Below are 115343 nucleotides of genomic sequence, written 5' to 3'. Positions count from 1 at the left end.
AAGCTAAAACTGATCTATTATTTATTCCTTGTGAAAAAGAAATTTATCCAGAGTTGCAAAATTTTTGTGTAAATCCTCCAGAAGAATTAGGTAACATTCTCGAGGGCGAGACAAGAAAAGGTTTTTTTGTAGGTGTTTGCACAGTGTTGATGAAATTATTTTCCCTTATAAGACCATCAACCGTAGTTTTAGGGAAAAAAGATTATCAGCAATTTATAGTAGTTAAGAATATGTGTAAGCAATTTTTGTTGCAAACTAATGTTATAGGTCATGAAATAGTCAGAAATAAAAAAGGTCTTGCATTATCTTCTAGAAATAAATATTTAGATAATGATCAAATATTACTAGCTTCTACGCTATACGTTGTTCTAAATCATATAAAACATATGATCTTAAAAAATAATCATCTTTCAATTAAAGATCTTTTGCTTTTGGAGTATGATGCTATTAAAAAATTAGAAAAACATAAATGGTTTGTTAATTATATTACTGTACGTAAGCAATCAGATCTTTCTATTCCTAGAGAAGATGATTTATCCTTTCCAAGGAGAGTACCATTAGTTGTATTGGGAGCAGCCTATATTGGAGGTGTTAGATTAATAGATAATTTGGAAATCTAGAATTCTGAAATAGGCATATAAGTCAAGCGAGTTATTTTTAATTTATAAAACAACGCGCTTGACCTTTAATTTTTAAAAATCAAATGCTCATATTTTAAATTACAAAATACAAATTTTTATTAAATTATCAGTCTATTTTTTTAATTTATTGAATACTTTTTCTGCTATATCTATAGTTTTTTGAATGATGTTTTCATCATGTGTAGATGATAAAAAACAAGCTTCAAAAGAAGATGGTGCTATATATACACCTTCATTAAGCATTTCGTGGAAAAAATATTTGAATAATTCAGAATCACAATTCGACGATTCTAAGAAAGATGTTGGTACTGTATCACTGAAATATATACCTAACATGCCTCCTATATAATCAGCAGAGAATTTAAACCCAGATTTTCTTCCTACATTTTGTAGTTCTGACGACAATAAATTTGCATTTTTAGACAAAGTATCATAAAAACCTGGTTTCTCTAGTTGTTTTAGTGTTGCGATGCCTGCTGCAACTGCAACTGGGTTTCCTGAGAGTGTTCCTGCTTGATACACACCACCTTGTGGAGCTAAATACTCCATTATATTTTTTTTAGCTCCTATTGCTCCAACAGGCAATCCACCACCAATTATCTTAGCTAGTGTAGTTATGTCTGGAGATATACCAAATAAGCCTTGAGCACATGATGGCCCTACTCTAAATCCAGTCATGACCTCATCAAATATTAGTAAAGAGTCGTTTTGACTGCAAATGTCTCTTAGAAATTTTAAAAATCCTTCTTTTGGTTTTACTAGATTCATATTGCCTGCAACTGGTTCAACTATAATACAAGCAATATCTTTACCGTGTTGCTCAAATGCTTTCTCGATTGATTCTATATTATTAAATTCTAGCACTATAGTATCTTTTATAAAGCTATTAGGCACTCCAGAAGATGTCGGTTGACCTAAAGTTAGAAGTCCTGATCCAGCTTTTACTAGCAAGCTATCAGAATGACCATGATAACAGCCTTCAAATTTGATTATCTTTGTCTTATTAGTAAATCCTCTAGCTAGACGTATTGCTGTCATGGTAGCTTCGGTTCCTGAGCTAACTAAACGTACTTGTTCTATAGAAGGTATTCTTGATATTATAATTTCTGCTAGCTCAGTTTCTCCTTCAGTAGGAGCTCCAAATGATAATCCGTTTTTAACTGCTTCTATAACAGAATTTATAACTTCTGGGTTTGAGTGTCCTAAAATGGCTGGACCCCATGATCCGACGTAATCAATATATTGGTTTTCCTCAATATCCCAAATATAGGGACCATGTGCTTTTTTAATGAAACGAGGACACCCTCCAACAGATAGGAATGCTCTAACAGGAGAGTTAACTCCACCAGGTATACATTGTTGTGCTCGTTTGAAAAGATCTTTATTAGAAATCATGGTGTTAATTTTTGCTGTGAAACTATGAAGTAACAACTTTGTAAGGATATATTAATAAATCTCAATAGTGACATTACAAAGAGCTGATTATGTCATTTTTTATTTTTATAGAAAACGACAATTGATACATTATAAGCTTATTAATTTTTATAATGCAAATTGCTTTATTTTATTTGAGATAAGTTCTTTATATAGTCCTTATATTATCCATTTGCTTTCTAAATCTTATATATTAAAAAATTACCGAACATGATATTATCCAAAATAATTTTAAGCATTTTTCATTTTTAGATATCAGAGTCCTAATAATTTTATTTTATATGTATGCTCACATTATATAAAATAAGACATAAGCATAATATTAATATAATTTGTTCAAATATCTTTGAATATAAATTTAGGTCACAATGTTAAAAGAAACTTCTAATTGTATGTTTATTTTGTATAGTTTGCTTTATGATAATTTTTAATTTATACATATAATAAAAGGTTTTTATATATTTAATTGTAGGGATTATATGATTAAGGAAAAGGGCACTTCAATTAATTTGGTAAATCATTTTTTAATATCTACATCATATGATTTAGATAATAGATTATCTGGATCTGTGATTTATATTTGTGAACATAATACAAAAGGAGCTTTGGGACTGGTTATTAATAAACCTACCGAATTCACGTTAGGAAATTTATTTGAAAAAATTAACCTAAGTTTAGAAATATCAACAATAAGGGATAAGATTGTATTCTTTGGAGGGGTGGTGCAATCAGATTGTGGTTTTATTTTACATTCATATAATAGCAATTATAGTTCTACTATAAAATTAGGAGAGCTAGCATTGACTACATCTAAGGATATATTGCACGATGTAGCTGATGGTAAAGGACCAAATCGTTTATTGATTTCTTTAGGATATTCTGGTTGGGGAGCAGGGCAGCTTGAAGATGAGATATATAATAATGATTGGATAAGTGTACGGGCTGATTCTAGTATAATTTTTGATCTTCCTCCAAAAGATAGATATAGAGCTGCTTTAGGTTTATTAGGTATAAAAGAACAGACAAGCCTTGTGGACTATGCATGCTATGATTGAGGAAATTCTATTATCTTTCGATTTTGGTATAAAAAAAATAGGAGTAGCATTAGGCAATACATTGACCTTAGAGTCTCGTCCTCTAGAGATCATTAAATCAGAAAAAAACTCTGTTCGTTTTGATAGAATAGGCTTCTTATTGAAAGATTGGGGTGTCGATCGTGTTATTATAGGACTCCCTTTAAACAAAGACGGATCTGATCAAGAAATGACATACAGATGTAGACGTTTTGCTAATCAAATAAATGGCAGATTCAATATGAAGGTAAATTTTGTAGATGAAAGATATTCTAGTATTGATGCACAAAATTTAACGCCAAAGAATGATAACCTAGAGGATGCGGTAGCTGCTGCTATCATACTGCAAGATTATTTAAGAAGTTTTAGGAATTATTACTGATATCATTAATTTATTATTTTATGTTAAAAGGGACACTTATTATCTTACGATCATTTAACCTAATTGCTGTTAAACTTCTTCCCCATACACATCCAGTATCTAAACAAATTAAGTTTTTTTGAATAAATAAACCTAAGGCTGACCAATGTCCAAAAATTATTGTGATATCTTTTGTCTTCCTATCTGGCATTTCAAACCAAGGAACTAGATTTGTATCTTTTTCTTTAGCATCAGGATCTTTGATAGAAAAAACCATATTTCCTGTTATTCTGCATAAACGTATTCTAGTTAATGCATTTGTAATTGTTCTAAATCTTTTATTTCCTTTTAACTCATCATCCCAAATTAATGATGTATTACCAAAAATTTTCTTAATATTATGCTGCCAGTTTTTGTCGCGCAGCAAGTCTTGTACTTCAGATGCTAAAGATAATGTTTTTTTTATGTCCCACTGAGCCATTACTCCTGCATGCACCATTAGATTATTTTGTTCAAAATGAGCAAGTGGACGAAATCTTATCCAGTTTACAATGTCTATAACATCAGCTGAGTTTAATATTTCTTCCAGTGTGTCTGAACTCGATGATTTTCTGAATCCAGCAAACGTAGCTAGCAAATGCAGATCATGGTTTCCAAGTACGCAAACATTTCTTTCGTTTAAACTCATTAAATATTTGATCGTATCTAATGATTTTGGACCACGATTTATCATATCTCCAGCAAACCATAATTCTATATTTTCACCTGATGAGAATACTTTATGTGATAGTAATGTTCGTAACTGATCGTAACAACCTTGCACATCTCCAATTGCCCAAATCTCTTTTTTGTTAATTTTATCATGTTTTTTTATCATTAAATATTTCCCCTTTTTATAATTTTACAAATGGATAGGGTAAGGATAAACATACTGGGAATCAAAGTTATTACTATTTCTATTCAATTATAGAAAAAGCTAACTATATTTAATAATGAAATTATTAAATATATGAAAGCACTAATAATTAACGTTACAAATCTTCTAATCTTATTTTTAATTTATTTAGTCTCTATGCTATTTGCATCTATGAATTTCATGAGTAAATAATAGCAGATATACTAATTTATTGTATAACGCTATATCCTGTGTATTGGAAATAATATTTTTTTATAATCATGCAAATCAAGCAATGGCATTTAATCCATTGCTATTTATAAGTAAAAAATTTTTATCTATTTGTGTTTCACAGATACATTTTTAAAAAAGCTTGTATTTATATATTTATCTTGTTTGTTGCTTGATAAATTTTTAATAATAGAATTACTTATAGTTTTTATAGTTACATTTTTTAGAATCACATATTTTTTTATAAATTGACCATAATTAGCAAAATATTTTAGCTATTTTTTTATTTTTACTTACATTATTTATCATATTTACTGTATGAATTGTTATTTTGCTAGTATTCCTTAAGTTATTGATAATGTATTAATTATTAGATTGCTTGTGCGTTATTTTTCTATTAATGTCTTTAATTTTAAAATTCTGAATTTCAGAAGTTGGTACTAAATAATCTGATAAGAATATAGAAAAATACTAATTATTTTTTGACGACAAATTTATATATACTGTACTTTATACTAAGTTGTTAATATCTATTAAATCATCTAAAAGTCCATGTGTAATCAAATTATGAAAGCAGAATATAATAATATATCAATCAATATTATATATATTTTCAATTAAAGAAAAAATATTCAATAAGTTTAGTAGCGATAATAATTTATCTACGAGTATTGTTTTAGCCAAATATAAAGTAATATTAAACATCTAATTTAGCGATATTTAAATTATTTATAATGATTATATTTTACTTATAAATTGATTATTTACTAGACATCAATTCTCTTATAGATTCTAATATAGTTGCTGTTTTTGGTTTTATTTTAAGCCAAATAAAAAAACTTTCGGCCGCTTGTTCAACTAGCATACCTAATCCATCTGAACACTTTGTAGCTCCATCTAATCTGGCTTGACGCATAAAAGGAGTCTCAGTTTTACTGTACATCATGTCATATGCAAGAGAGTTACTTTTATAATATAAATTTTCAGGTAAATCTGGTGCTACATTAGACAAGCTACTTGTTGTAGTATTTATAACAAGATTCCAAGGCCCATTTTTATTGGCTTCTGAAAGCAACACGTGATTAATTATTTTTTTACTTTTATTTTTACATTCCTCTACTAGATTTTTTGCATTAACAACTGTCCTATTTGTAACATTTATTTCAGCACAAGGTGTATTTATTATAGTTTGAACAGCTCCTCTAGCAGCTCCTCCTGCTCCTACTATTAATATCTTGGCATTTTCAAAATTAAAATTTAGTCTGTCTAGATCTCTTAATAATCCTACTCCGTCAGTATTACATCCATGCAGGACCCCATTTTTTAACCAAATCGTATTAATAGCTTTAGCTATCTTAGCTCTTTCTGATATACAATTGTCATCTATTATAGAAAATGCTTTTCTCTTAAAGGGAACTGTAATATTTAATCCAGATCCACCTTTTTCAAAGAATTTCTTCACTATTTCTTCAAAGCATTCTTCTGATGAAAAGATTTTTTCATAAGATATTGAAATTCCTACCTGTTTTGCAAACATCATATGTATATCAGGAGAACGACTATGTGCAACAGGGTTTCCAATTACTGCATATTTTTGCATTCAAATAATTCCTATAAAGATCAAATTTTAATCTAAAACTTGATTATATCATTTAATATAATTAGCTATATGGCGCAAATCACTGTATGTAATTGCAAGTTAACTTGCAATTCAACTCATCAATACCTATTATTTCTACTTCTACGACTGAGCCTTTTGGAATTTTAGGCATATCAATTATATTGACTAACAGAGGGACTTCAATTAATTTTATCAGGTTATCTTTAATTACATATGCAGTAGTTTTCTTGATTCCATTTTGTGTCAGCCATTTTATAGACCAGTAATTCTCTATTTCATTTTGAAAATTTGATATGGCTGAGTATCTAATATCAAATTCTTGTATTATACCTATAAGATCATTGCATCCACTTCTGAATGGAGAGAATAAAGGTGCTGCTATTTCATTTTCAATTATAGAAATTAATTGCCATTGATTAACAAGATCAATATATCTCCTTAGTGGAGAAGTGCTCCATATATACTGCGGGACACCTATCCCAGAATGAGGTAATGGTATAGTCCCAACCCTCACTCTGCTCATCGGTTGTTGAGATCTATATATTCCAGGCACATTATATTTTTTCATCAATCCTCCCCATAAATTGTTTGCAAGGATCATAAATTCTGATACTACTAAATTTATAGGGCAGTCTCTTTTTCTTTTCTCTATATGTACTATTGTATTAGGGTCATTAGTGTTGCCATCGAGATAAAAAGAGAAATCTATATAAGAATTATTTTCTGGAAATCCTCTGTTGATTTGTCTTGCATAATTTAGTTTTTGTGCAATTTTCCATAATGGTCTTATCCAGTGTGAGCATGTTATGTCTTTCTCAAGATCCTCTAGATTGGATTCTGTATATTCTTCTTCTAAATGGTTAATTCGCAGATTATCTTTTACTTTTACGAGCTCTATGCGAGAGCGAGATTCAGTAATAATGCAATTTTTATCAAAAGTTACATATAAAGACAAAGCGGGGACTTCTTTACCTTTATCAAGAGAAAATTTTTCTATTATCTCATCTGGTTGCATCTGTATTTTCTCGCTTGGCATGTATATAGTAGAAGCTCTAAATCTTGCACTAATATCATATGCACTACCAGGCTCTATGCCCAATCCTGGAGCTGCTATATATATTCCTACCTCCATTGCCCCATCTGATAGCTCTTTTACGGATAAACCATCATCTATCTCTGTAGTATTTTTATCATCTAATGAGTAGATTTCATTGTCAGACAAATCTAAATTTTTAATTATTTTGATACTATCGAATTCAGGAAAATTTAAACCATTTGGAAAGTTTATTGAAACAAATCTTTTCTTAAATAAGGTTAAGGTGTTAGGCCAAGTTTTTAAAGATAAAAGTAATTCTTCTGGTGATTTTTTTAATTCTGTACATGCTGCGTTTAATGCTTTCCAATAAATAGATTTTTTGTCTGGATTTGTTATTAATAATTCTGCATTTTCACGGATAACTTTAGGCAGAATACCAGTTATAAGTTGGTTTTTTATATATTCTTGTTCTTGTTCTATTAATCTTTTCTTTTCTATATTTATTAAGGCTGATGATATCGCAGAAAACGTAGCTGATACATATTGTCCAGTACCTTTTTTATAGAAATATATAGGTGAATTATGTAATAAAATCAATATACTAACATATTCTATATTTGTCGGATTATGTCCAAAATATTCTGTTGCTAAGTCTATAGCCTTAAAATTGTTATCAGGTGAGCATTCCCATAGAAATTTTGTATCTATTTCTTTTGATATTTTTTTAGCTTCTTTCATTAGTGTATGTGGCTCAGGAATGTCAAATTTAAATAAACAATTAGATTGTTTTATTTTTATGTGTTTGCCATATTCTGAAATTATCTGAAGGTTATTATCAGTTTCAGAGATTATACTACCTGTTCTGAAGGTGTTACCTTCATCATAGAAAACATACATATTCATGGTTTATTCTGTATTTTGATAAGTAAATATTATTAATATTTTCATAAGGCGAATACTCTATAAATTTATATTGTTTTCATGAAATATTACATAATTGTATTTTCAAACATTTTTAAAAAAATAGTTTAGTGTATTGCAATATGTGATTTATTATTTTATGTTTTTGAGCTATTGTAATTTACATGTTTTATGAAATATATTATTAGATTTAATTTAGAATAATACATAGAGTAGAATTATAGGTTATAATTCTACTAGAATTATTCTAGTTATATAAAATACAGGATATTGTTATTTGAAACAATCCGTAGTGCTTCCGCTAGATCAAAATAATTTGCTAAATATAATTTGTTATATACTATGGTGGCATTTCAATGGCAAAAAACATATTAGTTTTACATGGTCCAAATTTAAATTTGCTAGGAGTCAGAGAACCAACCATATATGGAAATTTATCATTGTCTATGGTAGATAGCAGCCTTAGAAAAATTGCCTCTGAAGCTGTGGTTGATATTTCAATAATGCAGAGTAATCATGAAGGCCACCTTGTTGATATAATTCACGATTCCCGTTTAAAAAAAAATGATTTTCTAATTATAAATGCCGGTGCTTATACCCATACTAGTATAGCATTGCGTGATGCAATATCTGCTGTATCTATTCCTTTTATAGAAGTACATATATCCAATGTTTACAAAAGAGAATCTTTTAGAAATTTTTCTTATTTGTCTGATATTGCTATCGGTGTTATATCTGGTCTAGGAATTAATGGATATGAAGCAGCATTAAGATATGCTATAAACTACTAATTTTATTTATTTTATAAATTTCTCTAGAAACGGCGCTAAATTAGTTCAAGGCATACCTTTACTATCGGTACTTATGGTTTTACTCTTGGAAAAAAAATGGATTTTGAAAAAATTAAAAGATTAATAGATTTGGTTGCTGAATCAGGTATTACTGAGTTTGAAATAACAGAAGGTGATGAGAGAGTTCGTATAGTAAAGTCTTATAGTTCTGATTACAAGACTAGTTCAGCTGCAGATTTAGTTAGTACCACAGAAAAAAAAATAGATACTACGGTTGTGGATAATTCTTATATTGTTAAAGCTCCGATGGTCGGCACTTTTTATCGTTCACCAAGTCCTGGTACTCCTGCCTTTGTAGATATTGGACAAATTGTTAAAGAAGGAGATCAGCTTTGTATAATTGAAGCTATGAAGTTATTGAATGAGGTAGAAGCTGATAAGTCTGGAGTGATAAAAGAGATATTGGTAGATAACGGAGCACCGGTAGAATATGGTCAACATTTATTTATTATTGATTGAGTAAGAAAAAATGTTTGAAAAAATACTGATAGCTAATCGTGGCGAGATTGCATTGAGAATACAAAGAGCTTGTCGAGAGATGGGGATAAAAACTGTTGTAGTTCATTCGGATGTGGATAAAGATGCAAAATATGTGCGTTTAGCAGATGAATCTGTATGTATTGGCCCCGCTCCATCAAAAGATAGTTACTTAAATATGCCTGCGATTATTTCTGCTGCTGAAGTGACTGATGCAGAAGCAATTCATCCTGGTTATGGTTTTTTGTCAGAGAATGCCGATTTTGCAGAAAGAGTGGAGCGAAGTGGATTTATTTTTATAGGCCCTAAACCTGAAACTATACGTAAAATGGGTGATAAGGTTTGTGCAAAAAGAATAATGATGGCTTCAGGAGTACCGGTAGTTCCAGGATCTGATGGTGTTCTAGCAGATGATCCAAAGACCATATTGGATATAGCTAGAAAAATAGGATATCCAGTAATTATAAAGTCAGCTGGTGGAGGTGGCGGGAGAGGTATGAGAGTTGTTTATACCGAAGCTGCATTATTAAATGCAGTTGTAATGACTCGCTCTGAGGCAGATGCAGCTTTCAATAATCCCAATGTTTACATAGAAAAATTTTTAGAAAATCCTAGACATATCGAAATACAAGTTCTATCTGATGGAGATCGCCATGCATTATGGTTGGGAGAGAGAGATTGTTCTATGCAGCGACGTCATCAAAAAATAATTGAAGAAGCTCCAGCTATTGGGATTCAGAGAAAATTAATTGAACGTATAGGTGATAGATGTGTCGATGCTTGTAAAAAAATTGGATATAGAGGAGCAGGAACATTTGAGTTTTTATTCGAAGATGGCGATTTTTATTTTATTGAAATGAATACTAGAATTCAAGTAGAACATACTGTTACAGAACTCGTTACTGGTATTGATTTGATCCAGGAGCAAATAAAGATAGCTGCTGGAGAGAAACTATCATTAAGACAAAAAGATATAAAAATAAAAGGACATGCTATTGAGTGCAGAATAAATGCAGAGAATCCATTTAATTTTTTACCTAGTCCAGGAAAGATAACTAGCTGGCATACTGCTGGAGGACCTGGTGTCAGAGTCGATTCACATGTATTTGATGGCTATGTTGTTTCCCCATATTACGATTCTATGATAGCAAAGTTGATTACATATGGTGATGATAGGAATCAAGCCCTATCTAAAATGAAGGTGGCTTTATCAGAGATGGTAGTGGATGGAATTGATACAAATATTTCTTTGCATAGAGAGCTATTACAGGACTCAAGATTTATTGAGGGAGGTACTAGTATTCATTATTTAGAGCAGAAATTATCACAGAGAATATAACTCTGTTAGTTATTGATAAATTGTAAATATTTAGAGGAGTATTATTTGAAAGAGTTATCATTTTACTGTGATGCCTTTTATGTTGATTTTTTATCTGATGCGTTTATGCATTTTGATGCATTATCTGTTTCTATTGAAGATGCTGATGCAGATAGCTTGTCAGAAGAGCCTATTTTTTTAGAGCCTGGTTTTTCAACAGATAAATTTCACTGGAGTAGAAATAAGGTAACTATTTTAATTAAAGAAAAAGTAAATCCTATAGAAACTTTAGATTCTGTTCTAGATTATTTAGGGATGAGCGATAAAAATATAGATTGTGTATCAATTGTTGATTTGAAAGAATTAGATTGGGTTTCATTAGTTCAGTCAGAACAGTATCCGATTTTTGTAACAGAACGTATTTGTATAATCACTAGTCAAAATTATATAACTAGCATTAATATTAATAACACATTAAGCAATATTTATTATATAGAAATAAATCCAGGTTTAGCGTTCGGAACTGGTAGTCACCCAACTACTAGTCTTTGTCTATCATGGTTAGATAGTAATATTAGAAATGGTGAGTCAGTACTCGATTACGGTTGTGGTTCTGGGATTTTAGCAATTACATCTTTAAAACTTGGTGCTGGAAGGGTCGTGGCAGTAGACATAGATAATCAAGCTATTTCTTGTGCAAAAAGCAATGCAATTAAAAATAATGTTGATCTCATAGTTTGTAATCCGGAAGATATGCCTGTAGATACATATGAAATTGTTATAGCTAACATCCTATCTAAACCGCTCCAATTGATGGCTAATAAATTATCTTCAATGGTTCAGCAAAATGGCTATTTGGTTTTATCTGGAATTCTTTCTAATCAGGTAAAAGATGTTATCCTAGCTTATTCTTCATATATTAAACTTCAAGTTTGGAAAGAAGTAGATGGTTGGGTATGTTTATACGGGAAGAATTTTATTAAATGAAGATTAGAAATTATTTACATGATATTTGAATGATGAATATTCTAATCTTCATTGTTCTTAGTAATATTTTTTATTACTCCCAAGTCAAAGTGCCGCCAGTTTGATATTCGATTACACGAGTTTCAAAAAAATTACGTTCTTTTTTCAAATCTACCATTTCTGACATCCATGGAAAAGGGTTAATTTCTTGTTCAAATAGTATATCCAATCCTATCTGTTGAGCTCTTCTATTAGCTATGAATCTTAAATAAGATTTAAACATGGAAGAATTAAGTCCTAACACACCTCTTGGCATTGTATCTTCAGCGTAAGCATATTCTAAATCAACGGCTTTATAAAATAATGAAATTATTTCTTCTCGGAATTTTTGTGTCCATAGTTGAGGATTTTCTAGTTTTATTGTATTAATAAGATCTATACCAAAATTGCAGTGCATAGATTCATCTCTTAATATATACATATATTGTTCTGCAGCACCTGTCATCTTATTTTGTCTTCCTAAAGACAGTATCTGAACAAAACCTACATAAAAAAATAAGCCTTCCATTAAGCAAGCAAATACTATTATAGATTTTAATAGTGTTTGATCTGCTTCTAATGTTCCGGTTTGAAATTTTTTATCTGATATAGCATCTATAAAAGGAATTAAAAACTCATCTTTTGCTCTTATTGATTCAATCTCATTATAAGCATTAAATATCTCAGATTCGTCGAGGTCTAAGCTTTCAACTATGTATTGATATGCGTGAGTATGAATAGCTTCTTCAAAAGCTTGTCTTAATAAAAATTGACGACATTCAGGAGCAGTGATATGTCTATAGGTTCCAAGTACTATGTTATTAGCAGCTAAAGAATCAGCTGTCACAAAGAATCCCAGGTTTCTTTTTACTATTAATCTTTCGTCATTAGTTAATCCGTTTGGATCTTTCCATAGTGATATATCACGTGACATGTTAACTTCTTGAGGCATCCAATGATTCGCGCATGAACTTAAATATTTTTCCCAAGCCCATTTATATTTAAACGGTACCAGTTGATTAACATCAGTCTTTCCATTTATTATTCTCTTTTCAGAAGCTATTACTCTTTTTGCAGTTGGATTTAGGTTGTTTGTCATAATATGTATTCCGTTATGTAACAATAAATTTTATTGACAGACTTCACACTCTTCATCAGAGTTATTATTTATTTGACATATTCTGGATATTTCTTCATTAATACTAACTGAATTTAATTCTCCACCTTGTCCTGTTGATTTTTCTGTACTTGTTGCCCCCATAGCTCGTAGATAATACGTTGTTTTTAGCCCGCTTATCCAAGCTAGTTTATATGTTTCATCTAGTTTTTTTCCAGACGCACCTGCCATGTATATATTTAATGATTGTGCTTGATCTATCCATTTTTGACGGCGTGAAGCACATTCTACTAACCATTCTGGCTGAATTTCGAAAGCAGTTTTATATAAATCACGTATATCTTGTGGTATACGGTCTATACGAGATAGACTACCATCGAAGTATTTTATATCAGCGACCATTACTTCATCCCAAATATTTAGTTTTTTTAAATCATTAACTAGATATTCATTAATAATAGTAAACTCACCAGATAGATTTGATTTGACATATAGGTTCTGGAATGTAGGTTCTATACTTGCAGATACTCCAATTATGTTTGATATTGTTGCTGTTGGAGCTATTGCTACACAGTTTGAGTTACGCATCCCATGTTCTACTATATGGCTTCTCAAATATTTCCAATCCAATTGACTTGACTTGTCCATTTTAACATAACCACATCTTTCTTTTTCTAATAACTCTATCGTATCTTGCGGAAGAATACCATGTGACCATAAAGAACCCTTAAATGAGCTATACTTTCCTCTTTCTTTCGCTAAATTACTAGAAGCCAGGTAGGAATAGTAGCATATCGCTTCCATAGATTTGTCAGCAAAATCTACTGCTTCTTTTGAAGCATAAGACAAGCGCATCATATGTAAACAATCCTGAAATCCCATGATTCCTAGGCCAACAGGCCTATGCTTTTTATTTGATTGTTTCGCTTTCAATACAGCATAGTAATTTATATCAATAATGTTATCTAACATTCTCATTGCTATTGTAGTAGTTTTTTGCAATTTCTCCATGTCAAGTTCAAATGAATTATTATCAGATATCTTCATGTGATTATTTAGATTGATAGAACCTAAATTACACACTGCTATTTCAGTCTCGCTTGTATTTAATGTTATTTCTGTGCACAAATTAGAACTATGAATTACTCCTATGTGCTGTTGAGGTGATCTTATATTACATGTATCTTTAAAAGTTATCCATGGATGACCTGTTTCAAATAACATTGATAACATTTTTCTCCACAATGACACAGCAGGAAGTTTTTTGAATAGTTTAATTTCTCCATTTATAGTTTTTGTTTCATATTTATTATAAGCATGCTCAAAGTCTTTTCCGTATTTTTCGTGCAAATCTGGGCAGTCAGAAGGTGAAAATAAAGTCCAATCCTTATTTTCCATTACTCTTTTCATGAAAAGATCTGGAATCCAATTAGATGTATTCATATCGTGAGTACGCCTTCTTTCATCACCAGTATTTTTCCTAAGTTCCAAAAATTCTTCTATATCTAAATGCCATGTTTCAAGATAAGTACATACAGCTCCTTTGCGCTTCCCACCCTGATTAACAGCAATAGCAGTATCATTTACAACTTTTAAAAATGGAACTACCCCTTGGCTTTCTCCATTGGTTCCTTTTATATGGCTCCTTAATGCTCTTACTGGAGTCCAGTCGTTACCAAGACCACCAGCATACTTAGCTAATAAAGCATTTTCCTTGATAGAATCATATATTCCTTCCAGATTATCTGGAACTGTTGTCAAATAACAAGATGACATCTGAGCATGTTTTGTTCCAGAATTAAATAAAGTTGGAGTAGAACTCATAAAATCAAAAGAAGATAAAATTTTATAAAATTCTATTGCTTTTTGATTTTTATCTCGTTCTTTAATTGCTATTCCCATAGCAACTCTCATAAAAAATACCTGTGGAAGCTCTATTCGTTTTCCGTCCATATGTAAAAAATAACGGTCATACAGAGTCTGTAGACCAAGATATTTAAAATTTAGATCTCTATCGGCATCAATTGCATTTCCCAACAAAGCTAAATCATAATTCTCAAGGTCTGGGGATAAAACTCCTCCCTTTACTCCAAGCTTAATAAAATTATGAAAATATTCTGCATAATTTTTATACATTTCTTCATGAAAGATTTCTTTTCCTAGTACTTCTCTTCTTATTGTATGCAGTAGAATTCTAGCAGTTACATAGTTATAAGATGGTTCTTTTTCTATCTTTGCTCTTGTTGTAAGAATTATTGATTTAAATACTTCTTTAATTTGTATTCCATCATATAAATTTTTAAGAGTTTCTTTTATGATTATTTCTATATCTTCTTCACTTATTATGTTCTCTAATCCAATAACTGATGATTTTATAATTGATTTTAGAGATGAAATCTTAAGTATGTTTATTTGATTATTTTCTTTCACTGTAATGGAACTTTCATCATCATTTTCATTCTTTTTATCTATTAATATTTTTGATAAATTTCTTTCTTGATTTCTTTTTTCTCTATATAAAATATAAGCCCTAGCAACATCCTGAAGTCCTGCTCTCATCAGCGATAATTCAACATGGTCTTGAATATCTTCTATATGGAATGATCCACCATTTGGTTTATTTCGTATCAATGCATATATAACTTGATTTGTAAGTTTCTCAATTAATTCTCTAGTACTAATAGAGATTATTCCCTGTTCATTACGTACTGCTATGAACGCTTTTGTTATTGCAATATTGATCTTATTAGGAATAAAATTAACAACAGATCCGTCACGTCGAATCACTTTATAATCTAACCACTTGTCAATATCATTTTGTTGTTTTTTGCTTATAACTGATGAGTCATCAATTATAGAGATTACTGTTTTTTGCATGAATAAATCCTAAACCAAGGCTTAAATTTTAAGGTGCTTTAATCACACTGGATTTGCTATATCCCATCGTTGTTGGCATAAAAAGATAGCATTTCAAGCAGATCTAGAGGATTGAAGTATAGAAGGTAATAAGATAATTTTAGTTACTGATCATCTAACATACAAGAGAAAAATTTGTTTTCAAAATTGTCTTGACCTGATCATGAAAAAGGTATCTGACTGAAACAAAATCTTGTATGCTTTAATGAATTGCCATATCTGTGAGTGACTATGCTTTGCAGCATACTAGATATTTGTAATTAGCTTATGCTTTGCTTAGACGGCTAAGCACCTTATCTTTACCTAGTAAAAATAATACTTTATTAATTGATGGAGTATTAGTTTCACCTGTTAAATATATTCTCAGTGGTAAAGCAATTTGTTTCATTATTATATTATTTTCTGAAATTATCGTTTTAATGATTCTATCTATTTCTTCCATTTTCCATTCTATTTTATTTGCCATGTGAATAAATTTGCTTATGAGATGAATTGTTTTCTCATCAATATATCTATTTTTTAAATCATCAGTTATTTCTATATTTTCTTTATAAAAAATCATCGTATTCTCAGCCAGTTTATTTAGGCTATTAGATCTTTCTTTAAAAAGGTCTATTATGGAATTAAGATCATTTTCATTCGGATCATAATTATGCTCTACTATCATTGGTATTATCATGCTTGCTAGGATGTGAGTATCTTTATTTTTTATATAATAAGAATTAATCCAATCAAGTTTTTTAGGATCCCATTGCGACGGAGATTTGGATAGATGTTTGATATCAAACCATTTTATTAACTGCTCTGTACTAAATATTTCATCATTATTATGACTCCATCCAAGGCGAGCTAAATAATTAACCATTGCTTCAGGAAGGTAGCCCTGTAACTTATATTCCATAATATTCATGGCTCCGTGCCTTTTAGACAATTTTTCTCCATCTGTTCCTAATATCATAGGTAAATGTCCATACTCAGGAATTTTTACATTCAATGATTTTAGTATATTAATTTGCCTTGGAGTATTATTAACATGATCATCACCACGCAAGACATGAGAGATTCCCATATCTAGGTCATCTATAGCAACACAAAAATTATATGTAGGTGTTCCATCAGAACGAGCTATTACTAAATCGTCAAGCTCTTCATTTTTAAAACTGATTCGGCCTTTTACTAGATCATTCCACGATACTATGCCAGTTGAGGGATTTTTAAAACGTATTGTTGGATTGCGATCTTCTGGAATATTAGGTAGAGTCTTATTAAGTTCAGGTCTCCATGTTCCATCATATTTTGGTTTTGCCCCGTTTTTTCTTGCTTTCTCTCTCATTTTTTCTATTTCTTCTGTTGAGCTATAGCAGTAATAAGCAGTACCAGCTTTTAGCATTTTTTTTAGCAATTCTCTATATCGGTCCATTCTTTGAGTTTGATATATAATTTCTTCATCTGAGGTTATTCCTAACCAAGACATACCATCTATTATTGATTTTATGGCTTCTTTAGTTGATCTTTTTATATCTGTATCTTCTATTCGTAGTAAAAATATACCGTTATTGTGTTTAGCGAAGGCCCAAGAAAACAATGCTGTACGAGCTCCTCCAAGATGAAGAAAACCTGTTGGAGAGGGGGCAAAACGAACACGCACTGTATTATTATTGTATGAATTCATATAAATAAATTAAATTGTTAAAATTGAATACTTATTTGTATTAAATAAAAATATAATACATAGACAACATTATAATAACAGCAAATATTTTTATTTGTTTTATCTTATTTTTAATAGGGTGTATTATAAATTAATGTCAAGACATTTCCTTTCTCCTTTGTTAGAACCATCTTCGTTATTATTATGTTCTGATAAAAAAATAAATAATATATCTCTACCGGACAATATAAAAAAAAATCTTATATGTATTACTTGCCTTCAAAATAGAGATCTGTCTATAAAATACTATGATAAATACAACATTAATATCGTAGATTCCATAGATTTGATAATAGTGTGTGTTCCAAATATTATTTTGAAGGAAACGTTATATTTCTTAAGACAGTTTAATCCAAAAGCTGCAATTATATTAAATCATGATGCATCAGTTTTGTGTTCAAAAGAAATAAAAGATTTATGCAAAAAATGGGCTATTGATTGTAAGTGTGAGCTATTGGGTCCTGATTCTTTTGGGATACAGCGTCCAAGTGCTTTTTTAAATCTAAGCCCTAATTTTCCTACTGTTAGATCTGGTAGGGTAGCATTGATTTCTCAATCTAGGTCTATTGTTTCGGTGATTATAGATTGGGCGGCGGGAACTAACGTAGGATTTTCATTGGTTTTATTTACCGGAAAAGAAACATCACTAAGTTTATCAAAGGTAATCGATTATTTAATTTGGGACTATTACACTGATAGCATCGTTCTATATTTAGAAAATATAGATGATGTCAGAGAGTTTATAAGTGCACTAAGGGCATTGGCCAGAATAAAGCCAGTGATAGTAGTAAAAGCAGGTCATCATGATTATGATGATATAGTATTTAGTGTTGTTATGCGAAGAACGGGTGCAGTTAGGATGAGATATTTCTCACAGCTGTTTTCTGCAGTTAAAGTATTAGCTTATCCGAATAAATTAAATGGTAGAAAAATTGCGCTATTATCAAACGGTACTGGGCCTCTCAAACTAGCTCTCGACAAGATTTATGCCTCCTCTATGCTTTTAAAAAGCAATCTATCGGAAAATACTATAAATTCTATAAAGCCATTATTTGATAAGCTATCAGTATTTGATTGTTGCTCTATTATAGTAGATAGATTTTTAGATAAAGATATTGTTATAAAAATATTAAATTTATTTTTGTCTGATGATAATATAGATGGAATACTTGTGTTATTAGCTCCTGATTACTATTCAGATATGTTATCTATAGTTGAGGCATTGACAAAAATTATATCGGAAGTAAAAAAACCAATAATTACATGTTTGATGGGTGATTTTGGAATAAAATCTTTAGGTGAAGTATTTGGTAGTTCTAAAATACCGATATTTCAAACTCCCGAGTCATCTGCTTATGCAATGAATGTATTAGCAGAACATTATTACAATCAGCAACTTCTTCTGCAGGTGCAGCCATCGATTCCTTTTTATATTTTACCAAACCTTGATGATATAAGATCTCTATTCAGTTTGATTATTTCAAATGGTAGACATACTTTAAATCAACAAGAAATAAAAACAATGTTTAATGCGTTTGACATGAAGATTAAATTTTCTTTAGAAGGAAAGTTTTTGGCTGGATCAAGCGGTCCTATTGAAATACGTGTATGGAGAGATAATATATTTGGTCCAGTTATACAACTTGGTGTTAGTATTATCAAGAACAACTATAAATATAATACAAGCACTTTGAATATGGAAATACCACCGCTAAATAATTTTCTAGCAGGACAACTTATAGAGAGAAGTAATGTATTTATCAATAAATCAGATATTAACCATAATCATTTTCGGCGGTTGCAATTAATATTAGTACAAATTTCTGAAATGTTGATAGCTCTTCCAGATATATATTATTTATGTCTAGGGCCATTTTTTATTACAAATTCTGATATAGTTTCCGATCATTCGTCTGTAGAAATTATTAAATATGGCAATAACAATCTTGTAAATATTGATTATCCGCATATGGCGATTCATCCATATCCTTCTGATTTGGTGAAAACATGTTGTTTGAAAGACGAAACTATCTGTTTAGTTAGACCAATACGTCCAGAAGATGCAGAGATGCTACAAGATTTTATTAGAGGATTGTCTGATAGATCTCGCTATATGAGATTTATATCTGCAATGAGAGAACTAACTCCTAGGATGCTGTCACATTATACTCAAATTGATTATCAAAGGGAGTTAGCTTTAGTAGCAATTATAAATGAATCTGATGGTAAATATAATAAAGATGTTATGATTGGTTTTGTGCATTGTTTGTGTAATGAGGATGGTTTAGGTGTTGAGTATGCTTTAGTTGTCGGCGACAATTGGCAAAGACTAGGTTTAGGTAATAAACTCATGATTTACATGATAGATGCAGCAAAAAAAAGAGGTTTTAAATATATAGATGGTTTTGTTTTAAGCAATAACAGACCGATGCTAGCTTTGCTAAAAAATCTTGGATTTATTAGCAAAGCTGATCCAGAAGACAGATCAATATGCAGAGTGTATTTTAACTTAAATAAATATTAATTCTTTATTGTCATTTCTTTTATTGCATTGCTTACATCTCTCAATTCATCAGCACATATACTGTGTTCAATATTATAATACTTAGATTTTATATTTTTATAGCCATTCATTCTTAATAATTCTACATACTCTATTGAGTGAGATGGCATTATCACTGAATCATTTGTGCCATGACCAACAAAAATATCTAATTCTTGATGATGATTTAATTTGCTAATAAGATGTTTTTGTATTGGCAAATAACCTGATAGAGCAATTATACCATTTATTTTTTCAATTCTGCTTAATCCAACATACAATGCTAATGCACAACCCTGTGAAAAACCACCTAAGATAATATTACTAGCTTTAATACCTATTGACTTTTCTTTGTTTATCAAATCATTTACAATACAAGCCGATTCTTCTATCTCAGAAATATCATCTTTTCCATTAAAAATATTTGATTTTATATCATACCATGCTTGCATTTTCAGTCCGTGGTTTAATGATACATTTCTTTCAGGTGCATTAGGACATACAAAACGTATATTTAGATGATTAATGTCTAAATTATTTAAAATCTCCATACTATCTTGTGCATTTGCCCCTAAACCGTGAAGCCATATTATTGTATGTGAAGGTTTTGTTCCAATATCTATCTCAAGATTTCTTTCTTTATTTATTAACATAAGTTATCTAGTTTATATGGTTATTATATAGTAAAGTGTCAGCTACAATTATTATTTAACAAAAATAGGCAATACAAGATCAATATTTATTAGTACTTATATTATAATACTTACATGAAAAGTTTTAGATAATATTTATTAAAGGCAGCTTAATCATAATTTATGAATAAAGAAAAAGAACATTTTAAAGAGCTCATTGAGAGATCATTAAAGAGCGCGAAAAAAATTGGTGCTAATGAATCATGTGCAGAAATCTCTGAAGGTAGGGGACTATCAGTTTCCGTACGTAAGGGCAACGTAGAGACTATAGAGAAGTCACATGATAGAATGTTAAATGTAGTAGTTTTCGATGGAAAGAAGAGTGGATCAGCATCTACCTCTGATTTTTCTTTTGAGGCAATAAATAAGACAGTAGAAGCTGCTTGGCATATAGCAAGATATACAGCTATTGATGATGCTTCAGGGCTCCCAGATGAGATTTTATTAGCAAAAAAATTTAGAGATTTTAAGTTGTATCATTTATGGTCCAAGTCTGTAGAAGAAATGATTTCTATTGCGAAGCAAACTGAAGAAGCAGCTATAAATTTTAGCAATAGTATAGTAAATACTGACGGATCATTTGTTAGCTCAGGTCAAAGCTATTCTTTATTAGGAAATAGTTTTGGTTTTTTGGGTAGCAGAATATATTCTCAATATAGTTTATCAGTTGTGCCGATAGCATGTGGAAATAAAGGAAATATGCAAAGAGACTATTGGTATGATGCTAATAGCAATCCATTGAATTTATCTGATCCATCATATATTGGAAAATATGCTGCTGAAAGAGCGGTAGCTAGATTATCAGCTCGTCGTATAGCAACTGGAAACTTTCCTGTAATCTTCGAAGCACCAGTAGCTTTAGGGTTAATAGGTTCTTTTGTTCAAGCAGCTAGTGGTGGAGCTTTGTATAGAAAGGCTAGTTTCTTAACAGATACTCTAGGAAAACATATTTTCCCAAAGCATGTAGATATTATTGAAGATCCTCATATAGAAGGAGCAATGGGCAGCACGTCTTTTGATTCTGAAGGAGTATCAACAAAAATGCGTTCTGTTGTTTCAAGCGGGGTTCTTAATGGTTACTTTTTATCTTCTTATTCAGCTAGAAAGTTAGGTTTAATTACCACTGGAAATGCAGGAGGATCTCATAATCTTCGTATGTTTTCTTCTAAAACAAAAGATAATGATGATTTGAAATCAATGATAAAGCAAATGGATAAAGGCTTATTAATAACTGAATTAATAGGTCATGGCATTAATTATGTTACAGGTGATTACTCCAGAGGTGCTTTTGGATTCTGGATAGAAAATGGTGAAATACAGCATGCAGTAGAGGAGATAACTATTGCTGGGAATTTAATGGATATGTTTAAGCAAATTATCTTAATTGGTTCTGATGTGATTTCCAGAGGTACCAAAACAACAGGATCAGTTTTGATAGAAAATATGTCAATTGCTGGCACATAAATTAATTATCTTAATCTAAGTTGTATAGTTCGAGTATTTTGATTGCAAATAATATTATTTTATGTAAAAATCAAAAATTAGACCCTTTAGAGTATTGTACGGATGATTTATAACGTCTAGGCATAATTTATAGTTTTACAGCTAAATTTATATGAGCTGTATCAGTAGGTCTTGTTATCACCAGCTTTTAGCTGGATTTTTATACTAAGGATTGACATGAAAACCTTTGTGGCTAAACCGCATGAAGTTAGGCGAAGCTGGTTTGTTATTGATGCCAAGGGAAAGATTCTGGGTCGTGTAGCCAGCGAAGTTGCACGCCTTTTGCGCGGAAAACACAAGCCTGAATTCACACCACACGTTGATACTGGCGATTTTATTGTAATAATCAATGCAGCAGATATAGTAGTTACTGGCAATAAAGCTAGAGATAAGACTTATTATAGACATACTACATATCCAGGTGGAATACGTGAGATAAGTTTCGAGAAAATGCAACAACGTTTTCCAGGTAGAGTAATTCAAAAGGCTGTTAAAGGCATGTTGCCGAAAGGGCCTTTAGGATATGCAATGATAAAGAAACTTAAAGTATATGCTGGCTCTGAGCATCCACATGCTGCGCAGCAGCCTATTGCTAGGGAATTACGAGTATGATAGGGAATTGGAATTATGGAACTGGGCGACGTAAGACTTCTGTTGCCAGAGTTTTTATTAGAAAAGGCACAGGTAAAATCATAATTAATGGTAAATCATTAGATGATTTCTTTGCTCGTGAAACTGGTAGAATGATCGTTAAGCAACCATTAGTTAATGTTGGATATTTAGATTTTTTTGATATAAAAGCCAATGTTCATGGTGGTGGCGAGACAGGTCAAGCAGGTGCTGTACGTCATGGCATTACTAGAGCTTTAGTAGATTATGATAAAGAACTTAAACCTTCTTTATCTAATGCTGGATTTATAACTCGTGATGCTAGAGAAGTTGAACGGAAGAAAGTTGGTCTACGAAAAGCACGTCGTAAAAAACAATTTAGTAAGCGTTAATCTAGTTACAATACGGTCGTTATTAAACGACCGTTATTTTTTGTATTTATGTATATTGCATCTTTTTAAATGCAATTTTGCTTTTAATTCAATCAAATGCTCTTTGATAGTGTAAGATACTCTTTGTTTCTGAAATATTGGTTCTTTGATAGTTAATGGTTTTGTTATGAATAATAATTTCAATAGAAAAATTAAAGTTGGTATAGTTGGTGGCACTGGCTACACAGGTGTAGAGCTGTTACGTATATTAATACAGCATCCCAATGTGGAATTATTAGTTATAACTTCCAGAAAAGAATCAGGGTTATACGTTTCAGATTTATATCCAAACTTGCGCAACCATATAGACCTAAAGTTCTCTTCATTAGATAATCCAGAGCTAATGAGTTGTGATATTGTTTTTTTTGCAACACCTCATGGTGTTGCTATGTCTCAAGCTGAAGCTCTTTTGAAATCTGGTGTTAAAATCATAGATCTAGCTGCAGATTTTCGTATTAAAGATGTAGAAATTTTTGAGAAATGGTATAAAATTGAGCATTCTTGCCCAGATGTTTTGAAAAATTCTGAATATGGTTTAGTAGAATTAAATCGTTGCAGAATTGTTAGATCAAACGTGATCGGAAATCCAGGGTGTTATCCTACTACTGTAATATTAGGATTAACCCCATTATTAGAGCATCCTGAGCCTTTGATAGATTTAAATGATATAATAGCTGATTGTAAGTCAGGGGTTTCTGGCTCTGGAAAGAAGTTAGAAATATCAGGATTATTCTCTGAATCGTCAGATAATTTTAAAGCATACGGTGTTCATGGACATCGTCATCATCCTGAAATTGTTTCACAAATAGAAAAAATATCAGGCAAAAAAATTAATTTGACTTTCGTTCCTCATTTGGTGCCAATGATTAGAGGCATGTTCTCTACTATTTATGCAAAGATACTTCCACATGCTTTAGATGTAGATTATCAGGAATTGTTTGTTAAGCGTTATGAACATGAACCTTTCATAGATGTTATGCCTTTTGGATCTATACCAGAAACCAGATCGGTCCGTTCTTCTAATAATCTTAGGATTGCGATTTATCGTCCAAATAATAAGGATAGATTAATTATATTAGTTGTACAGGACAATCTAGTAAAAGGTGCTGCAGGTCAGGCTGTGCAGAATATGAATTTAATATTTGGCTTTAAAGAAACTATTGGCTTGGACTCTATATCTATTCTACCTTAGCGACCTGTTTATTTAAATTTTTTATAACGAGATTTTTATGGATCTTGATAAATTTGTTAATAATGAATCTAAATTGATTTTTACTGAATCTGCTATTAATAAGGTTAAATCTCTTTTAGAAGAAGAAAGCAATCCTTCATTAAAATTACGTGTTTTTGTTCAAGGTGGTGGTTGTTCTGGAATTCAGTATGGTTTTACATTCGATGAAGCCCAAGATTCTGAAGATACTATAATAGAAAAGGAAGGAACAAGTTTTTTGATAGATCCTGTAAGTTTGCAATATTTATTTGGTGCTGAAATAGACTACAAAGATGATATTGAAGGATCGCAATTTGTCATTCGCAATCCAAATGCTGTTACAACTTGTGGCTGCGGCTCTTCTTTTTCTGTATAGTTATTTAAAATAATTTATGATTGCTAGTTATTTGCTGTAGGAAATTTTTATCGATTCTGACTGTAATTTTTCTAAAAACCTCATTTGTTCTTTATAGAATTCTACCTTACTATCAAAATTCTTTTGTATAGAGCCATCTATCTTTTTTGATGTTGGCAATTTTATGGACAAAGGATCAACAGGTTTGTTGTTGATCCTTAGCTCATAATGTAAATGAGGGCCTGTAGCCCATCCTGTTGAGCCAACATACCCTATTAACTGTCCTTGTAATACTTTTTTCCCTTTATGTATTTTTGGATCAATTCTACTTTGATGCGCATATAAGGTTGAATATTTATTGAAATGTTTTAAAATGACTACTTTACCATAACCATTTTGCCATCCGGAAAACTCTACTACTCCTTCAGCTGTAGCATATATAGGTGTACCTGTCGGTGCTACATAATCTACTCCTTTATGGTCAACAATAGTTTTTCTTATAGGATGTACTCTTTTTCCAAAAGTAGAGCTTATACGGCTAAATTTTATAGCAGAACGAAGGAATGTTTTTTTTAGACTATCACCATTAAAATTATAATATCCTCCTTCAATTTTTCTATCATTATCAAACCATATGGCATCATGCATTCTATCATTGCTTTTAAATTCTAAAGCTAGTACTTTACCTGAACCTAAGTAAAGACCATCGTACATTTGTAATTCATAAATAACCCTAAATTGATCACCAATGCGTATATCTCTAGGAAAATCTACTTTAGTGCTTAATATATTAGTCATTTGCATTGTTATAAAATTAGGAATGCCAGCATGTTCTGTTGCTTCAAATAGTGAGGACTTTATAACCCCAAAGGCTACTCTAATTTGTCTTTCTGAATAATTTGTTTTTTCTGATGCAGAATAAGATAGCTCTTTATTAGAAACAATATGCAAGTACTTGCATATTGTTTGATCTCTATTGTTATAATGAGGTGTATGCAAATAGCGTAACCATATAAGGTTTCCATTTAGGTCAGTAGCAGCCTGTATTTGGCGTCCAGGAAGCAATTTGCGAATACTGTTGGTTTCAGGATTTTTTGCAATAAAGTTTTGCAATTTCTCTAAGTTTCTTACTTTTAAACGTTGTAGAATACTCCTTAGAGTATCTCCCTTTTTTATAATAGTTTCATTAATATAGGGAAGATTATCTTCATTTGAATCGAGAAGTCTATGATCGTAATCGAACAAAGATTGTTCGCTTCGAAGAATTTTTGATTGAGGTGTATCAGATTTATTTGTATTGCGTTTAAACATGTATAATGGAGTTACGCAAAAAGCAAATAATATTATTATCGATATAAATCGACGCAAGAAAATATTCATCGTGTTTTTATTGTGATTTTATTTCATTCAATAAATTAAATTGTTATGTGACAAAGCCTACAGTTCATACAGCACATAATTCTAACAATGTGGATCTGCTTTCAATTACTATGAATTTAGTAATTTCATTAAATTTTTCGATAGCATAGTCGATATTATAATTAATTTCATTAAAAGTACATTTTAAATTATGTTAAATAAAGAATACTACATTAGTCCAGATATTAGGTCAGAATTTTCCATTATAAAAAAAAATTGTAATGAGTTGTTAGTAGAAGAGGAATTAATTAATAAATTATTAAAAAATAAAAAAGACCGAATACCATTGAGAATAAAACTTGGCCTTGATCCTACAGCTCCAGATATACATTTGGGACATACAGTTGTACTAAATAAACTTAAACAATTACAAGAATTAGGACATAAAATAATATTTTTGATTGGTGATTTTACAGCTATGATAGGTGATCCTAGTGGAAGAAAAGCAACACGTCCTTCTTTAGATTTAGAACAAGTTGAATATAATGCGGCAACTTATTGTTCTCAGGCATACAAGATATTGAATCCTGATTTAACTGAAATTAGATACAATTCAGAATGGTTTGATAAATTAGGGTCAAGAGGAATAGTAAAATTAGCAGCTAGTTGCACACTAGCTAGAATTTTAGAAAGAGATGATTTTACTAAAAGATTTAAAGCTAGGGAGCCTATCTCTGTTCATGAATTTTTGTATCCAATTATGCAGGGATATGATTCAGTTGCATTAAAAGCTGATATAGAAATAGGAGGTACTGATCAAAAATTTAATTTATTGATGGGACGTGAATTGCAAAAAGAGAATGGTCAAGAGCAGCAGTCAATATTAACTATGCCTTTACTGATAGGCATAGATGGCATAGAAAAAATGTCTAAATCTAAGGGTAATTACATAGGTATAGAAGAATCCTCAGATTCCATGTTCGGTAAACTTATGTCTATTTCAGATAATCTGATGTGGCATTATTTTGATTTATTATCATTTCAATCAGATAAAGATATAGATAAACTTAGAAAAAACATTGATGAAGGAATGAATCCTAGGGATATAAAAGTTATTCTTGCTAAAGAAATAGTGACTAGATTTCATTCAGATAAAGAAGCAGATCAAGCGCTTATAAACTTCGAAAACTTATTTTGTAAAAGAGAAGTCCCAAGTAACTTATTAGAAATAAATCTTGGCTGTGCCCCCATTAATATAATTAAAGTATTAAGAGATTCTGGCTTAGTCTCATCAGCATCTGAAGCACAAAGGGTGATAGAGCAAAAAGGGGTTAAGGTAAATGGTGATAAAATTGAAAGCAAATCTTTACAATTATCTGCAGGTGCATATACTATTCAAGTAGGAAAAAGAAAATTTATTAAAGCTATATTAGTATAGAATTTTGAAATTTAGTTAGTTATGTAAGATTTTTTATATACGGTTGCGATCAATACTGTGATTTATTGAATAATGTTTGCTATAGTTGGCCTAGTGGTATTATATATAGTGCACTATATCAGTATTTAGTATTGATAAATTTGTTAGAACTTCGACAGTTTTTGTTTTCATATTGCGCAGTTATATTCACATTTCATGTAGGAGCCATAATGCTTGAACAATTTAAAAATATAGACCAAGTAGACCCAGATATATGGAAAGCTATAGAGAAAGAGTCAGTTCGTCAGGAACAGCATATAGAATTAATAGCTTCAGAGAATTATGCTAGTGTAGCTGTTATGCAAGCTCAGGGATCTTGTTTAACAAATAAATATGCAGAAGGATATCCTGGTAAAAGATATTACGGTGGCTGTGAACATGTGGACGAAGTTGAGCAACTTGCAATTACAAGACTAAAAAAGATATTCGGAGCTGAAGTTGCTAATGTTCAACCAAACTCCGGATCGCAGGCCAATCAAGGTGTTTATAATGCAGTTTTAAAGCCTGGCGATACTGTTCTTGGTATGAGTCTAGCAGAAGGTGGGCATTTAACTCATGGTTCTCCTGTTAATTCATCTGGTAAATTGTATAATTTTATACCTTATGGTTTAGATAAAGACGAGGTCATTGATTATAAAAATGTTGAGGAGTTGGCTAAATTACATAGACCGAAGATGATAGTTGCTGGGGCTTCAGCTTACTCTTTACGTATTGACTTTAAACTATTATCTGAAATAGCTGCTAGTATTGGAGCTTTTTTTATGGTGGATATAGCTCATTATGCCGGATTGGTTGCGGGCGGTGTTTATCCTAATCCTATGCCGCACGCTGATTTTGTTACCTCAACTACTCATAAATCTCTTAGAGGACCAAGAGGTGGGGTAATTATGACAAAATCAAAATTTGAAAAGATCATTAACTCTTCTATATTTCCTGGGATACAAGGTGGCCCTTTAATGCATGTTATTGCTGGAAAGGCTGTTGCGTTTCGTGAGGCTCTAGATCCCAAGTTTAAAATTTATGCTCAGCAAGTTATTAATAATGCTAAAGTAATGGCTGATACTTTAATAAAAAGAGGATTACGTATTGTTTCTGGAAATACAGAGAGTCATATGATGTTAGTAGATCTTAGATCTAGTGGAATTAATGGAAAAGAAGCAGAAGATGCTTTAGGTAAGGCTCATATTACTGTTAATAAGAATTCCATACCCAATGATCCAGAAAGCCCTTTTGTAACTAGTGGTATTCGTATAGGATCTGCAGCTATCACTACTAGAGGCTTCTTGGAATCGGATGCTGAGCTTACTGCAAACTTATTGGCAGATGTTCTCGATAATCATAATGATATTGCTTATTTATCTAAAATTCGCAACAAAGTTAATGAATTAACAGCACGTTTACCAGTGTATAAAAAATAGTTATTAGCATATAAAAAATATCCTTGAAATTCAATATTTTTGATAATTATTTTCTTAAATTGATTGTTTTGTCTTCCTTATTTGATTAGTTTTTTAGTGAATTCTATGAATTTTTTTAAAGAAGATGAGTTTTGGATGCGTGAAGCACTAAAACTTGCTGATAAAGCTTCTTATAACACAGCCCCCAATCCTAGTGTTGGTTGTATTATCGTTAAAGATGGTAAATGTATTGGGATGGGGGCAACTAGAGCTGCCGGTGGTTTTCATGCTGAGGTATGTGCCCTTATAGACTCTAAAAAAAATAATCATAATGTAGTAGGTTCTACTTTTTATATAACTCTAGAGCCTTGTAGTCATTATGGTAAGACACCTCCTTGTGTTGATCAAATAATAAAATCATCCCCAATAAGAGTTGTTTTATCAATGATTGATCCTAATCCTTTAGTAAGCGGTAATGGAATAAAGAAATTACGTTCATCTGGAATAGATGTTTTGATTGGGGTCTGCCATAAAGAAGCATTGTTATTGAATATAGGGTTTTTTCATAGAATGATATATTCTACCCCTTGGGTTAGATTAAAAACTGCTTCATCTATAGATGGTAGGACAGCTCTATATAACCATAAATCAAAGTGGATAACATGTGATGAATCCAGGAAAGATGGTCATCATTGGAGAGCACGTAGCAGTGTTATCCTAACTGGTATAGGCACAATATTACATGACAATCCACTACTTAATGTTAGATATGTAGATACTCCAAGACAGCCTTATAGAGCAGTTATAGATGATAATTTTGTAATAAGAGAAGATGCTAACATAATAGACGGCTCTAAAGTTTTTATATTTACTTCTATTGTTGATAAAGAAAAGGAAAAAAGATTATCAGATAGAAATGTTGAGGTGATTCTATTACCAAATGAAAAAGTACCAAATCATGTTGATTTATCACTTGTAATGAGATTTTTTGCAGAAAAATGTTTTAACGAAGTTCATGTAGAATCAGGAGCTGGTTTAAATGGCAAATTACTTTCAGAACGCTGTATAGAAGAATTGATTATGTATGTGGCTCCTATTTTTTTAGGTGATGCTTTTCCAATAGCTAAATTAAAAAATATTTCAAATCTAGAAGATGCATTGCGGTTTTCTATTTTTGATTCTATTAATATTGGATCTGATTTGAGAATTCGTCTCTATGAAAATAGTAAATGGGATTTTTTGTTTAGAACAACATCTAAAGTTATTTAAGTTTTATAGAGTAGAAAAATGTTTACTGGAATCGTGAAAGATATAGGAAGGATTGTTGGCATAAAAGATTTGTCAGATTCGTATGGTGAATTATCAGGGTTGCATTTATGTTTAGAGCCAAGTAATCTGAAATTGGAAAATATTAAGCTTGGTGATTCCATAGCAGTTAATGGAGCATGCATGACTGTGGTAGATATTTGTCAACGATATTTTTATATTGATGTTTCAGCAGAAAGTCTTAGTTGTACAGTTGGCTTCGATAATTTAAATTCAATAGTTAATTTAGAGACTTCTCTAACCATTAATAATAATGGTATTGATGGACATTTGATTTATGGTCATGTTGACTGTATAGGAAAAGTAGTTAAATTCTCATCTGTAGGAGAATCTAGAGAGTTAGTTATTATCCTGCCAGTAGATTTTTCAAAATTTGTGGCATACAAAGGATCAATAGCAGTTAATGGTATTAGCTTAACTATAAATAAAGTTGTCGATGATGTTGATGGTTGTTTAATAAAAATTAATGTTATACCTCACACTATGAAAGAAACTAATTTATGTTTTCTAAGAGATAATGATCTAGTAAATATAGAAATAGATACTATCGCAAGGTATGTTGCAAGAATGATGGAATACACAGCCAAAAATCAATAATTCTGGTATAATGAAAATATCAGGACAGATGGCCGAGTGGCTGAAGGCGCACGCCTGGAAAGCGTGTATACGTTTATAGCGTATCGGGGGTTCGAATCCCCCTCTGTCCGCCATCAAATGCTATCATTACTTAATGAAACCACCAGTTTGGTGATCCCAAAGAGTCTTATATAAACCATTGCGCGATATCAGTTCTTTATGTGTCCCGGTTTCTATAATCTGGCCCTTTTCTATTACTATTAGTCTATCCATGCGGATTATAGTTGAAAGTCTATGCGCTATAGTAATAACGGTTTTACCGTGCATTATGCTCTCTAGATTTTCTTGTATTATTGATTCTATTTCAGAGTCCAGCGCAGAAGTTGCTTCATCAAGCAATAATATAGGAGCATTTTTTAACAATACACGAGCTATAGCTACTCTCTGTTTTTGCCCTCCAGATAATTTTACACCTCTTTCCCCAACTGTAGCATCTATACCTACAAGACCTTTGTGATCTAATACATTTACAAGAAATTCATTCATTTTCGATTTATGTAGTACTTCTTGCAAATTTTTGTGCGATACTGTCTCATCACCACAAGTTAAATTATCTCTAATAGATCTATTCAATAGGGATATATCTTGTGTTACTACTCCAATTTTTGAACGCAAGCTTTCTTGTGTTACAGAAGAAATATCTTGATCGTCAATATATATTTTACCAGAATCTAATTCATATAATCTAAGCAACAGATTCATTATAGTAGATTTTCCAGCTCCAGAAGGACCTACTATCCCTATTTTCTCCTTTGGCTTCACTATCAAATTGAAATTTGATAAAACGTCATTATTATGTTTGTTATATTTAAATTCAACAGACTCAAACTTTATAGAACCATTAGTTACATTTAATAATTTTGCAGATTCTTTATTTTTTATTTCTACTGGCTTAGAGATGGTTTCAATTCCATCTTGTACTATACCTAAGTTTTCAAAAATACTATTTATAACCCATATTATCCAACTAGACATATTATTTATTCTTATTACCAAGCTGGTAGCTAATGTGATTGAGCCTATAGATATAACGCCGTTACTCCATAGCCAAAGTGATAACCCAGTCGTGGATGCAATTAGTATCCCGTTGATAAAAGTTAATAGTGTATCTATCTCAGTTATTAATCTAAGTACAGATTGATGTTTATGCATTTGCATTTCTATAGCTTCTTTTCCGTAACCTTCTTCTTTATTTGAGTTAGAAAATAGCTTAATTGTAATTATATTTGTATAACAATCTACTATTAGACCCATTAACTTAGATCTAGCCTCTGATGAGGATATTGCTAGAGATCTTATTTTAGGTATGTAATACGATAACATTAATATATAAACTATCATCCATAATGATAAAGGTAGTATGAGATGCCAATCAGCTTGTAGAAATAAGAACATCGCGCTACCAGCATATATTAATATGTGCCATATTGCTTCTATCATCTGTAATGCTGAATCTCTTAGTGCACTACCTGTCTGTATTACACGATTAGCTACTCTTCCTGCAAGATCATTATGAAAAAAATTTACGCTTTGTTTCAAAATATATCTATGATTTTGCCACCTTATCATGGCTGACAAATTCGCAGTGATTGCTTGATGACTTAACAAATTATGTAATCCAAATAATAATGGTCTCGCTATAACAATAACAAATGCCATTATAATTAATTGTGTTATGTTTTTGTTAAATATATCCTTGGGATTTGTTGTTTGCGCCATATCTATGATTTTGGCAATATATTTAAATAAAGCTACCTCGACCAATGCGACAAATAATCCTACTATGAGAAGAATAAATAGTACAAGCCATATTTGCCTAAGATAATGAAAATAGAATTCCGCCAATTTACCAGGAGGAATCTCTTCTGATCGATCTTTAAATGGATCAATAATTTTTTCAAAATAAGAAAAAATAGAAAAAGATTTCTCTTCAGACATAGTCTCTCCTTAAAGGTATTGCAATAGTAAAATTCATTTAAAAAAATTAATTTATTATGTTTTATTTAATAAAATAACAACACTCTTAAATTATTAAAATCCAAAAATAACATTATCTTTGATAACGATCTTTTGCATTTATTTTTATATAAGGTTGTTATTTTGTGTAACTCCAACAACAGATGAAAAACCAGCATCAACGTGTATTATTTCACCTGTTATTCCAGATGATAATTCAGATAATAAGAATGCAGCAGTATTACCTATTTCTTCAATAGTTACATTTCTTTGTAAAGGGGAAACATCTTTTACAAATTTTAGTATGCCTGAGAAATCTTTTATTCCGCTTGCTGCAAGAGTTTTTATTGGTCCAGAAGATATCCCATTGATCCTAATATTTAGATCTCCTAGATCGCTTGCTAGATACCTAACACTTGACTCTAGTGATGCTTTTGCTAAACCCATTAAATTATAGTTAGGAACATATTTTTCTGCACCGATATAGCTCATTGTAATAATAGAAGATCTTCTATTACTCATTAAAGGTAACAATGATTTTGTTATAGCAGATAAGCTGTATACTGAAATATCATGTGCTACAGCGAAGTTTTCTCTAGTTAATCCACTCAAAAATTTTCCTGAAATAGTTTCTCTTGGAGCAAAACCAATAGAATGTACTAATCCATCTAAATAATCCCATTTGTTCGAAAGTTCATCAAATAAATTTTTTATTTGATTATCATCGCTAACATCACATGGTATACAAATTTTACTATCGAATTGTTCTGCTATCTCTTTCACTCGGCTCTGAAATCTTTCGTTTGCATAAGTAAAAGCCAAAATAGCTCCTTGTTCTACGCATGATTTTGCTATACCGTATGCTATGGATTTTTTTGAAATAATACCTGTTATTAAAATTTTTTTATTTTTTAGTAAACACATTTGCTTTTCTCCATTAGCAACTCACAGATTGATTTTAATCCTTATACCATAAGAATGGTATCTATTACTTATAACAAGGTGTCATTATTTTGGATCCGGCTATAATTTTATCGTTGTTTAATTTATTTATTTTAACAAGAGTATTTAGTGTCGTATTATGTTCTTTAGCTATCTTCAATAATGTATCGCCAGCTTTTATTTCATATTCTATTAAGCTCGATGATACATAATTATTTTTAATATTTCTTGTGCGGCTTTTGATTTTATCAATTGGAATGAGTAATATTTGACCAGAAGTGACTTTTTGTTGATGTTTTATGTGATTCGATTGTCTGAGATCTGTTTCTGATATTCCAAAATGTTCTGCAATAGATGCAAATGTTTCTCTATTTCTTGATTTATAAATTTTCCAATTGCTCAAATTGCCTTTGAATGATTTTAAGTTATTGTGAAAAGTATCTATGGTATGTATCGGTAGTAAAATTGTTTGAGAGTAAGGACCTTTTATTATTGGTCTATTGTAGGATGGATTTAGAGCTTTGAATTCTTCTAAAGATATCTCTGCTAATTTAGCCGCTATCTCAATATCCATATCTTTATTTTTTTTTACAATTCTGAAATACGGCTCGTTGTTGACTTTTGGTAGATTAATACCAAATTTTTCAGGATTCTTAATAATAATTTTTATAGCTTGTATCTTTGGTACGTAATTCCTAGTTTCTTCTGGAATTTTAAGAGATGAGTAATTTGTAGGCAACCCTAGTTTTTTGTTTTTTGCTATAGCTTTTTGAACGGTTGATTCTCCACAATTATATGATGCTAATGCAAGATGCCAATTTCCTTGTGTTTTATAAAGTTTTTCCAGGTAATCTAATGCAGCGCACGTAGATATAACAGGATCTCTCCTTTCATCACACCACCAGTCTTGTTTTAAATTAAAATGCTGAGCTGTTTTTGGAACAAATTGCCATAGCCCAGATGCTTGATTTTTTGATAGAGCACTAGGATTATATGCACTTTCTATGAAAGGTATTAATGCTAATTCAGTTGGCAAATTTCTTCTAGTTATTTCTTCTATTACAAAATATAGATATTTACTTGATCTCTCTGCTATCTTTTTTATTGAATCTGGATGTGAAGCATAATATTTTAGCCATTGCCTTGATAATTCTGTGTTTAGGTTTGGCATTTGAAATCCTTTTCTCATCCTATCCCAAGCATCTAATGGTTTATTATTCTTTTTTAACAGTACAGATTTTATATTATGGAAATCATTGTTTCGAAAGCCAGCAGATACTGACGTACAGCCAGTCATTAAGGCTATACATAATAATATACAATAAGCTTTTAAGTAGGGCATATATGATATATTTTTATCCAAGTTCATTTTTCCATTTGCGTAATACTGTAAAAACTTCTAATGAAGATTTTAGATTTTTTCCAGAATATAATGATGCAGCTTTAATAATATCAAAATGATTTGTTCTTAAAAAAGGATTAATAGTTAATTCTTTATGTATAGAAGAAGGTAGTGTGGGATAGTCAAGTTCACGTAGCATTATTATTGTTTTGTAGTACTCTTTTAGTTCCAGGTTGTTATTATCTACTGTTATAGCCCACCTTAGGTTTTGTAAAGTATATTCATGGGCACAAAAAACCATTGTATCTATAGGTAAACTTGATATTTTCATTAAAGATAAGAGCATAGTTTTTGCACAACTATCATTATATAATCTGCCACATCCTCCTGAAAATAAAGTATCTCCACAAAATAATATTTTTTTTTGTTTTTCATAATAAGCTATATCATGTAATGTATGACCAGATACATTTAATGCAGTAATATATGATTCTAATTCTGGTATGCATATAATATCATTTTCATTAACCTTTTTATTGCATAAGGATATGGTTTTGTTGTAAGGGCCATAAATTGGAAATTGATAATTTGTACTATTAGATATTTTTTTAATACCAGCAGTGTGGTCTTCATGGTAGTGAGTGATAAATATAGCACATATTCTTAAAGAATATTTATTAACAAAATCTAATATTGGTTCATATTCACCAGGATCAACAATAGCAATTGAATGATTTTTTACTATAGCCCATATATAATTATCTTTAAGGGATTTTATGGGAAATATCCCATTTTTTATTTGTTTTTTCATGTGCTCAATTATTAATATAAGTTAATATATTTTTTGCAAATTAGATTATATTTTGTTGGTTATAATTAAAATTTAATGCGATATATACTATATAGTTTGTTATTAATATTTTTATTGCAATACATGTTAATAATATAATTATTCTTTATATAATTGTAAGTGTATTTTTTTATTTCATTGATAGGTATTTTATTTATTAAATTATGAATAGTTGTGGCAAAATTAAATTATGGACAGATGGCGCTTGTAAAGGAAATCCAGGACCAGGTGGATGGGGTGTTATGATAATCTATCCTGATGGTAATAGAGTTGATTTGTATGGCGGAGAAAATAATACTACTAATAATAGAATGGAGTTATTAGCAGTAATTCAGGGATTAAAAAGATTAAATAAAGAATTTTTGAATATAGATATATATACAGATTCTAAATATGTGTTAAATGGAATGACTAAATGGATTAATAATTGGAAAAGGAATAATTGGCGTACAAGCACAGGCAAAGAAGTAAAAAATATTGATTTGTGGAAAAATTTATGTGATCAAGTTATGTGCTACAACGTTATGTGGTATTGGGTTGAAGGGCACTCCAAAAATGAAGGTAATGATGTTGCTGATAGATTAGCTAATTTTGGAGTATCTAGTTTATTTGTCGACTAATCTAGTCTTAATCAAACATTATTTAAAGTTCTATTATGCGTCAGATTATTTTTGATACTGAAACTACAGGTATTGATCCTGTTAAAGGTCATAGAGTTATAGAAATAGGATGTGTAGAGGTTATTGATCGTACTATAACAGATAATTACTTTCATGTTTATATCAATCCAGATAGAGATATTGATCCTGGTGCATTGTCTGTACACGGGTTAACCGTAGATTTTTTATCAGATAAACCTAGGTTTAAATCTGTAGTTAATGATTTTATAGAATTTATAAAGGATGCTGAGTTAATAGCACATAATGCATCTTTTGACGTAAAATTTATTAATAATGAACTCAGTATGGTTGGTTTTGAATCATTAATATCATATTGCTCTAAAATTATAGATTCATTAGATCATGCCAGAAAACTCCGTCCTGGAAAGCGGAATTCTCTAGATGCATTATGTGATTTCTACAATATTTCAAATAAAGACCGAGTATTGCATGGAGCATTATTAGATGCAAAGCTTTTAGCTAATGTTTGGTTGTCTATGACACGCGGGCAAGATGAGTTAATAATTAATAATAAATCAAACATGTATTTAGGAAATAATAAGCATAACAATGATTTTTATATAAATTTACCTGTTTTGAAAGCTACAATTAAAGAACAGAAGGAACATGATAAATATATAGAAGAGCTGCGAAAAAATAATAAAAATATTATTTGGTAATAATAAATAATTAGAATTATTACCTCAAAGGAAGATTTTCAATTTCATAAAGCAGGGGTTAATGTTGTTTCAATCCCGTTATCCTCCAATACTGGCTTCTTTTGTATAATATTTTTTGGTAATACCGCCCTTGGCAATGCTGTATGTGCTATTTTTCTTAGCGCTTCAGCAGCTCCTTGATGCATGGGTACAGTTAAACATATTTTTGATGTTGTAACTGAAACCTGTGCTCCTTGAGTTGATCCTGCGGCTAGTAAGTATTGCCCTGCATGATAAATTGCTTTTACCATATTATCAGCCTCATCCATTGTCAGCTCTGATGTTGCTAACATAAGAGCTGCTGTTCCAACTGTAGTTATACGTTTTTGCTGGTTTGAATACGTGCCTCCAGCAATACTTAGAGATAAAAGTGCTGGATTGCTTTCAGTTAGTTTTTTAACAACAACAGGATCTAAAGGAATAAGTCTGAGCTTTGATTGAGTCATTTCTGATCGTAATGGACTAGCAGGTATTCCTATTATTTGTGCTGCTGCATCTATTTCGTTATTATTTAGTTGTTGCAATGCAGTAGTGAACTGTGTGTCAATTATCTTATAGTCCTTGTGTGCTCTAAGTCCATGAGCTGCTAATATCTGCTCAAAAGTTGTTCTTCCTCCAGAACCTATTGGCCCAAGTGAAATCTTTTTTCCTTTCAAATCTCTTAAATTTTTTATTAAAGAGTCGTTACGAACAACAATATGAGCTAGCTCAGGGTACAAGCTACCTAGTGTTCTCAATTCTGTAAATGGACCATGTCCTTCGAATGGACCTTTGCCATTGTAAGCCATAAGAGCAATATCAGCTGGAGCTAATGCTATAGTTGCATTGCCACTCCTTAGAAGATCTATATTTTCAGTACTACCACTAGTGATTAATGGTATCATTTTAACATGTTGTTTTTTGGCAATATCAGCTAAAGAGTATGCAAATACTAAATATTCACCTTTTGCAGGCCCTGCAGCAAAAGGATAACCATCTTGCAATCTAGCCAATCTACCGTTTATTCTTGTTACCGATCTTTCTAATTCTTGCTGAACAACCTTCTGCGCTGTTTTTGAAGAGGTATAGGGTATAGATGTTGCTATAGTATTCAGAGTACTCAACAATCTTTCAGTTGCTGGTTTTTGTATACCATTTTCCAAAAACAATCCATCTTCTGCTTTATATCCTGCTGGAGCTACGCATTCCCATAAACCATTATTTTTTCTATATATTGCACTAGCATGCGCAGTTATTCTATCACCAGCATCATTACCATGAGATTTAACACCTACGATGCTTCTTGGTCCTGCTCCTATTAGAGTAACTAGCGCAGCTGCTCCAGGGTGATCCCATGAACCAAGTTCTATGTTTTTAGTTGCCTCTAATAGTACATCATAGTAAACAACTCTTCTTTCTTCGTTAGAAGGAGAAGTGCTATCTATTGCGCTACCAAGTCTTTTTAAACTAATAATGTTAAATGATCCAGTTCCAAAAGTATTATCCAACCTTTTTTCTAAAGATAGACGAAGTTTTTCTGAGTCTGGTTGTCTCTCACATGCAGTTAACATTACACACATAATTACAACTAACATTTTTTTAAAAATATGCGACATATCAGACTCCTCCTATAAAAGGTAAAGAAATCATCATTGTCAAAACAATAACGTTCATAATATCTACAAGGAAAGCACCTGTTAATGGTATAACTATAAATGCCTGTGGAGCGTGACCATGCCTATTAGTAATAGCTTGCATATTAGCAATAGCAGTAGCAGTAGTTCCTAACCCAATACCGCAAAAAGCTCCAGACATTACTGTAGCCTCATAATCTCTTTTAAGAGCTTTGAAGACTACTAAACAACAATATAACGAACATACAATAGATTGTATTAATAATATAAATGCTAAAGGACCTGCAAGTTTTGCAGCACTAGCAAGGTCTAGTGTCATCATTGTAAAACCAAGAAATAAAGATAACATTACTGTGCCTAATATTTCTGTAGCTTTATCATTTAGTTTTAATTTTACAAACGGACCAATATTTCTTATCAAAATTCCAATGCCAAGACACCATAGAAAATTAGGCAAACTAACGGTAGTACTGCCTACTAATCTGGATAAATATGATCCACCTGCTAGTGTTATTAATGCTACACACAGAGAAGTAATAAAATCAGAAGGTTCTGTAGTTGGCTTTGATTCAATCAAATCTTTCTTAATCGAATTATCGTCTTTTCTATGTTCTCCACTTTCTAATGGAGTAATAATTTTATATTTTTTAATTAACCACTCCGAAATAGGACCACCAAGAACTCCGCCAAAAACTAGCCCTATAGTTGCTGATGTCATGGCTAAAGCAGTTATATTCTGTATATTATTTATGTCAGCAAAACGTGCTGCATATGCTGCTCCTGTTCCATGACCGCCTACTAATGTTATAGTTCCGCCTATTAGGCCCATGAGGGGATGCATATCTAGAAGATATGCTAAGCTCAAACCAACTATATTTTGTAGGAATAGAAATGGAACAAGAACCAATAATAGAGCTATTAGCCTCGATCCACCTCTTGCAAGTAATTTTAAGTCTGCGGTTAACCCTATACATCCAAAAAAAAGCAATAAAAAAGTAGGTTTAATTGTTGTCTCAAGGTAGATTTGAATACCACCAAATGCTGCCAAAGCTTGTGTTATTATTGCAAAAATAAGACCGCCAACAATAGAATCAGGAACGCTATAGCGAGCCAGAAAGCTAACTTTTTTTGTTAAAAAACGCCCGCCAAGTAAAACTAAACAGCAGGCAAGTAGTGATTGTGTTAATGAAAGCGAAATCATGCGAGCCTTTATTATCTTATGTCCGAATGGGACTAGAAGCTATATTCAAAATAATCGTACTGTAAGCATAACAATACTTTTTGTAAACAAGTTCAACATTTCGATAAAGACATTTTTCCATTCTAATGATCTTCTCCGATTATTTTGGCCATGTATAAATAGGAAAATTAACTAAATTCGCTGTTATGCAGCATAATCTTTCAGTATTAGAAAATCCTTTGTAAGTGGAGTAATCATCTTAGTTTTGTATTATTCAGATATTGTCTTTTACCTACAATTTACTAATTTTAGAAGCCAAAGCTTATATTAAAACTTGTCATATACGCAATAATAAAATACCAGTATCAATGGCTTCCTGCAAATTCAGTATGATTATATATCATTAGTCATTTTTTCTATAACTAAATAAAATATTGGTGATATTGTCTATTAATATTTAATATTATGGTTGATACTTGTTATAACTTTATAGTTATATGTGTAATTATTGAATGTGAAATATGTTATACAGTTTTTCAAATAATTATTTCTATTTGAATTTACCAAATTTTTTAGAAAAGATTGTATTTAAATTAGTTGTAAATTAGCAAATTGCCAATATTTTTTTTAAAAAATTGTTTTGTATAAATGTTCTAGACATCTATATACAAATAAAATCTGATACAGTTTTATTAAAAAATAGAGGATTACCTAAATTCATTCCATGGGAAGATCCATTGACTATTACTTTTTTGCTTCTTGGTATAAATTTATGTAATAAATCTATGATAATTGGATATGGCTCTGGACTTATCTCTCCACCAATTAATAATGTAGGTACAGTTATGTTTTTGATCTCGTTATTTGTTAATAATAACATCTTTTCCTCAGATTGTCCTATTATGGTGTATGCATTGTCACGTGCCATTTCCTTGAACCAATGAACCATTTTTCTCCAAGTTCCATAACCGCTTACTTTATCGATAAACAGTTCTAAGCCATAATCAATATTATTTTGTCTTATAATATCAGCTGCATGTATCTTAAAATTATTTCTTTGTTCATTCATGCCTGGTATCATTAATCCACCAGGATCAGCTAATATTAGCTTATTTATAAGCTCTGGCATAGCTAATGCTATATTCAAAGATATAGTGGCACCTCTAGAGTGCCCTAATATATTTACAGGTTTTTTTATTACCTCTTTTATAAATCTCACAACATCTGATGTGTGCTGGCTCATAGAGAACTCACTACTAGTGGGATTGAAACTATTTGGCCAATAATGCCTAAGGCACAATGCAAAAATTTCATTTGTCATGCTTAAAGCATCTATTTGTTTTTTCCAATATCTACTATCACATAATGAACCATGAATCAACAATAAAGGTATCCCAGTACCTTTATTTATATAGTGAAAATTATATTGATCTAATACAACATTTTTCATTTTTATTTGCTTCAAAAGTATTTGTTATCTAACCATATTAAATAATTTTTGTGCTGTTCCATATATATCTGAAGTCTTATGGTTTTTCAATATAATTTTCAATGTTTTTGTTGCATCAGTTATATTGTTGAGTGCTATCTGATTCTCAGCAATTAATAGCAAAGCTTCAGGAACATACTCACTATCAGGTTTTTCTTTAATAAAAATAATCAATTGATCTATTGATTCCTTAAATTTACTTAGTTTGTAATTGCATTTACCATAATAAAATCTTGCATATGGTAATAAAACACTGTTGTTATAGATATCAATAAAACTAGATAAATTATTTTTAGCTTCTATGTATTCATGCTTATTAAACATTTTTATGGATTGATCGTAATGTTCTTTTTCTTTTAAACTAAATTCATCTTTTTTTAATTTTTTAGTGTGAAATGACTTATTGTTTAACAAAGGATTATTTGTTATGAGTTCTATTTGATCTCTAATAATATATATTTCATTTTGCAGATTCATAATATAGTTATGTAGTTGCAATTCTGATTTCTTTATATTATCAATCTGTTTTTGTAAATCTAACTCACAGTAACTATGTTCATTTTTAGCATATGTTGTTGAAAGCATACAACTAGATATTACAAGTGCTATGAATATTGCACGGATATATGGAATATAACGTAATGTCATTTATTCAATTTCTAATTAAGGATTAATATGTCAACGCGACGGTTTTTCGCCATATTTTTTTCTAAAGTATCGGTTGATTTATGAAATTTTTCTTTTCCGAAGCTTACGACTTCTAATTGATTATTTGCAACGCCTAATATTCTCATAATTTCGTAAACAGAGTTTGCTCTTCTTTGACCTAAGGCAATATTGTATTCAGAACTACCCATTGTATCAGCATATCCATTCAGAATTACTTTTACATTATGATTTTTTGATAAAAAAATGGCAATGTCTTCAATAAGACTAGAGTAATGATTATTTACATAGTAGCTGTCACGATCAAAAAATATTGATATATTATCAATTTTCTTAACTATCTCCTTTTTGTTTATTTCTAGAATATTATCTGTGATTACGCTACAAGCTGTTAATGTTGAGGCTATAATAAAAAAAAGCAAAATTGTAAATACTTTCTTCATTTTATGTTTCTACTCTATAAATGGTCCCCATGCAATTTCTATGATACTCGAATCTGCATCAATGTATATTTGATTACTAGATCCATCGATCAAATTTACCTTTTCTATTGCTCTATAATTATTTTTATTAGATATATATATAATCTCATTGCCATTCGGGGAAAAACAGGGGGAACAATCATTGTCACCATCAGTGATAACTAATTCTGTATTTAATATCATATTAAGGTAGGCAATATGAAAGGTATCATCTTTATTTTTTACATACAATAATTTTGAAGAGTCTGGTGATATCTTAGGAGATCCATTGTATTCTCCATTAAATGTAATTCTTTTTACTTTTAATCCATTAATATCAGATTTGTAAATTTGATATGTTCCACTTCTATCACTATTAAAAATCATAGATTTACCATCTTTTGTAAATACTGCTTCTGTATCAGAGCTATAAGAACTTATGAATGGATGTATATTTTTACTATTAACATCTATTATGTAAATTTGAGACAACCCATTTTTTGTTAGAGTAGCAGCTATTTTCAATCCGTCAGGAGACCATGTAGGTGAACTGTTAGATCCATTGTAGTCTGCCATGATTTTTCTTTCTCCTGTTGATATATTATGTATATATATGATAGGTCTACCTGATTCAAAGCTAGAATATGCTATTTTCGAGCCATCGGGAGACCAAGCCAAGGAAATTATAGGTTCTTTAGATCTAAGAGCTATTTGTTGATTTTTATAGTTATAATCGGATATTACTAGCTCAAAAATCTCGGTTTCATTTTTATGTAATACAGAGGCTATTTTAGTAGAAAATATTCCTTTTTCTCCGGTTATTTTTCTAAAAATACGGTCAGATATTAAATGTGCAATGTTACTGATTTCTGCTTTAGATCCAGAAAATGAAACATTGTCTATTGTGATTTTATTAATTAAATCAATAAGTTGATAATTTATGTTGTATATATTATCACTTTCTCTATTTATTTCTCCGCTTATAATATAACCGACACTATCAGCACCAATCTTTTTTTTATTTTCTTTGAAAGAACTTACTATTTTGAAATTATCGCTATATATAAGATCTTTACTTATTGTATCTCTTATGAAGAAACCTATTTCTTTTATCCCATAAAAATCACTTATTGCTAATACATGTTTCCTAGTGGATAAGTTGTTTTGTTTTGCATATGCATCGTATGAGCCATAAAATGAGTAAATAATTATAAATAGTAGTAATAAAAATTTATCCGTGTATTTAAGAAATTTGTGGGTTTTATATTCATTTTCAATCATTTTCATCTCTGTCAACTCTAATAATAAACGATGCAGTTTAAAGCAGCTTTATTATTAGAGTTTTTGCCTATTTTTTATAAATACAATTATTATATAGTTTCTATTTATATATATTGATTAATGATCACATTAGAAATGTAATGTTTTATAGATTATTTAAAATGTTTTTTGTTGTCTCAATTAGGTTGGTCATTGATATTTTTATTTTTTGATTTGTTTTTCTGATTTTTATTTCTACCATTTCATTTTTTATATTATCTTCGGTTATTACTATTTGTAGTGGTATACCTATAAGATCCCATTCTGCAAACATTATTCCAGGTCTTTTTTCTCTATCATCTAGAATCACATCGATGTTCGATTTTTTTATTAATTCATACATTTTTATAGCAGTTTCTTGTACTTTATTTTTACTTGTATAACCAATTGGACATATTACTATTTCAAAGGGAGATATCGATCTTGGCCATATTATTCCATTGTCATCATTATTCTGTTCTATAGCAGCGCCCATAATGCGTGTTATACCTATACCATAACAACCCATTTGGGTAATTGTAGATTTTCCTTCTTTATTTAAAAAAGAAACGTTCAATGCAGTTGAATACTTTGTACCTAAAAAGAAAACATGTCCAACCTCAATTCCTTTTTGAAAAGATAGAAGATTTTTTCCGTCAGGACTTTTATCCCCTATTGATACATTTCTAATATCACAAATTATATCTGGCTCTTTTAGATCCCTGTACCAATTAACTCCTATATAATGCATATTTTCTATATTTGCTCCACATATAAAATCACTCATATTTGCAACCGTTTTGTCTGCAATTATAATTATTGATTTGTTTACATTAACAGGCCCTAAGAATCCAGGTTTGCAATTAAATGAGTCTAAAATTTCTTGTTCTGTTGCTAAGCGAAATTTATCAAGACCTTTAATTTTTTTTACTTTTATGTCATTTAATGTGTGATCTCCACGTATTAAAAGCAGATAAATTTGTTTGTTTTCAGAATCTGTTGTGATTATTATTGATTTCACAGTTTTTTGAATTGGTACTTTTAGATGATCAGATAATTTATTGCAAGTGTTGATATCTATTGTTTGAGCAAGCTCCATTTTTTGTCTTGGCAGACCTCTTTCCAATATAAGACATGGAGCCTCTGCTAATTCAGTATTAGCGGCATAAGTAGAATACTTGTCATATACTATAGTGTCTTCACCAGTTTCTGCTATAACATGAAATTCATGACTTCTATTTCCTCCTATAGAACCAGTGTCTGCTGTTACAGCTCGGAATTCTAATCCTATCTTATTGAAAATTCTTGAATAAGTATTAAACATGGTTTCGTAGCTAATTAATGCATTTTCTTCATTAGTATCAAAGGAATAAGCATCCTTCATAATAAATTCTCTACTTCTAATTAGTCCAAAACGAGGTCTGATTTCGTCGCGAAATTTAGTTTGTATATGATAAAAAATTAAAGGCATTTGTTTATAACTATGTATTTCATTTTTTACTATTTCTGAAATTACTTCTTCTGAAGTTGGTTGTATGACAAAATCACGGCCATTTCTATCTTTAAATCTTAGTAATTCTGGTCCATATTCTTTTATTCTTCCGGATTTTTGCCAAAGTTCTGCTGGTTGAACAACTGGCATTAGCAATTCTATTGATCCTGATCTATTCATTTCTTCTCTAACAATAGATTCGATCTTGCGTAATACTCTTAGGCCCAATGGCATATGTGTATATATTCCTCCAGATATCTTTCTTATCATTCCTGATCTTATCATCAGTTTATGGCTTATTATCTCTGCTTCTGAAGGAGCTTCTTTTAGTGTAAAGATGTGGTATTTAGTAGCATGCATATTTATAGGATTTTTAAAATAATATTAAAGTGTTATTCTAATTGTAATAAATTTAATTTGGTAGATTATCATCATGCTTGATAATGAAGGTTATCGTTCTAATGTTGGCATTATTGTTGTTAACTGGCGAAATGAAGTTTTTCTCGGAAAGAGGATAAAAGAGGAAGCTTGGCAGTTCCCACAAGGTGGAATTAAATATGGCGAATGTCTTGAGGAAGCTATGTACCGTGAGCTGCATGAAGAAGTTGGCTTAAAACCAGAACACGTTAAAATAATAGGGAGAACTAAGCAGTGGCTTCATTATAATGTTCCTAGTAATTTCGTTCGAAAGGAAAGTAGGAGTCAATATAGAGGTCAAAAACAAATATGGTTTTTATTAAGATTTATTGGTAAGGATAGTGATGTTTGTTTATATGCAACATCTACTCCTGAGTTCGATGCATGGAGATGGAGTCATTATTGGATTCCTTTAGATAATGTAATAGAGTTCAAGAGAACTGTTTATGAAAAAGCTCTAAAAGAGCTATCTCCAATTTTATTTTAGATTTTTTTAAATGATACACATGATGATAAAAATAACCATTTTTTATAGCAAATAATAAAAAATTGTTCATTATAGAGATATTAGATATGTTGAATGAAATAGATAGCCTTATTTTTCGTATTAATAATTTAATAGATAAGTTTAAAGAGCTTAGATCTGAAAACATTAATCTTTCAGATCAGGTAAAAAAGTACAATTTAGAAATTTCTAACATAAAAGAGATCAATGATAAAAAAGATTTAGATATTAAACATTGGAAAGATAAATCTATTGAGCTAGAAAAGAATGTTATAGAACAAGCTAAAATATATGATTTTGAAATTTCTATTTTTAAAGAAGAATTTGAAAAACATAACTCAGAAATTGCTTATTGGAAAAATAAATCTCATGATTCTGAAGATAAAGCTTTTTCTTTGATTTCTGAGAAAGATTCTATTGAGATTATACTTAATAACAAGCTAATAGCTCAGGAGGAAAATTATAAAGAAAAAGAAAAATTGATGAAAAATTATGAAAATGAATTAAAGGATGTATTGTTATCACAGGAATCAAAGATTTCTCGCATGAGAGATAATATGAAATTGGCAATTAAGCGTCTAAGAGAGTTAGCAAATAAATTGCCTGGTATATTTTCAGTAGAGGATGATATTAATGGAACGTCTTGAAGTTAAAATTATTGGTAGAAAATATTCTCTGGCTTGTTCAAGCGAGGAAAAATCTAGCCTTATTTCCGCTGTTGATTATGTTAATAAATTGGCTAATCGTATACAAGATTCTGGAAAAACATATACAACTGAAATGCTGGCTACAATGGTTTCTCTGCAGTTATCTAGTAATTTATTGTCAATGAAAATTTCAGACAATTCTTGCAAATCAGATGGTATTTCTTTGAAAGAAATTAAAGATAAAATAGATAATATATCTGCCTTGATAGACGAGGTAATTATTTAGTACAAATTTTCAATAGGATAACACCAACAAATATTGTTAGTATTGACAAAATTTGCCCCATGCTAAGGTCTATGAAAATTGTTCCTAAGAAATGATCAGGCTCCCTCCATAATTCTGCTATGTATCTTAATATACCGTATGTGATTAAAAAAATAGAGCTTGTTGTTCCTTTTTTTCTATTTTTTTTAGAAAATATATACATGATCAGAAAGAGTACTGGCCCTTCTAGTATCGATTCATATAGTTGTGATGGATGGCGAGCTAGATCATCGTATGTTTCATCGAATATCACTCCAAAAAATAAATCTGTCGGATAGCCACACAATTCTCCATTTATAAAATTTCCTATTCTTCCCATACCAATAGCTGGAGGAACTATGGTAGATATAAAATCAGTTATATCGAAAAGTGAAGTATTGTTGTGTTTTGCATACAAAAATAAAGAAATTATTGCGCCTATAAGGCCACCATGGAATGACATTCCACCTTCCCATAAACGAAGTATATCTAATGGATGGTAAAAAAAGTAAAATGGCCTGTATATAGTGACGTAACCTATTCTCCCACCTATTATAGCACCCAACATTCCGTACAATAATAGATCCGCTAGATTTTTAATCTTTTTTTTCTTAATTGGATTATTTCTTAATTTTATTTCACCTAAAATATAAACCATTAAGAAACCGATTAAATAAGTAATTCCGTACCAATGTATACTGAGATCTCCTATTTGGACTGCTACTGGATTTATATTTAGTTCTGAATATTTTATAGCCATATTTTCACTATTTATAGTATGAATTTTATAGTGATTTATGTTACTATCATAACTATTGCTGTAGCTATTAATTTATAAATAATTCTTATATTTTTTTAGTTAATTAAAAAATATGTTGACATTTTTCTCGTTAAGAGCGAGAATTCTTCTTCTGCAACTGATGAAGAATCAATTGTCAGAACTAAGCTCTTTAACAATAAACAATCGATAATTGTGGGTACTTGATACTAGTTTTAGTATGTAATATTTTACATTTAGCTAATTAGATAAAAGTATCCAATAATGTACATGGTTTTAGAGGAATACTCTAAGACCCCGTTCATTTTTTGGGTAGCGACGTATTCTAAGTCTAAATCAGACTTAAATTACGTATAAAAAATACAGAGATTAAACTGAAGAGTTTGATCCTGGCTCAGATTGAACGCTAGCGGAATGCTTTACACATGCAAGTCGAACGGCAACACGGACTTCGGTCTGGTGGCGAGTGGCGGACGGGTGAGTAATATATCGGAACGTGCCCAGTAGTGGGGGATAACTACGCGAAAGCGTAGCTAATACCGCATATTCCCTAAGGGGGAAAGTGGGGGATCTTCGGACCTCACGCTATTGGATCGGCCGATATCGGATTAGCTAGTTGGTGAGGTAATGGCTCACCAAGGCAACGATCCGTAGCTGGTCTGAGAGGACGACCAGCCACACTGGGACTGAGACACGGCCCAGACTCCTACGGGAGGCAGCAGTGGGGAATTTTGGACAATGGGGGAAACCCTGATCCAGCCATTCCGCGTGTGCGATGAAGGCCTTAGGGTTGTAAAGCACTTTTGGCAGGGAAGAAACAGTGCTGGATAATACACAGCATGAATGACGGTACCTGCAGAATAAGCACCGGCTAACTACGTGCCAGCAGCCGCGGTAATACGTAGGGTGCGAGCGTTAATCGGAATTACTGGGCGTAAAGAGTGCGCAGGCGGTTCGGAAAGAAGGATGTGAAATCCCAGGGCTTAACCTTGGAACTGCATTTTTAACTACCGAACTAGAGTGTGTCAGAGGGAGGTGGAATTCCGCATGTAGCAGTGAAATGCGTAGATATGCGGAGGAACACCGATGGCGAAGGCAGCCTCCTGGGATAACACTGACGCTCATGCACGAAAGCGTGGGGAGCAAACAGGATTAGATACCCTGGTAGTCCACGCCCTAAACGATGTCAACTAGCTGTTGGGACCTTCGGGTCTTAGTGGCGCAGCTAACGCGTGAAGTTGACCGCCTGGGGAGTACGGTCGCAAGATTAAAACTCAAAGGAATTGACGGGGACCCGCACAAGCGGTGGATGATGTGGATTAATTCGATGCAACGCGAAAAACCTTACCTACCCTTGACATGTCTAGAATCCTGAAGAGATTCAGGAGTGCTTGAAAAAGAACTGGAACACAGGTGCTGCATGGCTGTCGTCAGCTCGTGTCGTGAGATGTTGGGTTAAGTCCCGCAACGAGCGCAACCCTTGTCATTAGTTGCTACGAAAGGGCACTCTAATGAGACTGCCGGTGACAAACCGGAGGAAGGTGGGGATGATGTCAAGTCCTCATGGCCCTTATGGGTAGGGCTTCACACGTCATACAATGGTCGGGACAGAGGGTCGCCAACCCGCGAGGGGGAGCCAATCCCAGAAACCCGATCGTAGTCCGGATCGTAGTCTGCAACTCGACTACGTGAAGTCGGAATCGCTAGTAATCGCGGATCAGAATGCTGCGGTGAATACGTTCTCGGGTCTTGTACACACCGCCCGTCACACCATGGGAGTGGGTTTTACCAGAAGTAGTTAGCCTAACCGAAAGGAGGGCGATTACCACGGTAGGATTCATGACTGGGGTGAAGTCGTAACAAGGTAGCCGTATCGGAAGGTGCGGCTGGATCACCTCCTTTAAGAGCATTAAAACTGCGTATTAAGTATCCACAATTATCGATTGTTAAAATAGCTATAATTGTCAGTAAGCGCTGGTTATGACAGATTCCCTATTAATTGCATTGTATAATGCAATTAATATAAATATGGGTCTGTAGCTCAGCTGGTTAGAGCACCGTCTTGATAAGGCGGGGGTCGTTGGTTCAAGTCCAACTAGACCCACCATAATGTTTGAGTAAAACCTTTCGATATTTTGGGGGTGTAGCTCAGTTGGGAGAGCGCCTGCTTTGCAAGCAGGAGGTCATCGGTTCGATCCCGTTCACCTCCACCATATATAGAGTTTAAATTTTATACATAAAAGCTTATGCATAAAATTTAAGCTTTATCAAATAAGCTATTTGTTCTTTAAAAATCTAGAAGAAGCAACAACGAAAAGATGTCTATTATTAGTAATAGACATAGGGTTGTGATTGCAAAAAAGTTCCAAGTTTAATTGGAATATTCATAAACATTCAAATATAATCAATTTATCTTATATAGCCTTTAGTGTTATAGGATCAAGTTATTAAGTGCATATGGTGGATGCCTTGGCGATCACAGGCGATGAAGGACGTAGTATCTTGCGAAAAGCTGCGGGGAGCTAGAAAACAAGCTGTAATCCGCAGATGTCCGAATGGGGAAACCCACTCTGTAAAAAGAGTATCACTGACTGAATACATAGGTCAGTAGAAGCGAACCGGGTGAACTGAAACATCTCAGTAACTCGAGGAAAAGAAATCAACCGAGATTCCGAAAGTAGTGGCGAGCGAAATCGGATCAGCCTTTACGTTATAGCATTATTGATAGTCAAAAGAGATGGAAATCTCTGCCATAGTAGGTGATAGCCCTGTAGACGAAATCTTTGATGTGGAACTAAGCGTAAGAAAAGTAGGGCGGGACACGTGAAATCCTGTTTGAACATGGGGGGACCATCCTCCAAGGCTAAATACTCGTGATCGACCGATAGTGAACCAGTACCGTGAGGGAAAGGCGAAAAGAACCCCGGAAGGGGAGTGAAATAGATCCTGAAACCGTATGCATACAAACAGTAGGAGCGGACTTGTTCCGTGACTGCGTACCTTTTGTATAATGGGTCAGCGACTTACATTCAGTGGCAAGCTTAACTAAATAAGGGAGGCGTAGCGAAAGCGAGTCCGAATAGGGCGATATAGTCGCTGGGTGTAGACCCGAAACCAGATGATCTATCCATGGCCAGGTTGAAGGCACGGTAACACGTGCTGGAGGACCGAACCCACTAATGTTGAAAAATTAGGGGATGAGCTGTGGATAGGAGTGAAAGGCTAAACAAATCTGGAAATAGCTGGTTCTCTCCGAAAACTATTTAGGTAGTGCCTCACGTATTACTGTATGGGGTAGAGCACTGTTATAGCTAGGGGGTCATGAAGACTTACCAAACTATGGCAAACTCCGAATACGTACAAGTACAGCGTGGGAGACAGAGCACCGGGTGCTAACGTCCGGACTCGAAAGGGAAACAACCCAGACCGCCAGCTAAGGTCCCGAATTATCGCTAAGTGGGAAACGAAGTGGGAAGGCATAGACAGTCAGGAGGTTGGCTTAGAAGCAGCCATCCTTTAAAGAAAGCGTAATAGCTCACTGATCGAGTCGTCCTGCGCGGAAGATGTAACGGGGCTAAGCGATAAACCGAAGCTGCGGGTGTATATTTTAATATACGCGGTAGGAGAGCGTTCTGTAAGCCTGCGAAGGTGTCTTGTAAAGGATGCTGGAGGTATCAGAAGTGCGAATGCTGACATGAGTAGCGATAAAGGAGGTGAAAAGCCTCCTCGCCGTAAGTCCAAGGTTTCCTGCGCAACGTTCATCGGCGCAGGGTGAGTCGGCCCCTAAGGTGAGGCAGAGATGCGTAACTGATGGGAAACTGGTTAATATTCCAGTACCATTGTACAGTGCGATGGGGGGACGGATTGCGAAAAATCATCAGGGTGTTGGATATCCCTGTTGCTACATTGTAGATGGTAATTAGGAAAATCCGGTTACATAATTCAAGGGTGTGGCACGAGCAAACATGTTTTGTGAAGTGATTGGAAGTGGTTCCAAGAAAAGCCTCTAAGCTTCAGCTGTGCAAGACCGTACCGCAAACCGACACAGGTGGACGGGATGAATATTCTTAGGCGCTTGAGAGAACTCAGGAGAAGGAACTCGGCAAATTGATACCGTAACTTCGGGAGAAGGTATGCCTCAGTATTGTGATGAACTTTGCGTTCAAAGCATGAAGAGGTCGCAGATAATCGGTGGCTGCGACTGTTTATTAAAAACATAGCACTCTGCAAAGACGAAAGTCGACGTATAGGGTGTGACGCCTGCCCGGTGCCGGAAGGTTAATTGATGGGGTGCAAGCTCTTGATCGAAGCCCCGGTAAACGGCGGCCGTAACTATAACGGTCCTAAGGTAGCGAAATTCCTTGTCGGGTAAGTTCCGACCTGCACGAATGGCGTAACGATGGCCACACTGTCTCCTCCTGAGACTCAGCGAAGTTGAAATGTTTGTGATGATGCAATCTACCCGCGGCTAGACGGAAAGACCCCATGAACCTTTACTGTAGCTTTGCATTGAATTGTGAATAATCTTGTGTAGGATAGGTGGGAGGCTTTGAAGCATGACCGTTAGGTTATGTGGAGCCATCCTTGAAATACCACCCTGGATTGTTTGCGATTCTAACCTTGATCCGTTATCCGGATTTGGAACAGTGCATGGTGGGCAGTTTGACTGGGGCGGTCTCCTCCTAAAGAGTAACGGAGGAGTTCTAAGGTACGCTAGGCACGGTCGGAAATCGTGCTGTTAGTGCAATGGCATAAGCGTGCTTAACTGTGAGACTGACACGTCGAACAGATGCGAAAGCAGGACATAGTGATCCGGTGGTTCTGAATGGAAGGGCCATCGCTCAACGGATAAAAGGTACTCTGGGGATAACAGGCTGATACCGCCCAAGAGTTCATATCGACGGCGGTGTTTGGCACCTCGATGTCGGCTCATCTCATCCTGGGGCTGTAGTAGGTCCCAAGGGTATGGCTGTTCGCCATTTAAAGAGGTACGTGAGCTGGGTTTAAAACGTCGTGAGACAGTTTGGTCCCTATCTGCCGTGGGCGTTGGATACTTGACGGAACCTGCTCCTAGTACGAGAGGACCGGAGTGGACGTACCTCTGGTGTACCGGTTGTCATGCCAATGGCATTGCCGGGTAGCTAAGTACGGAAGAGATAACCGCTGAAGGCATCTAAGCGGGAAACTCGTCTGAAGATTAGGTATCCCGGGGACTCAGATCCCCCTAAAGGGTCGTTCAAGACCAGGACGTTGATAGGTCGGGTGTGTAAGTACAGTAATGTATTCAGCTAACCGATACTAATTGCCCGTGAGGCTTGATCCTATAACTCTACAGGTTATTAAGTTTGAAATTGAACTTATTTATGGATGATTATGATAAATATTTTGCAAAAAAAGTACAACCATCATCTATTTGTTGGAATAGCTTCTTCTTAGATTATTTTGTGATAACATCACTATGTTAAGGTTTTGCCTGACGACTATAGCAAGGTGGCTCCACTCCTTCCCATCCCGAACAGGATAGTTAAACGCCTTTGCGCCGATGATAGTAGACATCTCGTCTGCGAAAGTAGGTTATTGTCAGGCTTCTAGAAAGTTGAATTCCTCTACATAATACATTATGTAGAGGAGTATCAATGTTCAATATTTCAATTTAGCAAATTCTATTGCTAATCTATGTAGTTCACTCCAAATATCATGAGTTCTTATTAATCTCTATGATAAGGATGATTTTTTAAAATGCTTAACGCTCTATATATTTGCTCTATTAGAATAATACGAACCATATAATATTTAATTATTTTCTTGTAATATATTGATATGAAGTGTATTTTTAGAACTTAAATGATAATTTCATGGGAGCTGTTATTATGAGTGATTCTAATTTTCCTTCACCTAAATTTAATTTTGACGATCTCACTTTAACTTATATTGTCTATATATTATTTTCTATAGGATTTCTATCATCCGGAGTTTTTTGGCCTATGTCTTTAGCTTCAGTAATAATAATATATCAGAAAAAAAATGATCTCGATGGAACTATATATTCAGCTCATTTCGACTGGATATTAAATACTTTTTGGTTTTCTTTGCTACTATTGACAATTAGTATTGTTTTAACTTTTATTTATATTGGTTACATTGGTATATTGCTAACATTCAGTTGGGTTATTTATAGATTAATACGAGGAATGTTATGTCTTAGAGAAAATAAATCTCCATATATTGATATGCATATTTAATTTTTATCCTATTTTAAAAATAAATTAAATAAAATTAATGAATACTTCTTATATTACTATTGTTAAGCCAGACGATATGCATTTGCATTTACGTCATTATGATATGTTGGATTTTGTGCTTGGTGATACTGTTAAACAATTTGCTAGAGCTATTGTTATGCCAAATTTGAATATTCCAATTATTAATACTAAGCTTGCAATAAATTATAGAAATAGCATTCTTAATGCTTTAAAAAATATCAAAGGAGATATAAAATATTTTGAGCCTCTAATGACTTTATATTTAACAGATTTAACAACTGCTGATGAGATTTTACGGGCAAAAGAATCAGGTATAATTTTTGCAGTGAAATTATATCCGCATTCTGCAACAACTAATTCTAGTTCAGGTGTAATTGATTTATTTAAGAACTGTTCTAAAGTTTTAGAAATGCTTCAAGTGATTAAAATGCCATTGTTAATTCATGCTGAGGTATTTGATCATAGGGTAGATATTTTTGATAGAGAATCTGTCTATATAGATAAAATCATAATTCCTTTGCGCAAAAAATTCCCAGAATTAAAAATTGTTATAGAGCATCTTTCGACAAAAGAAGGTGTTGACTATGTATACTCATCTTCGTCATTTACTGCTGCAACTATCACTCCACAGCATATGTTATATAATAGAAATATAATTTTTTCAGGAGGTCTGAGACCACATTACTATTGTTTGCCTATATTGAAAAGTGAGGCACATAGAGAGTATTTAGTCAAAGCAGCTACGAGTGGAGATAAAAGATTTTTCCTTGGAACGGATAGTGCTCCTCATGATATCAAGGCTAAAGAAAACAATTGTTGTTGTGCTGGTTGTTATAGCTCTTATAATGCAATTTCTTTTTATGTTAAAATTTTCGAAGAAGCTGGATGTATATCTAATTTAGAAAAGTTTGCTAGTTTCAACGGAGCTGATTTTTATGACCTTCCTAGAAATAGTCAAACACTAACTATCTATCGTAATGAAAATGTGGTTCCTAGTGAACTACGTTTCAAGGATTTAACTATAGTGCCACTAGCATCAGGAGAGACTTTGCAGTGGCATGTATGAAGATTATTTCTTGAAAATATATCATAAACTATTTTTCATTCTTTGACTCTAATAATTGCCATCGGTCAAAAGCAAATTTTATTTCATCATTTATTTTATTTAGCTTGTTTGTTATTATAGGAACAAGATCCGCTAATTCAGTGTATAGTTCTTTTTGTTCTAATTTTTTTGCCAATTCTGATTGTTCTTCTTCTAGTTTTTGTAAAACAAAAGGCATGTTCCTAAGTTCTTCTAGCTCCCATGGTTGAATCTTTTGTTTATTTATTTTATCTGGTTTTATATTTTTATGCTTTTTTTCTTTTTTATCTAAATTACTGTTTTTTTCATCTTTTATTTTTAAATTTCTTGGTATTTCATATTCAAATTTTCCTACATCATTTATCCATTTACCTTGTCCAGCATAGATTATAGATTTATTTATAGTGTTTTCTATGAATGATCTATCATGACTAGCTAATATTACTGTGCCTGAATAATCATTTATCGCTTTTTCTAATATTTCTATAGTTTCTATATCTAAATCATTTGTTGGTTCATCTAGTACCAAAACATTAGCAGGTTGCAGAAACAATTTTGCTAAAACAACTCTAGATTTTTCTCCTCCTGATAGCATCCTTACAGGTGTTTTCGACATCCCAGCAGAGAATAGAAAATCTTCTAGATAATTATTAATATGTTTTTTGTTTTTTCCTAAAGTAATCCACTCACCAGAATAATTTATATTATCCTCTATTGATTTATTATCATCTAATTGCAATCGCATTTGATCAAAATATGCTACAGAAGCATCTTCACTAACTATAACGCTTCCTGAGTTCACCTCCAATTTACCTAGGATTATTTTTATAAGAGTAGTCTTACCAGATCCATTAGGTCCAATTATTCCAATTCTATCTTTTTTTAATATAAGACCTGAATACATTGATATTATATTAGAATCACCATAGGATTTATTTACTGATTTTAGCTCAGAAATTATTTTCCCTTTATGATTTCGCTCATTTATAAATAAATTAACGCTTGTATTTTTTATTGTTAAACTTGCTTTTTTCTCCCTCAAGTCTTCTAGCCTTCTAAGTCTTCCCTCATTACGAGTTCTTCTTGCTTCCACACCCTTGAGTGCCCATTCTTCTTCATTCAATATGAATTTGTTAAGTTTTTCATATTGATGTTTTTCAGATTCTACAGATTTATTCCTATATTCTATCCATTTTGACCAATTACCAGGGAAACTAATTATCTTACCTCTGTCTAGCTCTATAATTTTATTTGTTACAATATCTAAAAAACGTCTATCATGTGTAACAACAATAAGTGTTTTTTTCCAATTTACTAAAACTTTTTCTAAATATTTGATCGTGTCAATATCAATATGATTTGTTGGTTCGTCTAGTATTAATAGATCTGGTTCCTCTATTATCAATTTAGCTAAAGCTATTTTTTTATAAGAACCACCAGAAAGATGAGATACTATTGAATCCTCAATAAGATCTAAATCTTCTATAATTTTTTTTGCACGAGATATTTTCTCTGTGTCATATTTATTTATATCTAATTCTTGACCATATATAGCTTCTAATACAGTAAGTTTACTGTTTATATTTGGTTCTTGATCTAGCATACTTATGCTTATTTCAGATAATCTGTTAATATTACCTGAGTCTAAAGTTAATTCTCCTTTTAATAGTTTAAGTAAAGATGATTTGCCAGATCCGTTTCTACCAACAAGACCTATGCGATCTTGTTTCCTTATTATTAAGTCAACATTTTTAAGGATAGGATGGCTTCCATATGATAAACAACATTTGGAAAGTATAAGTATAGGGTGATGTGCCATAAAGTCATAAATTAATGAAGATTTTGATTTTTAAATAAAAATATCTTATAAAATATCTTAAATTCTAATACAATAACACATGCAGAGTAAATTGGGCGATCGCGGTAATTTATTACAATTATCGAGGAAGGTCCGGACTCCTCAGGACAGGATAGCGGCTAACGGCCGCCTAGTTATTTTAGACTAATAATCTGATTTTACTAAGAAATAGGGCCACAGAGACGAGTAAGCAAGATGTAAAGTTTTTTATATAAATGTGTTTTTATTGTTTTATGTTTTAAGCTGGATATCTTGTATGGTGAAACGCGGTAACCTTTATCCGGAGCAACATCAAATAGGCATACGATTAGTTTATCTATGTAGAATGGTCCGTTCGAGTATGCGGGTAGATGGCTACAACAAACTTGCAAAAGTTTGTGCAGATGAATGATCGCTAATCACATATGTGATACAGAATCCGGCCTATAGATTTCCTCTGCTACTTTTTAATATTACGAAACTTTTTATCTAATGAGTGAATTTAAACACAAGCCAGTATTGTTGAGAAAAACTATAGATGCACTATTGCATAGAGATTCACGTGCAGAAAAACAATATTTAGATAGTGGTATTTTTGTAGATGGCACATTCGGAAGAGGTGGCCACAGTATGGAGTTGTTAAATAATTTAGATAATAATTCTAAATTATTTGTATTTGATAAGGATCCTGATGCTATTAAAGCAGCTGATCTATTATCATTGAAAGATCATAGAGTCCATGTTATACATAATAGCTTTGTAAAAATGAAAGAAGAACTCTTATCAAGGAATATAGATAAAGTAGATGGAATAATGCTGGATCTTGGTGTTTCTTCTCCTCAATTGGATAACCCATGCAGAGGTTTCTCTTTTTTGAATGAAGGTCCACTTGATATGAGAATGGATACAACAAGAGGAATTGCCTTAGATAAATGGTTGGAAAAAGCTGATATTCATGATATAAGAAAAATAATATTTGATTATGGAGAAGAGCGATTTGCAACAAAAATTGCAAAAGAAATTGTTGCTAGAAGGAAAATAAAACCAATACAAACAACCGCTGAGTTGGCAGACTGTGTTTCTAGTGTAGTATATAAAAGTGAAAAAGGTAAGCACCCAGCTACACGTACGTTTCAAGCTTTGAGAATATATATTAATAATGAATTGGAAGAATTATCTTTAGCCTTCCCATCATTCATAGAATTATTAAAACCATATGGAAGATTAGCAGTAATTAGTTTTCACTCTTTAGAGGATCGCATAGTAAAAAGAATGATAAGGAGTTTTGAGTCTCCATCTGACTTTTATAGTAGATTACCATTAATGGAAAATGAATTACCGAAACCAATCATAAGGTCTTTAGGTAGAATATTTCCTGAAAATAGTGAGATTTTAGAAAACAAAAGGTCCCGTTCTGCTTTATTGCGAATTGCAGAAAGGACTACAATTCCATTTTTCAATTTTTTGAAATTTTGCAAGTTTTAATATTATTAGATAGTTAAATAATGTAATTATAAAAACACCATGACTAAATATTGTTCTTTATAATGTATAGACAAAGTAAAGAAAATATAGGCAATAAGTATTATGAGTGAATTTAATTCTATTTCAGATCATGATTATGATATTAGTTTCTTAGTATCTTGGTTAAAGGAAAGAGCCTGTGAAAATTCAAGAATATGCTCTGATTCGCGATGTATTTCTCATGGAGATATATTTGTAGCTTATGGTGGTTACAACACAAGTGGTTATTTTTATATTGATGAGGCAATATCAAATGGTGCTTCTGCAGTTTTGGCTGATTGCATAATTGATTTAGAATTAATAAAATCAGAAAAGCATAATATTTTGATTGTCTCTAATTTATCAAAAATATTAGGTTCATTAGCCAGCCAGTGGTATAAAAAACCTTCTAGCGAAATTACTTTGATAGCTGTAACAGGAACAAATGGAAAGACAACATGTGTTCAGTGGATAGCACAGGCATTAAATAATTATGGTATTTCTTGTGGCACAATAGGGACGCTTGGTGCTTTTGTTCAAGGTAAGCATTTTCTATACAAAGGTTTAACAACTCCAGATGTTTTGTCTTTACACTGGATTATATTTAGAATGTATAAACTTGGTGTAAAAGTAATAGCTATTGAAGCGTCTTCAATTGGCCTAGAAGAAGGAAGATTGAACGGTTTAAATATAAAGATAGCAGCTTTTACAAACATTACTAGTGATCATCTAGATTACCACAAAGATATTTATAGTTATGAAAGATCAAAATGTCTTTTATTTAGCATATTAGGTATAGAAAAATTTGTGATAAATCTAGATGATAATCTTGGAGAAAGATTATCTAAAAAATTATCTAGGTCAAAAAGTATATTGTTTTCTACAAATTATATTAATCCGTTCGCTGATGTGTATGCAACGGATATAAGATCTAGTGTTAATGGACAGAGTTTTGTACTAAAACACCGTAGTGATTCTTTATATATTAATGTTGATATTATAGGAGACTATAATGTTTCTAATATGTTACTTGTTGCAAGTGTTTTGATTGCTTTAAATGTTCCTTTAAAGGTAATGCAGAAAATAATGGAATCACTTACTGTCATTCCAGGGAGATTACAGAAAGTTAATCCGATAAAAATTGGACAACTTAACTTTCCTACTGTGTTGGTTGATTTTGCACATACAGTAGATGCTCTATATAAAGTATTGAAGTCATTAAATCCTATTGCACAAAATTTAGGTGGAGAGTTAATTAGTTTATTTGGTTGTGGTGGTAATCGAGATATTAGTAAACGATCTGAAATGACAAAAGTTGCTATGAGATATTCTGATATGGTATTTGTTACCAGCGATAATCCTCGTAGTGAAAACCCTTCTAATATCATAAAAGATATGCTTCACGGCATTACTGGCGATACATCATCAATACACATAGAATCTAATAGAGCTTTAGCCGTATTACTTTCAATTTATTCTGCAAAAAATAAAGATATCGTATTGTTAGCTGGCAAAGGACATGAAAGTTACCAAGAATATTCAGATAGAAAGATATTTTTTGATGACTATCAATGGGCTAGACTAGCAATGCTTTTACCTGTTATTGAAGGAATTTCTACAGATACTAGAAGTTTAAAAAATGGTGAATTGTTTATTGCTATAGTAGGAGATAAATTTGATGCACATGATTATCTAGATAAAGCTAAAAATGCCGGTTCATGTGCAGCTGTTGTGTCTAGAAAAGTTGAAGGAGTAGATCTTAATCAGATACTTGTAGATGACACTAGAAATGCCCTAATGCATATAGGAGCCGCTTATAGAAGGAAATATAAATTGCCAGTTTTAGTTGTAGTTGGTAGCAATGGTAAAACAACTACTAAAGAAATGATTGCAAAAATACTAGAAAATGTACATGAGAAAAAAAATTGCCTAATAACCGTTGGGAACTTAAATAATTCAATAGGAGTTCCACTAACATTGTCTAGATTACGTAAACACCATAAAGTTGCAGTGTTAGAATTGGGTATGAATCATCCAGGAGAAATGAGTATCCTATCTAGCATTTCTTCACCGACTATAGTTGTTATAACAAATGCTCAACGTGAACATCAGGAATTTCTAAATAATGTTGATACTGTCGCTTTAGAAAATGGTAGCTCAATAAAGTTCTTGCCTAGTGATGGTGTAGTAGTATATCCAGGGGATGATAAATATTCTGATCTTTGGGCTAGACTTTCAGAAGGCCTAAATAGTATAACTTTTGGTTTTTCTGATAAATGTAATGTTTATGCAAAAGATATTAATTGTGAACGTAATAAGATAAGTTGCAATTTAGTATTCGAAGATAGAGAGTATTATTTCAGTCTTCCTATTCCAGGAAAGCATAATTTACGTAACGCTCTAGCATCTATTTCTGCTTCTATAGCAATGGGTTTAAGAGTAATTGATTCAATAAGATCTTTAGAAGATTTTGAGTCAGTTTGCGGCAGAATGAAATTCTGTCAATTAAATGAAAATATTTTGGTAATAGATGATACATATAACTCAAATCCTGATTCTGCCTTGGCTGCCATAGATATTTTAAGTCTCCAGCAAGGTGTTAGAATTCTAGTATTTGGAGACATGGGTGAAGTTGGATCAAAAGTTGTTGAGTTACATAAAGAAATAGGTTTTTATGCTATTGATCATGGCATTGATAGGTTAATTGCAATTGGATTACATAGTATCCATACTGCAGTTGCTTTTGGAAAAAATGCAGTATTTTGTGAATCTATAGATGATATAGTTTCACTACTAACTAAATATGAATATGAAAAAGCTAGTATTTTAATTAAGGGATCACGTTTTATGGCTATGGAAAATATAGTAAGATCTTTTTCAAAAAAAATACTTAATGAGGATTAGAAATGTTTCTAAAATTTCTATATCTTTTTAATATTCAGTCCTATTTGTTTCATGAAATGATCGTAAGGGTTTTTTTTGCATTCTTAACATCTTTTATTGTATGTTCTCTAATTTTTCCTTTTGCTATAAGATATTTATCTTTAATGAATATTAGCCAATCTATTAGATTATATGGTCCTAAGACCCACTGTGTGAAAAATGGTACTCCTACTATGGGAGGGTTGATTATACTACTCTCTATAGCAATCAGTATTTTTTTATGGGCAGATTTATCGAATATTTTTATATGGATTGTGTGCTTTGTTACATACTCATTTGGAATTGTAGGATTACTGGATGATTATTGTAAAGTTAAGTACAAAAATTCAGAAGGATTGACAGCAATATCCAAATTTCTTTGGCTATTATTTCTTAGTTTAATAGCATCTTTAGTTATCGTAATTGTAAATTTCTATACATGTACAGATATCCTAGTACTTTTAAGACAAATGAAAATTACAGAATTATTTTCTGAATTTCTTTCAATAGATGCAATGTTATTTGTTCCGTTAGTTGGTAATTTTAGTTATATTTTTGGTATATTTGGGTTTGTTTTTTTATCTTGTTTTGTTATAGTTGGAACCAGTAATTCTGTTAACTTAACGGATGGTCTTGATGGACTAGCAATTTTTCCAATTATTATAGTTGCCGCATCACTATCTCTATTTGCTTATGTGGTTGGAGATGTCAATCGTATTAATTATTTATCATTGCCATATATTCCAGGAACAAGTGAGTTATTAATTTTTTGTGCTGCTTTAGTTGGTTCTGGATTATCATTTTTATGGTTTAATATATATCCTGCTAGTATTTTTATGGGAGATGTTGGCTCATTGGCACTAGGCGGAGCATTGGGTTCTATAGCTGTTATTACTAGACAAGAAATTAACTTGATGATAATGGGTGGTGTTTTTGTTGCAGAGACTTTGTCTGTTATTTTGCAAGTTTCTTGGTTTAAATATACAAAGCAAAAACATGGTTTTGGCAGTAGAATATTTCGAATGACTCCTCTGCATCATCATTTTGAAATTGAAGGATGGAGTGAGATTCAAGTAGTTATACGTTTTTGGATTATAAGCATAATATTAGCAGTTATAAGTTTATCAACATTATGTCTAAGTTAGATAATATTAAAAAATCTATAGTATTGATACTAGGATTAGGTGAGTCAGGTTGTTACTCAGCAATATGGTATTACAGGCAAGGGGCAAGATTAAGAATTGCTGACACTAAAACTAATCCTATCGGTCTAGATAATCTTAGGTCATTAGTTAATGATGATTTTGTGGAATATAATTTAGGATGTGGAAATGATTTTAGATCAGAGCTGTTAGATGGAGTTTCTTTAGTAATTTTGAGTCCTGGATTGTCACCAAATAGTTCAGTCGTTAAAAATCTTATAGATAGAGCTGTATCTATTAATGTGGAAGTTATAGGAGAGATAGAAGTATTTGCTAGAGCTTTACAATATTTGAAATATACTAAAAGCTACTCTCCTAATATAATTGCTGTAACAGGTACTAATGGAAAGACTACTGTTACTTCTTTAACATATAAGATATTGAATGATCTAGGTATATCCGTAAAATGTGCAGGTAATATTGGTCCTGCTGCCATTAAAGTCTTAATGGATGTTATTGATGGAGAGTGTCTTCCTAGCATATGGGTGCTTGAATTATCAAGTTTTCAGATTAATTGCATGAGTTCTTTACACCCTAATATTTCTGTTATACTTAATTTAACTCAAGACCATATAGATTGGCACGGTAGCAAGGAAGATTATTGGAAATCTAAAATTAAATTACTAATGTTGTCTAAGATAGCTTTGATAAATCGTAGTGATCCTATAGTATTAAAAATGTCTAATAAATTAAATAATGACATTATAAATAGCTTTGGAGTTGATGAGCCTATTAAGAGTATTGGTGATGTTGGTATCTCATTAAAAAATCAACAAAAATGGTTAGTATGTAATTGTAAAAACAATTTTCTTGTAAACAATTCAGATGGTTCAAATCAAAATAATTTAGAATATTTGCTTCCAGCTAGTTCTTTAAGGATAAAAGGTCTACATAATATTTTAAATGTTTTAGCATCTATACAACTTTGTAAATCTGTAGGATTAAAGATAAATGAAATCTTACCCAGTTTAGTTAATTATACTGGTGAGCCTCATAGAATACAGTGGGTATGTGAAGTAAATCAAGTTAATTATATAGATGATAGCAAGAGTACTAATGTTGCTTCTACAATAGCTGCACTTGAAAGTATAGAGGCTAAATCAGTTTTAATATTAGGTGGTTTAGGCAAGAATCAGAATTTTTTGCCATTAATTCCTACTTTAATTAATCATGCTCGTGCTATTGTGTTAATAGGGACAACATCTTTAGAAATTTCTATTCTTCTAAGTAATACTTCGTTATTTTATAGATTTGCACATAGCATGGAAGAAGCAGTAGAAATTTCCTCTAAGCTAGCTTATCCTGGTGATACAGTTTTGTTATCTCCAGCTTGCTCTAGTTTTGATATGTTTGATGGCTATGTGCAACGTAGTAAAGTTTTTATAGAGTGTGTAAAGTCTCTGCTTTTAAGAAAATAAGCAACCATATATTTAAGTGTTATATACTTTAAAGAGGGTCTTTCCAAGAATGAATTTAGTTATTATTGTAGCTGGAGGAACAGCTGGACATATTATTCCTGGACTTGTATTAGGAGAAATGCTAATCAAAAAAGGTTGGAAAGTGATATGGATTGGTAATCCAAAAAGGATGGAAGGGGTTTTAGTACCTCGTTCTAATATAGAGATGATCCCTTTATATTTTTATGGTTTACCAAAAAATAGCTTTAAATCACTAATTTGTTTTCCATTACAACTTATTAAGTCATTAATTTCCTCTTGGAGCATATTGAAAAATATGAAGCCTAATTTCATATTAGGCATGGGAGGATATATAACAGTGCCATTATGTTTGATTGCAGCTTTAAAAGGTATACCTTTAGTTATACACGAGCAGAATGCTATAGCTGGTAGAGCTAATAAGTTATTAGCTCTATTTGCAAAAATTATATTTAGTGGATACCCGAAAGTTTTACCAAATTCAAAATATGTTGGAAACCCTATACGTTCTTCTATGTATTTATTTGACACTCCAGAAATTAGGTACAATTCTCGTAAAGATAGTAAATTAAAATTACTTGTATTAGGTGGTAGTTTAGGCGCGCAAAGATTAAATTTTTTGATTCCATCTGCCTTATCATTATTACCAGTAGAAGAAAGACCTTGTGTTATACATCAATCTGGAGAAAAACATATAAAACAGCTGTCCCTTAATTATAGTAAGTTAAATATATCAGTAGATTGTGTAAATTATATAGAAGATATTGCAAAAGTGTTATCTGATGTAGACCTTGTCATATGTAGATCGGGTGCAATTACCGTTTCAGAGATAGTTACTATAGGAGTTGCTGCTCTTTTTATTCCTTTTCCTCATGCAGTTGATAATCATCAAATGGAAAATGTAAAATTTCTTATTGATTCTGGTGCAGCTTGGGTGGAGCATCAGGACAATGTCAGCCCAGAATGGTTAGCATTTTGGCTACAACAAAGATCACGTAATGAATTATGCAAAATTGCTATGAAAGCCAATCAGTTTGTTAAACCATATGCACTTGATCAGATAATTAATGCTTGTGAGTATTTTAAAAAAAACATTTATGAAAAATAGAATAAAAAATATTCATTTTATTGGAATAGGTGGCTCTGGAATGAGTGGAATAGCTACCGTTCTTCTTAACTTAGGATATTGTATAAGTGGCTCTGATTTAAAGGAATCTAGAGTGATTGTTCAGCTACGATCAATGGGAGCTATTATTAATATAGGTCATTATGCTTCTAATGTTTCTTTAGCTGAAGTTGTTGTTGTATCTACTGCCATCAGTGATAATAATATTGAGGTTTTGGCTGCTAGAGCTCTTAATATACCTGTAGTATCTAGATCTATAATGTTAACGGAGTTAATGCGCTTAAAAAAAGGTATTGCAGTAGCAGGAACTCATGGAAAAACTACCACTACTAGTTTAATAGCAAGTGTTCTTGGGCTAGGTGGACTTGATCCTACTTTTGTTATAGGAGGAGTTTTAAACTCTATAGGATCTAATGCAGCATTAGGAAAGGGTGATTATATTGTTGTTGAAGCAGATGAATCAGATGGTTCTTTTTTGAATTTATCTCCAATAATATCAGTCATAACTAATATCGATTCGGATCATATGGATACTTATGATCAAGATGTTAGTAAGTTGAGATCTGCATTTTTAGAATTTACTCAGAAATTGCCTTTTTATGGAAGTGCTTTTTTGTGTGCAGATGATGCTAACATCCGTGAAATTATACCTTATATATCAAGACCTATAACAACATATGGTATAAATGAGAATGCTAATGTTAAGGCATATAATGTAAGAGTTAATGGCATGAAAATGTTATTTGATATTAATAGACATTATAAAGATGGTAATATTTTAAAGACGATTAGTGTGGAGCTAAATTTACCTGGAATACATAATGTTAGAAATGCCTTAGCTGCAGTGGGCATTGCTACTGAATTGGGAATTTCTGATGATGATATTTGTAGTTCTCTTGAATCATTTTCTGGAGTTGGTAGAAGATTTTCACATATAGGTGATTTTCACGCTTTAGATAAGAATGGTGGGGGAAAGTTTACATTAGTAGATGATTATGGACACCATCCTGGAGAGATAGGAGTCACAATATCAGCAGCACGAGGTGTATGGCCTAAAAAAAGAATAATATTAGTTTTTCAGCCTCATAGATATACACGTACTAGAGATTGTTTTAAGGATTTCGTAAAGGTTTTAAGTGAGGCTGATGTATTATTGCTTACGGACGTTTATAGTGCAGGTGAGGATCATATAGTATCAGCAGATGGAATAGCATTATCAAGAGCAATTAAGATATTTGGTAAGGTTGATCCTATTTTTATAGATGATGTTTCGGTCTTGCCTGAAACTATTATCAATTTAGCATGTGATGGTGATATAGTAATTTTGATGGGAGCTGGTTCGATAGGAAAAGTAGCATCTCAAATTAGAGATTTAGGATAATAATGGATTTTGGTAAGGTGGGAGTATTATATGGCGGATGTTCTTCAGAAAGAGAAATTTCGTTAATTTCTGGAATGACAATCTACAATGCTCTTTTAAAAGCAGGAATTAATGCTCATTTATTCGATCCAGGGAAAACCAAAATCATGTATCTTTCTGAATTGAATTTTGATAGAGTCTTTATAGCTCTCCATGGTAGGTTTGGTGAGGATGGGGTTATTCAGGGTTTTTTAGAGTTATTAAATATACCATACACTGGTAGTGGTCATTTAGCATCTAGTATTGCAATGAACAAGGTTTTATCTAAGAAAATCTGGATGCAAGAATGTTTGCCTACCTCGGAATTTGAGCATCTTAGTGGTGTTCATAGTTTAACTAAAGCTGCTAATAAGCTTGGATTTCCATTAATTATCAAGCCAGTTTATGGAGGATCTACCGTTGGTATTAGCAAGGTTGATGTTTTTGATAATATAGAAACTGCTTATTATAATGCTTTGAATTATGATGATGAGGTATTTGCAGAAAAATTTATTATTGGCAGAGAACTAACAGTAGCTATCCTAGGATCTGGTAATAGTATGAGAATTTTACCAATTATAGAAATCATTACACCTAATGGAAACTACGATTATGAGCATAAATATTTTTCAAATGAAACTAAATATATATGCCCGGCAATACTTTCTAATAAATTAAAATATCTGATTAGTGATATTTCTATTAAAGCCTATAATTCAATTGGGTGTGATGGTTGGGCTCGTTTAGATTTTATATTAGATAAGTATGATAATCCTTGGTTGTTAGAGATCAATACATCCCCAGGAATGACTGATCATTCACTTATTCCGACAGCGGCAAAAGCAGCTGGAATAAGCTACACTGATCTATGTTTATATCTGTTGTCAGATGCATCCTGTAAGATAAAAAATAGAAAATTTTAGATCTATTAGCTAAATTTTTTATAATTAAAAATAGTCATTTCATAGCAAATTTTCTATTTTACATAATAATTGACTGTTATTATTTATTGTAATAGTTGTTTTCTGGTATTAATAAAAATAGATATAGTTATTTGTTTATAGATCTATCAGTAGTTTATAAGTCAAATTTAAATCAGTCCTGTATTTAAAGTATATAGTAATCTTATTTTAATAGAATTACTCATTAAAGTAGAAAACTAAATAAATATTTATATAATGAACTATTAATACTACATTTTAAAAATTCTTAAGGGACTATATGAAATTTGAAATTTTAGATAGCAATTCTAAAGGTACAATAATAAAAGTAATAGGAGTAGGAGGAGCTGGAGGCAATGCAGTTGCTCATATGATACGTAGTGGTGTCAAAGGAGTTGAATTTATATGTGCTAATACTGATGCACAAGCACTTGCAGCTACAAATTCTCCTGTACAAATTAGTCTTGGCCATACCGGATTAGGAGCAGGTGCAAAACCTGAGCAAGGTAAGTCTTATGCAGAAACAGCCAGAGAAGAAATCCGTTTAGCATTATCAGGAGCCCATATGGTATTTATTACAGCAGGGATGGGCGGAGGAACTGGTACTGGAGCAAGTCCAATAGTAGCAGAAATTGCTAAAGATTTAGGTATTTTAACAGTAGGTGTTGTCACTAAACCTTTTTCTTTTGAAGGTAATAAACGCTTGCGCGTTGCAGAAGAAGGAATAGCTGAACTGGCTAAAAATGTACATTCTTTAATTGTTATATTGAACGAGAATTTATATTCTTTAATGGATGAAGATGCTACGCAAGAAGATTGTTTCAAATCAGCAGATAGTGTCTTGAATAATGCTTGTGCTGGCATAGCAGAGATAATTAATGTTGAAGGCAATGTAAATGTTGATTTTGAAGATGTACGAACAATTATGGGTGAATATGGTCAAGCTATGATGGGCACCTCTGTTGCAGATGGTAAGGATAGGGCCAAATTAGCAGCAGAACAAGCCATTGCTTGTCCTTTGTTAGAAGGAATAGATTTGCATGGAGCTAAAGGACTATTGGTAAATATAACATCCAGTAGATCATTAAAAATGAGGGAGACACGAGAAATTATGGAAACTATTCGAAGCTATGCTTCAGAAGATGCAACTGTCATTTTTGGAAATGCATATGATGATTCTATGGGGGATGAGCTTAGAGTTACTGTAGTTGCAACTGGGTTAGGAAAATCATTGTCTTCTAATATACCTTCTAAGCGCGATATTATTGAACGTAAAGATATTAGCAAGCAATCTAACGTAAACAAAAATGAGCCTAATAAAATAAATTCTCCCTCTGTAATACACAATCCTCGAACAAGGAATATTGGTTTCGAGGAAAATAGAACAGAATCTGATAATTTTGATATACCTTCCTTTTTAAGGAAAAAGGTGGATTAATTTATATTATTAATAATTTTTCTTTTGTTTTACATGTGTTTTTTATAATAAGACTTGCATATTGTTACAATATTAACAAAGAGCACTTTATCTTTTGCACTATTAATAGTGCCAGTAATTGCTATGGTGATATGACATACATTATGGCAAATAGGCTAGAATTTTATTGCACCCAGCAGATGCAAATAATGGATTTTCATAGAATTGATCTTCAGATATACCATTAATAAGCTGAATATGTCCTTACTACAGGAAATGTTTGAATATCAAAAATATAGCATTTAATGTTAACTATATGGATTTAGTATTTATAACATAAACATAGATATAAATTCTGAAGAAATTCCTATTTTCGATAGTGACTAAAATTATTTTGTTAATTTATTGAAGTATTTTAATATCAAGGAGCAAAAATTTTATAAAGCTACTAGAATTAAAAAGTTGTAAAAATATCTTAAGAAAATGTTGAAAATAGTAGATGAGATATGCTAAAAACTTACGATGGGTTTATATTAGCTTTCTCAATTGGATTTAAAAAATCTTGTAATTTCTTCTGCAGTTAGCAATATAGAGATGGTTATTATATCAAAAGACTCTTTCTTAAAAGATATTTTAAAAGTACATAATTTTTTATTACTTGGCTAAATGCATTGAATTCTATTGGTCTCGCTTGTATTGGCAACTTTTATTGTTATTGTGAGGGATGATTTTAATATATTAAATTATGATGGTTTTGCGCTATAAAGATATAAGATTTTAGATAAAATAGGATACTTATATTTATTGAAAAAGATTTCATTACTATGTATTGTTTATCATAAATCTTGTCATTATTTAAATACCATACTTTTTAATTTATTATTAAGAAGAAGTGGCTTTTGTGAAGTTGTTAAAAAAAACATGTAATAGATTTGTGATTATTAATTGACATTATTTGAGCATTATTGTTATTGTATTAACTACTTTTTATAACTTATGATGAGCAATCAATCTTTTAATAGCATCTTTTAATGGACCAGGCTTAGAATTTTCTTGCAATTGCTCGAAAGAGTTTATACCTTTAATAGATATATTGTTTTTTTTCTTAATAATAGTTTTTGTTTTTAATGTCAAATATTCATTAATTATTTTAATTTTTATGTTTTTTATATTTTTGCTATACGTAATTTTCAATTCATTTACTATTGAGTATGATAATTGACGCATTCTAGTAGCGTAAATGGCATTATCTACTGCTATAGTTATGCTATTTTGCTCAGTTTTTATTATATAAAATGATTTTTTTAAATAATCTGGTAATATTTTCGATATTAAATGCTTTATTTTTATATAGGTGTATGCAACATCTAGTGTTTCATTGATTTTATTATTTGATACTAGCCAATCAATTGCCTTGAGATTGTAACTCTTAGTTTGTTTTGAAACGTTCATAATACTATAATTACTATTATATATAGGAATATAATTCCTAATTGAAAGATGATTAAATTGGTGAGAAATAACATTTTTATACAAATTCATTATCTTTACAAATTTATTCTTTATTTAATAAATAAATAATTTCTGTTGTTTTTTTATTAAGCTAATATAAAAAATTTAGTGTTCATTATTTTTTAAAATTTTATAAAAATGGGGTCTTATCATTTTGTTTTCTAATATATCCAATCTATTTAAAAAAATTTTTGGTAGTCGTAATGATAGATTATTAAAGCAATATCAGGTCTTGGTTAATAATATCAATAACATGGAACATATAATATCAGAGCTATCTGATATCGAACTACGTAGTAAAACAGAAAAATTTCGTAATTATCATGCTTCAGGTAATAGTATAGATGATCTATTACCTGAAGCTTTTGCTGTCGTTAGAGAAGCTAGTAAAAGAGTTTACGGAATGCGTCATTTTGATGTTCAACTCCTTGGAGGTATTGCTTTGCATAATGGAAAAATTGCAGAGATGCGTACTGGAGAAGGTAAAACTTTGACAGCAACTTTGCCTGTATATCTTAATGCAATTACTGGTAAAGGAGTGCACGTTGTTACTGTGAATGATTATTTAGCTCGTAGAGACGCTGAATGGATGGGTAAACTATACAATTTTTTAGGATTGTCAGTTGGAGTTATTCTGTCGCAACAGACTTCTGATGAAAAGAAAAAAGCTTATTTAGCAGATATAACATATGGTACGAATAATGAATTCGGATTTGATTATTTGCGTGATAATATGGAATATATTCTGGAAAATAAGCGTCAGCGTTCATTGAATTATGCAATAGTTGACGAAGTTGATTCTATATTAATAGATGAGGCTCGTACTCCATTGATAATATCAGGTTCTTTTGAAGATAGTAGTGATTTATATATTAAAATAAACAAAATTCCTTCTTTGTTGGTACGTATGAAGAATGAGCCCGATCAGTACGGAAATGAAGTTAGTGGAGATTTTTGGATAGATGAGAAAAATCAGCAAGTTTATTTATCTGAGCATGGTCATGAAAAAGTTGAAAATATATTAAAAGAGAAAGGATTATTGAAGAATGGAGTTTCTTTATATGATTATAATAATGTATATCTTATAAACCATGTTCTTTCTGCTTTGAGAGCTTGGAATCTGTTTTTTCGTGATCGCCATTATGTAGTTCAAGAAGATGAGGTCATTATCGTAGATGAATTTACTGGTAGACTCATGACAGGAAGACGTTGGTCTGATGGATTACATCAAGCTATTGAAGCTAAAGAAGGTGTTAATGTCCAGAGTGAAAATCAAACTTTAGCTTCTATCACATTTCAGAATTATTTTAGGATGTATAGTAAATTATCTGGTATGACAGGTACAGCAGATACAGAGGCTTTTGAATTTCAGGAAATATATAATTTAGAGACTATTGTTATTCCAACAAATAAACCAATGATACGTATAGATGAAAATGATCATATATATAGAACTGATGCAGAAAAATACGAAGCTATTATAGTAGATATATCAGAATGTTATAAAAGGAGTCAGCCTGTATTAGTTGGAACTCCGAATATTGAAAGCTCCGAATATTTATCTAAGCTATTGAAAAAACAAGGACTTAAACATAATGTTTTAAATGCTAAAAATCATGATAATGAAGCAATGATTGTAGCTGAAGCTGGTAAACCAGGATCAATCACTATTGCGACAAATATGGCAGGACGAGGTACAGATATTGTGCTTGGTGGAAATATAGATAGATTAATAAGTGATATTTTAAAAAATACTAAATCATCAGATGCTGAAAAAAATAAATATGTATATGAAATCCGTGAAGAATGGAAATCTATAAATGAATTAGTTAAGAAATCTGGTGGTTTGAGAATAATTGGAACAGAAAGACACGAATCCAGGAGAATCGATAATCAATTGAGAGGAAGGTCTGGTAGACAAGGTGATCCAGGGTCGTCTTGTTTTTACCTATCTTTAGATGATCAATTAATGCGTATTTTTGCTGGCGACAAATTACGTTATATAATTGATCATCTAAAGTTACCATACGGTGAGGCTATAAAATCAGGTATGGTAGATCGTGCTATAGAGTCAGCACAACATAAAGTTGAAAGTCGTAATTTCGATATAAGAAAGCAACTATTAGAATATGATAATATCTCTAATGAACAGCGAAATATAATATATAGCCAACGAAACGAAGTACTAGAGAGTGATTCTCTTATAGGTTTTATAGATGAGATGTTCAAGGATGTTATTTGTAATATATTTCGCGAATATGTTCCAATTGACTCAGTACCAGATCAATGGAATATTATTGATTTGCAGAAAAGGATTGAATCAGAATTCCAATCCAATATAAATATATCAAATTTACTAGATAATTCTAGTTCTAATGAATTTGATTTATTAGACTCATTGCATAAAAAATTAATGTTTATTTATAACGAGAAAAGAAGTCTTATAAAAACATCTTATACGAATGTAGAAAGGTTATTTTTATTACAATCTATAGATTATCATTGGAGAGAACATTTATCCAGGTTGGAATATTTGCGACAAGGAATTCATTTGAGAGGTTATGCTCAAAAGAATCCTAAACAAGAGTATAAAAGGGAGGCGTTTGAATATTTCTCAGTTATGTTAGATAAGATTCGCCATGATATAGTACGCAACTTAATGATGATAGATGTAGGATTAAATAATAATTTGGAAAGTGATATTTTTGATAAAAATGACTCAAATAAGAAATTTAATAAAATTAGAAGGAATGAAGCCTGTCCATGTGGTAGCAGTAAAAAATATAAACATTGTCATGGGTCTTTGAGTTAAATATTTTTACAATTGCCATCTTCTATCTTTAACATTTCATTTTTAACCCATTTGTATGATGCTTTATTTAATTCATCTGCAGTTGTATATTTTTTTACTTGTATAATAGGGCCAATAGAAACAATAATATTCCCAGGATATATCAACATGCTGTCAATCCTCCAAAACTTTCCAGAATTATGAGCTACTGGTAGTATGTTGCTTTTTGTTTCTAAGGCAAGAATAGCACTACCTAGTTTAAATTGCCCAATTTTATTACTAAGATTTCTCGAACCTTCTGGAAAAATTATAAGGCAACAACTTTCATTTAATTTATTTTGCCATTTTGTTATCATTTGTTTTATGGCTGTACTCCCCTTAGATCTATTTATAGGTATCATGTCCAACAGGGCTAAACCCCATCCAAAGAAAGGAATCCAATGCAATTCTCTTTTATAGACGTAGCAAACATTTTTGGGTAGTACAGAAATAAAAAACAACGTCTCCCAAGTAGATTGATGATTTGATAATATTATAAAACTCTCATCAGATGGTATATTTTCAATTCCTTTAGTAGTCCAGCTAAGACCACATATAAATTTTGCACCATATAATGCTATTTTTGGCCACAATGATAGAATCTTATATTTGTATTTGGCTGAAACAAAAATAATTAATATGTACATAAATGAGCAAAGAATCATACTAATTGATATAAATAGCCGATAAATTATAGAACGAATATATATAGTGCCTATCTTAATCATTTATTAGTATATCCAGTGTTTATATTAACTAAAAAGAATATGTCTTATTATACAATCCAAGTGTAAGACATTAATAAGAATTACTTTTAATAATTAGTAAAAGTATTTTTTAAAATATCAAATAGTTAAGAGACATTTTTTATTTTTATTAGTATAGTAATGCTTTGTGAATCGATAATTGATAATTACATGTTTTATTTTCATGTGCTTATAATTGATATGTCTCCAACAGTATTTATAATGTTTTTCAATCGATTTAATAATGATATTCTATTGTCTCTAATTTCTAGGTCTTCAGTCATTATCATTACATCTTTAAAGAAAATTTCTATAAAGTTTTCAATATGGGCTAAATTGTTTAAGCATTCTACAAAATTTTCGCATTTTATTAATTCGTTATTTTTCTTTTCAATATCTTTTATACATAAAAAAAGCAATTTTTCACTTGTTTCGATCAATAGATTTTCATTAATTATTTTTGATTCAATAACATTCTTTTTAAGAATATTAACTATTCTTTTATTCATCGCAAATATTTTTGAATATAATTCTGATTTAGATTTAAATAATGAAAGAGATTCTATTCTAGATAAAATTTGATGTAATGGTGGTTGTATGTAAATAACTGATTCCACAATATCTTTTTCAAACTTATTAAAAAGTTGATAGCGATATCTTTCATAAATGAAATCTATGGATTTTTGAACAGTATCTTTTTTCATAGTATTACTAAAACTAGATAATGTAATTTCCATTAATTTATGCAAATCCAATCCATTAAATAATTTATTAGATTGTTTTATTTTTTCGAAAACACTAATTATGCCGATAGCCGCTCTACGCAAACCAAAAGGATCGCTTTCTCCAGTTGGGTATAGTCCAATACCAAAAAAACCAATTATCATTTCTACTCTTTCAGCTAAAAATAATATAGCAGATATTACATTTCTAACGTCTAATGGTATATTGAATCTATTTAAATATTGGTTTTTTATGGCTAATATAACTTCTTCAGGTTCCTCAAAATTTTTTGCATAATATGAACCCATAATTCCTTGTAATTCTGGAAATTCTCCAACCATCAATGAATCTAGATCTGTTTTTGATAATAAAGCGGCTCTATCAGCTAAATATTCGTTTGCACCTATAACATTTGCTAAGTATTTTGATATAAATCTTAACCTTTCAACCCTATCAAACTGAGTTCCTAGTTTATTGTAATAAATTATAGTTTTTAACTTATTGATATTTTCTGTAGGTAATCTTTTTCTGTCAATATTGTAAAAAAATTGAGCATCTTCTAGCCTTGGTTGTATAACTTTTTGATTACCATTTATTATATTAATAGGATTTGAGGTTTTTATATTGCTAACAATTAGAAATTTGTTTGTTATAAGACCAGATGTTGTATTAAATAGAGGAAAATATTTTTGATGTATACGCATTGTCAAGACAAGACATTCTTTTGGTAATTCTAGGAATTTTTTATCAAAATATCCAATATAAACTGCTGGATACTCAACCAGTGCTGTTACTTCTTCTAACAAAACATTGAAGCTATCATCATCTCCTAAATGAGATTTTAGATTACTTGCACACTGCATTAGTTGCTGTTTAATAAATTCTTTACGCTTATAAAATGATGGTATCACTTTACCAATATTCTCCAGTGTAGATTCATATTCTCCTGCATATTCTATATTAATTAAATTATTTGCTAAAAATCTATGTCCAGATGTTTCGGATGTTGATTTCATTCCCAATAAATTTATTTTTAATCTATTGAATCCCCAAATCACTAATAAGTTATGCGCCGGTCTAATAAATTTGACAGTGGTATTTGAATCTGTTTGATACCTCATTGTTACATTGCTATTTGATATTTTAACAATTGTTTCTTGTAAAGATTGTTGTAATATTTCATACAAATATTTACCAGGTTTTATATAGTTAATTATTAGATATTCTTGCTGCCCATCATTTTCTATTTTGATTTTTTCATGATATTTATGAAAATCTATCTCTTTCAACGATAGTTTCTTAATTAAAGCTGGAGTAGGTACTCCATCTTCTGATAAACCTATTCTTTTAGGCATTAGCTTTTCTCTGAATATTTCTTCAGGAGATCTACCGGATACTTCTGAAAAATAAACAGCTAATCTCCTCGGTGTAGAAAAGCTTTTTATCAGGCATGTTTGTTTAATTAATTTATATTTTTCTAGAAAGAATTTTATAGTATCTGCAAAAGTTTTTTCCAACTCTTGTAATTTTTTTGGTGGCAACTCTTCAGTAAGTAGTTCTATAATTAATGGAAGCATTGTATTCATTTGTTGATATCTATAATATTATTTTATTAGCATAGGAAACCCTAGTTTTTCTCTAGAATTATAATATATATTGGCAATAGATTTTGATAGGTTGCGAATTCTGCTTATATAGGAAGATCTTTCAGTAACACTTATTGCCCCGCGAGCATCTAATATATTAAATATATGAGCTGCTTTCAAAAGTTTTTCGTATGCTGGTAAAGCTAGAGGTATAGATATGAGTTTCTTAGCTTCTAGCTCATGATCATTGAAATGTTTAGTAAGTATGTTAATATCAGCATATTCAAAATTAAAAGTAGATTGTTCAATTTCATTTTGATGATAGATATCCCTATAAAGTACATCTCTACCATTTCTGTCTTTTGTCCATATAAGGTCGTAAACAATATCAACATTCTGAAGATACATTGCTAGCCTTTCAAGGCCATATGTAATCTCTCCAGTAGTAGGATTACAGTCTAATCCTCCTATTTGTTGAAAATATGTAAACTGAGTTATTTCCATACCATTTAACCAGATTTCCCATCCTAATCCCCATGCTCCGAGAGTTGGATTTTCCCAGTTATCTTCTATTAATCTTATGTCATGCTCAACTGGATTTACGCCTAGTTCACGTAGCGACTCGATATAAAGATCTATTATATTAATTGGAGCTGGTTTCAAAACTACTTGAAACTGATAATAATGCTGTAAACGATTGGGGTTTTCTCCATAACGACCATCTTTTGGCCTTCTAGATGGCTGTACATATGCAGCGCTCCATGGTTCAGGTCCTATCGATCTTAGAAATGTTGCGGTATGAGAAGTTCCAGCTCCGATTTCCATATCATAAGGTTGCAAGATTGCACAACCTTGCCTGTCCCAATAGTTCTGTAATTTAATAATAATTTGTTGGAATGTTAACATTTTAAAAAATATCACTCATCAATTTCTTTGATATATTGATCTTTTATGTTACTCAATAAATTTTGAGCCTTACCATAATAAGGTATTTCTATATATGGATCTATATCGATTATTGGTTTTAACACAAATGCACGTTCTTGCATTCTAGGATGTGGTATTGTAAGTTCTTTAGAACGTATTGATTTTTGACTATATAGCAAAATATCTAGATCCAATGTTCTGGGAGAATTTTTATACATTCTTTGTCTGCCATATTTCTTTTCTAGAATTTGTAATGTCTCTAGTAAGTCTAAAGGAACTTTGTTAGTAAATATCTTCACAACAGCATTGATGAAATCTGGTCCTTCTGCTTTTATTGGTGAACTAATGTACATTTTGGATTTTATGCTATGGCTTCCAAAAATACAAAATAAATCAGATATTGCATTATTTATTATCGATATGCTATCACCTTGATTTGAACCAAGACCTATATAAGATTCTACAGTTTTATCAATCACATTTATGTTCCTGTTTTTTATTTTTTGTTTTATTGATTGTTTTTAACATATTTTCTTTTTCTTTATCGTCAGATTCTAGCCAGTTTGTCCACCATTGCGCAACAACTTTGTCAAAATCATTTGACTTTGCCCTAAGCAAAACAAAATCATAAGCTGCTTTAAATTTTGGATTTTGTAGTAAGCGGAAAGAAGTTTTGTTTTTTCTAGTTTCAAATTTTGTTTGCATGAGCCAAATTGTTTTCATATCTGATATTATTTTCTTATGTATAGATAATACTTTCAGCTGATCTTCTATTACAGTGTCAGATGCAGATGTCATTGAAATATATATATTTTTGTTTTTTTTATAATTTTTCTGATACTCTATTTGTACTTGAGGCCATAAAATAGCAGCTAATAAGAAACTTGAACTAACAGATTTGCTATTCAAAATTCTTTGATCTGTTTCATCAAGAGATATTTTTAGGAAATTCATCGAGTCTGTTTTTTTAAGTGTTTCTTCTAGTGTTGGAATCAGAAAAGTATGTAAGTTGTTTGATTTTATTTCTAATAAACATTTTAATGCATTGCCGCATGTTAATATTTTAATTAACTCATCAAATAGTCTTGCTTGTGGTATGTTAGCTATTAATTCTTTCTGTTTTTCTATATATTTGAGCGTATCAGGACTAATAGACCCATTAATTTTAGAAGCAAATCTTATTGCTCTTAGAATTCTAACAGGATCTTCTCTGTATCTAATACTAGCTTCTCCTATTAGATTTACTTGTTTTTTCTTTAAGTCATATACTCCATCATGATAATCTATTATTATTTCTGAATTTGCATCATAATATAAAGAATTTATCGTAAAATCTCTTCTATTTGAATCTTCTGACTGTGAGCCAAAATAATTATCAGTTAGTATTCTGCCAAACTCATCTTGTTTTATATCTATTGGAGATGACCTAAAAGTGGATATTTCAATTATCTCTTTGTAAAAAATAACATGTACTAATCTAAATCTCTTTCCTATAATCCTAGCTCTTTTAAAAATATGTTTGATTTGCTCTGGTGTAGCGTTAGTTGCAATATCAAAATCTTTTGGTTTTAATCCTAATATAAGATCTCTGATAGCTCCACCTACTATATATGCCTCGAAGCCATTTTTATTCAAAGTTTCGCATACTCTTATAGCATTTTCAGAAATATTAAGTTTGTTAATGCCATGTTTATTCTTATAGATATAAGATGGTTTACCCTTCATAAATAAGATGCGTAATTTTTTAATTATTTGATTAAACATTAAGACTTAAAATCTTCAAAATTATTAAAAATATCTAATATTTCCCATTTTCTCTCTATTGCTATAGAACGTAATTTATTGCTCGGATTTGTAGCTATTGGATTGTTAACTAATTCCATTAAAGGTAAATCATTTATGGAATCACTGTAGAAGAACGAATTATGGAAATCTTCAATTTTATATCCGATGTCGGATAGCCATTTATTTACTCTAATAACTTTTCCTTCTTTAAAACTAGGTATTCCTATAATTTTTCCCGTGAAATGTCCCATAACATATTCTGCTTCTGTAGCAATTAAATTTTTTATGCCAAAAGCTCTTGCTATAGGCTCAGTAACAAAATTATTAGTAGCTGTAACTATCGCACATATGGCGCCTGATTCTAAATGATCTTGTACTAATTTTACCGCCATATCTGTTATATTAGGTCTTACTATACTTCTCATAAACTCTTCATGCCATAAAGCTAGGTTATATGTTGAGTTGATAGATAAAAGCCTAAGCATAAATGCTGCAGATTGATCTGCCGTAAGTGTTCCTTTATTATACTGTTCCATTAGATCATCATTTATTTTTATAGCTTCATCCGGATTAGTTCCAGCACGACCAGTTTTGGCTAAAAATCTTGCCCACTGATAATCACTGTCTATAGGTAGCAAAGTATGATCTAAATCAAAAAGCACTAAGTTTTTATAATTCATAAAATATTATGACTCCAAGTTTCCTATCATTTCTTTTAATAATGGTATTGTAATAGGTCTTTTAGTAGAGAGTGAGTAACGATCTAAGGCTATTAATGTTGCTGTTAATTTACGCATGTCACGTTCGTGGTGATTAATCATCCATGTAATTACGTTATCTACACCAAATACTCCAAGTTTCCCAGATAGTTTTTTTAATGCATTAGCTTTTTCTTGATCAGACAGTGGTTCCAGTTTAAAAACCAGATCCCATCCTAATCTAGTTCTTAAATCTTCTCTAATTTTTAATGATATTGGAGATTGATTTCCAGATAACATCATAGAAAATGATTTTTTTGTTAATGATAATTCCCGCCAGGTATTATACAGCTTAAATACCTTTAATTGTTGTGATGAATTGAGTAGATGTACATCATCTATTGTTATTAGATCAGGAAAATCGTTAGCATCATCCTTATATAGCAGATTTATGACATCATCGAATTTATTGTTATCTATATAAATAGCTTTATTTTTATGAGACAAAGCTCGTAATAAATGAGTACGTCCACAGCCATCTGGACCCCAGAAATATATAGCTCTTCCAGTAGGCAAATACATTGCTGAATACAAAGCCTCATCATTCAGTCCTACTACATAATTTTCAATTGTTGGCTCCAATATTGGTGACATATTAAGGAGAAGTTGATGACGTCTCATGAAGGTTTTTTTTATCTATTAAATGGGATAGCTCTGTTACTAATTATAATGAAAAACTTAAATTTTGTTTGTGTTTATTAATTAATAAATTAATATGATTGAAAAATTTGTAGTTTTAATGGATTCAACGTAGAATCTAAGAGAAGGAACTTTACCTTTACATAACTTAACCTAAATTATATATGATTACTTCAAACATTAAATCTCTTAATTATTTGGATTCTGGTGTAGATATCGATGCAGGTGAAAGCTTAGTCAACATAATAAAACCTTTAGCTGCACGTACAAAGCGCAAGGAAGTGCTTAAAGGCATTGGTGGATTCGGAGCTTTATTTGAGATTTCGAAAAACTTTAAAGAGCCCGTATTAGTTTCGGGCACAGACGGAGTTGGAACAAAATTACGGTTAGCATTTGAATGGAATCGTCATGATACTGTTGGTATAGATTTAGTAGCAATGAGCGTTAATGACATATTAGTACAAGGAGCTGAGCCATTATTTTTCTTGGACTATTTTGCTTGTGGTAAACTGTCAGTTGATATAGCAGCTTCAGTAATAAAAGGTATCGCTAAAGGATGTGAGCTAGCAGGATGTACTCTCATAGGAGGAGAAACAGCAGAGATGCCTGGAATGTATCCTATTGGTGAATATGACTTAGCTGGTTTTGCTGTTGGTGCTGTTGAAAAAGCAAAAATAATAAATGGTGAGACAATAAGGGAAGGGGATACTATTCTCGGTTTAGCATCAAGCGGAGCTCATTCTAATGGATATTCTCTGATTAGAAAAGTATTAGAGCATACTAAAGCTAATCCTGATCAAGATTTTTATGGTCAACCATTATCTGATGCTATAATGGCTCCCACACGTATTTATGTTAAACAAATTTTGTCTTTAATAGCAGAATATGGTGATTCTATAAAAGGGTTGGCACATATTACTGGAGGTGGTTTATTAGATAATATTCCACGAATATTGAACCCAGGGTTATCTGCAAAATTATTTCGAGATTCTTGGAATCTACCTAATTTATTTAATTGGTTGCAAAAAAATGGCAATATATTGGATGAAGAGATGTATAGAGTATTCAATTGTGGTATAGGAATGGTTATTATAGTTCCAGATATTGATGCTGATGCTATTATGAAAACCTTGATTTCTTATGGCGAGAAAGTTACTAGAATTGGCGAGGTCGTTAGAACTCAAAAGAATATGCCTCAAACTTATGTATTGTAAAAGCACTGAATTAAGATTTATATAGTGTAGTGTTTATGAAATCTATTACATTTTTAAGTAATTCTTTAGAAGAACAGTCTACGATTGTTCTTTCTTTTTGTGATCTAAGCCAAGTCATTTGCCTCTTAGCAAGTTTTTTTGTAGCTATTATGCTTTTTTCTATTGCAGTTTTTAAAGATATTTTATTTTCAAAAAAATCCCATAATTGCTTATAACCAACACATTTTATTGAAGGCAGATCTTGGTTTAGATCATTGCGTGAGTAAAGCGAATAAACCTCATCAACCAGTCCATTTTCAATCATTAAATTGAATCTGTCTATTATTTTTTCATGTAAATATTGTCGTTCTGGTGGTTCAAGACTCAATGTAATATATATATTTGTTTGTTCTTGTTTTTTATCTCTTATATTTAATAAGCTAGACATTGGCTTGCCGGTTATTGCGTATATTTCTATTGCCCTTTGTATCCTTTGCCTATCATGAGGTGAAATTTTCAATGCTGTTTTTGGATCTATTTGTGACAAATACTTATGAAGCTCTGTCCATCCAATTATATTAGCTTTTGCTTCTATATCCTGTCTTATTTCTTTATTGGCTGTTGGCAAATCATCCAAATTAAATCTTAATGAATTATAATACATCATTGTACCGCCAACTATCATTGGTATGTTCCCTCTTTCTATAATTTCTTTTATAAGTAAGTTTGTATCATGACAGAAATCAGCAGCAGAATATGTTTCATAAGGTTCTCTTATGTCAATTAAATGTTGACTTATAATTGATCTGCTATACAAAGAGGGTTTTGCTGTACCTATATCCATACCACGGTATATTGTAGCAGAATCCATATTAATAATCTCTATAGGCCAATTCTTTGCCAACTCTATCGCTATTGTACTTTTACCTGTAGCTGTAGGTCCCGTTATGCAAATAATTTTTTTTAGCATATTTTATTATTGTCCTCGCAAAAACATTTTATCAATATGTTTTAAAGACCAATATACCCATGTTGGCCTACCATGATTGCATTGATTAGATCTTTTAGTTAATTCCATTTTTCTGAGCAAGGCATTCATCTCATTTATATGTAATTTTCTATTGGCTCTTACAGAACAATGACAAGCTATCGTTGATAGTATTTTATTACTATATACTTCAGCAAGTATAGAGTGCCCCATAGAATTTAATTCCTCTAACACATTAATTAATAAAAGTTCAACATTATGCCCAGTTAATAAAGATGGTATACAGTATATTGCAACCGAATTAGGGGTATATGATTTTAGTTCAAATCCGAGCATATTAAACCATTCTTCATGCTCTTCTACTAATTGCACAAATTTTTCTTTCATTCTATAAATTATTGGAGCCAAGAGTCTTTGAGTTTGAATCTTTTTCGATTTGAATGAATCTTTTAATTCTTCATATAGTATACGTTCATGAGCAGCATGTGTGTCGACAATTATTAAACCGTTATCATTTTGAGCTAATATATAAGTTCCATGTAATTGTGCTATAGCTTCTCCGAGATGGTGTTCTTTATTATTAATGTCAGTAGCAGTTAATATCTCTATAGGTTCTTTATTATTATAGTTGTATTCTATACTAACTTGTTTTGGTATATTTGTACTTAATTCTTCTTGTTTTGCAGATTTATCTTGATGTATTAAAATATCTTTAATACTAAAATCAGAAATTGCTTTATTTACAGCTCTTGAAACAAATTGGTATATTACATTACCTGTCAGAAAACGAACTTCTTTTTTAGTAGGATGGACATTAATATCGATATCATCTGAATCTATATTTAGAAAGATGATAAAAGAAGGAGATTGTCGGCCATAGCTTATGTCAGAGTAGGCAGCTTTTATTGCATGAGTTAGCATACGATCATGAATATATCTTTTGTTTACATATAAATATCTATAATCATGCTTGTTATTAATGTCTGCATTATTAGATAATATGCCTTTTATTTCCATATTTTTATTTGACATGTAAACTTGTATTGAGTCTTTTTGAATTCTATTACCTAAAATGTCATATATGCGTTGCTTATAATCTGTTTTTATAAATTGTTTTATAATTTTATTTTTATTGAAAATTTTAAATGATATTTTAGGATAAGCTAAAGCAATATTTTCTACTGTAGTGATACAGTGCTCTAGTTCTGTATGTTCAGAACGTAGGAATTTACGACGTGCTGGTGTATTATCAAATATCTGACTAGCACTAACAAGTGTTCCTACTTTTCCTTGCCAAGGTTTTAATAAAAAATCTGTATTACTAACTTGCCAAGCGTGATTATCTTCTTTGGTGCGTGATACTATTTCTAATTTAGTTATAGATGAAATTGATGCTAAAGCCTCTCCTCTAAAACCCATAGATGTTATCTTTCTAAGATCAGATAAGTTATATATTTTGTTTGTTGTGTGTCTTTTTAAGGATATTATAAGGTCATTATAAGGTATACCTATACCATCATCTATTACAGTTATATTTTTAATACCACCACCATATATATAGATATCTATATTTAAAGCATCTGCATCTATAGAATTTTCTAATAATTCTTTAATTATTGATGAAGGACGTTCAATAATTTCTCCTGCTGATATTTGATTTATTAAATAATCAGGAAGTTGTATGATCGGACGATTATTGCACATAGTTATATAAACTCATTCATTAGTTACTATTTCATTTTTTTAATATCTAAATACTATCATTTATCTTAAAGTATAAATTTATACTTTTCATGATAGCTTTCGCAAATTTCTGCTGGTATTCCTCTGATTTTGATAATATTTCCTCTTCTGGATTGCTTATGAATGCAATTTCTATAATAACAGAAGGTATATCAGGAGCTCTAAGTCTTGCAAAATCAGCTTGCTCAACATTCTCTTTGTATAAAAGATTGATTTTTTTATTTCATTTAATAGTAACTCACCTATTTTCATAGAGCTTTTTATTTGAGCTGATGTAGATAAATCTAATATTATCTTTACTAAATTTTTGTCATATGAGTGTAGATTTATCCCTCCAATCAGATCTGACTCATTTTCTTTGTCTACGATCCATTTTGCTAATGCACTGGATGCTCTATAAGATGATAATGTAAATACAGAAGATCCTTGAGCACTTCTGTTAACCCATGAGTCAGCGTGAATAGATATTAGTAGATCTGCTTTTACATCTCTTGCTTTTTGGACCCTTGCCAATAATGGCATAAAATATTCTTGCTCTCTTGTTAAATATGCATCAATGTTATTTTGTGTATCTATTAAATCTTTTATTTTTTTAGCAATACTCAAGACAATATTTTTTTCTAAAAGACCGTTTTCTCCTATTGCTCCAGGATCCTCGCTACAGTGAGGATCTATTACTATGACTAGCCTCTTTTCTTTCTTAAGCAGATTGTTATCATATGATAATAATCTATTCTCATTGCATTCTACTTTGTTGATAATATTCATGTTCTAGCTATTTCTTGGATATTTTTATTAAAAAAATCCATTATTTGATCTTTTGTGAACATGTATATTACTGTCCTATATCTTTAAGAATGTATTGGTTCTAATGAAAATATTTTATGATCAATTGATTGTTTTAAGTCGAACACTATTCTTATGGTATTAGAAGATTTTTTTGCTAAACGAATATTTTTTATATAAAAGTCATTATATTCATAAAATTTTAATAAATTATTAAAATTTAACAGATTAGTAATGTTTTTTACGTCTAGGACTAAACGTTTTGGATTATATAGAAAGAAGCTATCGAAATTAAGTACTTCATTAGATTCTAATATTATCTTGGTATGCTCATTTGAATGCCGAATACTAACATCTAAAATTTCAGAAGCAATAGAAAAATTAGATATGTGAAATATAAGTATTATTATTAATAAATTTTTATTTAAAAGGGTTTTTATATATGATTTAACATTTTTTTGTAAGTGTTGATTATATTTGTTAACCATTTCCTTTCTTTATTCTTTTGTGTAGACAAAGTAGCACAACGTTCCACGTCAGTCTCTATATTTGAGAATGATATCAATATTTCTAAATCAGGCTTAGGTAAAAAGTCTATTGCTTTTTCTGGCCATTCGATCAACATAATATTATTTTTATTTTCTAATTCTTCGAATCCTATGCTTAGCAATTCTGATTGATGATTAAATCTATAAAAATCAAAGTGATAAAACTTAATTTCATTGTTATTATATTGTTCCATTATAGAAAAACTGGGGCTTTTAATATTTTCAATCACACCAAAATTTTTCAAAAAATATCTTACAAAAGTAGTTTTCCCAACCCCAAGATCGCCATATAAATAAATAACTTTGCCATCTGACATTTTTTCTTCATGTATCGATTCTTCTATAGATTTAGCTAAAATTACAGTGTTATTTAAATTTTTAAGTTTTATTGTGTACATTTTAAAAATTTTTTGAATATCTAAATATGTGAAAGTTTTTCATAAAAGTCACCGTTATAAAATACCAAAGGTTCTGCATTAGAATAGTTGTAATATTGGATTTTTCCTATCATTATTAAATGATCTCCTTCTATATATTGTCTGTAATTTTTACAATCTATCCAGGCTTTATATTCTATATCTAACATTGTAGTACCGCTTGGAGAAAATTTTGTCCTTATATTATCAAATCTACATTGTGAATTTTTCTTGGCAAAAGAATTTGCTATTTCTATTTGTTCACTAGAAAGAATATGTATTACATAGTTGCTACAATTTAGAAAAATATTTTTACTTGTGGACTTAAGAGACAAACTCCAAAGAATTAAAGGTGGATCTAATGATAGAGAATTAAAAGAATTAACAGTTAATCCACATGGTTTATTCATAAAACCATGTGTAGTTATAATTGTTACTCCAGTAACAAAGTTACCTAATAGTTTTCTAAATTCTTTTTGTTGAATTTGCATTTCTGGTTCCATACATTCACACTTTTGTTGAATGTGCATGTTGCTTTTATGGATATAATCTTTGTATTTTCCATTTGTTCTCGCAATCTTTATTATAAATAATTCTATCATGTAAACGCGATGATCTGCCTTGCCAAAATTCTAGTGATTTAGGTTTTAGTATGTATCCTCCCCAGTGTTTAGGCCTCATGGGGTTATTGCCAAATTTTTCTCTATAAAAATTGACATTATTTTCTAAGTCTTTTCTATCATTCATTATCTTGCTTTGTATCGAGGCCCATGCTCCTATTCGAGATTCCAGAGGTCTGCTTTCATAATACAAATCAGATTCTTTGGAATCTATTTTTCTGACAATTCCCTCTATCCGTACCTGACGCTCTAATGTTTGCCAAAAAAACAATAGACATGCTTTTGCATTATATTCCAAGTCATTACCTTTGCGAGAATTGTAATTTGTGAAAAATACAAAACCATGACTGTCAAAATCTTTTAATAAAACTATTCTTGATGACGGTTCTCCTGCAACATTAACCGTACTTAGAACCATAGCATTAGGATCTGGTATTTTTTCTATCATTACATCGTTAAACCATAGTTCAAATTGATCGAAAGGTGATGATTTTAGTTCTTTTTCTGTAAGATTGCCTTTTTTATATTCTTGTCGTATGTTTGATATTAACATGTGATTGCTTTATCCATTTTAAGCACAAAGAAATGATTCTATAGCAAGATAACAATTTGTGTAATAATTATAGCGTTTTCTAGAAAAGTCTAACAATAATTATTGAAAATACAATTTTTCTTTAGATATTTAATTTTGATATTATTTCTGGAAGTTTTTTTATTAATCGCAAAAATTATTATGAATAGTGCAAAAATAGAAAGAAGATTTAGTGGCATAATTAAACTGTATGGTTATGTTAATTATCGAAAACTACAAGAATCACACGTGATTATTGTTGGTGTGGGTGGTGTAGGATCTTGGGCAGCAGAAGCTTTGGCAAGATCAGGTGTGGGTTCTTTAACATTGGTTGATCTAGATAATATTGCTGAGTCAAACATAAATAGACAAATACATTCCTTAAGTTCGACAATAGGCAAGTCGAAAGTTGAAGTAATGGCAGATAGGATTGCAGAAATAAACCCAAATTGTAATGTTGATATTATAGAAGATTTCTTATCTCATGAAAATATTAATAATGTAATAAATACAAAATGTAATTCAATTATTGATTGCATTGATAAGATTGATGCTAAGATAGAGTTATCATTATATTCAATAAAAAATAAATTACCTTTAGTTGTTTGCGGTAGTGCAGGGGGAAAAACTGATGCTTCAAAGTTATTGTATGGTGATATTTCAGTAGCAACACATGATCCAATTTTATCTAAAATGAGAAACATTCTTAGACGAAGATATCTTTTTCCTAAACATGTAATCAATGAAAATAATAAAAAATCTATACCTGTTATGGGTATTACGGCTATATGGTTTAATCAACAGACAATAACTCCTTTAGTTGAATGCAGAGAAGAATTTACACATAACTTATCATGTTCTGGCTATGGATCCGTTGTTACAGTAACGGCATCAATGGGTTTTATCGGAGCTAACATTGCTTTGAAAAATATATTAGAACAATAAAATTATATAATTTATATCTGTTCTATTTTAGGAAATTCTGTACAGCTTCTTGTGTTAATGTTAATTCACTAGATTTTTCTGATAGTGATTTGAAAGTTCCTTGAAATACTACATTGCCTCCACACGATCCTCCATTTGGTCCAATATCAACTATCCAATCAGCATTTGCTATAAATTCTAGATTATGTTCTATAGCAATGATAGAGTTGCCAGAGTTTATTAGCTTTTGTAGCATTGTAACAAGATGATCAACATCAGACATAGATAACCCAGTAGTTGGTTCATCCATAACATATATTGTATGTTGTTGTATGTTTTTACGATCTTTGCTTATTAAAATATCATTTTTTATAAGCTCTGATACAATTTTAATTCTTTGAGATTCGCCACCAGATAATGTGGAAGATGATTGACCAATAGAAAGATAACCTAGTCCTATATCATGTAAAAATTTTAGAGGTCTATATATTAACGGAAAATTTATAAAATGTGCCATAGCTTGATCTACTTCCATCATTAATGTTTCTCCTATATTCTTGTCGAGAAATTCAATCATTAATGTTTCTTTGTTAAATCTTAATCCATTGCAGCATTCACATATGATTTTAACATCAGGCATAAAATTCATTTCTATTATTTTAGTACCAAGGCCATTACATTCTTTACATCTTCCTTCTTTTGAGTTAAATGAAAATCTTGAATGATCCCATCCCTTTATTTTTGCAGCTGTAGTATTTGCAAATTTTTTACGAATTTCGTCCCAAAAACCAATATAAGTTGCTGGGCATGATCTTGGTGTTTTACCTATAGGGTTTTGATCTATTGATACTATATTATTGATGTTGCATATACCTTCTATGCATTCACAATTAGTATAATGCTTATTATTAATGTCTTTAAGTACACGATGTATATTTTTAAATAAGATCTCTTGTATTAGTGTAGATTTCCCAGATCCAGATACACCAGTCACAACATTTAAGCAGCTTAATGGAAATTGAGCATTAACACTATTAATGTTATGTAGATTTGCATTTTTTATTTGTATAAATTTTGTTTTACTATTTATTATTCTTTTTTTATAATAATTGCCTGTTCTTTCTTTTTTTAAAAATCTAGCTGTTACTGAATCTTTTGATGCTAATACTTCACTTAAGCTTCCTTGCGCTACAATTTTTCCACCTTTGAGACCTGCGCCAGGACCCATGTCAATTATATGTGATGACTCCTTTATCATATCAGAATCGTGTTCAACTACTACTATTGTATTTCCTTTATTTTTTAAAGATAAAAGTGAATTTATCAACTTTTTATTATCTACAGGATGCAATCCAATTGTTGGTTCATCTAAAACATAACAGGCTCCTTGTGTATCAGATCCTAGTTGTGCTGCTAAATGTACTCTTTGTGATTCTCCCCCAGATAAAGTTGGTTCTGGCCTATCTAGCTCCAAATAACCTAGGCCTACTTCTTTCATAAAATATAATTTGCTGCAAATTTCTTTTAAAATATTTTTAGCAATTAAATTTTCCCTATCTTTAATTTTGATTTTTCTAAAAAAATTAATAACATCATTAACTGACATAGATAGAATTTCTGCTATATTGTATCCATGCCAGTACACTGAAAGTGCTTCTTCATTAAGTCTTTTGCCATTACATTTATTACACGATAATATATCTTCTGAAGAATATTGATTTTTTTTATTTTTGACAGTATTGTGTATTCCTGTTCCTTTGCAAACAAGACAGTGTCCAATTTTAGAGTTATGAGAAAATAGTAGCGGTTCTAATTTGGGCAACACTATATTGCAATTAACACATGATGGTTTTATGTTATACAATTTTTCAGAAATTAATTTTTGGGATAATATTTTTGATATGTATTTGCCGTCAATTATATGAGTTTTTGTATCATCTATTAATAAAATTTTTATAAAACCATTACTAGTATCTATAGCATAATTTACTAATTTTCGAAGTTTTTCCTCCTGATTATTTTGTATTAAGATATTTCCTATTAGTTTATCTATAACAATATTATCGATGCTAGACATTAATAATAATTCTTCTTGAGTGATAGATTTATTTTTCACAAACAAAAACTTATAATCTTCTTTTTCTATATAATTTCTAAAATTATTATTTTTTATGTTTATAGGAGAGAATATTATTATATTCAAATTATGGTAATCTCTGAGTATTTTGGCTATGATCTGATCAACGGTATGTGTTTTAATAATAGTGTTGCATATAGGGCAATGCTGTTCACCTAGTTTTGCATATATTATTCTTAGAAAGTTATGTATTTCTGATATATTTGATACTGTTGATTTATAGTTCCCTAGTTCTTTATGTTGTTTTATAGCTATAGTAGGCGGAAGGTTAATTATTTTACCTACTTTGGCTCTTTTTGATGACTGAATGATTGATTTAGCATAAGAGTTCAGTGTTAATAGATATCTCCTTTGTCCTTCATTAAACAAAATATCAAAGGCAAGTGTAGATTTTCCTGATCCAGAAACTCCTGTAATGACAGTAAATTGATTTAAAGGTATTTTTATATCTATATTTTGTAGATTATTCTCTTCAGCATTATATATTTCTATATATCTTTCATTTATCAAGTTATCTTTAACTTTTTGTGAATAATGTTTTTTACAAGTATTTATTTTATTAGTACTGTAACTTAGTGCTTTTCCAGTATAAGATAAATTATTTCTCATTAGTGATTCTGGATAATCTTCAGCTACAACATATCCTCCTTTATCACCACCTTCTGGTCCTAAATCTATAACCCAGTCCGATGTCCTTATAACTTCTAAGTTATGTTCTATCAATATTATAGAATGCCCTGTATCTATAAGTTTATGTAAAAATTCTATTAGATTATATATTTCATTTACATGTAAACCTAATGTAGGCTCATCTATTAATAGCATATGACTATTTTGTTTTCGAGAGTTATTATGTAATATGTTTATAACATTACATATCAATTTTATTCTTCTTAATTCTCCATTAGACATTTCTGCTAATGTTTGACCTAATTTTAGATAATCTAGCCCTATATCAACAAGCAGAGATAGTTTATTAATTATTTCAGGAATAGTGCTAAAGAAAACAATAGATTCATTAACAGTCATATCAAGTATTTGATCTATTGATGCTCTTTTATTATTTAATTCTATAAAAACTTCCAATATTTCTTTTCTAAAACGCTTGCCTTCACAGTCCTTACAACATAAATATATGTCTGGTAAGAAATGCATTTCTACAAATTCTAAACCACTGCCATTACAGGTGGGACATCTTCCATGTCCACTATTGAAACTAAATGTATTAGAAGAATATTTTCTTTTTATAGACAATGGAGCTTTAGAAAAAAGTACTCTGATTATTTTGAATATATTAATATAACTAGCTATATTAGATCTCGTGCTTCTTATAATAGGTGAATTATCAATTAATGTTACATCACCGTCATATCCGTCTATTTTTTCGAATAGTTTTCTATTTAATAATTCTAGTTCAGAGTGTTTTTTATTATGCAATCCATTGTATATGATTTCTCTAAGAAGTGTTGTTTTGCCTGATCCAGATACTCCTGTAATACATACTAATTTATTAAGTGGAATTTTTATTGAAATGTCTTTTAAGTTATTTGCATGAGCTTTTGCTATTAACAAAACATTATCGTTAAAATTAATAGGCTCAGCATTGTATTGCTTTTCAAATTTCAGTTTATTATTTGCATACTTTGATGTTATTGTGTCAGCTTTATATAATTCGCAAGGAGATCCATCGAATATGATGTTTCCTCCGTTTATGCCTGACCCTGGTCCTAGTTCTATTACCCTATCTGCAGATAATATTAATTGCAAATTATGTTCTATAACTATTAGACAATTTCCATAATCATTAAGTTTCTTTATAGACTCCAATACTTTACTTATATCTTTATAATGTAGCCCATTAGAAGGTTCATCAAGAACAAACATTGTGTTTATCAATGACGAGCCTAATGCAGTAGTCAAATTTATTCTTTGGGCTTCTCCGCCAGATAGAGTTTTACCCTTACGATCTAGTGTTAGATAATCAAGGCCAATATTTTTTAAAAAATCTAACCTGATTTCTATTTCTTGAACTGTCTGATTATCAGATTTAATGAAAACTCGATTTTTTTTGAATTTATTAAATAACTCTAATGCATCATTCACTGACATTAGCAATACATCGCTTATATTTACTGTATCAGTGTTCTTTTGATCAATAGATTTAATAGTATGATGATTATTTTTCAGTTGATCTTCTGTGCTTCCAATACGCCATAGTAATGATTTATTGTTAAATTTTCTTCCATTGCATTTGGGGCATATTAAATATTTTCTATATTTTGATAATAGAACTCTTATATACATTTTGTAAGATTTTTTCTCTATATTAGAGAAGAATCTTTTTATTCCATACCATTTATCTGAAGAGTATTCGCAGTCGCCATATATTACCCAATCTTGTTGATTTTTTGATAAATCTTTCCATGGTGTTTTTAAAGGTATAGAGGCTATATTTGCGTAATTCTCAAGATCATGTTGGCATAATTTAAAGGTATTAGATTGCCAGGGTTTTATTGCTCCTTCCATTAAGGTTTTGCTATCATCTGGTATTATACGGTCAATATCAATCTCTAAAATATCGCCAAAACCGCTACATTTATCACAAGCACCCAGTGGTGAATTGAAAGAAAAGTTACTTGTGGAAATATCATCGTATACTAAGTTGCAATTGTTGCATTTCAAATTGCTATTGTAACGTAATGTAATTTCATTAGATTCATGATCGCAGCAATAATATATAACAACTTCACCATTACCCATAAACATAGCAGTTTCTATTGCTTCATAGCAACGATTCTGATTTTCTTTTGATAAATTTATCCTATCTTGTATTACAAAAATCGTCTGGATATCAGTTTTATTATTGTTGAGGAAATTCTCTTTATATATATCTAGGTACCCTTTTTTTGAAAGAGATTCAAGTATATCTTCCCTTATATTTGGTAATAAAATTATTGGGAATGTTATTTTCAGTTTGTTATTTTTATTTACTTTAATTTTTTCATTTAAGTCTTTCAATATGGAATCTGGTGTATGTTTCCTCACTAACTGATTACAATTTTCACAGAATAAATTAGAATTATTAGCAAATAATATTTTTAGATATTCATTAATTTCTGTAAGTGAGCCCACAGTACTGCGTGAATTTTTTATATGATTTTTTTGATATATTGCTATTGCTGGCAAGATTCCACTTATACTAGTAACATCAGGCTTATCCATTTGATCTAGAAATTGTCTTGCATATGTAGAAAAGGTTTCTATGTATCTACGCTGTCCCTCCGCATATATAGTATCAAACACAAGAGAACTTTTTCCGGAACCAGATACTCCGGTAACTATTATAAAATCTTCAGCTCCAATATTTAGGCTTAAATTCTTCAGATTGTTTTGTTTAGCACCAGTAATCTTTATATTAGATTTCATGATTCATTGTTATTTGTATTAAAATAAATTATATAATCACGATATCACTGTTTATATTTTCAAATGATTTTTCAAGAGTTTTTGTTGTAAACAGGTTATAATGTAATATCATTATTTAAATTTTTTATTTAAGGAGTTTATTATGGCAGAACGTAAACGTGTAAGACGCAATACTCTTGAGCGTCGTTGTTTAGGTAAAGCTTATAAAAGGTTATTTGCAGATTTACCAAAGAACGTTTTTAAAATGCTAGAAAAAGTTAAACGTTCTTAGCAATAAATATGTGTTCTAGAATGATGTTTACTTAGGGTTTTATATTTTTATCATTTGTCTAACAGCTAGTTATTTGTTTTGTTATTGTTAATTTTTGTTAAAACTCTAAAAGTTCATTCATCTTCTTCTTAAAGCATATGTCCGCGTTAGTATGCTTTAATTTATTAATGTTAATCAATGATTTATTATTTAATCTTTTTTTAAGAGTGTTCATAAATAGCTATGGCAAAATACGTATATACCATGAACCGTGTAAGCAAGATTGTTCCTGTGAATAAGTATATTCTGAGAAATATCTCTCTTTCTTTTTTCCCAGGAGCTAAGATTGGTGTTCTTGGTCTAAATGGATCTGGAAAGTCAACATTATTAAGAATAATGGCAGGTGTTGACAAAGAGATCGAGGGAGAAGCTTTTGCTATGCCAGGACTAAAGATAGGATATCTCTCTCAAGAGCCATTGATAGATGATAAATTAACAGTTAGAGAAGCTGTTGAGCTAGGAATGAGTGATATTTTACGTGCAAAAAAGCGTTTAGAAGCCATTTATGCCGCTTATGCTGAAGTAGATGCTGATTTTGAAAAACTAGCTTCTGAACAAGCTGAGCTAGAAGCTATTATATCTGCTTCATCTACCAGCGGGTTTGATGATTCTGAATTACAAATGGAAGTAGCAGCTGATGCTTTGAGAATTCCATCTTGGGATGCAAAGATTGAAAATTTGTCAGGTGGAGAAAAAAGAAGAGTTGCTTTATGCAGAATGTTATTATCTAAACCAGATATTCTGCTATTAGATGAGCCTACAAATCATCTAGATGCGGAAAGTGTTGAATGGCTAGAACATTTTTTACATGATTTTAAAGGCACAGTTGTTGCCGTAACTCATGATCGATATTTTTTGGATAATGTTGCTGAATGGATACTAGAGCTGGATAGAGGTTACGGTATACCATGGAAAGGTAACTATAGTTCTTGGCTGCTTCAAAAAGAAGTTCGTTTGAAGGTTGAAGAGGGTACAGAAAGTGCTCGTCAACGTACAATAAAAAAGGAATTAGATTGGATAAATCAAAATCCTAAAGGTCGGCAATCTAAGGCTAAAGCACGATTGAATCGTTATGAAGAATTAGCTTCGTATGAATACCAAAAAAGAAATGAAACGCAGGAAATATTTATTCCAATATGCGATAGGTTGGGTAATGATGTAATTGATTTTGATGGTGTTAGCAAAGCTTATGAGGATAGATTATTAATAGATGATTTAAGTTTTAAAATTCCTCCAGGTGCTATAATAGGTATAATTGGTGCTAATGGAGCAGGTAAATCTACTTTATTTCGTATGATTATTGGCTCAGAGACTCCAAGCAAAGGAAAAATTATAGTAGGCAAAACAGTAAAAATATCTTTTGTTGATCAATCAAGAGATTCTCTAATCAACGGCATATCTGTTTTTGAAAATATTTCCGATGGAGCTGATATAATAAACATTGGTAAATTTTCTATGTCCTCAAGGGCATATCTAAGTCGCTTTAATTTAAAGGGAACAGATCAAAGCAAGTTAGTTAGTGATTTATCTGGGGGAGAACGTGGACGTTTACATTTGGCTAAAACTTTACTTTCAGGTGGTAACGTTTTGCTCTTAGATGAACCTTCAAATGATCTTGATGTTGAAACAATTAGAGCTTTAGAGGATGCTTTGTTAGAATTTCCAGGAGTTATTTTTGTAATTAGTCATGACAGATGGTTTTTAGACAGAATAGCGACTCATATTATATCATTTGAAGGTGATTCTGAAGTGGTATTTTTCAATGGAAATTATAATGAATATGAAAGTTACAAAAAATCTAAGAACAAGAACATAAAACCTAAAAGGTTGAAATACAAATCGCTAAGATAAAACAGACCAATACACCTTTACTAGGCGTATTGGTTTATTTATTCAAGAAACTTCTTTCTTTTGCATTTCTATCTTTACTTCTAAAACATCAAGTGAACCGTGTCTTTCCACGTTAACTTTAATATCATCAAGATCTATATTTACGTACTTAGATAAAACTGCAATTAATTCTTGCTGTAGTTTAGGCAAATAATCTGGTGAACCCTTTGTTGAGCGTTCATGTGCAAGTATTATCTGTAATCTTTCTTTTGCAACAACAGCTGATTTCTTTTTTTCTCCAAGTAGGAACGATAAAAATGACATTTTATCTGCCTCCGAATAATCTTTTAAATAGGCTAGGTTTTTCTTGCTCTGTAAATTTCATAGCAACTTCTTTGCCTAAATAACGAGAAACTAAATCTTCATAAGCTATAGATACATTAGTATCTTTCATATGAATAGCAGGTAACCCTTGATTTGATGCATGTAGCACAGATTCAGATTCTGGTATTACTCCAATAAGATTTATTCTTAGTATATCTTCAATATCTGATATGGAGAGCATTTCTCCAGTCAACACTCGTTTAGGATTATATCTTGTAATTAGTAAATATTCTTTAATAGGGTCTTCACCATTAATAGCTCTTTTAGATTTTGATGATAAAATTCCTAATATTCTATCTGAGTCTCTAACAGAAGATATTTCAGGATTTGTAACTACTATCGCATCATCAGCAAAATAAGCTGCCATTAAAGCACCTGTTTCAATGCCAGCTGGCGAATCGCATACAATATACTCGAATCCCATTTTACTAAGATTTTTGAGTACTAGCTCAACCCCATTTTTAGTCAGTGCATCTTTATCACGAGTTTGAGAAGCTGGTAAAATAAAAAGGTTCTCGACTTTTTTATCTTTTATTAATGCCTGATTTAAATTTGCTTCTTCTTGTACTACATTGATAAAATCATATACAACTCTTCTTTCACAGCCCATAATTAGATCAAGATTGCGCAATCCAACGTCAAAGTCTATTACTACAGTCTTGTGACCTCGCATAGCTAAACCAGCAGAGAAACTAGCACTACTAGTGGTTTTGCCAACGCCACCTTTACCAGAAGTTACAACAACGATACGTGTCACGACCTTTATATCCTTATTAAATGTTAATGCTATCATGATACAACAGTCTACAGTATAAGTAGATAAAATATTCTCTAGTTTTTACAGTAAACGAATTGAAATTTTCTCATTGCATAGTTCGGCAAATAGTTTTTTGTTATACATATCACCATTTAAGTTGTTATCAAAGATTTTATATCTCCCAGCTATAGCTAACAGTTCGGCATCAAACTGTGTAGTAAATATACGAGAATCAGTATTTCCATTGGCTCCAGCTATTGCTTTGCCTCGCAAAGGTCCATAAACATGAATATTACCATCTGCTATTATCTCTGCTCCAGGACTTACCATTCCAATTACAATTAGATCAGTTTTATTAGCATATATTTTCTGTCCTGATCTTAATGGCTTATCTATCAATAAAGGTTCAAATTGACTATTTTCTATTTTTTTATCATAAAGAGAGTTATTTATATGATTTAAATCTTTTCTACTAGATGATAAATTTATCAATCCTATATCTAAAGCTGAAAGTAAATTATCTCCGTTTGCGAATATTCCGATTATATTAATATTATATATTTTCAGTACGTCTATCAGTTGATTCCAATTTACTGTTTTTGTTAACATACTAACATCGATAATAATGTATTCATTTTCAAAAAAATTTCCAGAATTTTCTAAATAATTCTTTGTAGACATATACAAATCGTCATCACTATCCTGTAATATCAGCTTGGTTGCTATGATATTAGCACTTTTACAATCTATTTTAGATGGTTTTGTTATCATTTAATTTTTTATGTAAGAATCTTTCAAGGTAACAATACGATTAATTACTATATTTTCATCTGTACTATCTTTATCCATAATGAAGTAACCAAGTCTTTCAAATTGCCATGTTTTGATATCACGATTTATTGTATTTGGTTCCAATAGTGCTGTAATAGTTTTTTTAGAATTTGGATTTATGTAATCAATAAAATTATTTTCATCGCTATCTAGAATAGGCTTAGTGAATAGATGCTCATATAGATTTATAGTTACAGATTGAGCATCTGTTGAAGATAACCATGTTATATTGCCTTTAACTTTAATTCTATTTGATCCATCAGTTCCACTTTTCGTATCTGGTAAATATTCCGCATGTACTTCTATAATATTTCCTTTACTATCTTTTCTACAACCGGTACATCTAACAATATAGCCATATTTTAGACGAACTAGATTTCCAGGAAATAATCGAAAATAATTTTTTTGAGGATCCTCCTGAAAATCATACTTGTCTATCCACAATTCTCTTTGAAAAGAAAAATTACGATATCCAAGGTTTTTATCATGATGATTTATAGGAGCATGACAAATTTCTGAATAATTTATCGGATAGTTTGTTATTATTAGTTTTAAAGGATTTAAGATTGCTATAGCTCTAGTTGCTGCTATGTCAAGATCATCTCTCAACGCTTGTTCTAGAATGCTATAATCAATTAAAGAATCCGACTTAGATACAGATATTCTCTCACAAAATAGTCTTATAGATCTAGGAGTATAGCCTCTTCTGCGTAGGCCAAATATTGTTGGTAATCTCGGGTCATCCCACCCATCAACATATCCTCCTTTTACAAGAGTTAATAATTTTCTCTTGCTAGTAACTACATAGCTTAAATTTAATCTTGCAAATTCATATTGATGAGGAAGAGGATCTGAAAAAATTCCTATTTTTTTTAATTTTTCTAAAAACCAATCATATAAAGATCTTTGGTCTTCAAATTCTAATGTGCATATACTGTGAGTAATACCTTCCAATGCATCTTCGACAGGATGTGCCCAACTATACATTGGGTAAATACACCATTTAGAACCTGTTCGATGATGAGAGGAGTGACGTATCCTATACATAATAGGATCACGCATATTTACATTTGGTGATTTCATATCTATTTTTGCACGTAATACAAGACTACCATTTGGATATTCTTGATTCTTCATTCTTCTAAATAATATTAAAGATTCCTCTGAAGGTCTGTTACGCCAAGGAGATTCGATACCTGGATTAGTTAATGTTCCTCTATTATGCTTAATTTCATCTTCATTTTGTTCATCAATGTAAGCATAGTCATTTTTTATTAGTTCTTCTGCAAATTCATACATGTAATTGAAGTAATCGCTTGCAAAATATAGATTATTTTGACTATTATTTATCCATTTAAAACCTAGCCAATTAACTGCTTCAATTATTGATTCTACATATTCTTTATCTTCTTTATCAGGATTGGTATCATCAAATCTTAAATGACAAGATCCATTATACTGTTCAGCTAATCCAAAATTTATACATATACTTTTTGCATGTCCTATGTGTAAATATCCATTAGGCTCAGGAGGAAATCTTGTCCTAATTGATGCAAAGTCAATTTTTTTGATATTTTTTTGTAGATTACTTGGTCCAGGTATTCCTGACCATAGCCTTTTATCTAGTTTTCCTGAATTAATATCTTCTTCTATGATTCTACGCAAAAAATTTTGCGATGACATGTTATTTTCAATAGTAGTCATTTATTTAAATTTTATTAATTAGTAGTTAAGTTTGATTAATATATGTTATTAGGAACTTATCTAGGGAATATTTTTTTGCTGAGAAGATTGTGCTTGATTATGCAAGCCTAAATGATTCCAAGTTATAGATGTTGCTATCCTGCCACGAGGCGTTCTTTGTATATATCCATGTTGTATTAGATAAGGCTCTATAACATCTTCTATAGTATCCTTTTCTTCTCCTATAGATGCAGCAATACTGTCAATTCCGACAGGACCACCATCAAATTTATAAACAATAGCTTCTAATAGTTTTCTATCCATGATATCTAATCCATGAGGATCTACTTCTAGCATTGATAAAGCTTGGTTTGCCACAGTATCGTTTATTATGCCTTCTGCTTTAACTTCAGCATAATCACGTACTCGTCTTAATAGTCTATTAGCTATCCTTGGTGTACCCCTCGATCTTCTAGCAATTTCTTCAGATCCATCTGTTGTGACATTTGTTCTTAACAATTTAGCACTTCTAGAAATTATACGAGAAAGATCTTCTGAATTATAAAATTCAAGTCTAGATATGATCCCAAATCTATCTCTTAATGGGTTTGTTAGCATGCCTGCTCTAGTAGTGGCACCTATTAATGTAAATGGTTGAAGATCTAATTTTACACTTCTTGCAGACGGTCCTTCTCCTATTAGGATATCTATCTGAAAGTCTTCTAAAGCCGGATAGAGAATTTCTTCTACAACTGAGGATAGTCTATGTATTTCATCAATAAACAAAACATCATTTTTTTCCATGTTTGTTAGTATTGCTGCTAGATCTCCTGGTCTTTCCAATACAGGACCAGATGTCTGCCTTAGGTTAGCTCCCATTTCATGTGCAATTATATGTGCAAGAGTAGTTTTTCCTAAACCTGGAGGCCCAAATAATAAAGTATGATCCAAAGACTCTTTTCTATTTCGAGCAGCTTTTATAAATATCTCCAGTTGATCACAAGTTCTTTTTTGTCCTATATATTCATAGAAATTTTTTGGTCTCAATGCACGCTCAATAGATTCTTCGCTACTAGGAGCTGTAGGTTCTAGTATTTTGCTATGTGTTCTGGTTGTTTGGGCAAGATGATCGGGCTTAATGGCCATATTCAGTAGTTATAAATATTTGTAGATTAATGTAGCTTTCATTTTATGCTGGATTAACCAGCACTCAGTAACTTCAGCGCGTATTTTATACTTTCAGATATAGTAAGATTTTCTGGAACAAAATTAATTATCTTCATTGCTTCTTTACATGAATATCCTAATGACACTAATGCATTAATAAGGTCAGAATGTATCTGAGGAACTTGTGTCGAATTTAATCCGGTTTCTGATTTTATTTTATTTTTTAGCTCTAGTATTAAACGCTCTGCTGTTCTTTGTCCTATTCCGGGAACTTTAGTAAGAATTGATGGTTCCTGCATTAATATAGAATTTGACAGTTCTTCAACTGTTAAAGTAGACAAAACTGATAAAGCAGTGCGAGCTCCTATTCCTGCTGTTTTAATCAATAGACGGAAAGTATTTCTAGTATTGTGATCATTAAATCCAAATAATATGTGTGCATCCTCACGTATCAATAAATGGGTGAATAAAGTTAATTTTTCATTAATATGTGGAAGAGAATTAATAGTGCCAGAAGTTGTTTCTATTTCATAACATATACCATTTACATCTAAACAAACACTATTTGTACTCTTTTCTAATAATTTACCAGTGATCCTTTCTATCATATATCAACATTTCTCAAATTAATCTTCCGTTTTTAACAGTCTTTTCTTTATCATTAATATCACTATGTTGTAAGTTCTTCATAATCATTCTGAATGGATTTATATTTGAGTGACAGAGAGCACATGATAGAGCATCAGCAGAATCAGAAGAAGGTAATCCGTTTAAGGATAGCAATCGTTGCACCATCATTTGAACTTGATTTTTTGCAGCTCTTCCTGTCCCGACAACAGCTTTTTTTATTTGTAATGCAGTGTATTCATAAACTTTTATATCATTATTAGCTACTGCACATAAAGCAGCGCCTCTAGCTTGTCCTAGCAAAAGTGTTGTAGCTGGGTTAGTATTCATAAAAATTATTTCCATGGCTGCTACTAAAGGATTTGTCTCTCTAATAATTTGATTTAAATTATCAAAAATTACCTTTAGCCTTTCAGCTAGTGGCAAATCAGTTGGTATTACTATAGTGCCACTAGTTACGTACTTGATGGTTTGGCCATTTTGTTCTATTATTCCAAACCCTGTCTTCCTAAGTCCAGGATCAATGCCAATAATTCTCATTAATGACGAAAATGCCTTATTCCAGTCATGGCCATGACTATACCATGTTCATTAGCAGCATCTATAACCTCATCATCTCTCATACTACCTCCTGGTTGTATCACACAACTGCTACCGGATGCTACTATTACATCTAGTCCATCGCGAAAAGGAAAAAATGCATCTGATGCTACAACAGAATTTTTTAAATCTAATTTTGAATTAATTGCTTTTATAGATGCGATACGAGCAGAATCGACACGACTCATTTGTCCAGCACCAATACCTAATGTCATTCCTTTGCTAGCAAAAACGATTGCATTGGATTTGACAAATTTTGCTACATTCCAGGCAAATATTAAATCATCAATTTCTTCTTTTGTTGGTTTTCTTTTAGTCACAATATTAATATCTTTTATGCATAAATCCTGACTATCAGTAGTCTGTAGTAACCACCCTCCACCAATTCTTTTTGCATCGAAGTTGTTAGTACCATGACCTATTGGAACTTTTAAAACTCTTATATTTTGTTTTGATGATAATTCATTTATTGCATCATTATCAAAATTTGGAGCTAATAATACTTCTAAAAATTGATTATCAATTACTGTTCTAGCAGTTTCTACATCAACTTTTTTATTAAATGCTACTATGCCTCCAAAAGCAGATGTTGGATCTGTTTTAAATGCCTTGTCGTAGGATTCTCTTATGTTATTACCGATAGCAACACCACAAGGATTGGCATGTTTTACAATTACACAAGCAGGTTTTTCGAAACTTCGAACGCACTCCCAAGCTGCGTCTGCATCTGCAATATTATTGAAAGATAGTTCTTTGCCTTGTATTTGCCTATAGTTGCTTAGCAATCCTTGGCTAATGTTTTCATCAATATAGAACGAGGCAGTCTGATGAGGATTTTCTCCATATCGTAAAGTTTGTTGTTTTTTTGCTTGTATTGTTATAATTTCTGGCCATTTTTGCCTATTAGGAGTTTCATCATATTTTGGAGTTTTGTCTAGCAAGCTGCTTAGATAATTTGTTATTAATCCATCGTATGCTGCTGTATGTGCAAAAGCTTTTGTTGCCAAATTTAAACGTAACTCATAGGAAGTATTCCCATACTCATCTATTTCATTTATTACTTTAGTATAATCTTTTGGATCTACTATTACTGTTACACCATCGATATCATTACCATGATTCTTAGATGCAGAACGCAACATTGCTGGGCCACCAATGTCAATATTTTCTATTGCATTTGAAAAGGAACATCCTTCTTTGGATATTGCTTCATTGAATGGATATAGATTCACAACTAATATATCTATTTTATCTATACCATATTCTTTAATTGTATTAACGTGCTCTTTTTTATCACGTTTTGCTAATAATCCACCATGAATTTTAGGGTGAAGTGTTTTAACTCTTCCATCTAAAATCTCAGGAAATCCCGTATGTTCAGATACTTCTATTACTTCTAATCCAGCTTCTCTTAATGTTTTAGCTGTTCCCCCAGTTGAGAATAAACGAATCTTTCTAGATATTAAAGATTTAGCAAATTCAATGATTCCTGTTTTGTTAGAAACAGATATCAAAGCAGTTTCGATTTTCATAGTATATTGTGTCAAGTAGATTTAGTAGAATAATTTCTCATGAGCCATGGTGTTGCCTATAAAGACACTTAAAAAATTATATTTGTATTTTATATAGCATAAGTTTTTTTCTCAAAGTACTCCTAGTAATTCCAAGCATTTCAGCTGCTTTAGACTGATTGTTATTGGACCTTTGCAAGGCTACTTCTATAACTGGTTTTTCGACGCACAAGACAACCATTTTTAATATATCATTAGGTTTAGAATCTCCCAAGTCATTCATATAGCGTGCTAAGCTTATACGTATACATTCTTCGAAAATATCTTGTTTATTCATTTGGGCAAAAATTATGGTTAATAGTATTTATATTAGTCACTCAAATTATAAATTATAATTTGCCAAACTAGTATTATATTTTATTTTTTTGTGAATGATTCTATTGAATTTTAATTAATAATAAAAACTATTAATAATGAAAATATTTTATAAATAATATATCATATTTTGATTGTTATCTTTTCACTATAAAATATAACAGATATTTCAATTAGTTGGTTACATTTTCGTTCCAATTATAAGCTGCCTTATAATTGATCTTTTTAGTGGTTTTATTAAATCAATTAAGGATAATGATGTACCAAACATTTTTTGTATTAAATGTATTTTACTGCTAAAAATATTAGTCAACGTATCAGTAATACCTATAGTTATAATTCTATCTAGATATCTTTTGTTATTGAATTTATTCAGTATGCTGATAGTTTCTGTTTTGTTATCTAGCCATTTATCAATACATCTGACAAGACATCCAACATCTCTAAGTCCTAAATTTAATCCTTGTCCTCCAATAGGATGTATAGTTTGAGCTGCGTTTCCTATAGTAACCAAATTTAGATCATTTAGATGTTTTTTTATTTTTAGAGATAATGGAATTGTATATCGTTCAAAGTCAGACGATATATTTCCTAACAGTGATCCGAAAAATTTATTTATTGATATTGAGAATTCTTTGTTTGACATATTGATTAAACATTCTATATTTTTTATATTATCACACCAAACTACTGAATAGAGATCTAAGTTCTGTGGAGTTGGTAGCAGAGCTATACATCCGGTATCAGTAAATCGTTCCCAAGCTAATCTTTCTTCGTTATTATGTGATCTAACTTTTACTGTTGTTAATAAAGCTTTTTGATCGTATTTTTTTTCAAAATCGCTACAGTTTATCCCATTAGCTTGTATAACAATTAGAGATTTTAAAAATGAGCCATCTATTTGTGTCTGGTAAATGCTATTTTTTTTAATAATTTCAACATTGTCGCCACATATAAGTGATACTCCGCTTTCTAACACTAATTTATCTAATTTTTTTTGAAGATTGTCATAGTTAACTATACTGCCCAGTTCGTCTATATTGAGATCAGTATTCTTTAATAATAATTTACCAAACTGATTGAACTTAGAAACATGTACTGTTTTTATAACAGATGATCCTTCTGGCCAAGCATTTATACCTTTCAGTAGCAACTTACTATCATAACTTAGAGCCAAGACATCTGGTTTGTGTTTTTTCTTAATCAGATCAGAATCAAGGTCAATCTTCTGTATCAATGCTACTCTGGAAGGATTTGTTGTTAGCCTAGATAACAAAATAGCCAAGGTACTTCCAGTAATGCCAGATCCTACTATTGCTATATCAAATTCTTTATTCATTTTAATTTCGATAAATATTATTTCTGTGTATTGTTTATATATACATTATATTTTCTATCACTGCTTTATCAACTGGAATATTTTGTGAAATAATTTAGACTTATTAATAAAATGATTTCTATTATAATAACTGTGTTTCAAAATCTATTAGATAACTAGTCAGAATAATTTATTTGTATTTAATGTTTTACTCCTAACAACATGACATAAAATAATATTCTTTATGCTTTAATGCTTAAATCTGATTTATTCAGATATTAGTCATTGAATGATAATTCAAACTTATTATTAGTTATGATGTTTAAAATTATTTATAACGATAGCTTTTTATGTGTTAGCTTTTTGGTCTTTTAATACTGTTTCATATAGAGCAAGTTTAATATAAGATAAATTTTCCATTTACTTTTCTTATTCCAGTATTATCTGAAGTATAATAACCTGGTTCTTAGCCTGTATATATTGAAATTAGATATTCGTGTTTAACTATTGAATTATTTTAAGTGATTTAATTTCATAAATTTTCTGTTGATGCAAAAATTAACTTTTAAGATATTTTCATAGATCCATTTTTACTAAAATCATGAATGAATTTAGCCAATAACTAGATTCACAAATACATAATAAGCAATTGCTGATTTTCTACAAGAATTGGCAGAAATTTCATACGATTTTTAATTTTAAATTTCTACACTATCTTTTACCAATTTTATTTAGGATAGTGTAAGACTTATATACATAAAGCTAATATTGTTTATTATTATCAATCCTTGATAAATTAGTTTTTTAGAAATGATTTTTTTAAAATAATTTGTTTTATATAATATGCATAATTAAAGCTAGGTAATTTTTTTGTTACTTATGGGCCAAATACAGATCTTCCAGATGATCCTTTGTTTATATCATTTGTCATAAAAAATAATATCAATAGTATCTGTTATCATTATTAATCAAGAATTTGGCTAGTTTAATTCAGCTATCAGATAATAAAAATTACTATTTATTATTATAAGATGTTAAGCAATTTTTCTATGATATTAAATATCATAGCTATATTATTTCCATAGTTATTTAGTAATTTTTTAAAATCTTATTTAAGATAAATATGTTTATATAAATCGCATACATATTAATTAAACCAATGAAGAAATATCATAATTATGATATTTGCTGTTTAATAAAAAATTATTTGATATTAAGAATTATTCTAAGGCTTAATAATTTGTTGTTTTTCCTTAACAAGTTTAATTTGTTATTATTTTACTGATTCAGTCAATTATGATGATTTTTTATGATTATGCCCCTTACTTTTATATAATTGGATTATATAATAAGTACAACTTAGCTAGCTATTTTAAATTATTTTTCATATCATTGCATACAGCATATAGCATTGCTTGTAAAATCAGTTTTTATGTTTATTTAGTTCTGTAAATCTGTATCTTGGTACATAGCAACTGTTTATAATTTTTTTATTATGTTTATATATTAAGTATTTTAATGAATCAAATTAGTATTTTTGATAAAGATGTAAAATTAAACTCATTCAGCAGTTTTGGCTTAGATGACTCTATATTGAGTGTTCTAAATGAGATTGGATATATAAAACCAACTCTAATCCAGGAATCTGCTATCCCCAATATATTAGAAGGTTTTGATTTTATTGGTGCTGCTCAAACAGGAACTGGTAAAACTGCAGCTTTTATTTTGCCAATAATTAATAAATTAATACCTTTTGCAAATAATAGTGTTTCTCCAGCTCGTCATTTATTACGTTCCCTTATATTGGTACCGACTAGAGAATTAGCTGATCAGGTTTACGAATGCATAAAACTTTATAGCAAGAATACTAAATTACGTAGCCTAGTATTGTTTGGTGGGGTAGATTTAGAACAACAAAAGGATCTGTTGCATAAAGGATGTGAAATACTAGTAGCAACTCCTGGTAGATTAATTGCTCATATAAATCAGAAGAATATATCCTTAATTAATGTGGATACATTAGTTTTAGATGAGGCAGATCGTATGCTCGATATGGGTTTTATACCTGATGTTGATAGAATAGTTGGAATGCTCCCCAAAAATAGACAAAGCTTATTATTTTCGGCTACATTTAGTGAAGGTATTCGCAAATTAGGTCTAACCTATTTAAAAGATCCAGTTGAAGCTGATGTTACTGTCCCAAATTCTATAGCTGATACAGTTCAACAGATTTCTTATAAGATATTTAATAATGATAAATATGCAGCTATGTTGTTTCTTATACGCAGTGCAGGCATGAAACATGCTATAGTATTTACCAATACGAAAATAGGTGCAAATAAGCTAGCTAGCTATTTATCCTTAAATAAGGTTAACACTGATTGTATTCATGGTGATAAAACTCAAAAAGAAAGAATAAGGATTTTGAATGATTTTAAATTAGGTGAATTAGATATTTTAGTTGCTACTGATGTTGTTGCTCGTGGATTAGATATAGTAGGCATTTCTTGTGTCATAAATTTTGATATTCCTCATAATGCTGAGGATTATGTACATAGAATAGGGCGTACTGGAAGAGCTAATAAAGAAGGGAGCGCTATTTCTTTATATTATCAAGAAGAAGATATTTATTTATTAGAAATAGAAAAGCTAACTAAAAGTATAATACCTAGGTTGGATTTTTGTTGTAACGATAAAAATGACTCTATACATTATGATAGATGTAGAAAGCCTATTATTCTTGCTTATAATGGAATAAGAAATGTTGGTTTTAAAGACTATCTGAACAATAATCATACTGTGGATACTAATAAAATTACAGCAAAAATAGCTTTTTTACTTGGAGGATCTGGTAGATCCTAACTGATTATATTTTAGGATGCTTCAAGCATTTCCCAAATGTTGGGTAATTTTGTTTTAATGTCTTTGTTATTGTTTATTGTTTTTATTATCATATTTAAATGGTCAATGTTAGAACTTATATTGCCATAAAATACAGTTTTCTTGCTTATTTGCACTAACAAAGTAGGGAAATTTATTATGTCTTCATTACCGATAAATTCATAATTATCTTCTATATCTATCCAATAAAACATATGTAGTTTAAATTTATCCGATAGAATGGATAATTCTTTTCTATATTTCCTACATGTGCTGCACCAATCAGCACAAAAACAAATTATTAGATAACAATCTTTCTTGTTTTTAGACAACTTATCTTTATTTGGGTAAAGGAGCATTTGATCAAATAATTATCTAATTTTATTTTAAAATAAAAATACAAATTTTCTGTTGTAGAATATTAATCATCTTTTATTGCATTTATACATTGTTCTATTAATATTGGTCCTTTATATATAAGACCTGTATATATTTGGACTGCATCAGCACCTGACCTAATTTTCTCTAAGGCTTGTTTTGCAGATAATATCCCGCCAGTTCCAATTATTGTTATGTCATCTCCGATATTCTTCTTAATTCTTTCTAGCACAATTAGTGATAATTCATGTAGAGGATATCCGGATAATCCTCCTTTTTCTTTGGAAAAAATTTCATTTTCCATATTGTTTCTAGATATAGTAGTATTGGTCGTTATTACCCCTTCAATTCTATATTTAACAAGAGCCTCTGATATTATGTCGATATCACATAATTCCAGGTCAGGAGATATCTTTAATGCTATTGGAGTATGTTTTTGATAAATATCAGATAATGATTTACGTGCTTCTACTAGTCTATATAATAAATTATTAAGATGTTCTTTTTCTTGTAGTGATCTTAATTTTTCAGTGTTTGGAGAGGATATATTTATGGTTATATAGTCAGCATGATTATAAGCCGTATTTAAACATTTCAAATAATCTTCTACAGAAGATTCTATTTTTGTTGTTGCATTTTTCCCAATATTTATTCCTAGAATTCCTCCATTTTTACGCCAGTTACTTCTTCTTACGTTAGATATAAGTTTATTTATTCCTAAATTATTAAATCCCAATCTATTTATTATTGCTTCTGATTTGGGCAGACGAAACATTCTTGGTTTCTGATTTCCTGTCTGTGGGTAAGGTGTTACTGTTCCTATTTCTATAAATCCGAATCCTAAATTACCTAATGAATCTATATGTTCTCCATTTTTATCTAGACCGGCAGCTAGCCCAATAGGATTTTTTACTTTTATCCCCATAATTTTTTTTGGCAAAGAAGGAGAGTAGCTTAGAATTTTTCTAGTTAAAGAACATTTATAAGTATAATCAAGACATTTGAGAGTTATCTCATGGGCCTTCTCTGGATCCAAAGAAAACAGTATTTTTCTTATAATAGGGTATGATCTGAACAGTAATGGCATATAGTAATTAAGGTTATTTAAGAAAATTAATTATACAATGTGATTCATTGTTTTTGTTTAATATAAAATAAATATCTTACTAAGATTTTATGGAGGCGCAAGGCGGAATCGAACCGCCGTACACGGATTTGCAGTCCGCTGCATGACCACTCTGCCATCGCGCCTTAATTTTTTTGTATTTTTGATTAATTATATGGAGCGGGAAACGAGTCTCGAACTCGCGACCTCAACCTTGGCAAGGTTGCGCTCTACCAACTGAGCTATTCCCGCAAATGCTATTGGCACCTAACTTTTGTGATTGTAACACATTATTGATATCTTATACAATACATAATCTTGTTATATCGAGTAATTAATTGTATTGTAAAATACAATATTTTTAGCTATAAAGTGTAATTTATGAAATCGAAACCAAAGCATCAAAATCTTAAGCATTTTAATACATTTAGTCTTGATTCTTACACAGATCATTTTTTTGTAGTGCGTAATTTCGAAGATTTGAAATTCATAACCAATATTTTCGAAGATTATAAAGATATTTTTATTATAGGAGGTGGTAGTAATGTAATTTTAAAAGATTACATAAAATCACTTGTTATTAAGGTTGGTTTTTCAGGCATAAAAATAATATCTTCTTTCGAAGATACTGTTCTGGTAGAAGCCTATGCTGGAGAATCTTGGCATGATTTCGTAATGTACTGTATTAATAAAGGTTGGTATGGTTTAGAAAATTTAGCTTTTATACCTGGTACAGTTGGAGCTGCTCCAGTACAAAATATAGGAGCTTACGGGATAGAATTCTCAAGATGTTGTTATAGTGTAGTTGCTTGGAATTTAACAAATGGTAAAATGGTAGAGTTGCCAGCTAAAGAATGTTTTTTTTCTTATAGAGACAGCATATTTAAACAAAAAACATATAAAAACTTTATTATTTTATCAATACGCGTAATTTTATCAAAAATATGGAATCCTAATATAGAGTATTTCAAAAGAAATGATTATTTTGTATCCAGATCATTGAAATGTTTAGTAGATATTAACAATGTTATTAGTATTATTTATAATACACGTAATTCTAAGTTACCTAACATTAAAGAATTTGGCAATGTCGGTAGTTTTTTTAAAAATCCTATAGTATCGAAAGATGTTTTACTAAATGCTATTTATTTGTTTTCAAACTTAGTTTTTTGGAAAATAGGAGAAGATTCTTATAAGGTATCAGCTGGTTGGCTGATAGACAACTGTGGGTGGAAAGGTAAAACATATGGCAAAGTAACTGTATACGAAAAAAATGCCTTGATATTATTAAATCAAGGCTTTGCTAAATTTGATGATGTTATGAGACTTGCTACATTTATTATTAACGATGTTTATCTTAAGAGCGGAATTAGATTAGAAATAGAGCCAAGAATTTATTAGATATCATTTTTCATATAGATAAAACATCGTTCATAGTAAATTTACCATTTTTCTTGTTCTTAAGAAAAATTGCAGCTTGAATTGCTCCATTTACATAATTTTCTCTACTATTTGATCTGTGTGTAATCTCTATTCTTTCTCCATGTCCACAAAAATAAACTGAATGATCGCCTATAATATCTCCACCTCTCATCACTGAAAAACCAATAGTTCCTGGTTTTCTAGGTCCAGTATAACCGTGCCTTGCCCATGTTGCAATTTCAGAAAGAGAGGTTCCCCATGACTTTGCTATTGTTTCTCCCATTGTGATAGAAGTTCCAGAAGGACTGTCAACTTTTTCGCTATGATGAGCTTCGAATATTTCAACATCATATCCAGATCTTAATATCTTTGATGCTAACTCTATAAGTTTCAATGTTGCATTTACACCGATACTTGTGTTCGACGCATGTATTATAGCTATATTTTTTGATGCTTGTTCTATAATGTTCAGCTCATCTTCGCTAAATCCGGTGGTTCCTATAACCATATTAACTCTATATTTTAGACAGTGTGACAAGTTTTTCATCGTGCCTTCTGGCCTAGTAAAATCTATCAGACAATCAGCATTTTTTAATGAATCTAGGTCATCTGTTAATGAAATATTAGATCCTTCTATCTTCTGTCCTAAATAATGGCTACTTGAAGAATCCAAAGCTGTTACTAACTGAAGCTCTGGATTTTTTAATAATGTTTTAATTATGGATGATCCCATTCTTCCACTTGATCCTGATACAGCTAAACGCATAAGATTTCCTTAATTTTTTAATGATTTGCAATTTAATATTTTGAGATTATTTTAGTTTTTTATACCATATTTTTAGTCTATTTTCCACAAACTGTAGAGCAAGTTTTGTGATCTTATATTCTTTATTAAATTTTTGGCTTTAGTGAAAATATTTTCATATATTTTCTTTGATAATAGTTGATTTTCCAAGTAGCAGTTCAACTTGAACAGATATCAAATTTTCGTTTATAAGTTTGGTCTTTTGATATTTATAACTCTTTCCTAGTTTTATATTTATTTAATATGGCAAATAAGATATTTGTAGCCCTTTTTATTATAAATCTTTTACTATTTTAATTAGAATAATTAAGATAAATATAAATTGATATATGATTACATAAATTAGCTTCCTTATTATTTCCAATCATAAAACCTATTAAATGTAATTAATATTTATCTTTTCTAATAATTAGAGTTCTTAATCTTGTCTAGCATTTCTTTTGCGTGGTTTATAGTTGTTATTGTTATTTCTGCACCACCTAGCATCCTTGCTATTTCTTCAGTTCTTTCATTATTAGATAGCAAACTAATCTTAGAAAGTATAGCATTTCCTTCTTTATATTTGTTTACTAAGAAATGGTTATCAGCATAAACAGCTACTTGTGGTAGGTGAGTTATTACTAGTACTTGATGTGAATTGCTAATTCTTTTTAAGAGCTTGCCAATATTTTCAGCTACAGCTCCACCTATACCATTATCAATCTCATCAAATATTATAGAGGGAGTGTTGTTGTGATTGGTAATTACAGATATTGCTAAATAAATTCTTGATATTTCTCCTCCAGAAGAAATTTTCATAATTGATTTCGGCGTGGAAAATTGATCATGAATTAGAAATCTCACACTATCTATTCCAGAAGATGATTTATTGCCATCTGTTACTTCTATTTTAAAGGATTTATCATGCATAGCTAGTGTTTTTATTATATCTGTAACCTTTTTACTTAATTTAATAGCAGTTTTCACTCTTTGTTCTGATAATTTGGTTGCATAATTTATGTACTGTTCTTTGTTTAGTTTTTCTTGATTTTTAAATATATCAATGTTCGTATTTTTGATTTCATCGATCCTGTTTTGAATCTTCTGATATAGTAAATTTAGATCTTGTGGTTTTGTTTTTAATTTTTTTGATAATGTTTCTATATCATAAATTTTAGATTCTAATAATTTAAGACGGTTCGGATCAATTTCTATATTACTTACATAGCTATTAAGATCATATATAACTTCCTTCATAGCTATCTGTGCTGAAATTAACTCTTCATATATCTTTAAAAGAGATGGATCAGACTCTATAATTTGTTGAATTAAATTTATACTTTTGCACGTTAGTCTATATGCTGATGTTTGATTATCATCAAGATATTTAATAACAGAGTCACATGTCTCAATTATACTCTCTATGTTAGATAATTTTTTATACTCTGAATATGTATTCAATAAGTCATCGTCTGAAAATTTAATTAGCTCTATTTCATTTGCTTGCCAATGTAAATGATCTAACTCATTTTGCAATCTAGATGCAGATTGTATTGAATTGTCCAAATTTTTCTTAGCTGATTCCCATAATTTCCAGTAATGATTTGTTTGTTGTATTAGATATTTATACCCACCATAAGAATCTAAAATTGTTCGTTGCGATTCACTATTAAATAAATCTTGATGGGCATACTGGCTATATACTTTCACAAGTATAGATCCTAACGATCTAAGATTAGCCATTGTAGATTTAGAATTATTTATATATCCTTTGCTGCGGGATTGTTTATTTATTATTCTTCTTATTGTTATTTCTGATTTAATTTTAATATTATATCTCTCTAACCAAGCGGAGGATTTTTCGCTGTTTTCAAAAATTGCTATAATCTCAGCATAAGAAGAACCTTGTTTAAGCACGTTAGTTTCCGGTCTATTTCCCAATACTAATGACAATGCATCTATAAAAATAGATTTACCGGCTCCTGTTTCACCGGAAAATACGGCTAAGCCATTATTAAAATTGACTTCTACTTCATTTATAATTATAAAATTTTTAATAAATAGTGTTTTTAACATATTATTTATTCAATATTGTCTGACGTTTTTGGCATAACATTCCAGTTTAGCTTTCTGCGTAGAGTAGAAAAGAAATTGTATCCATTTGGGTGAATAAATTTTGCAGAATGTCTTGCCTTATGTATATTTATACAGTCACCTGGTTGTAATTCAGACCATGTTTGCATGTCAAAGTGTACGTTTGCTTCTATTTCTTTTCTACCAACTGTTAACAGAGTTATTGCTAAAGAACCACTAGACGGTATTACTATAGGTCTGTTAGATAAAGTTTGAGGTGCAATAGGAACGAGTACTATTGCATTAAGAGTAGGGTGTATTATAGGACCATTTGAGGATAAAGCGTATGCAGTTGATCCTGTTGGAGTTGCAACTATTAATCCATCAGATCTTATCGTATACATAAAGACATCATTTAGATCTACTTTAACTTCTATCATTCCTCCAATGCCAGCACGGTTTATAACAATATCATTTAATGCAAAGTCAGAATACATTTTTTTATTATCTCTATATATGCTACCTTCTATTACTAATCTTTCTTCTAAAGTATAAAATCCATCCATTATATTAATTAATGCATTATATGTTTCGTCAATAGAGATATCAGCAATAAATCCCAGTCTACCGTGATTTATGCCTAAGATAGGTAAACTATAAGGTGATAAGTATCTTGCTGCTCCTAGCACTGTTCCATCACCTCCTGTTACTATTGCCAGAGATGCTGTTTTTCCTATAGTATCAATATTGGCTACTGTGTAGTCATATATATTAGTGTTAGATGCAGTAGCAGATTCTATAATTATCTTTCTGCCTGTTTTGGAAAGCATATCTGCTATAGCTCTTAAAGGTTCGT

94 protein-coding genes, 5 tRNA genes, 3 rRNA genes and 1 other RNA gene (2 of these 103 running past the window's edge) are annotated in these 115343 nt (G+C 30.9%); 46 read left to right on the top strand and 57 right to left on the bottom strand.

What is annotated here, in order from left to right:
* Positions 1-620 carry the 3' portion of a pantoate--beta-alanine ligase gene (panC, locus tag CONE_RS03130; protein ID WP_015397289.1) on the top strand. 244 nt of this gene lie to the left of the window's left edge, so 620 of the gene's 864 nt are visible here — the last part of the coding sequence; the start codon falls outside the window, past its left edge; it ends in the stop codon at positions 618-620.
* Positions 621-752: 132 nt separating this feature from the next.
* On the opposite strand, the gene hemL is transcribed toward panC, so the two are convergent.
* Positions 753-2036 carry a glutamate-1-semialdehyde 2,1-aminomutase gene (gene hemL, locus CONE_RS03125; protein WP_015397288.1) on the bottom strand — a complete coding sequence of 428 codons (1284 nt, stop codon included), beginning with the start codon at positions 2034-2036 and terminating at the stop codon, positions 753-755.
* 518 nt (positions 2037-2554) lie between these two features.
* Between hemL and CONE_RS03120 the strand changes: the two genes are divergently transcribed.
* The gene (locus CONE_RS03120; RefSeq protein ID WP_015397287.1) at positions 2555-3130 is read left to right on the top strand and encodes a YqgE/AlgH family protein; all 576 of its coding nucleotides are present in this window, start codon (positions 2555-2557) and stop codon (positions 3128-3130) included.
* Complete coding sequence (gene ruvX / locus CONE_RS03115; RefSeq protein WP_015397286.1) at positions 3123-3530, top strand: Holliday junction resolvase RuvX; 408 nt, start codon at positions 3123-3125, stop codon at positions 3528-3530. Before CONE_RS03120 ends, ruvX begins: the two co-directional genes overlap by 8 nt.
* 13 nt (positions 3531-3543) lie before the next feature.
* Here the strand turns inward: ruvX and CONE_RS03110 are convergent, their stop codons facing one another.
* The 3 genes from CONE_RS03110 to CONE_RS03100 all read right to left on the bottom strand — a co-directional run bounded on the left by CONE_RS03110 (position 3544) and on the right by CONE_RS03100 (position 8195).
* A complete protein-coding gene (locus tag CONE_RS03110; protein ID WP_015397285.1) occupies positions 3544-4386 on the bottom strand; it encodes a symmetrical bis(5'-nucleosyl)-tetraphosphatase in 843 nt (280 codons plus the stop codon).
* 1009 nt (positions 4387-5395) lie between these two features.
* Positions 5396-6235: a shikimate dehydrogenase gene (aroE, locus tag CONE_RS03105; RefSeq protein ID WP_015397284.1), complete on the bottom strand. Its 840-nt coding sequence runs from the start codon at positions 6233-6235 to the stop codon at positions 5396-5398.
* Positions 6236-6314: 79 nt separating this feature from the next.
* On the bottom strand, positions 6315-8195 hold the full coding sequence (locus CONE_RS03100) for a ribonuclease catalytic domain-containing protein (RefSeq protein WP_051033139.1): 1881 nt from the start codon (positions 8193-8195) through the stop codon (positions 6315-6317).
* Positions 8196-8569: 374 nt separating this feature from the next.
* On the opposite strand from CONE_RS03100, the gene aroQ reads away from it, so the two are divergent.
* The 4 genes from aroQ (at position 8570) to CONE_RS03080 (ending at position 11846) form a co-directional block, all read left to right on the top strand.
* Positions 8570-9004, top strand: a complete 435-nt coding sequence (gene aroQ / locus CONE_RS03095) for a type II 3-dehydroquinate dehydratase (RefSeq protein ID WP_015397282.1) — start codon at positions 8570-8572, stop codon at positions 9002-9004.
* 96 nt (positions 9005-9100) lie between these two features.
* A complete protein-coding gene (gene accB / locus CONE_RS03090; RefSeq protein WP_015397281.1) occupies positions 9101-9523 on the top strand; it encodes an acetyl-CoA carboxylase biotin carboxyl carrier protein in 423 nt (140 codons plus the stop codon).
* A 10-nt stretch (positions 9524-9533) separates the two neighbouring features.
* Positions 9534-10880 (top strand): acetyl-CoA carboxylase biotin carboxylase subunit, encoded by a 1347-nt coding sequence (gene accC / locus CONE_RS03085; protein WP_015397280.1) that lies wholly within the window; start codon positions 9534-9536, stop codon positions 10878-10880.
* Between the two features lie 45 nt (positions 10881-10925).
* A complete protein-coding gene (locus CONE_RS03080; protein ID WP_015397279.1) occupies positions 10926-11846 on the top strand; it encodes a 50S ribosomal protein L11 methyltransferase in 921 nt (306 codons plus the stop codon).
* A gap of 73 nt (positions 11847-11919) precedes the next feature.
* Here the strand turns inward: CONE_RS03080 and CONE_RS03075 are convergent, their stop codons facing one another.
* From CONE_RS03075 to gltX, 3 genes are all read right to left on the bottom strand, one after another.
* Positions 11920-12963: a ribonucleotide-diphosphate reductase subunit beta gene (locus CONE_RS03075; RefSeq protein WP_015397278.1), complete on the bottom strand. Its 1044-nt coding sequence runs from the start codon at positions 12961-12963 to the stop codon at positions 11920-11922.
* Positions 12964-12993: 30 nt separating this feature from the next.
* A complete protein-coding gene (locus CONE_RS03070; protein WP_015397277.1) occupies positions 12994-15858 on the bottom strand; it encodes a ribonucleoside-diphosphate reductase subunit alpha in 2865 nt (954 codons plus the stop codon).
* A 304-nt stretch (positions 15859-16162) separates the two neighbouring features.
* A complete protein-coding gene (gene gltX, locus CONE_RS03065) occupies positions 16163-17569 on the bottom strand; it encodes a glutamate--tRNA ligase (protein WP_015397276.1) in 1407 nt (468 codons plus the stop codon).
* Between the two features lie 133 nt (positions 17570-17702).
* Between gltX and CONE_RS03060 the strand changes: the two genes are divergently transcribed.
* Positions 17703-20132: a GNAT family N-acetyltransferase gene (locus CONE_RS03060; protein ID WP_015397275.1), complete on the top strand. Its 2430-nt coding sequence runs from the start codon at positions 17703-17705 to the stop codon at positions 20130-20132.
* Here CONE_RS03060 and CONE_RS03055 read toward each other — a convergent pair.
* Positions 20129-20803: an alpha/beta hydrolase gene (locus tag CONE_RS03055; protein ID WP_015397274.1), complete on the bottom strand. Its 675-nt coding sequence runs from the start codon at positions 20801-20803 to the stop codon at positions 20129-20131. The genes CONE_RS03060 and CONE_RS03055 overlap by 4 nt on opposite strands.
* Positions 20804-20965: 162 nt before the next feature.
* Here CONE_RS03055 and pmbA point away from each other — a divergent pair, with 162 nt between their 5' ends.
* From pmbA to erpA, 5 genes are all read left to right on the top strand, one after another.
* A complete protein-coding gene (gene pmbA, locus CONE_RS03050; RefSeq protein WP_015397273.1) occupies positions 20966-22306 on the top strand; it encodes a metalloprotease PmbA in 1341 nt (446 codons plus the stop codon).
* A gap of 216 nt (positions 22307-22522) precedes the next feature.
* Complete coding sequence (gene rplM, locus CONE_RS03045) at positions 22523-22957, top strand: 50S ribosomal protein L13 (RefSeq protein WP_015397272.1); 435 nt, start codon at positions 22523-22525, stop codon at positions 22955-22957.
* Entirely contained in the window at positions 22954-23346 is a 393-nt protein-coding gene (rpsI, locus tag CONE_RS03040; RefSeq protein ID WP_015397271.1) for a 30S ribosomal protein S9, read from the top strand. Before rplM ends, rpsI begins: the two co-directional genes overlap by 4 nt.
* Positions 23347-23512: 166 nt before the next feature.
* Positions 23513-24577: an N-acetyl-gamma-glutamyl-phosphate reductase gene (gene argC, locus CONE_RS03035; protein WP_041862213.1), complete on the top strand. Its 1065-nt coding sequence runs from the start codon at positions 23513-23515 to the stop codon at positions 24575-24577.
* Positions 24578-24614: 37 nt separating this feature from the next.
* Entirely contained in the window at positions 24615-24971 is a 357-nt protein-coding gene (erpA, locus tag CONE_RS03030) for an iron-sulfur cluster insertion protein ErpA (protein WP_015397269.1), read from the top strand.
* 27 nt (positions 24972-24998) lie between these two features.
* On the opposite strand, the gene CONE_RS03025 is transcribed toward erpA, so the two are convergent.
* Positions 24999-26261 carry a M23 family metallopeptidase gene (locus CONE_RS03025; protein ID WP_235043356.1) on the bottom strand — a complete coding sequence of 421 codons (1263 nt, stop codon included), beginning with the start codon at positions 26259-26261 and terminating at the stop codon, positions 24999-25001.
* Positions 26262-26520: 259 nt separating this feature from the next.
* On the opposite strand from CONE_RS03025, the gene tyrS reads away from it, so the two are divergent.
* From tyrS to CONE_RS03000, 5 genes are all read left to right on the top strand, one after another.
* Entirely contained in the window at positions 26521-27747 is a 1227-nt protein-coding gene (gene tyrS, locus CONE_RS03020) for a tyrosine--tRNA ligase (protein ID WP_015397267.1), read from the top strand.
* Positions 27748-27956: 209 nt separating this feature from the next.
* On the top strand, positions 27957-29204 hold the full coding sequence (glyA, locus tag CONE_RS03015) for a serine hydroxymethyltransferase (RefSeq protein WP_015397266.1): 1248 nt from the start codon (positions 27957-27959) through the stop codon (positions 29202-29204).
* 105 nt (positions 29205-29309) lie between these two features.
* Positions 29310-30452: a bifunctional diaminohydroxyphosphoribosylaminopyrimidine deaminase/5-amino-6-(5-phosphoribosylamino)uracil reductase RibD gene (ribD, locus tag CONE_RS03010; RefSeq protein WP_041862212.1), complete on the top strand. Its 1143-nt coding sequence runs from the start codon at positions 29310-29312 to the stop codon at positions 30450-30452.
* An 18-nt stretch (positions 30453-30470) separates the two neighbouring features.
* A complete protein-coding gene (locus CONE_RS03005) occupies positions 30471-31106 on the top strand; it encodes a riboflavin synthase (RefSeq protein WP_015397264.1) in 636 nt (211 codons plus the stop codon).
* A 22-nt stretch (positions 31107-31128) separates the two neighbouring features.
* Positions 31129-31219: transfer RNA gene (locus tag CONE_RS03000), tRNA-Ser, on the top strand.
* 13 nt (positions 31220-31232) lie between these two features.
* Here the strand turns inward: CONE_RS03000 and CONE_RS02995 are convergent.
* From CONE_RS02995 to gloB, 4 genes are all read right to left on the bottom strand, one after another.
* Entirely contained in the window at positions 31233-33083 is a 1851-nt protein-coding gene (locus tag CONE_RS02995; protein WP_015397263.1) for an ABC transporter ATP-binding protein, read from the bottom strand.
* Positions 33084-33227: 144 nt separating this feature from the next.
* Positions 33228-34025: an enoyl-ACP reductase FabI gene (locus CONE_RS02990; protein WP_015397262.1), complete on the bottom strand. Its 798-nt coding sequence runs from the start codon at positions 34023-34025 to the stop codon at positions 33228-33230.
* Positions 34026-34089: 64 nt separating this feature from the next.
* The gene (locus CONE_RS02985) at positions 34090-35385 is read right to left on the bottom strand and encodes a transglycosylase SLT domain-containing protein (RefSeq protein ID WP_015397261.1); all 1296 of its coding nucleotides are present in this window, start codon (positions 35383-35385) and stop codon (positions 34090-34092) included.
* Between the two features lie 13 nt (positions 35386-35398).
* The gene (gene gloB / locus CONE_RS02980; RefSeq protein ID WP_015397260.1) at positions 35399-36196 is read right to left on the bottom strand and encodes a hydroxyacylglutathione hydrolase; all 798 of its coding nucleotides are present in this window, start codon (positions 36194-36196) and stop codon (positions 35399-35401) included.
* 203 nt (positions 36197-36399) lie between these two features.
* On the opposite strand from gloB, the gene rnhA reads away from it, so the two are divergent.
* Both rnhA and dnaQ read left to right on the top strand, forming a co-directional pair.
* Positions 36400-36855 (top strand): ribonuclease HI, encoded by a 456-nt coding sequence (rnhA, locus tag CONE_RS02975; protein WP_015397259.1) that lies wholly within the window; start codon positions 36400-36402, stop codon positions 36853-36855.
* 35 nt (positions 36856-36890) lie between these two features.
* The gene (gene dnaQ / locus CONE_RS02970; RefSeq protein WP_015397258.1) at positions 36891-37574 is read left to right on the top strand and encodes a DNA polymerase III subunit epsilon; all 684 of its coding nucleotides are present in this window, start codon (positions 36891-36893) and stop codon (positions 37572-37574) included.
* A gap of 44 nt (positions 37575-37618) precedes the next feature.
* Here the strand turns inward: dnaQ and CONE_RS02965 are convergent, their stop codons facing one another.
* From CONE_RS02965 to CONE_RS02935, 7 genes are all read right to left on the bottom strand, one after another.
* On the bottom strand, positions 37619-39208 hold the full coding sequence (locus CONE_RS02965) for a TAXI family TRAP transporter solute-binding subunit (protein ID WP_015397257.1): 1590 nt from the start codon (positions 39206-39208) through the stop codon (positions 37619-37621).
* A gap of 1 nt (position 39209) precedes the next feature.
* Positions 39210-40427 (bottom strand): sodium/glutamate symporter, encoded by a 1218-nt coding sequence (gene gltS, locus CONE_RS02960; RefSeq protein WP_015397256.1) that lies wholly within the window; start codon positions 40425-40427, stop codon positions 39210-39212.
* A 640-nt stretch (positions 40428-41067) separates the two neighbouring features.
* On the bottom strand, positions 41068-41856 hold the full coding sequence (locus CONE_RS02955; RefSeq protein WP_015397255.1) for an alpha/beta fold hydrolase: 789 nt from the start codon (positions 41854-41856) through the stop codon (positions 41068-41070).
* Positions 41857-41880: 24 nt separating this feature from the next.
* Positions 41881-42543: a tetratricopeptide repeat protein gene (locus CONE_RS02950; protein WP_015397254.1), complete on the bottom strand. Its 663-nt coding sequence runs from the start codon at positions 42541-42543 to the stop codon at positions 41881-41883.
* Positions 42544-42554: 11 nt separating this feature from the next.
* On the bottom strand, positions 42555-43004 hold the full coding sequence (locus CONE_RS02945) for an OmpA family protein (protein WP_015397253.1): 450 nt from the start codon (positions 43002-43004) through the stop codon (positions 42555-42557).
* A 9-nt stretch (positions 43005-43013) separates the two neighbouring features.
* Positions 43014-44309: a PD40 domain-containing protein gene (locus CONE_RS02940; RefSeq protein ID WP_015397252.1), complete on the bottom strand. Its 1296-nt coding sequence runs from the start codon at positions 44307-44309 to the stop codon at positions 43014-43016.
* Between the two features lie 139 nt (positions 44310-44448).
* A complete protein-coding gene (locus tag CONE_RS02935; protein WP_015397251.1) occupies positions 44449-46173 on the bottom strand; it encodes a proline--tRNA ligase in 1725 nt (574 codons plus the stop codon).
* A gap of 73 nt (positions 46174-46246) precedes the next feature.
* Here CONE_RS02935 and CONE_RS02930 point away from each other — a divergent pair, with 73 nt between their 5' ends.
* The 3 genes from CONE_RS02930 to CONE_RS02920 all read left to right on the top strand — a co-directional run bounded on the left by CONE_RS02930 (position 46247) and on the right by CONE_RS02920 (position 47668).
* Positions 46247-46717: an RNA pyrophosphohydrolase gene (locus CONE_RS02930; RefSeq protein ID WP_015397250.1), complete on the top strand. Its 471-nt coding sequence runs from the start codon at positions 46247-46249 to the stop codon at positions 46715-46717.
* Positions 46718-46803: 86 nt separating this feature from the next.
* Entirely contained in the window at positions 46804-47382 is a 579-nt protein-coding gene (locus CONE_RS02925) for a hypothetical protein (protein ID WP_041862211.1), read from the top strand.
* Positions 47369-47668: a cell division protein ZapA gene (locus tag CONE_RS02920; protein ID WP_015397248.1), complete on the top strand. Its 300-nt coding sequence runs from the start codon at positions 47369-47371 to the stop codon at positions 47666-47668. Before CONE_RS02925 ends, CONE_RS02920 begins: the two co-directional genes overlap by 14 nt.
* Here the strand turns inward: CONE_RS02920 and lgt are convergent.
* Entirely contained in the window at positions 47661-48446 is a 786-nt protein-coding gene (gene lgt, locus CONE_RS02915) for a prolipoprotein diacylglyceryl transferase (protein ID WP_015397247.1), read from the bottom strand. The two genes, CONE_RS02920 and lgt, sit on opposite strands and share 8 nt — an antisense overlap.
* A 389-nt stretch (positions 48447-48835) precedes the next feature.
* Between lgt and CONE_RS02910 the strand changes: the two genes are divergently transcribed.
* The 5 genes from CONE_RS02910 (at position 48836) to rrf (ending at position 54050) form a co-directional block, all read left to right on the top strand.
* A 16S ribosomal RNA gene (locus tag CONE_RS02910) occupies positions 48836-50366 on the top strand.
* Positions 50367-50494: 128 nt separating this feature from the next.
* Positions 50495-50571: transfer RNA gene (locus CONE_RS02905), tRNA-Ile, on the top strand.
* 30 nt (positions 50572-50601) lie between these two features.
* Positions 50602-50677, top strand: a tRNA-Ala gene (locus CONE_RS02900).
* Positions 50678-50901: 224 nt separating this feature from the next.
* A 23S ribosomal RNA gene (locus CONE_RS02895) occupies positions 50902-53787 on the top strand.
* A 149-nt stretch (positions 53788-53936) separates the two neighbouring features.
* Positions 53937-54050 (top strand): 5S ribosomal RNA (gene rrf / locus CONE_RS02890).
* Together the 16S, 23S and 5S rRNA genes with 2 tRNA genes alongside form the textbook arrangement of a ribosomal RNA operon.
* 122 nt (positions 54051-54172) lie before the next feature.
* Here rrf and CONE_RS03800 read toward each other — a convergent pair.
* Positions 54173-54250 (bottom strand): 23S rRNA (pseudouridine(1915)-N(3))-methyltransferase RlmH, encoded by a 78-nt coding sequence (locus CONE_RS03800; protein WP_235043374.1) that lies wholly within the window; start codon positions 54248-54250, stop codon positions 54173-54175.
* 84 nt (positions 54251-54334) lie between these two features.
* Here CONE_RS03800 and CONE_RS02885 point away from each other — a divergent pair, with 84 nt between their 5' ends.
* Complete coding sequence (locus CONE_RS02885; protein WP_041862248.1) at positions 54335-54706, top strand: DUF4870 family protein; 372 nt, start codon at positions 54335-54337, stop codon at positions 54704-54706.
* A gap of 37 nt (positions 54707-54743) precedes the next feature.
* A complete protein-coding gene (gene pyrC / locus CONE_RS02880; RefSeq protein ID WP_015397245.1) occupies positions 54744-55793 on the top strand; it encodes a dihydroorotase in 1050 nt (349 codons plus the stop codon).
* Positions 55794-55821: 28 nt separating this feature from the next.
* Here the strand turns inward: pyrC and CONE_RS02875 are convergent, their stop codons facing one another.
* Complete coding sequence (locus CONE_RS02875; protein ID WP_015397244.1) at positions 55822-57630, bottom strand: ABC-F family ATP-binding cassette domain-containing protein; 1809 nt, start codon at positions 57628-57630, stop codon at positions 55822-55824.
* Between the two features lie 83 nt (positions 57631-57713).
* On the opposite strand from CONE_RS02875, the gene rnpB reads away from it, so the two are divergent.
* The 9 genes from rnpB to ftsZ all read left to right on the top strand — a co-directional run bounded on the left by rnpB (position 57714) and on the right by ftsZ (position 69615).
* An RNA gene (rnpB, locus tag CONE_RS03795) (RNase P RNA component class A) lies at positions 57714-58111 on the top strand.
* Positions 58112-58140: 29 nt separating this feature from the next.
* Positions 58141-59133, top strand: coding sequence for a 16S rRNA (cytosine(1402)-N(4))-methyltransferase RsmH (rsmH, locus tag CONE_RS02870; protein WP_015397243.1), 993 nt, complete (start codon positions 58141-58143; stop codon positions 59131-59133).
* Between the two features lie 102 nt (positions 59134-59235).
* Complete coding sequence (locus CONE_RS02865) at positions 59236-62055, top strand: UDP-N-acetylmuramoyl-L-alanyl-D-glutamate--2,6-diaminopimelate ligase (RefSeq protein WP_015397242.1); 2820 nt, start codon at positions 59236-59238, stop codon at positions 62053-62055.
* Positions 62056-62057: 2 nt separating this feature from the next.
* Complete coding sequence (gene mraY / locus CONE_RS02860) at positions 62058-63218, top strand: phospho-N-acetylmuramoyl-pentapeptide-transferase (protein WP_015397241.1); 1161 nt, start codon at positions 62058-62060, stop codon at positions 63216-63218.
* Positions 63206-64693 carry a UDP-N-acetylmuramoyl-L-alanine--D-glutamate ligase gene (gene murD, locus CONE_RS02855; RefSeq protein WP_015397240.1) on the top strand — a complete coding sequence of 496 codons (1488 nt, stop codon included), beginning with the start codon at positions 63206-63208 and terminating at the stop codon, positions 64691-64693. Before mraY ends, murD begins: the two co-directional genes overlap by 13 nt.
* A 49-nt stretch (positions 64694-64742) precedes the next feature.
* A complete protein-coding gene (gene murG / locus CONE_RS02850; RefSeq protein WP_015397239.1) occupies positions 64743-65819 on the top strand; it encodes an undecaprenyldiphospho-muramoylpentapeptide beta-N-acetylglucosaminyltransferase in 1077 nt (358 codons plus the stop codon).
* Positions 65809-67218, top strand: a complete 1410-nt coding sequence (gene murC, locus CONE_RS02845; protein ID WP_015397238.1) for a UDP-N-acetylmuramate--L-alanine ligase — start codon at positions 65809-65811, stop codon at positions 67216-67218. Before murG ends, murC begins: the two co-directional genes overlap by 11 nt.
* Positions 67215-68159, top strand: a complete 945-nt coding sequence (locus tag CONE_RS02840; RefSeq protein WP_200858695.1) for a D-alanine--D-alanine ligase — start codon at positions 67215-67217, stop codon at positions 68157-68159. Before murC ends, CONE_RS02840 begins: the two co-directional genes overlap by 4 nt.
* A gap of 298 nt (positions 68160-68457) precedes the next feature.
* Positions 68458-69615 (top strand): cell division protein FtsZ, encoded by a 1158-nt coding sequence (gene ftsZ, locus CONE_RS02835; protein ID WP_015397236.1) that lies wholly within the window; start codon positions 68458-68460, stop codon positions 69613-69615.
* A 966-nt stretch (positions 69616-70581) separates the two neighbouring features.
* Here ftsZ and CONE_RS02830 read toward each other — a convergent pair.
* The gene (locus CONE_RS02830; protein ID WP_015397235.1) at positions 70582-71046 is read right to left on the bottom strand and encodes a hypothetical protein; all 465 of its coding nucleotides are present in this window, start codon (positions 71044-71046) and stop codon (positions 70582-70584) included.
* Between the two features lie 226 nt (positions 71047-71272).
* On the opposite strand from CONE_RS02830, the gene secA reads away from it, so the two are divergent.
* Positions 71273-73918 (top strand): preprotein translocase subunit SecA, encoded by a 2646-nt coding sequence (gene secA, locus CONE_RS02825; protein WP_041862247.1) that lies wholly within the window; start codon positions 71273-71275, stop codon positions 73916-73918.
* Here secA and CONE_RS02820 read toward each other — a convergent pair.
* From CONE_RS02820 to CONE_RS02790, 7 genes are all read right to left on the bottom strand, one after another.
* Positions 73915-74529, bottom strand: coding sequence for a lysophospholipid acyltransferase family protein (locus tag CONE_RS02820; RefSeq protein WP_235043354.1), 615 nt, complete (start codon positions 74527-74529; stop codon positions 73915-73917). The two genes, secA and CONE_RS02820, sit on opposite strands and share 4 nt — an antisense overlap.
* 335 nt (positions 74530-74864) lie before the next feature.
* A complete protein-coding gene (gene glyS / locus CONE_RS02815; RefSeq protein WP_015397232.1) occupies positions 74865-76991 on the bottom strand; it encodes a glycine--tRNA ligase subunit beta in 2127 nt (708 codons plus the stop codon).
* A gap of 18 nt (positions 76992-77009) precedes the next feature.
* The gene (glyQ, locus tag CONE_RS02810; protein WP_015397231.1) at positions 77010-77897 is read right to left on the bottom strand and encodes a glycine--tRNA ligase subunit alpha; all 888 of its coding nucleotides are present in this window, start codon (positions 77895-77897) and stop codon (positions 77010-77012) included.
* 11 nt (positions 77898-77908) lie between these two features.
* Complete coding sequence (gene folK, locus CONE_RS02805; RefSeq protein WP_015397230.1) at positions 77909-78397, bottom strand: 2-amino-4-hydroxy-6-hydroxymethyldihydropteridine diphosphokinase; 489 nt, start codon at positions 78395-78397, stop codon at positions 77909-77911.
* Positions 78390-79682 carry a polynucleotide adenylyltransferase PcnB gene (pcnB, locus tag CONE_RS02800; protein ID WP_015397229.1) on the bottom strand — a complete coding sequence of 431 codons (1293 nt, stop codon included), beginning with the start codon at positions 79680-79682 and terminating at the stop codon, positions 78390-78392. Before pcnB ends, folK begins: the two co-directional genes overlap by 8 nt.
* Positions 79682-80383 carry an HAD family hydrolase gene (locus CONE_RS02795; protein ID WP_015397228.1) on the bottom strand — a complete coding sequence of 234 codons (702 nt, stop codon included), beginning with the start codon at positions 80381-80383 and terminating at the stop codon, positions 79682-79684. Before CONE_RS02795 ends, pcnB begins: the two co-directional genes overlap by 1 nt.
* Before the next feature lie 6 nt (positions 80384-80389).
* Positions 80390-81082, bottom strand: coding sequence for an HdaA/DnaA family protein (locus CONE_RS02790; RefSeq protein WP_015397227.1), 693 nt, complete (start codon positions 81080-81082; stop codon positions 80390-80392).
* Positions 81083-81264: 182 nt separating this feature from the next.
* Between CONE_RS02790 and purM the strand changes: the two genes are divergently transcribed.
* Complete coding sequence (purM, locus tag CONE_RS02785; protein WP_015397226.1) at positions 81265-82314, top strand: phosphoribosylformylglycinamidine cyclo-ligase; 1050 nt, start codon at positions 81265-81267, stop codon at positions 82312-82314.
* A gap of 10 nt (positions 82315-82324) precedes the next feature.
* Here the strand turns inward: purM and miaA are convergent, their stop codons facing one another.
* The 8 genes from miaA to pdxH all read right to left on the bottom strand — a co-directional run bounded on the left by miaA (position 82325) and on the right by pdxH (position 87947).
* Positions 82325-83263 (bottom strand): tRNA (adenosine(37)-N6)-dimethylallyltransferase MiaA, encoded by a 939-nt coding sequence (miaA, locus tag CONE_RS02780; protein ID WP_015397225.1) that lies wholly within the window; start codon positions 83261-83263, stop codon positions 82325-82327.
* Positions 83264-83269: 6 nt separating this feature from the next.
* Positions 83270-84985, bottom strand: coding sequence for a DNA mismatch repair endonuclease MutL (mutL, locus tag CONE_RS02775; protein ID WP_015397224.1), 1716 nt, complete (start codon positions 84983-84985; stop codon positions 83270-83272).
* 46 nt (positions 84986-85031) lie between these two features.
* Positions 85032-85175 (bottom strand): N-acetylmuramoyl-L-alanine amidase family protein, encoded by a 144-nt coding sequence (locus CONE_RS03840; protein ID WP_268741924.1) that lies wholly within the window; start codon positions 85173-85175, stop codon positions 85032-85034.
* Complete coding sequence (locus CONE_RS03760) at positions 85157-85792, bottom strand: N-acetylmuramoyl-L-alanine amidase (protein WP_051033138.1); 636 nt, start codon at positions 85790-85792, stop codon at positions 85157-85159. The genes CONE_RS03840 and CONE_RS03760 overlap by 19 nt, the downstream gene beginning before the upstream one ends.
* An 83-nt stretch (positions 85793-85875) precedes the next feature.
* Positions 85876-86298 (bottom strand): AMIN domain-containing protein, encoded by a 423-nt coding sequence (locus CONE_RS03855; protein ID WP_051033137.1) that lies wholly within the window; start codon positions 86296-86298, stop codon positions 85876-85878.
* Positions 86247-86756 carry a tRNA (adenosine(37)-N6)-threonylcarbamoyltransferase complex ATPase subunit type 1 TsaE gene (gene tsaE / locus CONE_RS02765; protein WP_015397223.1) on the bottom strand — a complete coding sequence of 170 codons (510 nt, stop codon included), beginning with the start codon at positions 86754-86756 and terminating at the stop codon, positions 86247-86249. The genes CONE_RS03855 and tsaE overlap by 52 nt, the downstream gene beginning before the upstream one ends.
* A gap of 20 nt (positions 86757-86776) precedes the next feature.
* Positions 86777-87265 carry a flavin reductase family protein gene (locus CONE_RS02760; protein ID WP_235043353.1) on the bottom strand — a complete coding sequence of 163 codons (489 nt, stop codon included), beginning with the start codon at positions 87263-87265 and terminating at the stop codon, positions 86777-86779.
* A 46-nt stretch (positions 87266-87311) separates the two neighbouring features.
* Positions 87312-87947, bottom strand: a complete 636-nt coding sequence (gene pdxH, locus CONE_RS02755) for a pyridoxamine 5'-phosphate oxidase (RefSeq protein ID WP_015397221.1) — start codon at positions 87945-87947, stop codon at positions 87312-87314.
* A gap of 180 nt (positions 87948-88127) precedes the next feature.
* Here pdxH and CONE_RS02750 point away from each other — a divergent pair, with 180 nt between their 5' ends.
* Positions 88128-88910 (top strand): tRNA threonylcarbamoyladenosine dehydratase, encoded by a 783-nt coding sequence (locus CONE_RS02750; protein WP_015397220.1) that lies wholly within the window; start codon positions 88128-88130, stop codon positions 88908-88910.
* Between the two features lie 22 nt (positions 88911-88932).
* On the opposite strand, the gene uvrA is transcribed toward CONE_RS02750, so the two are convergent.
* Positions 88933-94452 (bottom strand): excinuclease ABC subunit UvrA, encoded by a 5520-nt coding sequence (gene uvrA, locus CONE_RS02745; protein WP_015397219.1) that lies wholly within the window; start codon positions 94450-94452, stop codon positions 88933-88935.
* 142 nt (positions 94453-94594) lie between these two features.
* On the opposite strand from uvrA, the gene CONE_RS03835 reads away from it, so the two are divergent.
* Positions 94595-94723 carry a hypothetical protein gene (locus CONE_RS03835; RefSeq protein WP_015389734.1) on the top strand — a complete coding sequence of 43 codons (129 nt, stop codon included), beginning with the start codon at positions 94595-94597 and terminating at the stop codon, positions 94721-94723.
* 222 nt (positions 94724-94945) lie between these two features.
* Positions 94946-96613 carry an energy-dependent translational throttle protein EttA gene (gene ettA, locus CONE_RS02740; RefSeq protein ID WP_041862209.1) on the top strand — a complete coding sequence of 556 codons (1668 nt, stop codon included), beginning with the start codon at positions 94946-94948 and terminating at the stop codon, positions 96611-96613.
* 42 nt (positions 96614-96655) lie between these two features.
* Here the strand turns inward: ettA and minE are convergent, their stop codons facing one another.
* The 10 genes from minE to CONE_RS02690 form a co-directional block, all read right to left on the bottom strand.
* Positions 96656-96916, bottom strand: coding sequence for a cell division topological specificity factor MinE (gene minE, locus CONE_RS02735; RefSeq protein WP_015397217.1), 261 nt, complete (start codon positions 96914-96916; stop codon positions 96656-96658).
* A 1-nt stretch (position 96917) separates the two neighbouring features.
* On the bottom strand, positions 96918-97733 hold the full coding sequence (gene minD, locus CONE_RS02730) for a septum site-determining protein MinD (RefSeq protein WP_041862208.1): 816 nt from the start codon (positions 97731-97733) through the stop codon (positions 96918-96920).
* An 81-nt stretch (positions 97734-97814) separates the two neighbouring features.
* On the bottom strand, positions 97815-98504 hold the full coding sequence (gene minC / locus CONE_RS02725; RefSeq protein ID WP_015397215.1) for a septum site-determining protein MinC: 690 nt from the start codon (positions 98502-98504) through the stop codon (positions 97815-97817).
* Entirely contained in the window at positions 98505-100268 is a 1764-nt protein-coding gene (locus tag CONE_RS02720) for a glutamine--tRNA ligase/YqeY domain fusion protein (protein ID WP_015397214.1), read from the bottom strand. It lies immediately after the preceding gene.
* 60 nt (positions 100269-100328) lie between these two features.
* On the bottom strand, positions 100329-101393 hold the full coding sequence (gene ruvB / locus CONE_RS02715; RefSeq protein WP_015397213.1) for a Holliday junction branch migration DNA helicase RuvB: 1065 nt from the start codon (positions 101391-101393) through the stop codon (positions 100329-100331).
* A gap of 53 nt (positions 101394-101446) precedes the next feature.
* Positions 101447-102022 carry a Holliday junction branch migration protein RuvA gene (gene ruvA, locus CONE_RS02710; protein ID WP_015397212.1) on the bottom strand — a complete coding sequence of 192 codons (576 nt, stop codon included), beginning with the start codon at positions 102020-102022 and terminating at the stop codon, positions 101447-101449.
* A gap of 13 nt (positions 102023-102035) precedes the next feature.
* On the bottom strand, positions 102036-102581 hold the full coding sequence (gene ruvC, locus CONE_RS02705) for a crossover junction endodeoxyribonuclease RuvC (protein WP_015397211.1): 546 nt from the start codon (positions 102579-102581) through the stop codon (positions 102036-102038).
* The gene (purH, locus tag CONE_RS02700; protein WP_015397210.1) at positions 102581-104173 is read right to left on the bottom strand and encodes a bifunctional phosphoribosylaminoimidazolecarboxamide formyltransferase/IMP cyclohydrolase; all 1593 of its coding nucleotides are present in this window, start codon (positions 104171-104173) and stop codon (positions 102581-102583) included. The genes ruvC and purH overlap by 1 nt, the downstream gene beginning before the upstream one ends.
* Before the next feature lie 76 nt (positions 104174-104249).
* Positions 104250-104489 carry a helix-turn-helix domain-containing protein gene (locus CONE_RS02695; RefSeq protein WP_015397209.1) on the bottom strand — a complete coding sequence of 80 codons (240 nt, stop codon included), beginning with the start codon at positions 104487-104489 and terminating at the stop codon, positions 104250-104252.
* Between the two features lie 219 nt (positions 104490-104708).
* Complete coding sequence (locus CONE_RS02690; RefSeq protein WP_015397208.1) at positions 104709-105866, bottom strand: Rossmann-fold NAD(P)-binding domain-containing protein; 1158 nt, start codon at positions 105864-105866, stop codon at positions 104709-104711.
* 1497 nt (positions 105867-107363) lie between these two features.
* Here CONE_RS02690 and CONE_RS02685 point away from each other — a divergent pair.
* Entirely contained in the window at positions 107364-108707 is a 1344-nt protein-coding gene (locus CONE_RS02685) for a DEAD/DEAH box helicase (protein WP_015397207.1), read from the top strand.
* Positions 108708-108718: 11 nt separating this feature from the next.
* Here the strand turns inward: CONE_RS02685 and CONE_RS02680 are convergent, their stop codons facing one another.
* From CONE_RS02680 to CONE_RS02665, 4 genes are all read right to left on the bottom strand, one after another.
* Positions 108719-109084 carry a thioredoxin family protein gene (locus CONE_RS02680; RefSeq protein WP_015397206.1) on the bottom strand — a complete coding sequence of 122 codons (366 nt, stop codon included), beginning with the start codon at positions 109082-109084 and terminating at the stop codon, positions 108719-108721.
* 62 nt (positions 109085-109146) lie between these two features.
* Positions 109147-110190 (bottom strand): quinone-dependent dihydroorotate dehydrogenase, encoded by a 1044-nt coding sequence (locus CONE_RS02675; RefSeq protein WP_015397205.1) that lies wholly within the window; start codon positions 110188-110190, stop codon positions 109147-109149.
* A gap of 90 nt (positions 110191-110280) precedes the next feature.
* Positions 110281-110354 (bottom strand) — tRNA-Cys (locus tag CONE_RS02670).
* A 30-nt stretch (positions 110355-110384) separates the two neighbouring features.
* Positions 110385-110460: transfer RNA gene (locus CONE_RS02665), tRNA-Gly, on the bottom strand.
* A 129-nt stretch (positions 110461-110589) separates the two neighbouring features.
* Here CONE_RS02665 and murB point away from each other — a divergent pair.
* Positions 110590-111609, top strand: coding sequence for a UDP-N-acetylmuramate dehydrogenase (gene murB / locus CONE_RS02660; protein WP_015397204.1), 1020 nt, complete (start codon positions 110590-110592; stop codon positions 111607-111609).
* A gap of 10 nt (positions 111610-111619) precedes the next feature.
* Here the strand turns inward: murB and dapB are convergent, their stop codons facing one another.
* From dapB to CONE_RS02645, 3 genes are all read right to left on the bottom strand, one after another.
* On the bottom strand, positions 111620-112396 hold the full coding sequence (gene dapB / locus CONE_RS02655; protein ID WP_015397203.1) for a 4-hydroxy-tetrahydrodipicolinate reductase: 777 nt from the start codon (positions 112394-112396) through the stop codon (positions 111620-111622).
* Positions 112397-112837: 441 nt separating this feature from the next.
* Positions 112838-114490 (bottom strand): DNA repair protein RecN, encoded by a 1653-nt coding sequence (gene recN / locus CONE_RS02650; RefSeq protein WP_015397202.1) that lies wholly within the window; start codon positions 114488-114490, stop codon positions 112838-112840.
* A gap of 5 nt (positions 114491-114495) precedes the next feature.
* Positions 114496-115343: the 3' portion of an NAD kinase gene (locus CONE_RS02645; RefSeq protein ID WP_015397201.1), read on the bottom strand. The gene runs 52 nt beyond the window's last position; only the last 848 of its 900 coding nucleotides appear in the window; its start codon lies beyond the right edge, outside the window; it ends in the stop codon at positions 114496-114498.

The organism is Candidatus Kinetoplastibacterium oncopeltii TCC290E (genome assembly GCF_000340865.1).
Classification (GTDB): domain Bacteria; phylum Pseudomonadota; class Gammaproteobacteria; order Burkholderiales; family Burkholderiaceae_B; genus Kinetoplastidibacterium; species Kinetoplastidibacterium stringomonadis.
This window is presented reverse-complemented; position numbering and strand designations above follow the sequence as displayed.

What these genes read in the sequence shown, in the direction of transcription:
- ruvC (WP_015397211.1), bottom strand. Translation starts at nt 102,581, where the DNA reads ATGAGAATTATTGGCATTGATCCTGGACTTAGGAAGACAGGGTTTGGA.
- murD (WP_015397240.1), top strand. Translation starts at nt 63,206, where the DNA reads ATGTCTAAGTTAGATAATATTAAAAAATCTATAGTATTGATACTAGGA.
- glyA (WP_015397266.1), top strand. Translation starts at nt 27,957, where the DNA reads ATGCTTGAACAATTTAAAAATATAGACCAAGTAGACCCAGATATATGG.
- CONE_RS02720 (WP_015397214.1), bottom strand. Translation starts at nt 100,268, where the DNA reads ATGACTACTATTGAAAATAACATGTCATCGCAAAATTTTTTGCGTAGA.
- CONE_RS02790 (WP_015397227.1), bottom strand. Translation starts at nt 81,082, where the DNA reads ATGAGACGTCATCAACTTCTCCTTAATATGTCACCAATATTGGAGCCA.
- accC (WP_015397280.1), top strand. Translation starts at nt 9,534, where the DNA reads ATGTTTGAAAAAATACTGATAGCTAATCGTGGCGAGATTGCATTGAGA.
- CONE_RS03075 (WP_015397278.1), bottom strand. Translation starts at nt 12,963, where the DNA reads ATGACAAACAACCTAAATCCAACTGCAAAAAGAGTAATAGCTTCTGAA.
- CONE_RS02930 (WP_015397250.1), top strand. Translation starts at nt 46,247, where the DNA reads ATGCTTGATAATGAAGGTTATCGTTCTAATGTTGGCATTATTGTTGTT.
- gltS (WP_015397256.1), bottom strand. Translation starts at nt 40,427, where the DNA reads ATGATTTCGCTTTCATTAACACAATCACTACTTGCCTGCTGTTTAGTT.
- rpsI (WP_015397271.1), top strand. Translation starts at nt 22,954, where the DNA reads ATGATAGGGAATTGGAATTATGGAACTGGGCGACGTAAGACTTCTGTT.
- dapB (WP_015397203.1), bottom strand. Translation starts at nt 112,396, where the DNA reads ATGCGTTTAGCTGTATCAGGATCAAGTGGAAGAATGGGATCATCCATA.
- CONE_RS02885 (WP_041862248.1), top strand. Translation starts at nt 54,335, where the DNA reads ATGAGTGATTCTAATTTTCCTTCACCTAAATTTAATTTTGACGATCTC.
- erpA (WP_015397269.1), top strand. Translation starts at nt 24,615, where the DNA reads ATGGATCTTGATAAATTTGTTAATAATGAATCTAAATTGATTTTTACT.
- mutL (WP_015397224.1), bottom strand. Translation starts at nt 84,985, where the DNA reads ATGTGCAATAATCGTCCGATCATACAACTTCCTGATTATTTAATAAAT.
- CONE_RS03005 (WP_015397264.1), top strand. Translation starts at nt 30,471, where the DNA reads ATGTTTACTGGAATCGTGAAAGATATAGGAAGGATTGTTGGCATAAAA.
- CONE_RS02865 (WP_015397242.1), top strand. Translation starts at nt 59,236, where the DNA reads ATGAGTGAATTTAATTCTATTTCAGATCATGATTATGATATTAGTTTC.
- murC (WP_015397238.1), top strand. Translation starts at nt 65,809, where the DNA reads ATGAAAAATAGAATAAAAAATATTCATTTTATTGGAATAGGTGGCTCT.
- glyS (WP_015397232.1), bottom strand. Translation starts at nt 76,991, where the DNA reads ATGAATACAATGCTTCCATTAATTATAGAACTACTTACTGAAGAGTTG.
- minC (WP_015397215.1), bottom strand. Translation starts at nt 98,504, where the DNA reads ATGATAACAAAACCATCTAAAATAGATTGTAAAAGTGCTAATATCATA.
- pyrC (WP_015397245.1), top strand. Translation starts at nt 54,744, where the DNA reads ATGAATACTTCTTATATTACTATTGTTAAGCCAGACGATATGCATTTG.
- ettA (WP_041862209.1), top strand. Translation starts at nt 94,946, where the DNA reads ATGGCAAAATACGTATATACCATGAACCGTGTAAGCAAGATTGTTCCT.
- CONE_RS02945 (WP_015397253.1), bottom strand. Translation starts at nt 43,004, where the DNA reads ATGAAGAAAGTATTTACAATTTTGCTTTTTTTTATTATAGCCTCAACA.
- CONE_RS03110 (WP_015397285.1), bottom strand. Translation starts at nt 4,386, where the DNA reads ATGATAAAAAAACATGATAAAATTAACAAAAAAGAGATTTGGGCAATT.
- ruvA (WP_015397212.1), bottom strand. Translation starts at nt 102,022, where the DNA reads ATGATAGAAAGGATCACTGGTAAATTATTAGAAAAGAGTACAAATAGT.
- mraY (WP_015397241.1), top strand. Translation starts at nt 62,058, where the DNA reads ATGTTTCTAAAATTTCTATATCTTTTTAATATTCAGTCCTATTTGTTT.
- CONE_RS03835 (WP_015389734.1), top strand. Translation starts at nt 94,595, where the DNA reads ATGGCAGAACGTAAACGTGTAAGACGCAATACTCTTGAGCGTCGTTGT.
- minE (WP_015397217.1), bottom strand. Translation starts at nt 96,916, where the DNA reads ATGTCATTTTTATCGTTCCTACTTGGAGAAAAAAAGAAATCAGCTGTT.
- uvrA (WP_015397219.1), bottom strand. Translation starts at nt 94,452, where the DNA reads ATGAAATCTAATATAAAGATTACTGGTGCTAAACAAAACAATCTGAAG.
- ribD (WP_041862212.1), top strand. Translation starts at nt 29,310, where the DNA reads ATGAATTTTTTTAAAGAAGATGAGTTTTGGATGCGTGAAGCACTAAAA.
- CONE_RS03025 (WP_235043356.1), bottom strand. Translation starts at nt 26,261, where the DNA reads ATGTTTAAACGCAATACAAATAAATCTGATACACCTCAATCAAAAATT.
- CONE_RS02680 (WP_015397206.1), bottom strand. Translation starts at nt 109,084, where the DNA reads ATGCTCCTTTACCCAAATAAAGATAAGTTGTCTAAAAACAAGAAAGAT.
- CONE_RS02760 (WP_235043353.1), bottom strand. Translation starts at nt 87,265, where the DNA reads ATGCAAATTCAACAAAAAGAATTTAGAAAACTATTAGGTAACTTTGTT.
- purM (WP_015397226.1), top strand. Translation starts at nt 81,265, where the DNA reads ATGATTACTTCAAACATTAAATCTCTTAATTATTTGGATTCTGGTGTA.
- CONE_RS03120 (WP_015397287.1), top strand. Translation starts at nt 2,555, where the DNA reads ATGATTAAGGAAAAGGGCACTTCAATTAATTTGGTAAATCATTTTTTA.
- CONE_RS02695 (WP_015397209.1), bottom strand. Translation starts at nt 104,489, where the DNA reads ATGAATAAACAAGATATTTTCGAAGAATGTATACGTATAAGCTTAGCA.
- CONE_RS03760 (WP_051033138.1), bottom strand. Translation starts at nt 85,792, where the DNA reads ATGAATATTATCAACAAAGTAGAATGCAATGAGAATAGATTATTATCA.
- CONE_RS02690 (WP_015397208.1), bottom strand. Translation starts at nt 105,866, where the DNA reads ATGAATAAAGAATTTGATATAGCAATAGTAGGATCTGGCATTACTGGA.
- gloB (WP_015397260.1), bottom strand. Translation starts at nt 36,196, where the DNA reads ATGAAAAAACAAATAAAAAATGGGATATTTCCCATAAAATCCCTTAAA.
- rnhA (WP_015397259.1), top strand. Translation starts at nt 36,400, where the DNA reads ATGAATAGTTGTGGCAAAATTAAATTATGGACAGATGGCGCTTGTAAA.
- CONE_RS02675 (WP_015397205.1), bottom strand. Translation starts at nt 110,190, where the DNA reads ATGCCATTACTGTTCAGATCATACCCTATTATAAGAAAAATACTGTTT.
- CONE_RS02920 (WP_015397248.1), top strand. Translation starts at nt 47,369, where the DNA reads ATGGAACGTCTTGAAGTTAAAATTATTGGTAGAAAATATTCTCTGGCT.
- CONE_RS02875 (WP_015397244.1), bottom strand. Translation starts at nt 57,630, where the DNA reads ATGGCACATCACCCTATACTTATACTTTCCAAATGTTGTTTATCATAT.
- CONE_RS02990 (WP_015397262.1), bottom strand. Translation starts at nt 34,025, where the DNA reads ATGTGTTTACTAAAAAATAAAAAAATTTTAATAACAGGTATTATTTCA.
- glyQ (WP_015397231.1), bottom strand. Translation starts at nt 77,897, where the DNA reads ATGTTAACATTCCAACAAATTATTATTAAATTACAGAACTATTGGGAC.
- ruvX (WP_015397286.1), top strand. Translation starts at nt 3,123, where the DNA reads ATGATTGAGGAAATTCTATTATCTTTCGATTTTGGTATAAAAAAAATA.
- murG (WP_015397239.1), top strand. Translation starts at nt 64,743, where the DNA reads ATGAATTTAGTTATTATTGTAGCTGGAGGAACAGCTGGACATATTATT.
- miaA (WP_015397225.1), bottom strand. Translation starts at nt 83,263, where the DNA reads ATGCTAAAAAAAATTATTTGCATAACGGGACCTACAGCTACAGGTAAA.
- CONE_RS02795 (WP_015397228.1), bottom strand. Translation starts at nt 80,383, where the DNA reads ATGAATTATAAAAACTTAGTGCTTTTTGATTTAGATCATACTTTGCTA.
- CONE_RS02685 (WP_015397207.1), top strand. Translation starts at nt 107,364, where the DNA reads ATGAATCAAATTAGTATTTTTGATAAAGATGTAAAATTAAACTCATTC.
- CONE_RS02830 (WP_015397235.1), bottom strand. Translation starts at nt 71,046, where the DNA reads ATGAACGTTTCAAAACAAACTAAGAGTTACAATCTCAAGGCAATTGAT.
- CONE_RS02955 (WP_015397255.1), bottom strand. Translation starts at nt 41,856, where the DNA reads ATGAAAAATGTTGTATTAGATCAATATAATTTTCACTATATAAATAAA.
- pcnB (WP_015397229.1), bottom strand. Translation starts at nt 79,682, where the DNA reads ATGTTTAATCAAATAATTAAAAAATTACGCATCTTATTTATGAAGGGT.
- CONE_RS03055 (WP_015397274.1), bottom strand. Translation starts at nt 20,803, where the DNA reads ATGTTAATAAATAAAGAAAGAAATCTTGAGATAGATATTGGAACAAAA.
- tyrS (WP_015397267.1), top strand. Translation starts at nt 26,521, where the DNA reads ATGTTAAATAAAGAATACTACATTAGTCCAGATATTAGGTCAGAATTT.
- CONE_RS02965 (WP_015397257.1), bottom strand. Translation starts at nt 39,208, where the DNA reads ATGTCGCATATTTTTAAAAAAATGTTAGTTGTAATTATGTGTGTAATG.
- lgt (WP_015397247.1), bottom strand. Translation starts at nt 48,446, where the DNA reads ATGGCTATAAAATATTCAGAACTAAATATAAATCCAGTAGCAGTCCAA.
- aroE (WP_015397284.1), bottom strand. Translation starts at nt 6,235, where the DNA reads ATGCAAAAATATGCAGTAATTGGAAACCCTGTTGCACATAGTCGTTCT.
- pdxH (WP_015397221.1), bottom strand. Translation starts at nt 87,947, where the DNA reads ATGTTAATATCAAACATACGACAAGAATATAAAAAAGGCAATCTTACA.
- pmbA (WP_015397273.1), top strand. Translation starts at nt 20,966, where the DNA reads ATGAATAAAGAAAAAGAACATTTTAAAGAGCTCATTGAGAGATCATTA.
- CONE_RS03855 (WP_051033137.1), bottom strand. Translation starts at nt 86,298, where the DNA reads ATGGTTAACAAATATAATCAACACTTACAAAAAAATGTTAAATCATAT.
- rplM (WP_015397272.1), top strand. Translation starts at nt 22,523, where the DNA reads ATGAAAACCTTTGTGGCTAAACCGCATGAAGTTAGGCGAAGCTGGTTT.
- CONE_RS03100 (WP_051033139.1), bottom strand. Translation starts at nt 8,195, where the DNA reads ATGAATATGTATGTTTTCTATGATGAAGGTAACACCTTCAGAACAGGT.
- ftsZ (WP_015397236.1), top strand. Translation starts at nt 68,458, where the DNA reads ATGAAATTTGAAATTTTAGATAGCAATTCTAAAGGTACAATAATAAAA.
- CONE_RS02985 (WP_015397261.1), bottom strand. Translation starts at nt 35,385, where the DNA reads ATGCCCTACTTAAAAGCTTATTGTATATTATTATGTATAGCCTTAATG.
- rsmH (WP_015397243.1), top strand. Translation starts at nt 58,141, where the DNA reads ATGAGTGAATTTAAACACAAGCCAGTATTGTTGAGAAAAACTATAGAT.
- tsaE (WP_015397223.1), bottom strand. Translation starts at nt 86,756, where the DNA reads ATGTACACAATAAAACTTAAAAATTTAAATAACACTGTAATTTTAGCT.
- hemL (WP_015397288.1), bottom strand. Translation starts at nt 2,036, where the DNA reads ATGATTTCTAATAAAGATCTTTTCAAACGAGCACAACAATGTATACCT.
- CONE_RS03060 (WP_015397275.1), top strand. Translation starts at nt 17,703, where the DNA reads ATGTCAAGACATTTCCTTTCTCCTTTGTTAGAACCATCTTCGTTATTA.
- CONE_RS02950 (WP_015397254.1), bottom strand. Translation starts at nt 42,543, where the DNA reads ATGACATTACGTTATATTCCATATATCCGTGCAATATTCATAGCACTT.
- CONE_RS03070 (WP_015397277.1), bottom strand. Translation starts at nt 15,858, where the DNA reads ATGCAAAAAACAGTAATCTCTATAATTGATGACTCATCAGTTATAAGC.
- CONE_RS02995 (WP_015397263.1), bottom strand. Translation starts at nt 33,083, where the DNA reads ATGTCTGAAGAGAAATCTTTTTCTATTTTTTCTTATTTTGAAAAAATT.
- CONE_RS03800 (WP_235043374.1), bottom strand. Translation starts at nt 54,250, where the DNA reads ATGGTTCGTATTATTCTAATAGAGCAAATATATAGAGCGTTAAGCATT.
- murB (WP_015397204.1), top strand. Translation starts at nt 110,590, where the DNA reads ATGAAATCGAAACCAAAGCATCAAAATCTTAAGCATTTTAATACATTT.
- accB (WP_015397281.1), top strand. Translation starts at nt 9,101, where the DNA reads ATGGATTTTGAAAAAATTAAAAGATTAATAGATTTGGTTGCTGAATCA.
- argC (WP_041862213.1), top strand. Translation starts at nt 23,513, where the DNA reads ATGAATAATAATTTCAATAGAAAAATTAAAGTTGGTATAGTTGGTGGC.
- CONE_RS02925 (WP_041862211.1), top strand. Translation starts at nt 46,804, where the DNA reads ATGTTGAATGAAATAGATAGCCTTATTTTTCGTATTAATAATTTAATA.
- dnaQ (WP_015397258.1), top strand. Translation starts at nt 36,891, where the DNA reads ATGCGTCAGATTATTTTTGATACTGAAACTACAGGTATTGATCCTGTT.
- purH (WP_015397210.1), bottom strand. Translation starts at nt 104,173, where the DNA reads ATGAAAATCGAAACTGCTTTGATATCTGTTTCTAACAAAACAGGAATC.
- recN (WP_015397202.1), bottom strand. Translation starts at nt 114,490, where the DNA reads ATGTTAAAAACACTATTTATTAAAAATTTTATAATTATAAATGAAGTA.
- CONE_RS02940 (WP_015397252.1), bottom strand. Translation starts at nt 44,309, where the DNA reads ATGAAAATGATTGAAAATGAATATAAAACCCACAAATTTCTTAAATAC.
- CONE_RS02750 (WP_015397220.1), top strand. Translation starts at nt 88,128, where the DNA reads ATGAATAGTGCAAAAATAGAAAGAAGATTTAGTGGCATAATTAAACTG.
- gltX (WP_015397276.1), bottom strand. Translation starts at nt 17,569, where the DNA reads ATGAATTCATACAATAATAATACAGTGCGTGTTCGTTTTGCCCCCTCT.
- aroQ (WP_015397282.1), top strand. Translation starts at nt 8,570, where the DNA reads ATGGCAAAAAACATATTAGTTTTACATGGTCCAAATTTAAATTTGCTA.
- ruvB (WP_015397213.1), bottom strand. Translation starts at nt 101,393, where the DNA reads ATGGCCATTAAGCCCGATCATCTTGCCCAAACAACCAGAACACATAGC.
- CONE_RS02935 (WP_015397251.1), bottom strand. Translation starts at nt 46,173, where the DNA reads ATGCATGCTACTAAATACCACATCTTTACACTAAAAGAAGCTCCTTCA.